Genomic DNA, 115,343 nt, shown 5'->3' with positions numbered 1-115,343 from the left:
GAGCTCTTGACCCAACTGATGAGCAAGGTGGTGCCAAACCTTATGTTGATGATGGTTCTGAAAGGCCTTCTTCAAGAGAAAGTAACGAGGAAGAAGGCTAGTGTTGATGCTTGTCATGAAGAGTTTCTCCATGACATATGATTAGCAAATCAAGCGTAAGCGTCCTGCAGGATCTGGCGGGTAATGGTCAGATCCAAATCACCAGTTTCTGATAGTGCTGTCATTCCATGCGTTTCAAGTGCGAGAATGACGTTGGCAATATCGGCTGGCTCAATGCCATATTGTGATAGTCGTGTTTTTACCCCCAGAGATTCGAAGAAAGAACGAGTCATATCAATCGCCTGATCCATCCGCTCATCGTCTGTGCCTTCTGAAATTTCCCAAACCCGCTCGGCGAATTGAAGAAGTTTCTCACGTTTTTTATCTTTACGGATTTTCCAGAGAGAGGGCTGAACAACCGCCAGACTCTGGGCATGATCCATACCGAACAAATCGGTCAGCTCATGACCAATCATATGAGTGCTCCAGTCGTGGGGAACACCAACACCAATATAACCATTCAGTGCCGACGTGGCGCTCCACATCAGATTAGCTCGTGCATCATAGTTTTCCGGTTCTGCCAGGGTGATTGGGCCAACTTCGATCAGAGTTTTTAGAATACCTTCAGCCATCCGATCCTGAACTTGAGCATCTACCGGATACGTCACGTATTGCTCCAGAACATGAACAAAGGCGTCAATTACACCATTGGCCACCTGAACTGGCGGCAATGAAAACGTCAGTGTTGGATCGAGAATAGAGAACTGCGGGTAGAGCAGAGGGCTCATTACGGGCAGCTTACCGCTCTCGTGGGAAATAACGGCACCCATGTTCATTTCGGAGCCGGTAGCAGGCAGGGTTGCGACAGTCGCAAGAGGCACTGCCGACTCGATGGGTAGCCATTCAAAGCCATGCTTGAGCAGGTCTGCCTCATTTCCCTGGTATGGCGCTGCTGCCGCAATAAACTTGGTGCCATCCATGACGGAGCCGCCACCAACAGCCAGAAGGAAATCGATGTTTTCTCTTCGAACGATGTCTACGGCTTTCATCAGTGTATTGAACTGGGGGTTTGGTTCAATGCCTCCAAACTCAAGCACTTCACGTGAGCCGAGTCCTGCCAGTACTTTTTCCAGTGTGCCATTTTTGCGGACACTGCCTCCGCCGAAAAGGACCAGTACTTTTGCATTTTCAGGCACCAGTTGATCCAGCTCATGCATTCGATCTCTGCCGAAAACGACATGAGTTGGGTTGTGATAATTAAAATTCATCATATTGGTTGTCCCATGTTTCTCATGGGGAAGCAGTGTATCGTTTACTCTGTTTAAGAGAATGGCTATTTCTGTCAAAAACATGCCTAAACCGATCGCTAGTGATTTTTTTATGCATCAATTCAGTTATGCTCTGTCATATCCAGTCTTTTTCAATGGAACTCATCGTATGAATCCGCTGGCACAGTGTTTGTCTGGCCTGGCTAAAGAGGAAGGGTATAACAATACCTGCCTTCCGGGCGTTGGTGTTTTCAAAGCCAGTGAGTCCCGCCAAAGGGAGCCCCTTTGTTACAATCAGGGGATCTTTGTAGTGGCCCAGGGAGCCAAGCGGGTTTATCTGGAGCAGAAAGTGTATGAGTACAATCCGGAAAATTATCTGGTTCTGACCCTGCCTATTCCTGCTGAGTGTGAAACCTGGGTGGTTCCCGGAGAACCATTGATCTCGTTACTTATTGATATTGATTTGAGCCTGCTGCATACATTGGTCAGGTTGTTTGATGAACATAATCAGACATCGGATACTAGTGAAAGCAGCCTGGAGAGCAGAAGCTTATACGTCTGTCCAGTTTCAGAGGCTTTTTCCGCAACGGTATTGAGACTGGCACACTGCCTGCATTCACCTTTGCAGAGTGCTGCACTCGGGCGTGGGCTTATACAGGAACTATTATTCCTGATTCGTAACTATTCAGCACCCTTCATATAAATCTGGAATTTTCTGATTTTTCGACCATCATCTTATACTCAATTTTTCTAACAAATCTCCAGTATGGAACCAGACTTCCCAGCTACTCCGTTTACCGAAGCTCTCCTTAAAGAGAATGAAGAGCTTCGGACCGAGAATGCGCTTTTACGGGAACGTTGCAGCGAACTGGAAGAAAGGGTTAATAAAAACAGTCAAAACAGTAGTAAGCCACCATCGTCAGATGGTTATCAAAAGCCCAGTAAAAAAGGGAGTGATAAAGGTGATACATCTTCCAAAGAAGCCCCCTGCTCCTCACAGGAAACACCGAACCCCAAAAGCCTTAGACCATCTTCAGGCAATAAACCAGGTGGCCAGAAAGGTCATCAAGGCTCTTGTTTGAGACGTGTCGCCTTACCCGATTATGTCAGGCATCTGAAGGTTGAAAAATGTTGCTGTTGCCAGTCTTCGCTTATCGATATTAAACCCACCAAATACATTGAGCGACAGGTTTTTGATCCAGGTAGACCCGGAGAATTTGAAGTTACCGCGTACTGGGCAGACGTTAAAGTATGTCCTTGTGGTAAACGGAACACCGCTGAGTTTCCCCAAGGAGTGAAAGCCGCTGCTCAATACGGAGAAGTGACTCAGGCAATGGCTGTTCATTTAAACCAGTATCACTTCATCCCATATCACCGGGTGTCTGAGTATTTCAATACTATTTATTGCATGAGTGTCAGCGCAGGCTCTGTTGCCAATTTTGTTGCCTATACCCATGAGAACCTGGCCTCTACTGAGCAGAGTATCCGCGATGCTTTACAAGAAAGTCCGGTTGCAGGAGCGGATGAAACTGGCATGCGGGTTGACGGTTCACTGTGGTGGTTACACATTATGCGAGATGACCAATGGACGCTTTACTACCTCTCAGAAAGGCGAGGTTGTGAAGCAATGGATGCAATGGGCATCCTGCTGACTTTTGCAGGCATTCTGGTTCACGATCATTGGAAGTCCTACTTTGCCTATGCGGCAGTGCATGTGCTTTGTAATGCCCATCATCTGAGAGAGCTTCAGGGAGTTGTCGATAGGGATGCGAATAAGCTGGCTCTGCGGCTGATGAAATTGCTTACGCTCTCCTGGCACTTCTGCAAGAAATACAAAGCAGCCGGTCTGACTCAAATGCCTGGTGCAATACAGCTTCGCATTGAGACGATATACGACCAAATCCTTCAAAGGGCTCTCACGAAGGAAACCGCTTATATGGAAAAACAACGACAGGTGCTTGGACGTAAGAAGGTCAGGAATACCAAGGCCTACAACCTGTTCAAAAGGCTTATTGAGTTTAAGGTTGAAACGTTGCGCTTCATGTCGGACTTTTCAATTCCCTTCGATAACAATGGCAGTGAACGTGATGCCAGGATGGCCAAACTTAAGCAGAAGATCTCAGGCTGCTTCAGAAGCGAAGACGGAGGTACCATGTTTACCCGAATCCGAAGCTATTTATCATCTGCTAAAAAGCAGGGGTTGAACATATTTCAGGCGCTTCTTAAAGCGGTTCGAAATTACAACAATACGCCTTTGCTGGGTGCTGAATAGTTACCCTGATTCTTTGCAGCGAACAGGCTGCTCCACTGTTTGCCCTCGCCCGCCATAATACGTCTCTGGCCCGGCTTGAACGTGCGATGAAATACATGCATGAACACTATGACCAGACGCTGGACGTAGAGCGTCTTGCCTCGCTGGCCAATATGAGCCCTTCAACTTTTCACCGTAATTTCCGGCAAATGACAGCATCGTCGCCTATTCAGTATTTAAAGAAACTGCGCTTGAGTCGTGCAAGGGAGCTGCTGCAGGATCAGGGGCTAAAAGTCAAACAGGCTGCGGCTATGGTGGGGTATGAAAGTCCGACACAGTTCAGTAGGGAATTTAAGCGTTACTATGGACTTACCCCCCAGGAATATTCACTGGTTTCATGGTAAATAAACAATCTCTGTCTGATTGATGTTTTCGAGAAGTAAATTTGTAAAAGACACTGAACATTAATGGTCGAATTCTGTCGATGATGAATAAGGCTTGAAAAGAGAGAACACATGCCATCTGCAAAAGGTGCTGCTGAATATCCGACTTTTCTTCCAGCAAAAAGTGCCCCCTGCCTAGGGGGACAGCCCCTTCCCGGTAAACAGGCGTTTCAGGCTACACATCTTGCTGGAGCCTGGCATCATTTTCGGGTTGAGAGTAACCCCCAGCCGGAAAAAACGCTAAAAAAACCTGAAAGAGCTATTGAGTGTGCAGGTACAACAGGCAAAGAAGAGCGGTTTGCCAGAGCGTTGACTGAACGGCTTATGAAGTTACAGCAGGTGCAGTCATTAGCAAATACAGACGTGAGCCAGAAAGCTGATGGGGATATACATGAAGCGCTGCAACCCAGAAACGAGGCTGTTTCCATGGAGTTGCTGGTTGAGCAATTACATAAAGTAAAACAAGCATGGAGAGACGTGCTGAAGTTGAATGCAAATATTCATCAATTTCTCAAAGATAGTGCTGGGGCTAATTTGACTCGGATGCATTCAGATGTAAAGCAATTTGATACGTTCAGGGCTGATATTCAACAGCTATACCATCTATTAAGCAATGAAGAGATTCCTGGTGTAGAGTGGCCTTCATTGTGTATGGAAGGGATCGCGGGTGAGCATTATTGGATTAATTTGAGCATGCTTTTTGAAATGTCTCAAAGCTGGGTTGGTAAGCATTTGTCTGAGTATCTTGAAGGTATAAAAACGACCATGAATAATCTTTCAGCCACTGTTTTACCAATGCGGATTCAATGCACATCTGTTAGCCAAATGATTATTAACCTGCAGTTTAAATATCCGGAAGAAGAAGTATTTCATGTGCTATTGCCAATGGATTTTCTCTCAACCGATGGGGTGCTCTCTCAATTTGATAACTGACTCATAGGTTAGCTTCAACCTTTCCAGTCATGAACTCAGACCAAAGTTGTTCCCAGCGCCCCTTACTCTGGATCAGTGCTCTTGTTGTCAAAAGCACTTCCGCTCCTGTTGCTTTCCACCTCATTCCAGAACCACATAATCGTTGCTTTACCAGAGTCTTACAAGCCGCTTCAGTAACTCCTGAACCTATTGGCCAATGGCGTTTAAGCGCCTGATGATAATTCATTAACTGGTGATTGTTTGTAAAATAGCTCACAGCTTTGTAGCGCTTCTCTGTCAGTGCGATTGTCTTTTTCGGGAGCTCGGCTGATTCAATTTCCTGAAGGATTTTTTTGGCTGCTCCACGCTTGTTTTTCAAACTATGTAGCCTGTCTTCAAGCCACTGGTGTCGCTTCGCCTTACTGGTTGGAAACAGTGCTTCCGCTGCTCCAGCTAAATATTCAGATGCATGATAAAAATCGAGTATCTGCCCAGAGGTATGTTGTTTCAAATAACTCCAGTTTTCTCTAGCCCCGTCAGCTACCCCGATGTATGTGGCATTTGGGTAGAGTCGTTTTAGATCTGCAATCTCCTCGTCGAGCTTGCTCATAAAGCTTTGTTTACCATACTCTGGCGAACTGGCTGTATATATCGTGTGGAGCCTGTCTCCATCTGCAGAATATAGGCTCAATGTCCCACACATGGCTTCCCTCCAGCCTTCTTCACAAAGCAGCATGCAGGTTCCATCCAGACCAATGGCTATTGTTTCAACAGGCTCTTTTAGTGGAGGAAGGTGGTAGTGAGTGTCTTGCTGGTCTTCAATTAATGCACCTACTCTGTCCGATAAATGCTTGATATAAGAATTTGAAAGCGTCCTTTGATGGTTGGTCTCAAAATCTTCTTTTACCGCAGGCGCTGGCATCTGGCTGTATTTCCAGGCGATAGACTTGGCAAATTTGGGGGTAGCTGAACCAATAATACCGGCACGAAGATCAAGTGCTGCCAGAGTACTGCCACCTCTGACACCCTGATATACGGAGCGCTCCAAAGGTATACGACCGTATAAGGTTTCATAGTGCTTAAGAACCTTTCCTTTGTAGTTCCACTTCTGCTGATTAACGACGATAGGTTCTTTATTGGGTGATTCAAATAGCCCCAATAACTCTTTTGTTCCAAGCTGCCCGGCTTCATTGAGTGCACGCTGTAAACTATCTTCAAGATTCAGCATGTTGCCTGAATCTATAGAAACTTCAATTTGCAAAACGATGCTTTTGGTAGAGCTGGAAATAACAGAAGCGGGCATGACAGTTAACTATTATGAGTGGTGTTCCCATAGTAGCTGTGAAAATAGAGCACTATTGTTTCAATCATTCAGAGAGAGCACCCAACCGATGGAGGTGAGCGGCAATTAAAAATGGAACTATTTCTTAGGTTCGGTTGTGATATTATGACTAAAATGTGCTGGTCGGAAATAATGGATTCTGTTGAAGATATAGCCTATTTAAATATAACTTATCAGTTAGACATTCCAAAAATAAAGGATGATACTGTGCCAAGAGTGGCGCTTTCTTTTGATCTTTGCACAACGTACCAGGGAAATAATTATGATTTTCAGGTGATTATGATGAACCCTGAAGATCTTTTTTTCCTTAGTTGGCCTGACCCAGATGTTAAGGGAGGGCGCTGGATTGAATGTTTTATAGGAATGGATGAAATGCTGCGTGGACACTTAACAGAGATGATCAAGAAAGACGATTTTTCTGGTAAAACTGTTCAGTTAAACTATTTGTTTCGTTATGGGGATTATGACGCTTTTAATGAATGTGATCATTTAAAAAAAGATCGTATGAAAAGAGGGTTTAGGTCAAATTTCCTTCAAGCTATGAAAGTGATTTTGGATAAAAAAGATTAAAGGTATATCGTATGTGATATTGGAAAATTTTATTTTCAATTAATAGTTTTCTATGTTTTTATGATGGATAAATTGGAGTACACATTGTCTTTATTTATTCCCATCAAGAAAAAGATATATCTGATGATTTAAAGACAAAGAGGGTGTTAAGAGAGTTCTCTTTAGCAAACAGATGTTTTTTGTGGATAGGGCATGGCATCTATGCCTTCAGAAATGTCGCCGATGCTTCTAATGTAGGAATAGTTAGAATGAATGAATAGCATCCTACGATGCTGGTTGAAGAAAAGGAAAAAGCTGGAACAATCCAGAATATACTTTTTTATCCAAGCTTGCTCCCAAGTTGTATGCCTATTACTCAAAAATAAACGGGTGCTCTCTCAATTTGATAACTGACTCATAGGTTAGCTTCAACCTTTCCAGTCATGAACTCAGACCAAAGTTGTTCCCAGCGCCCCTTACTCTGGATCAGTGCTCTTGTTGTCAAAAGCACTTCCGCTCCTGTTGCTTTCCACCTCATTCCAGAACCACATAATCGTTGCTTTACCAGAGTCTTACAAGCCGCTTCAGTAACTCCTGAACCTATTGGCCAATGGCGTTTAAGCGCCTGATGATAATTCATTAACTGGTGATTGTTTGTAAAATAGCTCACAGCTTTGTAGCGCTTCTCTGTCAGTGCGATTGTCTTTTTCGGGAGCTCGGCTGATTCAATTTCCTGAAGGATTTTTTTGGCTGCTCCACGCTTGTTTTTCAAACTATGTAGCCTGTCTTCAAGCCACTGGTGTCGCTTCGCCTTACTGGTTGGAAACAGTGCTTCCGCTGCTCCAGCTAAATATTCAGATGCATGATAAAAATCGAGTATCTGCCCAGAGGTATGTTGTTTCAAATAACTCCAGTTTTCTCTAGCCCCGTCAGCTACCCCGATGTATGTGGCATTTGGGTAGAGTCGTTTTAGATCTGCAATCTCCTCGTCGAGCTTGCTCATAAAGCTTTGTTTACCATACTCTGGCGAACTGGCTGTATATATCGTGTGGAGCCTGTCTCCATCTGCAGAATATAGGCTCAATGTCCCACACATGGCTTCCCTCCAGCCTTCTTCACAAAGCAGCATGCAGGTTCCATCCAGACCAATGGCTATTGTTTCAACAGGCTCTTTTAGTGGAGGAAGGTGGTAGTGAGTGTCTTGCTGGTCTTCAATTAATGCACCTACTCTGTCCGATAAATGCTTGATATAAGAATTTGAAAGCGTCCTTTGATGGTTGGTCTCAAAATCTTCTTTTACCGCAGGCGCTGGCATCTGGCTGTATTTCCAGGCGATAGACTTGGCAAATTTGGGGGTAGCTGAACCAATAATACCGGCACGAAGATCAAGTGCTGCCAGAGTACTGCCACCTCTGACACCCTGATATACGGAGCGCTCCAAAGGTATACGACCGTATAAGGTTTCATAGTGCTTAAGAACCTTTCCTTTGTAGTTCCACTTCTGCTGATTAACGACGATAGGTTCTTTATTGGGTGATTCAAATAGCCCCAATAACTCTTTTGTTCCAAGCTGCCCGGCTTCATTGAGTGCACGCTGTAAACTATCTTCAAGATTCAGCATGTTGCCTGAATCTATAGAAACTTCAATTTGCAAAACGATGCTTTTGGTAGAGCTGGAAATAACAGAAGCGGGCATGACAGTTAACTATTATGAGTGGTGTTCCCATAGTAGCTGTGAAAATAGAGCACTATTGTTTCAATCATTCAGAGAGAGCACCCAAATAAACAGCAGACGATTGAATAAATCCAGAAGAGAATCGGAAGCAGTGACTCATCAGCTGCCTGATTAAAACTGCTCATGTAAGTAGCGTATCAGGTCTGTTGAGGTCACAATACCGGCAAGCTGCCCCGCATCCATGACCAGCACCGAATGCCGGCTGCCATCAGAGAGAATTTCCGCTGCTTCTTTGACAGTAGCGGTTATGGGCAGGGTTTGCAGATCATCACTCATTACATCTGCAATGGAGTGTTGTTGATCCATCAAGGCGTCCTGCATACGACTATCCGTATTTCCTGCATCATAGATCAGACGAAGCAGGTCAGTTTCCGAGAGCATGCCAACCGGTTGGTCATGATCCATAACGGGAATATGGTGAATGCCCAGTTGACGGAAAATAGCGTTGGCTTCACTGAGTTTCTGACCTAACTGCAGAGTAACGGTGTTGTCGCTCATGATTTTTTGAATGGACTCATGTTTTTTCATTATTCACATCCTGCTTTTATCGTCATCATGATGGGTTATCTAGGTTCACTGTCTACTATAGGTGATCAGAGTGATATCTCCATAAATAGTATGGTTAATGACCGTTCATTATGCTGATAAAAGCGGTGTGGGCTTGAAAGCAAGTACGACAGTTATGGTGGTTGAATAGAAGCAGGCGCTTTACTCCAGTTGCTCATAGATAACATAAATCTTCCGGCATGGCTCGATAACTTCCCACTCACCTTCAAACCCTGCGGGAATTACAAAGTTATCACCGGCCCTCAGTACTCTTTCATGGCCTTCAGTGTCTCGAACGATGGAAACACCTTCTAGAATCTGACAGTACTCATATTCGGTATAGCTGACTTTCCAGCACCCGGTTTCTGACTCCCAGATACCGGCATGGAATTGTTCACTGGGGTCTGTGAAATGGTTAACAACGGCCTGCAATGGGTTCCCGGAAACCCGTTTTTCTTCATTTATGTGGTAAACCTCTTTTCTGGCTTCGGATTGAGCAAAAAAAGTGAGGTCATTAATGGTTATTGGCATTTCTACATCCTTATTTTGTTCTACTTAGTTGCCTGCTATAACACAGCATATCCTCTATCCCAGTCAATGGCGATATTCGATGCGACGTTAACTCGGTGTAAAGGCCTGCAAAGCTCCAGAGGCAAAGCTGACCATTTAGGCTATGTTGGTATTTAAGTTATGTACCGGCTGCTTTAAGAGTACATGATCTTTTTTGTTAATAGGTTTACTTTGATATGGAGAGTTATTCATGAATGATGCACTCGTGCTGGTGAGGCAGCTGCATCAGGAAATCCATGCCGTGGAGCATCGCATTCGACATCATCCTTATTTTAAAGCATTGGAAGCCAGGAAGTTTGAACCGATTGACTTGCAGTATTTCATCGGTGAGCAGCGATATATCATATCGTCAGATCTTCGTGGGCTGGCACTGTTGATTTCCCGTTGTGAGCAACTTGAAAGCCAGCTGTTCTTTCAGGATATTCTTAAAGGTGAATTTTTAGCACTGGATGCGCTTGAAAGTCTGGCCAGTGCTGTAGGCATGGCCAAAGCTGAACGTGAGACTTATGAGCCCGAGCCCGGAGCTCAGGCGTATAGTACCTATATGTCCTGGCTTTGCCTGTATGGGTCAGATGCGGAAGTAGCAGCTGCTCTATCAATTAACCTGGCTACGTGGGGAGCCAACTGTGCCAGAATGGCCAGAGCCCTCCAGAATTTATACGGCTTTAAAGAGCCGGACCTTGAGTTCTTTTCCCGTTTTGCTGAATCTCCGGTGGAAATGAGCAGTGCAGCGCTGGCAATTATAGAGGCCGGGCTGGAAAGGGGCATTGCACCGCGTCGAATTCAACGGGCTGCACGCATGATACAAGGATATGAATTGCTATTTTGGGATACTGTCTACAAGCTCAGTGTTGGAGAGGAAGAGCGATGGGTTATTGAATAACGAATTTTTCAAGGTTTCTAAAGTGCTTTCTCATAGTCCGACCATTAGAACCAGTAATCACTGACACTTACTTATGGTTCGCTTCTCTGCTTAATCATGGGGTGATCACTGCTCACCCTCTTTAGGGAGTCCCCCTGAAGGTCGATACTAATTCACAAGTGTTTTGTGAAATGGCCGGATGGAGAATGATGAACGCTGATATACCTCCAAAAGAACGTCCCGAGTGGATAGAGATGGCTCAAGGACAACATGCGATGAAGAAGTATGTCCTACAGCTGCAAATCGACAGGGTCAGCAAAAAGATGGAAACGAATGAGATGACCATCGAAGAAGGGGTGGACTACCTATACGAGTACTTTTCCAAATACCCGAAAGGCTTCCGCAGTGATCTTGAGGAAGTTTTCAAAAGCTGGTGAGGCGCATACATACGGAATAGTTAATGGTAAAAGGATTTGTCATGAAAAAATTACACACATTGGAAGAAGTTTCCCAGCTTATCGAACAAGGCCGATTATTATCACTGGCGGGTGACGAGCGCAGTATGTCTAAATTGCCCAAAGGTAACTGGATTGGTGGCAGTACACCCTATTTTATGGATGAACAACAGGGGAAATTTGAACAAGAAGCCATTTATGTGGATGATTTTTCAAGTTTTTCTGAAGATTATAGAATCGTTGTTTATACCACTGAAACGATAGCATCAATAACAAAAGACCGGTTTGATAATGGTTTTACTTTCCTGGTAATTCCTGCCTTTTCACAAATACATTCTCACTATGCTCTGCATGCCGGTGATTTTGAAGGCATATACGATAACCCTGTTCTCGGCTGGGTTTCAGGGATAGACCTTGATTCTGAAGATAAACCGACGGTTTATAATGGTCTTACTGGCGAATGCTCTTCAGATGTTGCTATTGCTTTACACGTCAGGATACCTGATGGAAAAATGGCGCAATTGGAGATTCTCAATATTCACAGTCAGGATTCCAACAGTCCAATCATTGAGTTTGAAGAAGACAGCTTCAGTGCACGGGAATGCCTGATTGACGGTATAAGGCAGAACTTTGCCCAATATATCAGTGAAAATAACATTGATACTAAACCACCCATTACCTGCAGTTATTCAGGTGCTGTAATAAATGTGTGTGTAAAAGAAGTAAATACAGACAGAGGTCAGGTAGATTTTTATGCACCTGTTTTTAAAGGAAGGGAATATAAATTTGCAACCCCTCTAGCGAATTATGCTGAAGAGTTCACCAGGAGGTTACCAGAAAATGATAGTAACATGGCATTCTCCTGTAACTGTATTTTGAACTTTCTCTATGGTGAGCTTAAAGGAAAAAAAGCAGGTTTTCCTGGGCCAATTACCTTCGGTGAGATTGGTTATCGGCTTTTGAACCAGACAATGACTTATCTTGAAATTGTGGATATCAATTAATCTCGTCCCCCTTCATAGGTTGTCTACTGGGGGCTTGTTATAAGTCAGCGATGGAATAAAGGGAAGCTTTCTGAATGAGTTTCCCAAAACGTCAGTGTATTAAAATACGCTTCTTTTTGTACGGTACGAAACTGATGAAAGTAAGGTCATGAGCTTACTTTCATCAGATATTAAATAATAAAGTATTAATCAGAGCTATTCAGTATGATCAACCCGCCAATGGCAAATGCCAGGGAGCCAATACTCAAAAGAGAGCCCATAACAGGGAAAAGGGTATCTTCAGCAATCATGTCCAATAGCGCTAGCATTTCAAAGCCTGCATGACAAAATACCGAAAGAAAAATCCCAGCGGTAATGACTTTAAGACCTTTACCTGTACTGTTTTTAATTTGAACAGAGGCACAGCCTAGTATAATCACTCCGACAAAAGAGAGTAATAAGGCAGTACTATTCGCTAGAAGCTCAATTTCCATGAGATGTTACCATTTTTTATGATCAGTTGTTTTTGTTATCGACTGCGTTCTGGTTATTCAGATATTATTTAGTCATCAGTTACCTTAAATTGAGATCATAGTGGTAAGTACTATTAATAAGTAATTTTTGGTAGTTGTAGATGGAATGTATGAGAAATGCTGGTCGGTAAATAAGTCCACTTGACATGCTATCAATCTAAATAGAGTAATAAATAAGGAGTTGGTCATAGTGATTTTGTATATTAATATCAATAAATAATAATAAAGTTTTATTTTACTGCTATTTATTATATTTAATTGAATGTTATTTTTACCTGCCTGGTTGTTATAAAATCATGGTTTTAAATAAAAAAGTATTTCTTAATAAAAGGTTTGTTCAGCTTTTTCGTTTTTTTCTAAAAATCTAACCAGTGTTATGCTTAAGTAATATAGGCGCACCGTCGTGATGAAGGAGTTCATGGATGAATGATGGCCAACTGCGTGATGATAATTCTCTGGATCAAGAAGCAGATAAGCACACCATTTTGCATGAGTATTCTCAGAATGTTGCCTTAAGTGAAGAGAATGTTCCTTTTCTCGGCTCGCATGAAGAACATTTACCCCTTTCAAAGATTAATGAAAATAGCCCCCTGGTTGCAAAATACGGTAAACCATTCTTTGATGTTGTACTTACATTTAATCGACATGTGAGTGAATACAATCGACTGATTGATCAACAGCTCCAACAGAATAAAGCTGAAACCCTTTTGACTCCCCTACTTTCAGAAACGTATCGTACAGGCCTTCTGGAGGTCGATCAGGGTGTAAGACAGCAGTTAATTTCGGAACGATTGATGCAGCTGAAGGATATGCTGGAGGCCGATTATTTTCTACTTCAGGACTACTGCCGGTTCCTGGCTGGTCAACAGGTGATGGTCGTGGTTGAGGGTGAGAGGGAAAATCCGCTATTGACCACGATCTCAGAGGTATTTGCCAATCATGCATCTGTAAAGAAGACAATCGATGAAATCAACTCTCGTTTGGAGAATCAGCGGGTTGATCTACAAAAAGAAATTGCTGAGTTGCCAGACGAATCAAACTTGGCGGAACAGATAGAAATTCTGAACAGGGATATTAGTAATCATCGTCAAGATGCGACTCGGTTACAACAGGATATCCAGGCTTATCAAGCTCAGATTGAGATGAGTCCGGATGAGAGTAGCTTCTATGAGCTACGACTGAATACTTGTCAGGAAACATTGGAAACTGAACAAAAATATCTGGAAACAAATCAGCTGAAGCTGTCGAAGCTTGGGCGACAGATGGAGCAGCTGGTAGGGCTGAAGATTCGTCGGAAGAAGCTGATACGGGAGCGCTTTGCAACTTATAATAGACTGAAGGCGTTCTGGGACAGCAAGGCTATGATTGGCAATGATCTGAGCCGAACTCGCAATCCAGGTCCTATAACTGAGACAGAACAGCGAGTAGAACGCATACTGGAGGAAATGAGAGAAGATATTTTGGCAATACAGACAATGTCATCGCTACCTTGGCAGGAATATGGTGCCGATAGACAGGAGGATGAACTATGGTTCTTTTTTGCGCTGACTTCTTAGTTGGTTATAAAAATCCAGTTTGAATGGTTATTGAAGGTGGTGAGTTATATTAAATCCAGATGACCAAAATAATAATAAGTAATTTTTATTTGTAACTATTCAGCACCCAGCAAAGGCGTATTGTTGTAATTTCGAACCGCTTTAAGAAGCGCCTGAAATATGTTCAACCCCTGCTTTTTAGCAGATGATAAATAGCTTCGGATTCGGGTAAACATGGTACCTCCGTCTTCGCTTCTGAAGCAGCCTGAGATCTTCTGCTTAAGTTTGGCCATCCTGGCATCACGTTCACTGCCATTGTTATCGAAGGGAATTGAAAAGTCCGACATGAAGCGCAACGTTTCAACCTTAAACTCAATAAGCCTTTTGAACAGGTTGTAGGCCTTGGTATTCCTGACCTTCTTACGTCCAAGCACCTGTCGTTGTTTTTCCATATAAGCGGTTTCCTTCGTGAGAGCCCTTTGAAGGATTTGGTCGTATATCGTCTCAATGCGAAGCTGTATTGCACCAGGCATTTGAGTCAGACCGGCTGCTTTGTATTTCTTGCAGAAGTGCCAGGAGAGCGTAAGCAATTTCATCAGCCGCAGAGCCAGCTTATTCGCATCCCTATCGACAACTCCCTGAAGCTCTCTCAGATGATGGGCATTACAAAGCACATGCACTGCCGCATAGGCAAAGTAGGACTTCCAATGATCGTGAACCAGAATGCCTGCAAAAGTCAGCAGGATGCCCATTGCATCCATTGCTTCACAACCTCGCCTTTCTGAGAGGTAGTAAAGCGTCCATTGGTCATCTCGCATAATGTGTAACCACCACAGTGAACCGTCAACCCGCATGCCAGTTTCATCCGCTCCTGCAACCGGACTTTCTTGTAAAGCATCGCGGATACTCTGCTCAGTAGAGGCCAGGTTCTCATGGGTATAGGCAACAAAATTGGCAACAGAGCCTGCGCTGACACTCATGCAATAAATAGTATTGAAATACTCAGACACCCGGTGATATGGGATGAAGTGATACTGGTTTAAATGAACAGCCATTGCCTGAGTCACTTCTCCGTATTGAGCAGCGGCTTTCACTCCTTGGGGAAACTCAGCGGTGTTCCGTTTACCACAAGGACATACTTTAACGTCTGCCCAGTACGCGGTAACTTCAAATTCTCCGGGTCTACCTGGATCAAAAACCTGTCGCTCAATGTATTTGGTGGGTTTAATATCGATAAGCGAAGACTGGCAACAGCAACATTTTTCAACCTTCAGATGCCTGACATAATCGGGTAAGGCGACACGTCTCAAACAAGAGCCTTGATGACCTTTCTGGCCACCTGGTTTATTGCCTGAAGATGGTCTAAGGCTTTTGGGGTTCGGTGTTTCCTGTGAGGAGCAGGGGGCTTCTTTGGAAGATGTATCACCTTTATCACTCCCTTTTTTACTGGGCTTTTGATAACCATCTGACGATGGTGGCTTACTACTGTTTTGACTGTTTTTATTAACCCTTTCTTCCAGTTCGCTGCAACGTTCCCGTAAAAGCGCATTCTCGGTCCGAAGCTCTTCATTCTCTTTAAGGAGAGCTTCGGTAAACGGAGTAGCTGGGAAGTCTGGTTCCATACTGGAGATTTGTTAGAAAAATTGAGTATAAGATGATGGTCGAAAAATCAGAAAATTCCAGATTTATATGAAGGGTGCTGAATAGTTACTTTTATTTTTTAATTCTTCTTTCAATTCCTCCAATTGATCGAAAAATAATAGCTCGCTGTCGTTGGTTGCAAAAAAAAAACTGTGATTTTTGTTCTTGAGTACTTTTTTGATATTTATTAATGCAATTAAAAAATTTTTTTTTAATTTGGAAAAGTTTAATTTTGAATGCAACTTACTGGCCATTTTAATCTCCAAAGAAGCGACATTTCGACTCATTAAAAGAGATTAAGGAAGGTTTATAAAACTATGGCCATGAACGCGACCCCTGGAGCGTCACATTCCTCCTCATCTGCTCTGCTTACACATTCTGTTCCAAAAGACAGCCATGCGGCTTTAAAAGGCACTGACCCAAAGGCTACCGGAACGGTTTGCCATATGAGCGTGTCTACGATGACCACGACAACCAGTACTAAAGGAATTGCTGTGGTCGCAGAGCCTCCTGTGGGGGATCGTTTTAATGATATGAAACATTTAGTCACAAGGTACGAAGTTGAAACTGAAGCTCAGCTAGGGGGGGCGCGTAGTCAAGAAATTGCAGAGCTTGAAAAACAGAATACTATTCTGTCCGATTGGGCATACGGCGCGAAAGAAAAGCTGGCTGATCGGGAAAGTGAAATCGAGCTATTGCAAAAACAGAAACAACAACTAGAAACAGATAAACAACAACTAACAACAGAACTTGGTACTCAGTCTTCTCAGACTGAAGCCAAACTTTCAGAATTAAGTGCTAATCTTAAGGCTGCAATTCAGCAGCGGGATGGTCTTTATCAAGATTGTCAGAATCTACATCAAACAGCTCAACTCAAGCACATGGAGGTAGAACATCTTACAAAAACAATTGGAGAACTTAAGCAGCAGCTCACATCAAAATCCAGTCATCCCGAATTGTCTAAACAGTTGCAGCAAGTAACTGAAACTCTCAATAGATCTCAGTCAGAATATACACAGCTACACCACCAAGCCGAGATGCTTGGAGTACAAAGAGAACAATACTATCAACAGACGCTTAAACTATCTCATGATCTCGAGGTAGCAAGTGAGCGTGTTCACGAGCAGTCATCAGAATTTGCAAAACGTGAAAAAACGATATCTACAGAACTAGAACAAGAGCGGAAAAATGTAACCAACCTCCAAGATCAGCTTGAGCAGGCAGAAAGTGAACTGGAGACAGTCCAAAGTAGAATTGAAACGTTGCAACAAGAGGCGCGTCAAGGGGCTGCAGCGAAGGAAGATAATGCCAGTTTGCAACAAAGGATTCTTCAGATTGAAAAAGAAAAACAAACAGCCGTAGAAGAACTGGATACCTGTCAAGCATCAGTCTCCAAACTGATTGAGCAGAAAACTGCAGCAGATGAACGCGTTTCTAATTTGGAAGGGCAGTTGAAAGATTTGCAGCAAGAGGTAGAAGAAAATAAAGGGAAGGTCAAGCAATTTGAGACTCAAATAGGTCAGTTGAGGCATGACGCTGAAACGCAGAGCAATGCTCAAGAAACTCTGCAGAGCGAGCTTGAAAAAGCAAGAACGGCTTTACAAGATACACAACGGGAACATCAGAGCGAGCGTGAAAAACTAACTAAGCAGTTAGAAAGCCAACAATCAAGTGCACTTGAGGAGCAGGAAAAACTTCAACAACAGATTCATGGCTTAACACTAAAAGAGAAGCAGCTAACCACAGCACTGGAAACTGAGAGAACTGAGCGAGAGCAAGCTGACAATCTACATGAAAGCACCACGTCTAAATTAAGCCAACAGCTTACTCTCGTTCAATCTGAGAAAGAAGAGCTGGAAGTGAGTTTCCAGAAAGCTGAACAGAAGGTGCAGGTATTAACGTCAGAATTATCTGACTTGCGGACCAGCGCTGACGACCAAGTTAAATCTCTGGAGTTGCAACTGAAGCAAAAGGGTGAATCAATTGATGAACTTCAACGTCAGAACAGAGAGCTTGGCGGTCAGAAGAAAGAGCTTGAAGCTCAGAAAAGAGATTTTGAAGATCAGTTGCGAACAACAGAAGAAGCATTAAGTCATGCTCAGGAAATACGGACAAAAGAGTCAAGTGTTGAGAAGGCGGGCTTACAAGAGGAGGTAGATAGGCTCAACACTAAGTTGCAAGAATTATCGCGTCAGCATGATGAGATAAGTGATGAGCTCAAAAGTGTCCAAGAGGATCGTAATGCTATACGCAGTCAGCTTGAGGTTGCCCTCAGAGAGCGTGAGGAGTTCAATCAGGCGGCTGGTGTTCTAAAAGAGGAAGTATCACAACAAAAAGCAGAAATCAGTAAAAAGCATGAAGAAATACTTCGTTCCAAGGGGACTGTGCCTGCTGATCAGGGGCAGCAAAAGAGCGGAGGACTTTTTGGTAGTTTAGGTTTAACAAATTGGTTGAGGACAGATAAATCTAAAGCTGAAACTGAAGATGATGTTATTTCCGGTGAAAAACACGTTGATGTAGCCGTTTCTTCAGGTCCAGATTCTGATGCAGGTGCTCTTGAAACCAGCAGTCAGCTTCAGCAGCTTCAAGAAATACTTGATGCCAAAAAAGAGGAGCAGGCAAAAGCGCAGGAAGAGTTGAGCAGTACACAAGACCAACTGCGGCAGGCTGTGGATGAGCGAAGTGATTTGGCTCAGCAGCTGGAACAAACTCAACGGAATCTAGCCAGTGCTCAGGAGACAGTCACTGACCTGAAATCTCAATTGGCAACATCTGAGTCAGAAAGATCGGCCAATGCCAGTCAGGTATCAAAACTTCAAAATCAATTGAAGACCGCTCAAGAAGAAGCTCACAGCTTGACGGCTAAACTCCAACATATGGAGGTGGAAAAACAGCGGTTAGATGAACAGGTTGAGATGCTTACCAATGAGAATGAGACGTTTAATAAAACAGCTGAAGAACAGAAAACGGACATCACCCGCTTGGAAAGCAAGGTGCGTGAACTTCAAGAGAAAAATCAGCAATTAACAGCGGGTCAAGAGCACTTTGAGTCTCAGCTGAAAGAGCTTAGTTTGAGGCATGAGCAAGAGATGGCCTCCAGAGCAGCGCTGGTTGAAACATCATCATCTGGAGTGAGTGAAGAGGCTATCAAGGCGCTGGAAGAGAGGGAGCTCCAGCTTGATCTAAGATCTCAGCAGCTTGAAAAGGAACGTTCTCAGGTAGATCAAGCTCGTCAAGAAGCGACAAGTTTTGTTGGCGAATTTATGTCCTGCTTGGGTCTGGAAGTCACTGAACAGCAAACAATAGGTGACCAGCTCGAACTCATCTCAGAGAGATTGCAATCTTCAGAAAGTGAATTAGATGGATTTGATAGGGATAGGTCACGTTTTGAAGCGATTGTTAACGAGAAACTGTCGTTGATGAGTCAGAGTTATGAAGAAGAAGCATCATTATCCGAAAAAATAGCCCTTTTCAGCGACGCGTTTGAATCTCTTAGAGAGCAAAGTGAAGAGTCTGCTAGTGAACTCCGGACAGTTAGGGCAGAGCTGGAGTCGGCTCGTAAGGATCTTGATGAGGCTCTTGAAGCAAAGAGAGCACTCACAGAATCAGTCGAGTCCTTGACCAGTAAACTGCACGAAGCACAAGAGAGCAAAAAGGGGTTAGATACTCACCTTAATAGTCTGAAATCTGAAGTGGAAAGACTCGAGCCATTTGAAGTGAGAGCTGCAGAAGCGGCCAGTATTAGAGAGCAGCTCGATCGTAAAACTGAGGAATTCGCTAAGTACAAAAAAGATACTTTAGAAATCCATGAAGGCAGTGTTGAAAGAGATAGGACGATTGCTGATTTACGTCAGCAGGTAGAGGGGCTTGAAGAACGCTTGAGGAATGAAAGTATGGAGGCTGCTTTTGATCAAGGTGTCGAGCCTGGTGGGAATTTAATCCAGCATGCAACCAATATCTGTGAGGCACATGAGCAAATGGCAGATAAACATAAGTTGAGTCAACAAACTGCAGAAGTCTTGCGCACTTTAATGAATGAATTCGAGACCGTGGTAAGAGAGAATCAACAGCTTCGTGAGCAACAGGAGGCAAGCCTGACCAGTCACGCGTCTCCCCGAAGCAGCAGCCCGGTTGGTGATGGTCAGCAGCATCTCCCTTCACTGCCACTTGGTGGGAATCAAGAACGCCCTCAGGTATTTACTAGTTCACTTGAAATGCCAGTAGCCCAACGTGCTGGTTTTTTATCAACGGATTCCAGTACTAGTACCGTATTTCACAAACGATCTTATGCCGAGGTAACCCAAAAGGCAGATACGGTAATGCTGACTCAAAGTCCTGAAATTAAAAAGCCATTATCACGGAGTGAAAGTGCGGAAACGGTCTTTGAATCTGGTACTGATGTGAAAAGCAAAGAAAGCGGGCCAAGTTATTTAGCTACCTTTGACTCTAGTCCCTCTCGCTCTGGGAGCTCTGATTCGCTGTCAGAATACGGTGATGTTGATCCGGTAGCAAAAACACGGCCAACGACTCCTGTTTCTGATGAGTTGGAGAGACAGCTTGAGCAGTCAGGTGGCTTAGGAGATCAAGCGTCAAAAAAGACCGAGCCGGATTCAGAGCATCCACAACCCTAGAAACTGAACATAAGGTTGATACATCTAAAACACAAGCAGGGAGTTTGGTTAAAAGTATTAGAGAAAAGTTAACAGATGGAAAGACTTTGCTGGGTGGACTGGGTGTGGTAGCAGCTGCTACAGTTTATTATCTACTGAACACAAGTGATACAAGGCCGCCTAGTAACGTGTGATTACTTCGAGAGTTGATTAAGCCATCTTAAATGTCCCCCTGTTTGGGGGACTTTTTGTTTCAGGCCAGACTATGCTGCCAATATCTCTTGAAATAAGAGTGAAGCTAGTATCTTTCAGTTCGCGCTTTTCTGATATGTCCAGGGGGTGCTCTCTCTGAATGATTGAAACAATAGTGCTCTATTTTCACAGCTACTATGGGAACACCACTCATAATAGTTAACTGTCATGCCCGCTTCTGTTATTTCCAGCTCTACCAAAAGCATCGTTTTGCAAATTGAAGTTTCTATAGATTCAGGCAACATGCTGAATCTTGAAGATAGTTTACAGCGTGCACTCAATGAAGCCGGGCAGCTTGGAACAAAAGAGTTATTGGGGCTATTTGAATCACCCAATAAAGAACCTATCGTCGTTAATCAGCAGAAGTGGAACTACAAAGGAAAGGTTCTTAAGCACTATGAAACCTTATACGGTCGTATACCTTTGGAGCGCTCCGTATATCAGGGTGTCAGAGGTGGCAGTACTCTGGCAGCACTTGATCTTCGTGCCGGTATTATTGGTTCAGCTACCCCCAAATTTGCCAAGTCTATCGCCTGGAAATACAGCCAGATGCCAGCGCCTGCGGTAAAAGAAGATTTTGAGACCAACCATCAAAGGACGCTTTCAAATTCTTATATCAAGCATTTATCGGACAGAGTAGGTGCATTAATTGAAGACCAGCAAGACACTCACTACCACCTTCCTCCACTAAAAGAGCCTGTTGAAACAATAGCCATTGGTCTGGATGGAACCTGCATGCTGCTTTGTGAAGAAGGCTGGAGGGAAGCCATGTGTGGGACATTGAGCCTATATTCTGCAGATGGAGACAGGCTCCACACGATATATACAGCCAGTTCGCCAGAGTATGGTAAACAAAGCTTTATGAGCAAGCTCGACGAGGAGATTGCAGATCTAAAACGACTCTACCCAAATGCCACATACATCGGGGTAGCTGACGGGGCTAGAGAAAACTGGAGTTATTTGAAACAACATACCTCTGGGCAGATACTCGATTTTTATCATGCATCTGAATATTTAGCTGGAGCAGCGGAAGCACTGTTTCCAACCAGTAAGGCGAAGCGACACCAGTGGCTTGAAGACAGGCTACATAGTTTGAAAAACAAGCGTGGAGCAGCCAAAAAAATCCTTCAGGAAATTGAATCAGCCGAGCTCCCGAAAAAGACAATCGCACTGACAGAGAAGCGCTACAAAGCTGTGAGCTATTTTACAAACAATCACCAGTTAATGAATTATCATCAGGCGCTTAAACGCCATTGGCCAATAGGTTCAGGAGTTACTGAAGCGGCTTGTAAGACTCTGGTAAAGCAACGATTATGTGGTTCTGGAATGAGGTGGAAAGCAACAGGAGCGGAAGTGCTTTTGACAACAAGAGCACTGATCCAGAGTAAGGGGCGCTGGGAACAACTTTGGTCTGAGTTCATGACTGGAAAGGTTGAAGCTAACCTATGAGTCAGTTATCAAATTGAGAGAGCACCCTGTCCAGGTAAATGCCTCTTTATCCATTTTGGAATGCCATAGAGCTAAGCGCATTTGAACCGCTTTGTAGACAAACAGTGATAAATTAAGAATTACGTCTATTTGAATAGGCAAGGTTAGCTATAGAGCAAACAGAGAACTTGATGGGGAGCTGAGCATCAGTTGTCAAGAATACTTATGCCCTCAGAAAGGGCAAAGCGATGGTAGACAATTCACCAGTTTCTGAACCAGGGAATGAATCATTGACTAATTGAGAAGTTCTCCTAGAGCTTCTCCCATTTTTATTTTATTCCCGGGGTGGTGATTATCGAGCCAGTTTACGTCTGGGTTTGCAAAGAGAAGAATAACGGTCGAACCTAATTTGAATAGTCCCATCTCCTCACCGCGTTTAAGATAGATAGAGATGTTATCATAAAATCGCCATGTAACTTGTCGTGACCAAGGTTTCACCTGCCCAGCCCAGGCGGTTTCCATACTTCCCACAACCATGGCCCCTATCATGATAATGGCCATCTCTCCGTACTCCGTATCGAAAATACTGATGACTCGTTCATTCAGTGCGTGCAGCCCCTGAATGCTGTCGGTCGTTTTTGAGTTGACAGAATAAAGGGAGCCAGGAACATAAATCATTTGCTTAAGGGTTCCTGCAACTGGCATATGGACACGGTGATAATCAGCTGGTGAGAGATAAATCGTACTGAATAGGCCATCGCTGAATCTTCTGGCCAGATCACTGTTGCCAGCGAGTAAAGCAGTGAGACTGTAGTCATGACGTTTGGCCTGAATAATACGATCATTTGCTATCTGGCCGATTTGACTGATGGTTCCATCAACGGGGCTAGTAATCAGCTGAGAATTTTCAGGGAAGCATCGTGCTCCTATTTTCAGGGGGCGAGTGAAAAAGTCGTTGAAACTTCGGTAGTTTTCAGGGCTTTCGTAAAGAGCCTCACTCATATCAATATTATTTCTGGTAATGAATTCGAAAATAAGATGGTTCTTTAGCCATGGCCACTCCTTTTCTGCCAAGGAATAAGCCAGATAATTGATTAACTGGTGAGGAAGAAGCTTTTGCAGATAGGGTGGAATGTTGTAACTTGTTGCTGCTTGAGCAGTGTTCACAGAAATAAAAATGCTGATTGACAACATTAAGTAACTTATTGATATAAATCGACTGAAACAGGTCTTTAAGGCAGTCATAACCACTTCCTGTGAGTAATTAAGTACCATTTGGACAACCAAAACCTAAAAAAGTTACTTTGGTACAAAAAAATGGCTTATTGATACGTTAGTGCTTATTTATTCTGATATTTAATGAGCAACCAAGTATGTGACACGTGAAAACGCACGGGTTGGATATGAAAGTAAGATGGCTGCTCCCTTTCTTTATTGTGTTTTTATAATTTATGATATTAAGACCCTGCTTTGCGTTTATAAATTGCATTAATCAAAAATGCTAAAGCGTTTGGGTGCTCTCTCAATTTGATAACTGACTCATAGGTTAGCTTCAACCTTTCCAGTCATGAACTCAGACCAAAGTTGTTCCCAGCGCCCCTTACTCTGGATCAGTGCTCTTGTTGTCAAAAGCACTTCCGCTCCTGTTGCTTTCCACCTCATTCCAGAACCACATAATCGTTGCTTTACCAGAGTCTTACAAGCCGCTTCAGTAACTCCTGAACCTATTGGCCAATGGCGTTTAAGCGCCTGATGATAATTCATTAACTGGTGATTGTTTGTAAAATAGCTCACAGCTTTGTAGCGCTTCTCTGTCAGTGCGATTGTCTTTTTCGGGAGCTCGGCTGATTCAATTTCCTGAAGGATTTTTTTGGCTGCTCCACGCTTGTTTTTCAAACTATGTAGCCTGTCTTCAAGCCACTGGTGTCGCTTCGCCTTACTGGTTGGAAACAGTGCTTCCGCTGCTCCAGCTAAATATTCAGATGCATGATAAAAATCGAGTATCTGCCCAGAGGTATGTTGTTTCAAATAACTCCAGTTTTCTCTAGCCCCGTCAGCTACCCCGATGTATGTGGCATTTGGGTAGAGTCGTTTTAGATCTGCAATCTCCTCGTCGAGCTTGCTCATAAAGCTTTGTTTACCATACTCTGGCGAACTGGCTGTATATATCGTGTGGAGCCTGTCTCCATCTGCAGAATATAGGCTCAATGTCCCACACATGGCTTCCCTCCAGCCTTCTTCACAAAGCAGCATGCAGGTTCCATCCAGACCAATGGCTATTGTTTCAACAGGCTCTTTTAGTGGAGGAAGGTGGTAGTGAGTGTCTTGCTGGTCTTCAATTAATGCACCTACTCTGTCCGATAAATGCTTGATATAAGAATTTGAAAGCGTCCTTTGATGGTTGGTCTCAAAATCTTCTTTTACCGCAGGCGCTGGCATCTGGCTGTATTTCCAGGCGATAGACTTGGCAAATTTGGGGGTAGCTGAACCAATAATACCGGCACGAAGATCAAGTGCTGCCAGAGTACTGCCACCTCTGACACCCTGATATACGGAGCGCTCCAAAGGTATACGACCGTATAAGGTTTCATAGTGCTTAAGAACCTTTCCTTTGTAGTTCCACTTCTGCTGATTAACGACGATAGGTTCTTTATTGGGTGATTCAAATAGCCCCAATAACTCTTTTGTTCCAAGCTGCCCGGCTTCATTGAGTGCACGCTGTAAACTATCTTCAAGATTCAGCATGTTGCCTGAATCTATAGAAACTTCAATTTGCAAAACGATGCTTTTGGTAGAGCTGGAAATAACAGAAGCGGGCATGACAGTTAACTATTATGAGTGGTGTTCCCATAGTAGCTGTGAAAATAGAGCACTATTGTTTCAATCATTCAGAGAGAGCACCCGATCGTTTAAGGCAAGAGGTTAATGAATTGCCTGAAAGCCAGCGGAAAGCGTATTACAGCAAGCAGTCTACTACCTTAAAAGATCCGGATACTTATGCAGCACTAAACTGGCTTTTCCTTGGAGGATTTCATCACTGTTATTTGGAAAAGTATCCTTTATTTGTGATCGAACTGACACTGCTGATTATTGGTATTACCGGGCTGCTACTTGGCTATTTGAATACCATTTGGATCATTTTGTTGCTGGTCTTTTTTGAACGGCCCCAACTGTTTTTTGCCCAGAAGATCGTCAGACAGCACAACTATGAACTCTCTTGTCATATTGTCGAGGAAGTTCGGAGAAGAAGGCCCTAATGGGAAATTTGGAAAATATTCCTCTTTATGGATATTTTACTGATCATTTGGTAACCGTGAAAATAGCGTGATGATTTCCACTCTCATGCTGTTTTATTCATTGACTGTAAGCCCATGTAAGACATTGAGGAAAGGACATTCGACAGAATTGGTTCATACTGATTCTACCTAATGAATGTTGCCTATTGGTCGGTTTGGCTCGGGAAACAGTATGGAAGGGCTCAGTGTTGTTATGGTGCTAATTGCCGGTAGTTTGTTGCCGCTTCAAGCCGGGGTAAACGCGCTGTTGGCGAGAGCCAGTGGTCATACTCTCTGGGCAGCAGGAGTGTCTTTCTTCATCGGTACGATTGCGCTTATTCTTGTTTTCATCTTGCAGCGTGCTTCGTGGCCTATGCTAAGCCAGTTAAAAACTGCGCCCATTGTTGCCTGGGCTGGTGGGTTAATGGGGGCTTTTTTTGTCTACTGCATGGCCTTCTTTGCTCCAAAGCTGGGGGCTGCTACTTTGCTGGCATTGGTGATTTCGGGGCAGATTGGGATGTCGCTGGTGCTGGATCATTTTGGTGTAGCAGGTTATACCCAACATGTGATTTCGTGGCAGAGAGTACTTGGGTTTCTTTTGATGTTGTCGGGAGTTTTTCTGATCAAAAAGTTTTGAATGATTCTTTCAATTGTCCAGAGCTGTACCAAAATTATTATGGGTCTTAGCTTGATAGCATCTTATGGATGCCCTGAGCTGGGAAAGGTGGGACTGTTTTCTGTTGGCAGGTAGCAAACCTGAGCAGATAAAGAATAGGTTTGTATCAGAGGATCATCTTCAGGGACAGGCTTCAGGCTGAAGGAAACGCCTTAGGATAAGGGTTCCTTAGGTCAATCAGAAATTACTGGTGCTGGATAGTGTCTGGGCTGAATTTGATCGGATGGCTGAAGCACTTGAAACTGTTAAGGTCGCTATTGATGAGAACCCTTAAAAGACGGTTGGGTTCAGCCCTATAGCTGGAAAAAATGGCCAGCCCCCCTGAAATAGAGTCATAGCGTCTGGCTTATCCGAACATTAGGCTCTCTTCCACTGAGGTTCTTTAATAAAGCACTAAAGTATCACAATGCTTGATATTAAGAGATTAAAAGCACTGAAGTAAAAGACTTTCCTTTTCTTTAATTATCATCTCCTGCATTCTTCCTATCATGGCTGAGAAGGCTGAGAAGGCTGAGATGGTGATGATTTCAGAAATAGTACGTTGAACCAAATAGGAACGTAAATGTCAAAAGTTCGTTTCTTATTGTTTGAACTGTCCTGAAACCTTTAAACGTTAATTTATATGGTTGGTCAGTCATACGAGGTAGTACTGTGCCAGCCGACGTATCAAGTTCAGTGGTGATTCAGAGTCACCAAGCTGCAAAGAACACAGACCCCCAGAATTCACATCTGAATAACACCGGTTACTTTGCAAATAGAGCTGTTAACGTGTTGATGAGCATTGCGCTCACAGGATTTACAATAGTCTCAGTGTTTTGGGCTCCACCGCTTATAGGTTTGCTGACAACGGCCGTTTTTACAGGTTTTTTTGGCAAATCACTATTGTCGTGGCGTATTGGGGTCGTTTCACCAGAAAGTTGTCAGCCCAGAATAAGACATCATAACCCCTCTGTTAGTGATACTAACTCAGGTGTCAGTAATATTGACGATCAGCCATACGTTCTGATTCCCTCAAGTCAAACTCCGAGTATTGATACTGCTCTTTCACAGGCAGAGATTTACCCTCAATATGAAGTTTCTATGACTGCAGAAGATGCTGAGCCTAAAGCCCGGCTGGATTTCAGCCAGTACTCAGTGGAAGGCGCTGCTCTCCTTGATATTGAACCCGATTCAGGTGAATCCTTGAAAACCGGAGTTTTCTTGAAAGAAGAAGTTATCTGCCTAAGTGGTATCCTGGAAACTGACGAAATGCCTGTGTCAGTGCCTTTTGATAAGACCAATGATGCTGCTGCTGACTTTGGCCTGTTAATGTTATCAGAGAGCATGGAAAGTCAGGTTGATTTGGATACAGGCGAAACGTTAAAACCTGATTCACTGACGGTATCTATCGAAAATTCCCCTGTTCCCAAGCCTAACCCTGTAATGAAGAGTGAGACTGATGCCGGTGATAGTTTGTGCAGTGACTCGCTAACTGAAGATGAAACCCTGTCATCCGTTCCAGTGATAAAGACTGAAGAAGATGTTGTGCTTGAAGGGAAATTCGACACGGTTTTACAGGTAAGTACGCCGAGTATCGTCAGAACTGATGCAGTTCTGACTTCGGTGACGATGTCTCAATCGACCACCGTGTCTAAAACGGTTGCTTCTTTTGGAGCAGTGCCAGCATGCAATGGTAAAAATGTAACTTCATCCAGTGATGGAGTGGCTGTCGATACAGGTATCGCACTGACAGAACCCGAAAACCAAGAGCAATCAGAAACCAAGCCTGCTTTTGTTGAATCTGAAGATCAGATACCACTTCGCATACCGTTAGCGGCAACTGAGCGAGCCGATGCAGTCCGAGTAGGGTATTTATACGATTACGATAACCTATCCATAAAAGAAGCGAAGTATCATGAGACTCTGAACTCCCTTGCACGCCATGTTGTGGATGAAAATGGCGCACAGATAGACTTGAAAGAAGCTTTACAAGCATTGAAGAATAAAGAAGCCGATTCAGATCCGATTACTGTACAAACCATCATCATGTTAGAAGCTCTGGTCGAAGGTGCTGACATGGATGGACGGGTAAGGAATCATCAATTTATTGATAATTTGAGGGCTGCGATTGGCTTGTTAGCTAAAGAAGCTGAAGCGACCGATACTAAAGCGATTGAATATACAAATTACGATGATGAAAGTCGTGTAATTGAAGCAGTCTGCTATGCCCGTTATGCCGGTGTGACACTCTTTCAACATGGCAAATGTTTGCTGGAAACGATTATGCCTGATCGCTTTAACTGGGCGATGGCTGCAGAGAGAAGCGAAAATACAGCTGAAGCGTTAGCTTTGGACAATAAGTGCATTCATGGCTTAAAAGATGTTTATGGTAAAACCACATTTGGCCTGTGGCTACAAAAACTGGAAGGCGCTACTGGATATTGGTTTGATGCATCTCATGATGTGAACCCGCCTTATGTCCGGTTCAGGCTCTATTTTATGGATGCATCAGGACAAAAAAGGCTGATGACTTATGGTCGCTATGGGACACCTACCATAGAAGCTGGTCCATTGAGTGTGACCGAAATAACGCCTGAATACGAGCTGTTTATCCATGTTGCTGCAGCCCGGCATGAAAACATACTCTATACCAATCATCAGACGCTGACTGGTCCTGAAGGTAATCGTTCCACAGCTATAAAAAGCCTGGAAACCAGTCATCCGAATTATCATTGTTTGTGCCTTCCCATGGGGGATGGCCCGCTTTTCAAGTCCTGGCCAGCCCAAACAAGTGGAGAAGAATACATAGCTGCACTCAAAAAGGCTGTTCTTAATGAGGATGAAAGTGTTGGAATAACACTTCCCGCAGCACTCAAGAAAGAAGGGCTTGAGGATAAACTGGATGAATTCTGTGAGCTGATTAAGGTGAATTACTTTGAATCGCTTGAAGGAGATGATGATAAAAAGACCTTTACTCTATTGTTTTTCTTTTATTTGAAAATGCACTGTTATCGGGAGTTGAATATTCAGCATACGGTCTCTGCCTGTAAAGACAATATTGACCGTGGTTGTGTTTCATCGGGTGTTGATGAACTCATGTTTGCATTTTTGAGTGGTCAATTAGACACAAATAAAGCGGAAGTACTGGAGCGTTTATCCATTAATACAGCCATGGGGCCATTTCTTGTGAAGCGCCAAGAGCTTATTCCCAGGCGTCAGTGCTTGTTGGAAGGAGTTGTCAGGACGCTGACTATGAGCTCAATGGTTAAAGATAATGCAGAAGCTATTCGCTTGGGCAGTAAGCTATTGTTGGGTATGGGGCCTCTTGAGCTTAAAGTGCCCGTTGATGAAGGTCAGCATGCCTTTCCAATACCATCGCAAATGAAAACACTCGCTAAATATCAGAAGCAGGTTACCGACTTGAAAACCACGGAGGCCCCTCATTATTTTAAGTCACAGGACCCAGCGACAACCCAAGCGTACTTTAAAGCATTCAAGCACTCTGAAAGCCTAAGTGAAAATGGAATACAGATAACGATTGGTGATGAGAGTTATGCAAATAGAGCTGAGGCACTCCATAAAGTAGAGGAGATGTGTAGCGATGATGCTGAAACACAAGATCTGATATCGCGTTTATTGCATGATAAGGTTACTTATCCTGTTGAAATGGAATTGAAGAAAATTTTTGATACTACGCCTGAATTTCAAGGTTACCCTGTGGTATGCCGAGCAAGAGCTGGTGACCAAGCAGATGAGACGGCCAAGTTAACTATTGATATTGTGATCGATGACTCGAAAAAACAACTGCATTTACATCGGCCTATGGTGGTTACCTGCACCCAAGGTCAGGATAAATTTGAAGATGTGAATATTCGTGGTGAAATGGTGGTCGATCTTGCCAGAAAAAGACTCTATAGCGCTTGGTGTTTTGATAAATTTTAGGCTTTGAGATGGTCGACATTGAAAGGATTTCTTCTGTGGTTTGTGAAATGATGACCATAGATACAGAAAATTTCTAAATAGATTGGCTGTTGCTTTTAATTGACAATGTGATGATGAAGTAATGGACGTCCGAAATAGTGTTCGCTTGACCTACCCTCCTCAGGATAGAGTTCATACAGAAAGCCAGGAAGCTGCTGCTTTCGAGGCCTGCTCAATGAAAGCTACCCAGAAGCTTGGAGCAGGAGGGCTTTCAGAACTGCCTAAAGAATCGATGTAACTATTCAGCACCCAGCAAAGGCGTATTGTTGTAATTTCGAACCGCTTTAAGAAGCGCCTGAAATATGTTCAACCCCTGCTTTTTAGCAGATGATAAATAGCTTCGGATTCGGGTAAACATGGTACCTCCGTCTTCGCTTCTGAAGCAGCCTGAGATCTTCTGCTTAAGTTTGGCCATCCTGGCATCACGTTCACTGCCATTGTTATCGAAGGGAATTGAAAAGTCCGACATGAAGCGCAACGTTTCAACCTTAAACTCAATAAGCCTTTTGAACAGGTTGTAGGCCTTGGTATTCCTGACCTTCTTACGTCCAAGCACCTGTCGTTGTTTTTCCATATAAGCGGTTTCCTTCGTGAGAGCCCTTTGAAGGATTTGGTCGTATATCGTCTCAATGCGAAGCTGTATTGCACCAGGCATTTGAGTCAGACCGGCTGCTTTGTATTTCTTGCAGAAGTGCCAGGAGAGCGTAAGCAATTTCATCAGCCGCAGAGCCAGCTTATTCGCATCCCTATCGACAACTCCCTGAAGCTCTCTCAGATGATGGGCATTACAAAGCACATGCACTGCCGCATAGGCAAAGTAGGACTTCCAATGATCGTGAACCAGAATGCCTGCAAAAGTCAGCAGGATGCCCATTGCATCCATTGCTTCACAACCTCGCCTTTCTGAGAGGTAGTAAAGCGTCCATTGGTCATCTCGCATAATGTGTAACCACCACAGTGAACCGTCAACCCGCATGCCAGTTTCATCCGCTCCTGCAACCGGACTTTCTTGTAAAGCATCGCGGATACTCTGCTCAGTAGAGGCCAGGTTCTCATGGGTATAGGCAACAAAATTGGCAACAGAGCCTGCGCTGACACTCATGCAATAAATAGTATTGAAATACTCAGACACCCGGTGATATGGGATGAAGTGATACTGGTTTAAATGAACAGCCATTGCCTGAGTCACTTCTCCGTATTGAGCAGCGGCTTTCACTCCTTGGGGAAACTCAGCGGTGTTCCGTTTACCACAAGGACATACTTTAACGTCTGCCCAGTACGCGGTAACTTCAAATTCTCCGGGTCTACCTGGATCAAAAACCTGTCGCTCAATGTATTTGGTGGGTTTAATATCGATAAGCGAAGACTGGCAACAGCAACATTTTTCAACCTTCAGATGCCTGACATAATCGGGTAAGGCGACACGTCTCAAACAAGAGCCTTGATGACCTTTCTGGCCACCTGGTTTATTGCCTGAAGATGGTCTAAGGCTTTTGGGGTTCGGTGTTTCCTGTGAGGAGCAGGGGGCTTCTTTGGAAGATGTATCACCTTTATCACTCCCTTTTTTACTGGGCTTTTGATAACCATCTGACGATGGTGGCTTACTACTGTTTTGACTGTTTTTATTAACCCTTTCTTCCAGTTCGCTGCAACGTTCCCGTAAAAGCGCATTCTCGGTCCGAAGCTCTTCATTCTCTTTAAGGAGAGCTTCGGTAAACGGAGTAGCTGGGAAGTCTGGTTCCATACTGGAGATTTGTTAGAAAAATTGAGTATAAGATGATGGTCGAAAAATCAGAAAATTCCAGATTTATATGAAGGGTGCTGAATAGTTACGAATCGATTACAGAAAGGTCAATTTCTATACGTAAAGATCATACAGGAGTTATTCGCCTGCGTGAGTGTATTAGAGTCTTCAAGGCTGTTCATGACGTCCCTCAGGCTCAAGAGTGTCTGAAAGAATTTGAGGCTGTATTCCAAGGTGCAGAGGTCAGAGTTAATACGCGTGGCTGTATTATGCTTTCTGATGGGGGGGAGATTAAAGTAGACCATTACCTGCAGTGGGTATCAAGTGTGATTCCGTGTTTTATGATTTGTAATCAGCTAGAATCAGCCGAAAAATATATTAATATGGCAATTGATATTGCAAATGATTTTTCCTCTCGAGATGCCTATTTTCTTGGTCAATTATTTTTTTTGAAATTTCACTGGTGTTCAAAGAAACTGAAACAGTTAGCAATTTCAAGAGAGATTGCATCGAAGCTGCCAGAGTCATTAAGGAAAAAAAAAGATGATGGATCGTCTGATGGTGATTTGGCTAAGGAAATGGAGCAAAGCCTTGAAGCTGCAATCCGGTATCGAAATAACAATGCAATCATGGCTGGTATTGTTCATCATCTTGATGAAGAAAATTCTGCATTTTCTGCTCGCTTTGAACGTGGCCTTGAACTTCTGGATGTTGAAATAGATAGGGCTAAATCAAATAGATCTTACGATGGGTGCTCTCTCAATTTGATAACTGACTCATAGGTTAGCTTCAACCTTTCCAGTCATGAACTCAGACCAAAGTTGTTCCCAGCGCCCCTTACTCTGGATCAGTGCTCTTGTTGTCAAAAGCACTTCCGCTCCTGTTGCTTTCCACCTCATTCCAGAACCACATAATCGTTGCTTTACCAGAGTCTTACAAGCCGCTTCAGTAACTCCTGAACCTATTGGCCAATGGCGTTTAAGCGCCTGATGATAATTCATTAACTGGTGATTGTTTGTAAAATAGCTCACAGCTTTGTAGCGCTTCTCTGTCAGTGCGATTGTCTTTTTCGGGAGCTCGGCTGATTCAATTTCCTGAAGGATTTTTTTGGCTGCTCCACGCTTGTTTTTCAAACTATGTAGCCTGTCTTCAAGCCACTGGTGTCGCTTCGCCTTACTGGTTGGAAACAGTGCTTCCGCTGCTCCAGCTAAATATTCAGATGCATGATAAAAATCGAGTATCTGCCCAGAGGTATGTTGTTTCAAATAACTCCAGTTTTCTCTAGCCCCGTCAGCTACCCCGATGTATGTGGCATTTGGGTAGAGTCGTTTTAGATCTGCAATCTCCTCGTCGAGCTTGCTCATAAAGCTTTGTTTACCATACTCTGGCGAACTGGCTGTATATATCGTGTGGAGCCTGTCTCCATCTGCAGAATATAGGCTCAATGTCCCACACATGGCTTCCCTCCAGCCTTCTTCACAAAGCAGCATGCAGGTTCCATCCAGACCAATGGCTATTGTTTCAACAGGCTCTTTTAGTGGAGGAAGGTGGTAGTGAGTGTCTTGCTGGTCTTCAATTAATGCACCTACTCTGTCCGATAAATGCTTGATATAAGAATTTGAAAGCGTCCTTTGATGGTTGGTCTCAAAATCTTCTTTTACCGCAGGCGCTGGCATCTGGCTGTATTTCCAGGCGATAGACTTGGCAAATTTGGGGGTAGCTGAACCAATAATACCGGCACGAAGATCAAGTGCTGCCAGAGTACTGCCACCTCTGACACCCTGATATACGGAGCGCTCCAAAGGTATACGACCGTATAAGGTTTCATAGTGCTTAAGAACCTTTCCTTTGTAGTTCCACTTCTGCTGATTAACGACGATAGGTTCTTTATTGGGTGATTCAAATAGCCCCAATAACTCTTTTGTTCCAAGCTGCCCGGCTTCATTGAGTGCACGCTGTAAACTATCTTCAAGATTCAGCATGTTGCCTGAATCTATAGAAACTTCAATTTGCAAAACGATGCTTTTGGTAGAGCTGGAAATAACAGAAGCGGGCATGACAGTTAACTATTATGAGTGGTGTTCCCATAGTAGCTGTGAAAATAGAGCACTATTGTTTCAATCATTCAGAGAGAGCACCCCTTACGATTTGAAAAAAGGGGCAATAATAAGAGTTCTTCTATCAGAAATATTGAAATCCATTAAGGCTGTGCGAAAAGATATTGATCGTGGCGTATTGTATTCTTCCAGTGATATTTTTTCTAAACATTCTTCTGCTTTATATGCTTTATTCAGAGAGCCAACCATTGTTGATTTCCTAACTGACCGAAATGAGAAAAACTCTTTGTTTTACCACTTTATGGGCGAGCGTGAACTTTTGTTTAAATGGGTGCTCTCTCTGAATGATTGAAACAATAGTGCTCTATTTTCACAGCTACTATGGGAACACCACTCATAATAGTTAACTGTCATGCCCGCTTCTGTTATTTCCAGCTCTACCAAAAGCATCGTTTTGCAAATTGAAGTTTCTATAGATTCAGGCAACATGCTGAATCTTGAAGATAGTTTACAGCGTGCACTCAATGAAGCCGGGCAGCTTGGAACAAAAGAGTTATTGGGGCTATTTGAATCACCCAATAAAGAACCTATCGTCGTTAATCAGCAGAAGTGGAACTACAAAGGAAAGGTTCTTAAGCACTATGAAACCTTATACGGTCGTATACCTTTGGAGCGCTCCGTATATCAGGGTGTCAGAGGTGGCAGTACTCTGGCAGCACTTGATCTTCGTGCCGGTATTATTGGTTCAGCTACCCCCAAATTTGCCAAGTCTATCGCCTGGAAATACAGCCAGATGCCAGCGCCTGCGGTAAAAGAAGATTTTGAGACCAACCATCAAAGGACGCTTTCAAATTCTTATATCAAGCATTTATCGGACAGAGTAGGTGCATTAATTGAAGACCAGCAAGACACTCACTACCACCTTCCTCCACTAAAAGAGCCTGTTGAAACAATAGCCATTGGTCTGGATGGAACCTGCATGCTGCTTTGTGAAGAAGGCTGGAGGGAAGCCATGTGTGGGACATTGAGCCTATATTCTGCAGATGGAGACAGGCTCCACACGATATATACAGCCAGTTCGCCAGAGTATGGTAAACAAAGCTTTATGAGCAAGCTCGACGAGGAGATTGCAGATCTAAAACGACTCTACCCAAATGCCACATACATCGGGGTAGCTGACGGGGCTAGAGAAAACTGGAGTTATTTGAAACAACATACCTCTGGGCAGATACTCGATTTTTATCATGCATCTGAATATTTAGCTGGAGCAGCGGAAGCACTGTTTCCAACCAGTAAGGCGAAGCGACACCAGTGGCTTGAAGACAGGCTACATAGTTTGAAAAACAAGCGTGGAGCAGCCAAAAAAATCCTTCAGGAAATTGAATCAGCCGAGCTCCCGAAAAAGACAATCGCACTGACAGAGAAGCGCTACAAAGCTGTGAGCTATTTTACAAACAATCACCAGTTAATGAATTATCATCAGGCGCTTAAACGCCATTGGCCAATAGGTTCAGGAGTTACTGAAGCGGCTTGTAAGACTCTGGTAAAGCAACGATTATGTGGTTCTGGAATGAGGTGGAAAGCAACAGGAGCGGAAGTGCTTTTGACAACAAGAGCACTGATCCAGAGTAAGGGGCGCTGGGAACAACTTTGGTCTGAGTTCATGACTGGAAAGGTTGAAGCTAACCTATGAGTCAGTTATCAAATTGAGAGAGCACCCGTTTAAATGTTTGCGAGTCTCTCAGCTGATTCTAATTTACACCCTGTTAAAAGAGGATTGCCAACAGTTTATACAAGTTTCTTCAATAGTTGAAGGAATGGTGCCAGAAAAAGGTCAGGGTATTATGTTCCGTTTTCTTGCAAAAATACCAGCTTATCGAAAACATGTTTTCATTTGCGGGGATGAAAAGAAAAGGCCAAGTTCTGATCAAGATATATGTGAGTATGATCCTGTCATTTTATGGGACAAGTTACACTATATTTTGATTAAGCAAAAAATTAAGAGCAGGGAGTGGGGATTATTAGGTGCTGATTATGATCAGTATGCCGGTCAGGTAGTGCCTTATTATATAGCTTTTCAATATGTCGATGTGCTGGTCGAATTGAAGAGAACCTATCAAGCATTTTTGCAGTTAGCATCTTATAAAACGTACTGTGAAGAAAAATGCATGAAGTATGAGCTATCAGTAGCCGAAATTAAAATGATCGAAATAGAGTGTCTCCTCATAAAAGATAGGGAGTTATTGCGTAAACTATTAAGAAGTAAACCCGCTGATAGAATACGTTTAGATCAGGAGGAAAATAAAGAAGAGGGTAAAGCTTCCTTGGTATATCAATGTGCTTTAAATGAAACTGCTGAAACATTGAGAATAAAAGGAGCTGTAGTGGGGGAAATGGTCGTGAAAAACAAACAGTTCATAAGAGAGGGGGGAGAAAATGAGACTCCACTTCAATTATTAAAATTAAACCATCAGAGAGAAAATAAGCAATATAAGCAAAGTTTTGACTATCCTAAGTTTTGTCAGGATATCCGGGATGAAATGGCTTTTGGTACACTGAAGAGCACAACGGAATTAATTGATAATGTACTTGTGATTTCAAGCTTAGATTTGGTTCTGCGTGGGAGATTACTTTGGCATAAAGGATGGGCATATAAAACATTAGCTCAGAATCAAGGGGGAATGAGAGAGGGATTGACCTGTTTCAGTGAAGCCTTATCCTGCTGTGTTCGTGCAATGGGGCAGACCAGCATTGCAAGAGCGGTTGACCCAGTTAAATTTCTTCGTAATGGCAATGTTTCTCAGTTTTTTTATGATGAGAGTTTCCTTGATCCAAGAATATCTCTTATTGCCGACATCTACAGTGCTTCTGGTAACTACTTCAGAGTTATGAATCAGCCGGACAAAGGGGGAGAGTGCTCGAGCGTTGCTGACCGGATAAAGCCATGGAGAGTAACTAGACCATTCCGCCAAGCAAACTCCAGATACGAAGCAGAGCCTAAGGTCAGGCTCATCTCATATAAAGAGTAAAAAGTTGTGCATAGAATTGTCTCTTAATCAGTTAGATATGAGGTACTGATTTGTCAGCATGGACTCAATATGACGTATTAATTTATGGTCTTAGCCTGTAGCACTTAAGTGGCTAATTTAATGTTGACTCTCTCATTATATTAATCATATCTAATGTGTAAGCCAAAAAGCATGAAAATGTCGATATGAAAAACTTCTGAACTCTCGGGTAATTTCTGCTCACCCTACCATCACCTCCATTAACTGCGCTACTGCCTTTCTCTGAGGTTCAGTCATTTCACTCAGATTGGTAAGAATCACCTCAATATGTGGACAGTGGGAGTACACCTCACTGCGAAAGATTGGCTCTCTTCCTTCCAGATACCAGTCGATGGTAATGCCATAGAGTTGGCACATGGAAACCAGATCGTCCATATTTCTTGGGCCAGTACCATTATCCGCTTCCCAGCCATGTACGGTACTTCTGCTCTTGCCTAGCCTTTTGGCCACGTCATTCACGCTGAGCCCCGTCATTTCCCGAGCGGCTCTGGCTCTTCGATGTTTACTGTTCATGTCCGGTTGAAGTGGAATCCAAGTGATTGCTGTCCCGTTGAACAGGAATATGATTGATATGGGGCAGATTCTGAGGCTAAATTCCTTGCGAAAAAATGATCTATTGCTAAAAGTAAAACCTCCTCAATGACTATAAAACGTTCAGAGCCGTATATTATGGACAACACTCCGGCTTCACTGGTCGGTCAGGACGAATCAGAAGTCATGGCTGAGCAGATCCTCAGGCAATGGATTAGCGCCTGGAAGATAACTGATAAAGAAGAGAGACTGGCGGCTTGTTGCCGCTGCAAAATTGATACTATGCGTTGGTATCAACGTTTGCAGCAGCAATCACTTGAAGAGTTCGAATGACTAGGCGGTAGCTTCCAGAGTAGTTAGGACGAGGCTCTGGTCGAGCTGCTGAGCACTGATTCCTGTTCGATGGGCATGCCGGTAAACTGCAGTGTATACCCGAGCCTGTTGGTCAGCATCGAGAGTAATCTGCTCTTCCTCTGCCGTTCGGCTGACAAGGCTAATAACAGCGCGCATAAGATCTGTGGAAATGGTGGTCGCCGGTGCTGGCATGATTGGTTTTTGGTCTAGCAACTTGGCCAGCAGTATATCGACTTGGGTGGTTTCAGAGGCAGTGACAATCTGTTGAGAGATTTGATAGGGGGAAACATGTCCTGTACGAACTCCCAACAGCTGTTTCTGGTCGACGGCAAGTACATATACTGGAATTTCAGATAAAGGGGCGCTGCGAAGGGTGTCCAGTAATATATCCGCCATTTCTGGGGTCAGCTCAGAATGAATCAGGCGATGGTGTTTGTAAAGGACAGGCAGGTTCCGGTAACTGTATTCACCGGACTGGCTCAACATTAATGCCCAGTGTCCGGCATTGTCATGCAGGACACAAAGAGATAGCAAATCCGTCTTTTCTGTAAGCGCGTGTTTGAGTTCCCTGGGATCATGGAGCTTATCAACCAGAATGGGGGATGTAAGCCCGGAGATCAGCCAGTCCAGACTGACGCGCTCTTTGAGCTGAATCAGGCGAAGAATCTCTGGTCCCGGCACCTTTCCATGGCTGATACTCTCTGCCACACCGCGAGAGACGCCGAGAGTATTGATCCAGCTATAAAGCGAGCGACCATCCAGCAACCAGTCAAGGCGACTGCGAAAGGTAGAAAGGGCATGATCAGTAACAGCAGGCATATTGTTATTAAACTCATCAATTGATGTAAACAATGTATAACAGTGTAAACTTATTGTCAGTAAAAAATGAATAAGATTTTCAAGTTATTCCGATGCTTTAATACTGCCGTTTGAGGGCCTGATTTTGCTTTCTGATTAGTCAAAGATTGTAATTCCTGCCAAATATCTCCTAATTCTGTTTTTGTCGTTGACTGATGATATGTGGTTTTTTACAAGTTGGCGGATACGCTGCTTCTTTGAAATTCATTTATTTGTGATATGTTTTGCTTGTTGATCATAAAAAAATGAGTTAGCTTGTTTGTGTGGTCATAAAAAAATGACTCAAAAAGTAAGCAGCATAAATGGAGTTAGCAACTTATGAAGAAGTCCCAGTCCACCTCTGATGTCTTAGGTTTTCGAGTTTCGTCTGACCTGATCAAACGACTCGATTCCTTAGCCAAACAGGATCACCGCACTCGCTCACAGATGGCTCGCTTGCTCATTGAAAAAGCTTTGCGAGATCAGGAGAAGGTCCGAAGGGGGAAAAGGTTCAGCACCACCACTGAATAGGTATCGTCAATAGTTTCTTGATCAGAAAATTTGTTCGCACTGTCTTCTAATGATCTGGCGGGTGACAGCTTTTGGCTGCGAAAAGCCAGGTTTTGAATAAAGGGAGAAGCCAATGTCAGGCAAGCACGATAAAACAAAAGCTGAGCTCGTCATTCCAGCCAGTGTTCAGGAAGAGCCAGATTCATTTTATCGTAACTATTCAGCACCCTTCATATAAATCTGGAATTTTCTGATTTTTCGACCATCATCTTATACTCAATTTTTCTAACAAATCTCCAGTATGGAACCAGACTTCCCAGCTACTCCGTTTACCGAAGCTCTCCTTAAAGAGAATGAAGAGCTTCGGACCGAGAATGCGCTTTTACGGGAACGTTGCAGCGAACTGGAAGAAAGGGTTAATAAAAACAGTCAAAACAGTAGTAAGCCACCATCGTCAGATGGTTATCAAAAGCCCAGTAAAAAAGGGAGTGATAAAGGTGATACATCTTCCAAAGAAGCCCCCTGCTCCTCACAGGAAACACCGAACCCCAAAAGCCTTAGACCATCTTCAGGCAATAAACCAGGTGGCCAGAAAGGTCATCAAGGCTCTTGTTTGAGACGTGTCGCCTTACCCGATTATGTCAGGCATCTGAAGGTTGAAAAATGTTGCTGTTGCCAGTCTTCGCTTATCGATATTAAACCCACCAAATACATTGAGCGACAGGTTTTTGATCCAGGTAGACCCGGAGAATTTGAAGTTACCGCGTACTGGGCAGACGTTAAAGTATGTCCTTGTGGTAAACGGAACACCGCTGAGTTTCCCCAAGGAGTGAAAGCCGCTGCTCAATACGGAGAAGTGACTCAGGCAATGGCTGTTCATTTAAACCAGTATCACTTCATCCCATATCACCGGGTGTCTGAGTATTTCAATACTATTTATTGCATGTAACTATTCAGCACCCTTCATATAAATCTGGAATTTTCTGATTTTTCGACCATCATCTTATACTCAATTTTTCTAACAAATCTCCAGTATGGAACCAGACTTCCCAGCTACTCCGTTTACCGAAGCTCTCCTTAAAGAGAATGAAGAGCTTCGGACCGAGAATGCGCTTTTACGGGAACGTTGCAGCGAACTGGAAGAAAGGGTTAATAAAAACAGTCAAAACAGTAGTAAGCCACCATCGTCAGATGGTTATCAAAAGCCCAGTAAAAAAGGGAGTGATAAAGGTGATACATCTTCCAAAGAAGCCCCCTGCTCCTCACAGGAAACACCGAACCCCAAAAGCCTTAGACCATCTTCAGGCAATAAACCAGGTGGCCAGAAAGGTCATCAAGGCTCTTGTTTGAGACGTGTCGCCTTACCCGATTATGTCAGGCATCTGAAGGTTGAAAAATGTTGCTGTTGCCAGTCTTCGCTTATCGATATTAAACCCACCAAATACATTGAGCGACAGGTTTTTGATCCAGGTAGACCCGGAGAATTTGAAGTTACCGCGTACTGGGCAGACGTTAAAGTATGTCCTTGTGGTAAACGGAACACCGCTGAGTTTCCCCAAGGAGTGAAAGCCGCTGCTCAATACGGAGAAGTGACTCAGGCAATGGCTGTTCATTTAAACCAGTATCACTTCATCCCATATCACCGGGTGTCTGAGTATTTCAATACTATTTATTGCATGAGTGTCAGCGCAGGCTCTGTTGCCAATTTTGTTGCCTATACCCATGAGAACCTGGCCTCTACTGAGCAGAGTATCCGCGATGCTTTACAAGAAAGTCCGGTTGCAGGAGCGGATGAAACTGGCATGCGGGTTGACGGTTCACTGTGGTGGTTACACATTATGCGAGATGACCAATGGACGCTTTACTACCTCTCAGAAAGGCGAGGTTGTGAAGCAATGGATGCAATGGGCATCCTGCTGACTTTTGCAGGCATTCTGGTTCACGATCATTGGAAGTCCTACTTTGCCTATGCGGCAGTGCATGTGCTTTGTAATGCCCATCATCTGAGAGAGCTTCAGGGAGTTGTCGATAGGGATGCGAATAAGCTGGCTCTGCGGCTGATGAAATTGCTTACGCTCTCCTGGCACTTCTGCAAGAAATACAAAGCAGCCGGTCTGACTCAAATGCCTGGTGCAATACAGCTTCGCATTGAGACGATATACGACCAAATCCTTCAAAGGGCTCTCACGAAGGAAACCGCTTATATGGAAAAACAACGACAGGTGCTTGGACGTAAGAAGGTCAGGAATACCAAGGCCTACAACCTGTTCAAAAGGCTTATTGAGTTTAAGGTTGAAACGTTGCGCTTCATGTCGGACTTTTCAATTCCCTTCGATAACAATGGCAGTGAACGTGATGCCAGGATGGCCAAACTTAAGCAGAAGATCTCAGGCTGCTTCAGAAGCGAAGACGGAGGTACCATGTTTACCCGAATCCGAAGCTATTTATCATCTGCTAAAAAGCAGGGGTTGAACATATTTCAGGCGCTTCTTAAAGCGGTTCGAAATTACAACAATACGCCTTTGCTGGGTGCTGAATAGTTACCAACTTTTGCAGAGGATTATGGTCTTACTTCTTTCCAAACTGCAGGGTATAAATCGGGAAAAGACAAGTTATATAAAAGTGGAATAAGTGCTTTAAAATTTGGATTTTCTGGTGATGTATCAAAACTGTTGATAGTGGTTTCGCGAGATAAATTCCCCGATAACCTTATCATGAATGTCTATTGATCTTGAGAAGCAAATAGTCCTTCTGGATAACCGTTTCAAGCAAGTTCTCAAGGTCAGATTCTGCCGCTCAATCCGCTGAGTAAAGTGCTTTCCAATGATATGTTTATCTTCTGGTAAACAGGATGTGTATGGCTGCCAGTCATCTGTGCAGTATAAACTAACTTTGAAGCGGGCCAGACGCCCCAACAGCTTTTTGAGCGTCTCTGTGCTTCTGGAGCCGAACGCATGGGCAATGATCTTCTTGAAACGTGGCTCCCATGCATAAAACAGCCAGCGTTGCTGCTTCTTGCTACCAACAAATGACCACTGCTCATCCATTTCGAAAATAATCTTGACTTGGGCATTTTCGAAGGGGAGTTGTGTTACTGTTGGCGGGTCGAGTTTTTTAAATGAGCCAATACAGTCGTTGGACTGATCTCAAGGACACGTCCGATATCTCTGACCCCGGAGCCATTCATGGTCATCTTTATGATCTGCTCATGAGTACCAGGCAGATTGCCATTATAGCGATACTCAAGTTGGAAGCTCTTATTACAGTCCTTGCATCTATACCGCTGGTGACCCGTTTCAGCTTTCCCGTTCTTAACAACATTGATCGTTTGTTGACAATGGATACAGGCAACTTGAACTACAGCCATAGATGACTCAAAAAGTTAGGAATGTATCAGATCAACAGCTCTGACACATCACCATCAGTTCTCCAATTGTGATCCCCGCCTTGCTGGGTGTACCCTTTTTGCCGTTAGGTGTACCATTCTCCTCCAGTTCAGAGGCTCGACGCATGCCCCAAGCCTTGGCCTGTTGTTTTTTGCCAAAGGTCTTGGATTCTGTGTACTTTAGTTGTTTGCCTCCCCCAATACGTACAATGCAGCGATATCGGACGGAACCATCGGATTTCTTTCTGTTCTGAATTGTATAAGATGCCATAGCAATTCCCCCAAAAAACTAAAGTGTACCATCCAATATTATGGATCACCATTGGTACACCAGACGGGAAAAAATGGTAAAAAATACCTTTAAATTATTTAGAATCATCGTCCAATGAAAAATGATAAATCCCCAGAAAATAAGGGTTGTACAGATAATATGCTAGATCGTAAGTTTTCAGTTGCGCCGATGATGGATTGGACTGATAGGCATTGTCGTTACTTTCATCGGGTTCTCTCTGAGAGTGCATTGCTTTACACGGAAATGGTCACAACGGGAGCACTGGTCCATGGAGATAAAGACCGGTTTTTACAACACGATGCATTTGAATATCCTCTGGCATTGCAGCTGGGGGGGCATGATGCTAAAGATCTTGCCTTTTGCGCCAAACTTGCGGAAGAGCGAGGTTATCAGGAAGTAAACCTTAACGTGGGCTGTCCCAGTGATCGGGTTCAAAATGGTCGTATTGGTGCCTGTCTTATGGCCGAGCCAGAAACAGTAGCGAATGCTGTAAAGGCTATGAAAGAGTGTGTATCAATTCCAGTAACGGTAAAGCACCGTATTGGCATCAATGGCCGAGAGTCATGGGAGGAACTGCTGCACTTTGTCGGCACAGTGGCGGAAGCCGGGTGTGATGCTTTTATTGTTCATGCGCGTATTGCTGTTCTGGAAGGTCTCTCTCCCAAAGAGAATCGGGATATTCCTCCTTTAAAACCAGAATGGGTCTATGAGCTTAAAACGCAGTTTCAGGCTCTGAATATTTCCATTAATGGTGGTATCAAGACATTTGAGGAAATTGATCATCACCTGAATTATGTTGATGGTGTGATGCTTGGTCGAGAGGCCTATCAGAACCCTTACCTCCTTTCAGAGGTAGATAGCAGGTTGTATGGTTGTCTGAAGCCAGTGAAGAGTCGCTATGACGTGGTAGAGAAGATGCTTCCCTATATCGATTCCGAGCTGTCTAAAGGAACATGGCTCAGCCATATTACCCGCCATATGTTGGGGCTCTATCATGGTGTGCCTGGTGGTCGGAGATTCCGCAGACACATCAGTGAAAATGCTCACAAGGCAGGAGCTGGTAAAGAGGTATTACTGGAGGCAGTAAGGCTTGTGGAAAGCCTGTAGTTTTGTGGTTATGGCTCAATGAAAGAGTGATGTGCTCTAGGTGGTGACTTCTGGCTGTCTGCACCTTTCTAACTGTTTAACGAGATCACTAAAAGCCCTACGGTTGTCTTCATTCAGATTCATCAGGACTCTGTGAGCATCCAGCACTCGAGCATGTGTTGACTCTTCATTACAGTCCTCACACTCAATCTCGAGATATTCACTCTTTTGATCGCCAGCGTCTTCAACAATAATAAAAATCCGCTCAAACCCCATACTCATTAGGATTCTTGTGATGTCGGGTAGAGGGGAAATTAATACTGGTCGCTGGTTGATTTTCTTTCGAGCAAGAATAGATAGTTTGGCCAGCAAGCCGAGTGATGTGCTATCAATAGTTTCTGTTTCAGACAGATCAACAATAACAGAGCGAAACCCAGGTTCCTCAAACATAGTCTGAAGAAAGCTCTCCAAGCTAGAACATAGGGTAAGCCTTACTTCTCCGATCAGCTTGAGTACATATGTACCATCACTTTCGGCAAACTGAATTTTTCCAGGGTTCATGATCAGTTTCGAGCCAGTATCAGCATTGCAATATCGTCAGGAGCTTCCTGAATACCATTAACCCCCAGTTTCTCTGTCAGCGTTTCCACCGTATCGGCTCCTTCTCTGATAACCGATAATAAATAAGCTTCCTTTTCCTTAAGACTTTTCTGGGGCAAAACCTCAAGGATACCGTCGGATAGAATAGTTAAGGTGAATTGCTGAGGCAAGTCTATAACGGCATCTTCATAAACGGCATCTTCAAACAGGCCGACAGGTAGACCTTTGCCTTCAAGAAAGTGAACATCATCCCCTTCGGCAATGATCGGTAATGGGAAGTGTCCGCCAAATGAGTATGTTAATGTCTGGTCTCTTGTATTTACAATACCACCAAAAACAGTAACGTGTTTGCCTAAGCCTGTTTTTAATAGGCTGCGATTAATATAGTTTAAAACGTGTGAAGGTTTAACCCGAACCTTGCCTCCATGAGAGTGGTAATCTTGAAGTAGGCTTATAGACATGTGTTTCAGCAGGACTGTCACAAAAGCAGAGGATGCTCCGTGCCCAGAAACATCAGCCAGGTAAAATGCAAAGCTATACTCGTTAAGGGCGAAATAATCAACAAAGTCCCCACTTAAAAACAGAGAGGGGATTATGTTATGGTCGACTTTAAAGCCTTTGTATTCCAATGGGCGTCTAGGTAGCATGTTCATCTGAACTTGGCGCCCTGCCTTTTGGTCTTCCTGTAACAATGTAAGGCTGCTTTTTAGCGAGTTGATTGCTTCTTCAAGGCTGTCGCGATAGCGCTTATTTTCCATGAGTAGCTGTGCTTTCTCCAAAGCCCGGTTAATTGCATACTCAAGTACTTCTAAGTCAATGATTGGTTTGACCAAAAAATCGCTGGCACCAAGGTGAAGCGCCTCAACAACATCAGTCATTACGCCAGCCCCGGAAACGACGATAAAGGGGATGTCGGAGGACTCACTGCGAACTTGGGTGAGCATCGTTAGACCATCCATTTTGGGCATACGCAAGTCGCAAAGAATTAAATCAGGAGTATGTTCACGGAAAATCAGCAGTCCCTCTTGGCCATTCTCTGCCTCAAGGATTTTGAAACCGCTTCCCTTTAAATAGGTAACAATACTTTCGCGTACGATAGTGTCATCATCGATAACCAGAATGGTGCTGTCGATCATGGATGCACCCGCAAAGTAAAGAAATTATAAGAACCTGCTTTAGCCCGGCACATTCGGATAAAAAACCGCATTAAAGTGTAAAGTTAGAGGAAAAATACTCCCTACTCGGCTTGGCTGCAAGTGAGAGTATTAGCAAATTAATGTGATTGCTTTTGTTTATTGCTGTTGGAAGCTGTGAATCACTCTTACTTACTGCTCATCCTGTTGGCTTCACTAAAAATCATCTTCAGGCTGTTGCCCTGTGATTAAATATTCACGTCGCTGCAAATAAGTATCACGGATAAAAGTATAGCGGTCACCAAGAATCAGTTCTTCAGCGTCCAAGAGCTGAGCTCGGCTGTTTGTGATGTTAATAGCGCCTGCAAACCAGCGGTCTCGCTCAGGTTCATGATAGGTTACTGGGTTGGTTAATGCATCAGGAATTAAGCCAACTCCAGATCGTAATGTGCTTGGCCCTAGCATGGGTAAAACCAAGTAAGGACCTGAAGGAGCTCCCCAATGGGCAAAAGCCAGTCCAAAGTCACTGTATCTTTTATCAAGTCCCATGGGGGTTGCTACGTCTATCAGGCCAAGTATGCCCAGCGTGGAGTTAATGATCAGGCGTCCAGATGAGATCAGGGCATTCTGCCCTTTAAACTGGATACCAGCACTGACAATATTGCGAAACTCCCCTAAATTGCTAAAAAAGTTACTGACCAGTGTTTGTACTGGTCTGGGTGTTACATAGTTATAGGTTTTCGCTACTGGTTTAAGGGCATAGGTATCAAGGGTGTCATTAAACTTGAACACCTTGCGATTCCAGTTTTCCAATGGGTCATCATATGACACGGGCTCTGAGCTGTAGGCTAGAGTGGGTAAAAAAATCAGTATCGTTACGACTACTGATCTAACGATAGTCGCAGGAGAGTGGTTCACACGCTTGATTCCTTGTTGATTTCTAACGGGGCTTAATGCCTGTAATGTCTCTTCGGCAAAATGTAGCCTCGTTTTATTCCATACTGAATGGACTGACACTGCCCAAAGCGACCTGCTGCTATTACCGGGTCAACAGTATTTGCACAAGCAGATAGAACTATTCTAACGTGTTCCATTACTTTTATGCCAACTCAGTACCTACTGTGTCTCCATCGGCATATTTTGGTGCAGCTTCATAAGATATAAAAAAAACGTAACTATTCAGCACCCAGCAAAGGCGTATTGTTGTAATTTCGAACCGCTTTAAGAAGCGCCTGAAATATGTTCAACCCCTGCTTTTTAGCAGATGATAAATAGCTTCGGATTCGGGTAAACATGGTACCTCCGTCTTCGCTTCTGAAGCAGCCTGAGATCTTCTGCTTAAGTTTGGCCATCCTGGCATCACGTTCACTGCCATTGTTATCGAAGGGAATTGAAAAGTCCGACATGAAGCGCAACGTTTCAACCTTAAACTCAATAAGCCTTTTGAACAGGTTGTAGGCCTTGGTATTCCTGACCTTCTTACGTCCAAGCACCTGTCGTTGTTTTTCCATATAAGCGGTTTCCTTCGTGAGAGCCCTTTGAAGGATTTGGTCGTATATCGTCTCAATGCGAAGCTGTATTGCACCAGGCATTTGAGTCAGACCGGCTGCTTTGTATTTCTTGCAGAAGTGCCAGGAGAGCGTAAGCAATTTCATCAGCCGCAGAGCCAGCTTATTCGCATCCCTATCGACAACTCCCTGAAGCTCTCTCAGATGATGGGCATTACAAAGCACATGCACTGCCGCATAGGCAAAGTAGGACTTCCAATGATCGTGAACCAGAATGCCTGCAAAAGTCAGCAGGATGCCCATTGCATCCATTGCTTCACAACCTCGCCTTTCTGAGAGGTAGTAAAGCGTCCATTGGTCATCTCGCATAATGTGTAACCACCACAGTGAACCGTCAACCCGCATGCCAGTTTCATCCGCTCCTGCAACCGGACTTTCTTGTAAAGCATCGCGGATACTCTGCTCAGTAGAGGCCAGGTTCTCATGGGTATAGGCAACAAAATTGGCAACAGAGCCTGCGCTGACACTCATGCAATAAATAGTATTGAAATACTCAGACACCCGGTGATATGGGATGAAGTGATACTGGTTTAAATGAACAGCCATTGCCTGAGTCACTTCTCCGTATTGAGCAGCGGCTTTCACTCCTTGGGGAAACTCAGCGGTGTTCCGTTTACCACAAGGACATACTTTAACGTCTGCCCAGTACGCGGTAACTTCAAATTCTCCGGGTCTACCTGGATCAAAAACCTGTCGCTCAATGTATTTGGTGGGTTTAATATCGATAAGCGAAGACTGGCAACAGCAACATTTTTCAACCTTCAGATGCCTGACATAATCGGGTAAGGCGACACGTCTCAAACAAGAGCCTTGATGACCTTTCTGGCCACCTGGTTTATTGCCTGAAGATGGTCTAAGGCTTTTGGGGTTCGGTGTTTCCTGTGAGGAGCAGGGGGCTTCTTTGGAAGATGTATCACCTTTATCACTCCCTTTTTTACTGGGCTTTTGATAACCATCTGACGATGGTGGCTTACTACTGTTTTGACTGTTTTTATTAACCCTTTCTTCCAGTTCGCTGCAACGTTCCCGTAAAAGCGCATTCTCGGTCCGAAGCTCTTCATTCTCTTTAAGGAGAGCTTCGGTAAACGGAGTAGCTGGGAAGTCTGGTTCCATACTGGAGATTTGTTAGAAAAATTGAGTATAAGATGATGGTCGAAAAATCAGAAAATTCCAGATTTATATGAAGGGTGCTGAATAGTTACAAAAAAACAAAATTTATTTTTTTTGCTAACTTTTTGAAAGCAAAGCAAAGCAAAGCACGGAACTGGTACGAAAATTGTTTGCCAAAATAATGAAAATCATGGGTAGACAGGTTGAACAGGAGGTGACAGTATGACCGACTTGTCATCTGAAAATATCACTGTGTCTTTATTGTTCAAGGAGTGAACATGGTTAAAAAATATCGAGAGTCAAGTAAGAATTTAGAAGGCTCCGAGAAGAGAATCAGCTTTGTCATTAACACCTCTGAAGACAGAGTTAATCGCCTCCGCCAAGCTTATCTTGATGGCAATTTGATGGTTGATAGTGGACGTCTTGCTGAAAAAATGATCGCTTTTGAGCGCCAGCTGGAAATAGTCTTTCCTGATAAAGATAGCCCTTAAACCAAATGCTTACCCACATCTAAAACCTCTTCAGTGCCAAGGCTTGATCATCCCCTTTGAATGAAGTACGCTTCGAAACGTTCGATGCAAACAAATGCCTTGGCTTTGTGGCCTTTATTTATTGCTCCCATGGCACAGCTGGATAGCGCAGCCCCCTCCTAAGGGGCAGGTCGGAGGTTCGAATCCTCCTGGGAGCGCCATACAAATCAATAGCTTACCTTCTTATAACTATTTTCCTCTCCTTGTTCTTTGCCGTTGGGTGTAGGTATGGGTGTAGGTTTCTCTCTTGCTTTAAGTGGGATTTCCTGAGATGAAGTAGTACCCTCGCTGCATTCAGGATAAATACTCAATTGATAACAATCTCTTCATATCTAGCCTTTAAATGGTTGCCCGTAAGTTGGTTAATGCATCAGACGCATCGACAGCTTCCTTGATCTCTTCCGAACAGTTTGTATTGTGGTTAATAAAGAACACTGCCAAACAGTGTCTATTAACAAACTTCCAGGCAAGTGCCTATGTCGCGGTTAACTAAAAGTCGCACTCGCTGATTGCCCGTTCTTTCTTCCAAACCACCTACGGGGTAGTTAACATTGAGTCACTGTCTGATGCTTGGACCTACGTCTTTTAAGCCACCTACGGGGAGGTTAACATGGGCTTCCCGCCGGAAGAACTGGAAGTCATCTTCCAAGCCTCCTAAGGGGTGGTTAACTTATACTTCGCTGGCACCGGAAATGAGGCGACCTTCCAAGCCACCCACGGGGTGGTTAACACTGAAGGTCATACGACCATTGAGCAGTTCAACTTCCAAGCCACCTATGGGCGGTTAACGTCATTGCCTGTCAGCCAGTGCTGGATGTTAACTGCCAAGCCACCTATGGGGTAGTTAACGAATGATCCGATGTCGGGTTGGTTGTTCAGTTCTTCCAAGCCACCTACGGGGTGGTTAACAATGGAACCGTCCGCTGTGTTGAAGCAGTATCACTTCCAAGCCACCTACGGGGTGGTTAACGGTCACGACCTGAAGGAAGTGAAGAAGTACATCTTCCAAGCCACCTACGGGGTGGTTAACTCAGCGGTGCCGTGCTGGCAAACCTGCTGGTACTTCCAAGCTACCTACATGGTGGTTAACTAGAGGCAATCAGGTTTAACTACCTGAAACTCATTAATAAAGCCTTTGTCTCAGAGAAAAACCAATGTTTTCTATGTAAGTTCTAACTTACTGATAAATAAAAAGTTTTAATCTGCTGAAAAAAATAATGGTATTTCTGGACTAGAAGCTTTTATATGAAAGTGAGCTTAGCTCCCCCAAATGTTTCTGGTTCTTTACCTCAGGGGCTTCGACAAATGCTGATATGCTTTTGACATAAGCCAGTCCTTTTTTTCCGAAGTTAAAGCAGTAAACGCCTGAACTTTTTAGTTGGTGTTGGATTCTTTCTTCATGCTCAAGGCGTTTCTCATGACTTGAATGCTTAGACTGTAAGCAAATGATCGCTTCTCCATCCAGTTTTTGAATAGTCGCTGGAGTCGTGTATAGCTGAGTGGTAGCCATAGCATCTTTGTATATGGCTTTGGCGTAGTCCCGTGGTGCGAGAATGACTAGTGGTTCGCTCAGTAATTTGTTCCATTGACACTTTCTCTGATTTTCATTTTTATTACCGAGAATCTGATCAATCTTTTGATAAAGGGATTTTATCTGGTTGGCTGGTGCAGTGGAGCAAGTGGCAGAGAGGTTTTTGTCATAAAACAAAACAGTAGAGGTGAAAATGAAGAGTGCCATTATGTTTTTCCATTCCTTCAGGTCTACTTCATCTCGTGGATGGAAAGATGCATTTATTCTCTCATAGATAGCATTATTCCACAGTAATGATGATTCATTTCGTAGAAATTCCTGAAGTCTATTTAGATACTGCCCGGCTGTTGTTTTATCAATATTTTCCAGCAGTTTTCTTCTTGAAAGTTCTTTCCATCTCTGTGAAGGTAATTCGTCGACACTCAATGTTTTTGTAATCCAGTTGTGAATATCTGGGAACTCTTTATTGATTAATTCAAGAAGCTTATGTCGCTTCTGGCAGCTCAGAGAGAGAATATTGAAAGGCTTATATTCATCAATTACCAGACCGTCATTCCTTAACTCAGACTGTATTGGTAGAATCGGTCGCTTGGAATTGGAATAGTAGGCCTTTTCAGCCCTGGTCAAATCATTTGATCCTTTGGTAATGTTGTCTACATAGCAAATTTCAATCTTTGATAATAGCTGGTCAGGGGATGACTGGAGATACGCAATGATATCTTCCAGCTTATTTCTAAACCCCATCATGCGACAGACAACACCCCATATATGGTGTCCTTTTTCAGGGCGATGTGGTGTTTTACGTTTATGATCCCAGTCACCCGAGCAGCGGCTGTTGTAAGCTATATTGAGTAAAATCATGAAGTATTACTCCACGGAGGTAACTGGTTCAAAGAAGATGGCATACTCTCTGATTTTGTCAGATGGAAGAATGATTTCCTGCATAGTGGTTAACCCGGGGTCTGTTTCTCCCAAGCTCTTAATAGCCATTGCCCGGCAGCTGTCATTTAGCAATATATCGACACTCGACATTTGCAAGTAGCCTTTTCCCTGAATAATCTGCAGTTCGTCAAAACGTCGAATTGTGTCGATCACCAACAAGTCAATCGCGGTATTATTCAGTAACAAGCCAAACTCTGAGTTGTTCAGTAAGTTGTTTTTTCGTTTAAAGTGGCCAGAAGTTACTTCCGGTGTTCCTGATATCGAGTAATTCAGTTTTTCTGATAGAATTTTAAGATAATGGTTAATGGATTTAACCAACTCTTTTACCTGACTTTTTCCCTTTTTAGAGTCCAGCGGATAGGCACTATTTCCCAGTGTGTCATCTAAAGGTATAAACTGGAGGTCTTCGATAATGATGGCGGCATGGCCTTCGTAAGCTGTTTCCCCCAAGCTATGCCGGTAGAATAGTGAGTTGCTGTCACGCTTTCCATCTTTATTTACTGCCCAGGTGCTGGTACATATTTCTTCCTCAGTTTCTTCTGAATTTAATTCTTTAAGGTCTTCTACCAAAAGAGGGCTTTTTCGCCCAAAAGACTCCTGGTTTTTACCTGCGGTGTGCATGTAACCTCTGATTAAACCCACTGAGCTAGCCAAAGTATTATGGATTAAAGATTGTAGTGTTGAGCTGCCAGAGGTTACTTCACTTTTTAAAGTTCTGGCTTTTTCAGCTGCCAATACTTTAGCCTCATCTTTAAACAGGTGGTGGCGAGTACAATTTGATGATACATAAACATGCTGGTTGCCGTTCTTCTTGTTTTTTCTAAGCTTTGGGATCAGATGGTTGTCGTACTTTGAATCTGGATTCTTCCCATTCCAGTTAACAACACCATGTCCGTTGGCATTTAATTTTAATTCAACGGTATGGATTCCTGCGATTGTATTCATTATTTATCTCCTGGTTTACTGCTTGATTTAAAAAGATTTTGTAGATGCTCTTTTTCCTTAAAGCTCATAAGACCTATTGGAGTAATTTGGCTTTTTGAGGAAACTCGAAGGTAGATAAAACCTGGAAGAACGATATTGTTCAGTAATTCATAATTAACTGACTGCCTATCTGTAATCCATGAGAGGTAATAAGGAGTGTCGTGGTTGTTTTGAGCATCAAAAATGATGCGTTGCCCTACATTGAAACTCTTATTACCGTAATGATAATTTTTAGAGTGATTCTGGTATCGCTTATGGTCTATTTTTCGCAGAATATCTTCGTTCATTCGCTCAAGATTATGGTCACCATTGATTCTGTCTATTGATATGGAGAGTGTGTCTTCTGACTCATGGGTATATCCATCAAAACTAATTCTATGAATAGTGTTTTCATGGGTGCTCTCTCTGAATGATTGAAACAATAGTGCTCTATTTTCACAGCTACTATGGGAACACCACTCATAATAGTTAACTGTCATGCCCGCTTCTGTTATTTCCAGCTCTACCAAAAGCATCGTTTTGCAAATTGAAGTTTCTATAGATTCAGGCAACATGCTGAATCTTGAAGATAGTTTACAGCGTGCACTCAATGAAGCCGGGCAGCTTGGAACAAAAGAGTTATTGGGGCTATTTGAATCACCCAATAAAGAACCTATCGTCGTTAATCAGCAGAAGTGGAACTACAAAGGAAAGGTTCTTAAGCACTATGAAACCTTATACGGTCGTATACCTTTGGAGCGCTCCGTATATCAGGGTGTCAGAGGTGGCAGTACTCTGGCAGCACTTGATCTTCGTGCCGGTATTATTGGTTCAGCTACCCCCAAATTTGCCAAGTCTATCGCCTGGAAATACAGCCAGATGCCAGCGCCTGCGGTAAAAGAAGATTTTGAGACCAACCATCAAAGGACGCTTTCAAATTCTTATATCAAGCATTTATCGGACAGAGTAGGTGCATTAATTGAAGACCAGCAAGACACTCACTACCACCTTCCTCCACTAAAAGAGCCTGTTGAAACAATAGCCATTGGTCTGGATGGAACCTGCATGCTGCTTTGTGAAGAAGGCTGGAGGGAAGCCATGTGTGGGACATTGAGCCTATATTCTGCAGATGGAGACAGGCTCCACACGATATATACAGCCAGTTCGCCAGAGTATGGTAAACAAAGCTTTATGAGCAAGCTCGACGAGGAGATTGCAGATCTAAAACGACTCTACCCAAATGCCACATACATCGGGGTAGCTGACGGGGCTAGAGAAAACTGGAGTTATTTGAAACAACATACCTCTGGGCAGATACTCGATTTTTATCATGCATCTGAATATTTAGCTGGAGCAGCGGAAGCACTGTTTCCAACCAGTAAGGCGAAGCGACACCAGTGGCTTGAAGACAGGCTACATAGTTTGAAAAACAAGCGTGGAGCAGCCAAAAAAATCCTTCAGGAAATTGAATCAGCCGAGCTCCCGAAAAAGACAATCGCACTGACAGAGAAGCGCTACAAAGCTGTGAGCTATTTTACAAACAATCACCAGTTAATGAATTATCATCAGGCGCTTAAACGCCATTGGCCAATAGGTTCAGGAGTTACTGAAGCGGCTTGTAAGACTCTGGTAAAGCAACGATTATGTGGTTCTGGAATGAGGTGGAAAGCAACAGGAGCGGAAGTGCTTTTGACAACAAGAGCACTGATCCAGAGTAAGGGGCGCTGGGAACAACTTTGGTCTGAGTTCATGACTGGAAAGGTTGAAGCTAACCTATGAGTCAGTTATCAAATTGAGAGAGCACCCGTTTTCATCTGACAAATAGAGAGTGAGGATAGGTGCGGTAACATAGAGGGATCTACCTCTTAAATACAACTGGGTTGAGGTTTTACCGTTATTAACCGTGAGTTTTTTTAGAGGCTCAAAGCAATGGTTTTTTTGGAAGGCTTCCTGAGATTTACTTAACAAGGCTAACATTGTTAGTTGTCCAGATCTTCGCCATCTTTGGGTTAGTGAACTTAGCTCTTTTCCAGTATTACTAATGATTTCATAACGCTGTGATTCCTGTACAAAATCGGACAATGATTCTTTCCAGATTTCCTGGATCTGCTGGATCGTTATAAAATCTGATTCCTGTAGTTTTTCTTTCATTATTTTTTCTGCTTTAGAGAGCGCCTCCTGCCATTTTTTTTCAGGCATCGATAATAGATCTTCCACTATTGCAGAGCTGAAACTGAACAATTCCAACGGTGATAGATATATGTCATTACCGATAATCAAATCATGGAAACGATAATAGTGTTTAGCTAATTCAGAAATAGTGAGGCTTACTTGATGCTTGAAGTTCAAAGTAAGGTATTCATGGAAAGCCCCTGCTAAGTACTCTGTTCCTTGCTGAATGAATATTTTATTATTGATTTTTGTTAATGATTTTTTATTTTTTATTTTCTCTAGATCGGAGAAAAACATTAATGATGCTTTATCGTGTTCTCCAAATCGGTTTGTTCGGCCTACACGCTGCAGAGTAGATTCAGGTGAGGCTATTTCGATGAAACCATTCCTGCGGGAGATATTTAATGAAGCCTGGGCAGCTGGGCCTGAAATAACCTTTACGGGGTGGTTGGTGCATTCAGCGTTACACTGTGTCATCAGTTTTTCAAAGAGGCTGGCTCTGTCTCGCTCGGTATAAAGGCTATGATAGGGAATCACGGCGTTTTTTTTCTGATGCAGGGTAGATATTTGAGCTGACTTTGCGTAATTGGTTATTTGCAGAGCATTGTCACCAATATTGATCAGAGGTTCTCCATGTTCACCAAAAGGGCAGCTGCTAGCCACTACATGATAAGTCGAACTGTTGAATGATGGACATTTGACGGGCACGCTAAATTCTTTTGGAAAGAGCTGAAGCATCAATGGGTTAATGGTTCCGGAGATGAATGTGATGTTTCGCCCACCTTGAAGGTATTTAAGCATTGCCAGCTCATGGAAAATGGGGGTAAATACTGGCTGCTCAAAAAGTTCATGAAACTCATCAAAGACAACACTGGCCGAGAGGTAGTGACTAATCTCACCGAGGTCAGGATGAGAGAGCAGACACTTGGCCATTTGATCGATAGTGGTAATGGTAATATCTGCTTTCGACTGTTCTGAATCTTGCAGCGTTTCACCGTTACAGATATAGGTGGATGAGGTGCCCGTTTTCAGATGTATTAATGTATCTGGAAGGCAGTTTTGTAATTCATTCAGGATGGATTCACAGACGTTAACGCGGGGACATATCCAGATCAGTGGTGAGGAAACATCAGACTGTTTTTGGCGGAGGAATGAGGCCATTAATGCTATACGGGTTTTGCCCACTCCTGGAGGTCCATCACAGGTTATATGATCGAATCTGGCTAACCCTTCAGCCGCTCTGCTTTGAAGGTCATGACGTATGGGGTCTAATGTCTTGCTTTGATTAATATAAGCGTCAACAGCTGGATATAGATTCTCGGAAGACCAATGGTGCTCTTCTATTATTACTTGATAGTCTTTTTGCTTAAGCGCTGACTGTAACTTGTCTGCGGATAGTGCAGAAATTGCACGATCTGCCAGTACAAGGCAGAGACGAACGATTGTATTGGTTATATTGCGTTTCTGAATTGAGCCAAATAACTCTGGGGCAGTCTCGCTATCGAATGAATGGTTGAACTCTGCCGTGACCTTGAATACTTTCCCTGTTTTGTCAGCAAAGTGCTCCGGGATAGAATACAGCTTTAGTGTTGGCAGTTCTTGGCCTATTTGTTTTAGGTTTTCTCGAATAGCCTTTTCATTGCATCGAATGTAGTCGCGTATGATATCTTGCTCATCATTATCTCTGTCGGGTTTAGCGTGATGCCAATAGATTGCATAGAGATAGGCTTCCAGGTAAATGTTTTTTGGCAATAGGCCTGAATCAATTTTATGGCCTGCTAACCAATAAGAGATTTCATGGTGGAGCGGTTCTTGGTTGATATCAAAGCGAGTGTCTTCCCCCGATGGCTCGTAGTTTTCGTTATCTTTTATCTTTGACTGTATATATTGCTGAAAAGTGGGAGCAGCCTTTCCAATATCATGATCAAGACCCGATTGGTATATTGTCTCGTCAAGATAAACTGGGGTGATACCAAAATGTTCAAGGAATTCGGGGTTAAAAAAGTGTCTTCTAATGCAGACTGCTAACTCGGCAATTGCCTCGGAGTGGACTTCTAATGGTTGTTGTTTTGTGTTTGCCAGTAACATAACAGTACTTCCTTAATGTTATTATTCAAACCATGGCACTGTACTGCCAGAGCGACTTAATCCGTAATTGGTGTATGGCCCGGTAATGTGCTGATCAGCTTCTTCGCGACGTACAAATACTGAGAAACAGTGTCCTTTGTTATGGGGGGATGAGAAACCAGAGCTGGTAAAGGATATACAGGGCAAGCGCCGGAGCGTACCTGCCTTCTCTCTAAATTCTTCATGCTTTCTGCAATTAAGGAAGTAGTGATCCACGGACCGATCTCTTATAAAGCGAACTGGGACTGCGTGGGGAGGGACTTCAGCTATGGGAGAGAAGTCAACCTCTTTGGAGCTGACAATCTTTTTCAGAGATGGATGATTTTTCAATTCGATTAATTGAGAATAAGTGGAAAAGATGCGTAGTGTTTTTCCGATAGTTGAAGCGCCATTGATGCCTTGGTCGCAATAATATTCAGGGAAACCTACCGCAATACTCTGATCTTCGGTGATGTATCAAAACTGTTGATAGTGGTTTCGGGAGATAAATTCCCCAATAACCTTATCATGAATGTCTATTGATCTTGAGAAGCAAATAGTCCTTCTGGCTAACCGTTTCAAGCAAGTTCTCAAGGTCAGATTCTGCCGCTCAATCCGCTGAGTAAAGTACTTTCCAATGATATGTTTATCTTCTGATAAACAGGATGTATATGGTTGCCAGTCATCTGTGCAGTAAAAACTAACTTTGAAGCGGGCCAGAAGCTCCAACAGCTTTTTGAGCGTCTCTGTGCTTCTGGGGCCGAACGCATGGGCAATGATCTTCTTGAAACGTGGCTCCCATGCATAAAACAGCCAGCGTTGCTGCTTCTTGCTACCAACAAATGACCACTGCTCATCCATTTCGAAGATAATCTTGACCTGGGCATTTTCGAAGGGGAGTTGTGTTACTGTTGGCGGGTCGAGTTTTTTAAGCGAGCCAATACAGTCGTTGGACTGATCTCAAGGACACGTCCGATATCTCTGACCCCGGAGCCATTCATGGTCATCTTTATGATCTGCTCATGAGTACCAGGCAGATTGCCATTATAGCGATACTCGAGTTGGAAGCTCTTATTACAGTCCTTGCATCTATACCGCTGGTGACCCGTCTCAGCTTTCCCGTTCTTAACAACATTGAACGTTTGTTGACAATGGATACAGGCAACTTGAACTTCAGCCATAGATGACTCAAAAAGACAGGAATGTATCAGATCAACAGCTTTGGCACATCACCCGCTGGTGAGAACCAGCTAGCAATAATTAAAGAAGCGCTGGTGGCAGCAGCAAAATGTGGTGGTAGAAAAGCTTTGCTAAAGAAGCTTAAACAACAGGCCATTTCTTTTAATCTGTTTCATTTACTGGTTGATTCTGAGTCTTTTAATAAGATCAAAAATGGTGTGGTTGAGGATTGGGAGATGCAGCAATGGGAAGCCCAATATCATCAGATATTTCCTAAGGCAGCACACTTTCCTGAGTTTAATCCAGAGGAAGGACCAAGTGTTCGTTTGGGGCCACTTATTGCTGGTCAAAAGGAGCTGGAGCTGACACCTTATTTGAAAGCTGTTGACCGTAAAATAAAAGTTGGGGCTACCTGGAAGAAACAGATGTCTCAGTTGAACTGGTTTGTTGAGATCAATAAACCAGGATATGTTGAGGAACTGATCAATAAAGGGGGTGCTCTCTCAATTTGATAACTGACTCATAGGTTAGCTTCAACCTTTCCAGTCATGAACTCAGACCAAAGTTGTTCCCAGCGCCCCTTACTCTGGATCAGTGCTCTTGTTGTCAAAAGCACTTCCGCTCCTGTTGCTTTCCACCTCATTCCAGAACCACATAATCGTTGCTTTACCAGAGTCTTACAAGCCGCTTCAGTAACTCCTGAACCTATTGGCCAATGGCGTTTAAGCGCCTGATGATAATTCATTAACTGGTGATTGTTTGTAAAATAGCTCACAGCTTTGTAGCGCTTCTCTGTCAGTGCGATTGTCTTTTTCGGGAGCTCGGCTGATTCAATTTCCTGAAGGATTTTTTTGGCTGCTCCACGCTTGTTTTTCAAACTATGTAGCCTGTCTTCAAGCCACTGGTGTCGCTTCGCCTTACTGGTTGGAAACAGTGCTTCCGCTGCTCCAGCTAAATATTCAGATGCATGATAAAAATCGAGTATCTGCCCAGAGGTATGTTGTTTCAAATAACTCCAGTTTTCTCTAGCCCCGTCAGCTACCCCGATGTATGTGGCATTTGGGTAGAGTCGTTTTAGATCTGCAATCTCCTCGTCGAGCTTGCTCATAAAGCTTTGTTTACCATACTCTGGCGAACTGGCTGTATATATCGTGTGGAGCCTGTCTCCATCTGCAGAATATAGGCTCAATGTCCCACACATGGCTTCCCTCCAGCCTTCTTCACAAAGCAGCATGCAGGTTCCATCCAGACCAATGGCTATTGTTTCAACAGGCTCTTTTAGTGGAGGAAGGTGGTAGTGAGTGTCTTGCTGGTCTTCAATTAATGCACCTACTCTGTCCGATAAATGCTTGATATAAGAATTTGAAAGCGTCCTTTGATGGTTGGTCTCAAAATCTTCTTTTACCGCAGGCGCTGGCATCTGGCTGTATTTCCAGGCGATAGACTTGGCAAATTTGGGGGTAGCTGAACCAATAATACCGGCACGAAGATCAAGTGCTGCCAGAGTACTGCCACCTCTGACACCCTGATATACGGAGCGCTCCAAAGGTATACGACCGTATAAGGTTTCATAGTGCTTAAGAACCTTTCCTTTGTAGTTCCACTTCTGCTGATTAACGACGATAGGTTCTTTATTGGGTGATTCAAATAGCCCCAATAACTCTTTTGTTCCAAGCTGCCCGGCTTCATTGAGTGCACGCTGTAAACTATCTTCAAGATTCAGCATGTTGCCTGAATCTATAGAAACTTCAATTTGCAAAACGATGCTTTTGGTAGAGCTGGAAATAACAGAAGCGGGCATGACAGTTAACTATTATGAGTGGTGTTCCCATAGTAGCTGTGAAAATAGAGCACTATTGTTTTAATCATTCAGAGAGAGCACCCAATAAAGGGGCCTCTCCTAATATACTTTCTGACTCGAATGATTCACCGATTCTTTCTGCGATTGCTGAAATCACTGAAACCGGGGATCGGCGCTGTTATGAATTACTCAAAGATGTAAAGCATGATAAGAACACCATTAATGCAAGAACGGATAAGAAGCGCTTAACACCGTTAAGCTGTGCTGTCGAAACCTGCGATCCGGACATAGTTCGGCAGGTTATTCTGATGGGGGCGGAGCCTGATAAAAAGGCACAAACGGTGTTACAGACACCTCTTTATCAATGCATGACGTATTTTTCTTTGTTGGTGAGACCTGAATACTGTATCGGTCTCGATATAAAGCGACTGTTTGATAATGATTCGGCCACTTTGGAATCTATTCGCAGACATGCAGGTGGTGTTGCTGGAATTGACCACAGTGACGTATCAGATTTTAAAAACTCATTGATTGAAGCGGACGAGGCTTGGAAAAGAAATTTGACCCATGCGCTTCTGTCCTCAGGTTATAAAAAGCTTATCGATAGGATAAATAGGGGAAAGTTGCTTGAGATAGTCTCTATTTTATTGGAAAACGGAGCAGACCCAAACGCTCCTCAAATGTCTCCAGTCAAAGGGTATACCCCTTTTATGCTCGCTGCTGAGAATGATGCTGTTGAATCCTTTGCGATGATGGCTGAGTCAACCCAAAAGAAAGGTAATATTTATCAAAATGTCTTGATTGATGGTAAGTATGAAGATTGTTGGTCTATTGCCTATAAATGGCGTTCTTCAAAAGTTTTAGCTTATATGCAGCGAAAATTTGGTCGTTAGTATCTTGGGAGTCATGGAGTTGAGAGAATGTTGGATAGAAGCCCATCATAACGCTCCATTCCCTCATGTTTTTCTGGCAGGTGTTCGTGACGATCGTAATGTTCATAATCGACACCGGTAAGCTGGTGGCTCTGGATCAGGTTCCGAACTTCCCGGTTAATGCCTGCATCTACCATCAGTGATTTAGCTGTATCCCTCAGGCAGCTGGGAGTGTAGCGAGCAGTAAGGATATCTCCACTCTGTTCACATAGCCTGGTACGATATCGATGCCAGCGGTCAAGTGCAGTTGACAGACTATCTGTTCTCACTGGTGCGCTCTCCTGGAAGGCAAAAGGCCAAGGCAGGTGGCTCGTGTACTGTCTGACTTGATCAAGAATACTGATTGCCCGTGGTGATAAAGGTACGGTGTGAATCAGGGCTTCACCTTTTCGCTTCCTGTTTTCAAAAGATACACAGTTTCGATCCAAATCATAATCTTCCCACTTTGCCCTGAGTAACTGGCTGGGGCGTTGGCCACCGGTTGCAATCAGGAATTGAATACACAGGCTGATGACAATGCCTACTTCGGGGGTATCTTTGATGTTATGCCAGAGCTGGTGGATCTCCCGGTTGTTTAATACCCGAACCCGGCTCTTTTCTACCCGGGTATTCTTCTTCGTCATGGCTACCGGGTTGTGGGTGAGGTAGAACCGCTTCTCTCCAACCCGGGTATGGTCGTAGTCACTCTTTGATCCAAAAGAAAAGGCTGCGTGCAGCATGGCTCTGACACAGTTTGCCTGATTCTCTGAGCCTCGATTATGAACTTTGGCCAGGATGGTCACAATGTCGTCTGCTGTAACATCTTTGGCTTTTTTGCTGGCCAGGTTTGGGTAGGGGTCTTTAATATCTTTCTGAACAATACGGCTGTATTCCCGCTCTTTGTCTTTGCCCCGTTTGCGTAGGTCGTCAATGTAAGCATCAAGAAGATCCGCAAAGGAGCCTTTCTGCGCTTCGGCTTGTGCTTGACGTTGCTGCTCTTCAGTTTGTTTCTCAAGGTGGGACTTTAGGTCAGCAGGAGAGATCTCCTGACGAATGTTTGCCAGTTCTATGGCTTTCTCTCGAATCTGTTTGAGCGAGAAGCCAACCGCTGAGGTTGAGTACCGATAAGAGCCAAGGGAGATCTCCCGCTTGGTGTTACCAGAAAAGTAACGGTAGAAAGCAATATAACTCTGCCCACGGCGACGTATGGAAAAGGTGCCACGGTTTCGGCCAAGCTTCTCTGTAATTGTTTGCCCGTCCTTGATGCTGCGGGCTTCCATGTCGGTTATATTACTCATTGTTATATAGCTTTTTCACCCAAAAGAGGTGTAGGTATGGGTGTAGGTTTCTCGTGCGCTTTAGTGGTATTTTATGAGATGCACTGAGATACTATAATAGGTGTTAGCCCAGTAATATCAAGGTCTCCAAGCTAATAATTAGACGCTATAATATGTATAGCGACTGGTTATAAGGTGCTCCTAAGGGGCAGGTCGGAGGTTCGAATCCTCCTGGGAGCGCCATAAATGCAAAGCTTACGTGAGTAAGCTCTTCCTCTCTGCTATTCATGTTTCCAATGTTTTCTTCAATAACAGCTCTCTGATGTCATTGTTATATAAAAATAAACTGGCGGTAGAGTGCTTGCAAATTCTGGCGAATCTCTTTTGCATTGTCATGTTCGCCGTTATCTACGGCATCCAGCATTGCTTTTTCTTTGAGAGTTATTTGCTCGCACAGTGAGGCAAGGCTCTCACAAAACTCAGAAGAGTGAATCGATGGTTCTAATGCCATTTCATCATTTTGTGTAGACTGCCCGCGTTTTGACGTGGTTGGTATAATTCCATTGGCTTGGTTGTATGCAGCTTGAAGTTTTCGGCGCTGTGCTGACTCATCCAATGCCTGACGCATTGCCGTGGTTACTCTGTCAGCATAAAGAATGGCTTTACCATTGGCGTTACGAGCAGCTCTTCCAATGATTTGTATCAACGCCTGAGCTGAGCGCAGAAAGCCTGCATGGTCTGCATCAAGAATGGCAACCAGAGAGGCTTCGGGAATATCCAGCCCTTCCCGTAATAAATTAATGCCGATCAAAACATCAAACTCGCCAGCACGAAGCCCGTTTATTATCTCAACGCGGTCAGACGTTTTTATATCGGAATGTAAAGTACGGGTTTTTATACCTCTGCCGGAGATGAATTGATCCAGAGATTCAGCACTTTTCTTGGTCAACGTGGTTGTAAGTACCCGCTCACCTTTTTTAACTCTCTGGAAAATCTCCTGCAACAGGTCATCCATACTGTTTGCCGATGAGCGAACTTCTACTTCAGGGTCAAGTAGACCTGTTGGACGAATGATCTGGTCGATAGTGATCCCTTTGGATTTTTCCAGTTCGTAATTACCGGGCGTGGCAGAAACAAAAATGGTTTGAGGCTTTATCTTTTCAAACTCGTCAAACCTGAGTGGGCGGTTATTTCTGGAAGAAGGGAGCCGGAAACCATAGTCAATAAGGTTATCTTTTCTGCTCTTGTCACTATTGTACATGGCTGAAATCTGAGGAATCATCACATGAGACTCATCAATAAAGAGCAGGCCATCTTTGGGTAAATAATCCATCAATGTTGTTGGTGGTAGAGAAGGGTCACGATTGTTCAGATAACTGGAATAATTCTCTATCCCTGAACAGTAGCCATGTTGCTGCATCATCTCGATATCATACTCAGTCCTTTCATAAAGTCTCGCAGCTTCGGCAATACGGTTCTCTGCATTCAGTTCTGCAACTCTCCGCTCCATTTCGACTCGTATTAGTGCGCATGCCTGCTCGATTTTTTCCCTGGGGGTGGAATACAGTGTTTTCGGAGATACCCTGTAGCTGTCTAATGGTCTTACTCTGCTACCGGACACAGGGTCAATCCATAAAAGTTGCTCAATGCTATTTTCGAAAAGCTCAATGCGAATGCCGAGGTGGTTTGAATCGGCCGGAAAGATATCGATTACATCGCCATTAACTCGAAAGGATGCCCGTTCAATGGTGCGTTAACAGCGTGTGTACTGGAGCTGTGTCAATCGCTGAATCAAATCCTCTCGATCAATGATCAACCCTGGAGCCAGAGGAACCTGAAGTGCTCGGTAGGACTCAGGGTCGCCTAGGCCGTATATGGAGGAAACAGAAGCTATAACCACCACATCACGGCGTTCAATCAATGCCTTGGTAGTTGATAGTCGTAATCGCTCAAGTTGTTCATTAATCGCTGAGTCTTTTCTAATAAAGCGATCCGTGCCAGGGATATATACTTCAGGTTGATAATAGTCATAATAAGAAACGAAATACTCCACGGCATTTTCTGGAAAGAAACGTTGCATCTCACTGTAGAGCTGGGCTGCCAGTGTTTTGTTATGAGCCAGAATGAGGGTTGGACGCTCCAGGCGATGGATAATATTGGCCATGGTAAAGGTTTTTCCTGAACCTGTGACACCTTTAAGCATTTGATGGGTTTTTCCGCCCTCAAGGCCTGCAATCAGTCGTGCAATAGCTTCAGGCTGATCTCCAGCAGGTGGATGGCTAGCATGCAGAATAAATGAATCTTTCGACATTGCTTATATCCATAATTAGGTGAAAGTCATTTGTAGTATATGTTGGTTCAGCCATGTCCACTTAAAGGATTCTTAATTTTCCTAACCCTTTTCTATCTCAGTCGCATGACGAGTGATGACTAACAGAATCAGGTATTAATTATTTTTTGACTCATAAAAGTCGTACGTACTCTTTATGATTGTCTATATTGAACGACTCTCATGATCTAAGGCTTATTCCTAAATAAAAAATATCGGTGATGTTCATTCGATATAAGGTCAAATTATGGAACATATTTATTACTTCTCGAGAGATTTTCTTGCTTTTTCTTAGGGAAATGACTCTCCTGAAGCGTGATATCAACTAACCAGTTAGCTGGGGTGCCCATGGCAGAGCTTTCTCCTGATCGAATTATTGAAACGGGTCTTGCTTTCTGGTCGTCAAAGGTTCTACTGAGTGCTCTGGAGATTGATCTGTTTTCAGAACTTGGCAAGCAACCGGGCAACCTGAATGAGGTTTCACAACGTGTTGGTCTGCATGTGCGAGGAGCAGAAGATTTTCTTGATTCACTCGTTGCTTTAGGTTTATTAGACCGGGTTGATGGTGTGTATCATAACACTGCGGAAACCGCCTGTTTTCTTGATCGTAACAAGCCTTCCTACATTGGAGGGATTTTGGAGCATGCAAACATTGAGCTATATCCTGTCTGGGAAAAGCTGACCAGTGCGCTTAAAACGGGAAAGCCACAGCATGCTATCCGTGATACAGAAAATGATATCTTTTTTTCACTCTATGAAAGTGAAGAGAAAATTGCCCAGTTTATGAGAGCAATGAGCGGTTACAGTCGTGCGTCTAATGGCTGTATTGCGAGGCAATTTCCCTGGTCAGAGTATCAATCATTTGTTGATGTAGGTGCTGCAGGAGGAGATTTGGCTGTCCAGATAGCCGGTACTCACCCTCATTTGAATGGTATTGGTTTTGATCTGGAAGAGGTCGCTCCCTGTTTTCAGAAAAATATTGCATCAAACCAATTAGGAGAGCGGCTTTGTTTTGTTGCTGGTGATTTTTTTTGCGACCCATTGCCAGAAACTGAAGTGATTCTTATGGGGCATATCCTCCATGACTGGGATATGGAGAAAAAAAGGTTATTGTTAAAAAAAGCTTATGAGGCTTTACCTGCAGGGGGAGCGCTGGTGGTGTATGAGTCTCTTATTGATGATGACCGGTGCGAAAACTCATTTGGTCTTTTGATGAGTTTGAATATGCTTGTCAGGACGCAGGGAGGTTTTGATTTTACCGGTTCAGACTGTTGTCGCTGGATGAAGGAGGCAGGCTTCCGGAATACCCGGGTTGAACACCTACAGGGTCCTGACTCAATGGTGGTTGCTGTTAAGTAGTGGTTTAATGAGTAGAAGCTTCAGGGTATATGGCTGATAGTTTGAAACAGCTGTGCTGTAAGCTCATCAGGTTTCCATTGGTGGTTAGGTCTATATTTGTTAATGACTTGAAGCCTGATTTTTATGGCTTTCAGGCTCTTGGTTTTCAGCTTCAGCCTCAAAACTACAGTCACTTTTGCCTATCACGAACTTCATTATATGTACTCCGTCATTGCCAGAATATGAGTAAGCATATTTGCCACCATACTGTAGTGAGGGCTTCATCTCGGCACTGGCACAAACACCATTACGGATAATAGGGAAAACACTGGCACTCATCATGTTTATATCAATATCTTTGGAGGTGAAGTTGGGGAAGGTGTAGTGGTACGTCATGACTGCGCCAGGCCCTACGGTAGCATTTTCCATTCTGGTCTCTTCATCCACCATTAATGGGGTCATTGCGTTCAGCTGTTTCGCGGCAAGTTCAAATCCTTCAATAACTTTGGCTTCCAGCTCCTCAGGTGTTGGGTTGGCTGTTGTAAACTGCTCTCTGACAAGTTGAATACCAATAACACCCCCAGCGATTATGATAACCAGAGCGAGTATAGAGCCAAGTGCTTTCAAGAGGTTTGCTGGCATATTGAGAGTCCTGTGTTTGGCATATAGGAAAACCATTTATGGGTTATCAGATCAGTTATCGTCCGTTCTAGTTAATCTCAATAGGCCTTGTCGCGGTTTGTTTGTCAGTGAGGGGGTATGAAATAGCTACGGGCAGGAATGATTTGAAACTCTAACAGAGGACCATTGTCTACATAAGTTTTCTGATTATGAGGTTGTATTTATGGACTCTGCCGCTTGCACCTCTTTTAACACCGCTTCTTCTCCGCAGTCTGTGGACTATTCCAAAAGGCCTGAAGCGCCTCCACCAGATAATAACCCGCCTAGAAATATGCCCCCTTCAGTCAAGCATCACGAAGGATCTACCCCGTTAGATGATCCTTTAGACTCACATAAAATCTCTTCAATGGTAGTGGGAACAACTCAAGGTATGTCTGGGCGTGGCCAGCCTGAAAGTGATGCTGTTCTAAAGACAACTGGCTTGGAGATGCCTGTAATAAGGGGTAATGTTCAGGATTCCAAGTCTGATGGTGCAAGCTGCAAGAAAAACGAAACGACCAACTGTCCATATCCTTTAGATGCAAGGACTCATCATGATGAACTAATGCCAGATCTAGTGGGGTCTTCGAAAAGGAAGTATGACGGGGGGGCTTATCACTCTACAGCTCAAAATGATGACTTGGTTAAACACCTTCGGCTCGATAACTCTTCTCAAAAGAATATTTATCGAGTTCTTCCAGAAGAAAAGAGCAGGGTTGATGGCGAACATACCATTGAAAACGGAGACATTGAAGATGTGGGTGATGATTGTTCTGATTCCGATGTTGATAATGAATTGTCAATTTGCAAGGTACATAAAGAGTTGGATCAATTGGATGAATATTATAATCAAGGGTGGATAGAGAAAGTTTCAGAGCAGCGATCTAAATTGAAAGACCTTATAGCTGAACTTATAGATATTGGAAAAGTGGGAGTTCTGGAAATTGAAGAGCAGCTTGACGAAGTAGTAAAATTATACGCTGATAATGACACTAAGATTCTACTCGACCGTTTCAGGGTTCCTGAACCAACAGTCACAGTGAGAAAAAGGTCTCAGCATACATCCGAAAATTTCGGTACTCATGAATTATCCATATCCGAGCTATTGATCCTAATTCGTGAAAGTATAGTATTTAAAAGAATTTTTGAGGATTGGAGAGGTATAGAACTTGGTTTGGCCAATAGTAAAACTAGTGCTGAGCCTTTATTTATTCGTGATGACTGGGAGGGGGGGCGTTTGTTGTTTGGCTTGCAAGTCAGGTTAGATCAGGAATCAACTCCTATTATCACAGCTCTGGTGCCTTTGGATGCTAAAGAAGAGGATATTGACTGCTTATTTAAAAAGTTTACAGCTGAGGTTGATGTATTTGTTCTGGTAAAAAAATGGTTGGATATGAACCCCGGTTATCAGGTAAATGTAAAGTTGGGTCTCGACTTTAAGTCACCGGAAGGGGTAACGGTAGAGTTAGAAGTTGCTGAGAAAGGATGTCCTGAATCGTCTCGAGTCTCGAGGGGTGCTCTCTCAATTTGATAACTGACTCATAGGTTAGCTTCAACCTTTCCAGTCATGAACTCAGACCAAAGTTGTTCCCAGCGCCCCTTACTCTGGATCAGTGCTCTTGTTGTCAAAAGCACTTCCGCTCCTGTTGCTTTCCACCTCATTCCAGAACCACATAATCGTTGCTTTACCAGAGTCTTACAAGCCGCTTCAGTAACTCCTGAACCTATTGGCCAATGGCGTTTAAGCGCCTGATGATAATTCATTAACTGGTGATTGTTTGTAAAATAGCTCACAGCTTTGTAGCGCTTCTCTGTCAGTGCGATTGTCTTTTTCGGGAGCTCGGCTGATTCAATTTCCTGAAGGATTTTTTTGGCTGCTCCACGCTTGTTTTTCAAACTATGTAGCCTGTCTTCAAGCCACTGGTGTCGCTTCGCCTTACTGGTTGGAAACAGTGCTTCCGCTGCTCCAGCTAAATATTCAGATGCATGATAAAAATCGAGTATCTGCCCAGAGGTATGTTGTTTCAAATAACTCCAGTTTTCTCTAGCCCCGTCAGCTACCCCGATGTATGTGGCATTTGGGTAGAGTCGTTTTAGATCTGCAATCTCCTCGTCGAGCTTGCTCATAAAGCTTTGTTTACCATACTCTGGCGAACTGGCTGTATATATCGTGTGGAGCCTGTCTCCATCTGCAGAATATAGGCTCAATGTCCCACACATGGCTTCCCTCCAGCCTTCTTCACAAAGCAGCATGCAGGTTCCATCCAGACCAATGGCTATTGTTTCAACAGGCTCTTTTAGTGGAGGAAGGTGGTAGTGAGTGTCTTGCTGGTCTTCAATTAATGCACCTACTCTGTCCGATAAATGCTTGATATAAGAATTTGAAAGCGTCCTTTGATGGTTGGTCTCAAAATCTTCTTTTACCGCAGGCGCTGGCATCTGGCTGTATTTCCAGGCGATAGACTTGGCAAATTTGGGGGTAGCTGAACCAATAATACCGGCACGAAGATCAAGTGCTGCCAGAGTACTGCCACCTCTGACACCCTGATATACGGAGCGCTCCAAAGGTATACGACCGTATAAGGTTTCATAGTGCTTAAGAACCTTTCCTTTGTAGTTCCACTTCTGCTGATTAACGACGATAGGTTCTTTATTGGGTGATTCAAATAGCCCCAATAACTCTTTTGTTCCAAGCTGCCCGGCTTCATTGAGTGCACGCTGTAAACTATCTTCAAGATTCAGCATGTTGCCTGAATCTATAGAAACTTCAATTTGCAAAACGATGCTTTTGGTAGAGCTGGAAATAACAGAAGCGGGCATGACAGTTAACTATTATGAGTGGTGTTCCCATAGTAGCTGTGAAAATAGAGCACTATTGTTTCAATCATTCAGAGAGAGCACCCGTCTCGAGTAGGTAAAAACTTTCATGGCAAAGGACTATTTGATTTGAAAAGTGGTGAGATTGATAGCAAACAGTGGTTTCAATTATTAAATAATTGCAGAAGTGCTTATGCAGGCATGCCCAGCCAAACGATTTATAGCTTAATTAACCAGCGAAAGTGAATCGAGTATGTATAGTCTCAATTGTCTATCAGCGGTTTAAGCTAATGGCTAGTCCCTAAAAGGTGCCAAGATTACCACAATCCATAGGCGTATTAAAATACGCCTATGGTCTCTATGCTCAGTATGATCGGCTATTGGTAATATCGTTTGCATCTTTCTGACCTTCTCGTTGAGAAGTTCCCGTCAACACCTTAATAACAACAATAAAGGAAGCGACCATGATCTATAAAAAACCTGGTGAGTCTGGTGCTGTGATTAGCTTTAAGCCCCGGTATGACAACTTCATTGGTGGCGAATGGGTGCCACCATTGGGTGGAGAGTACTTCGAGAATACGACACCGGTTACCGGGGATTTTATTTGTGAGATACCCCGCTCCAACGAAGCGGACATCAACCTGGCGTTGGATGCAGCCCATGCGGCCAGAGAGGTCTGGGGTAAAACCTCGGCTACAGAGCGATCCAATCTTCTGTTAAAAATTGCCGACCGTATTGAACAGAACCTCGAACAGCTGGCAGTGGCGGAAACCTGGGATAATGGCAAAGCGGTTCGTGAAACTCTGGCGGCAGACATTCCTCTGGCGGTGGATCATTTCCGTTATTTTGCCGGTTGTATCCGAGCCCAGGAAGGCTCAACGGCGGATATTGATCAGCACACGGTTTCTTACCATTTCCATGAGCCACTGGGCGTTGTCGGGCAGATTATTCCCTGGAACTTCCCTCTGTTGATGGCAGTCTGGAAACTGGCGCCGGCACTGGCGGCAGGCAACTGTGTGGTGTTGAAACCTGCAGAACAGACGCCAGCTTCCATTCTGGTGCTGATGGAAATGATTGGTGATTTGCTACCATCTGGCGTTCTAAACGTAGTGAACGGCTATGGTCCTGAAGCCGGTGAGGCTCTGGCAACCAGTAAGCGCATTGCCAAAATCGCGTTTACCGGCTCAACACCTGTCGGCTCCCATATTTTGAAATGTGCTGCGGAAAACATCATTCCATCCACTGTCGAGCTGGGTGGTAAGTCGCCTAATATCTATTTTGAAGATGTTCTCCAGCAGGAAGATGAGTACCTGAGCAAATGTGTTGAAGGTACCGTGCTGGCTTTCTTCAATCAGGGTGAAGTGTGTACCTGCCCATCGAGGGTGTTGATTCAGGAGTCTATCTACGATGAGTTTATCAGCAGAGTGGTGGAACGAGCTGGGCAGATCAAGCGAGGCAACCCACTGGATACCGAAACGCAGGTAGGGGCTCAGGCCTCTCTGGAACAGTTTGATAAAATCATGAGCTATCTGGAGATTGGACGCCGTGAAGGAGCTGAATTCCTGATTGGGGGTGATAAAGAAGACATTGGCAGTGCTTTTGAAAAAGGCTTTTATATCCAGCCCACCCTGATGAAAGGGACCAACGATATGAAGGTGTTTCAGGAAGAGATTTTTGGTCCTGTAGTAGGCGTGACGACGTTTAAGAATGAAGCTGAAGCGCTGGCCATTGCCAACGAAACCGAGTTTGGCCTTGGCGCTGGGGTCTGGACCCGTGATATGAACAGAGCCTTCCGTATGGGGCGAGGGATTGAAGCGGGTAGGGTGTGGACCAACTGTTATCACCATTACCCGGCTCATGCCGCTTTTGGTGGTTACAAAAAATCAGGTGTGGGTCGTGAGACACATAAAAGGGCTCTGGAGCATTACCAGCAAACCAAGAATTTGCTGGTAAGCTATGATATCAACCCGCTGGGTTTTTTCTGAGTGGGTTAAACTTGTTTGAATAAGACAATCAACACTGCCGGATCATCAAACCAGTTTGATCCGGCCCTTCCCCCCCCAGCATTTTTCTTGGGATTGAGTAAATTCTGCCGAGTAGGTTTGTTCCAGTCGCCGATGCAGTCTACTAATAACATGCAGTTAATTGATACGGACGGCATACCCGATGATATACACAAATCCTGGTGAGTCTGGTGCTGTGATCAGCTTTAAGCCCCGGTATGAAAACTTCATTGGCGGTGAATGGGTGCCACCATTGGGTGGACAGTATTTCGAAAATACGACGCCGGTTACTGGAGAGCTTATTTGTGAGGTACCCCGCTCCAACGAAGCGGACATCAACCTGGCGTTGGATGCAGCCCATGCGGCCAGAGCAGTTTGGGGTAAAACCTCGGTTACAGAGCGATCCAATACTCTGTTAAAGATTGCCGACTATATTGAGCAAAATCTTGAACAGCTGGCAGTGGCGGAAACCTGGGATAATGGCAAGGCGGTTCGTGAAACTCTGGCGGCAGACATTCCTCTGGCGGTGGATCATTTTCGTTATTTTGCCGGTTGTATCCGGGCCCAGGAGGGCTCAACGGCGGATATTGATCAGCACACGGTTTCTTATCATTTCCATGAACCACTGGGTGTTGTCGGGCAGATTATTCCCTGGAATTTTCCTCTGTTGATGGCAGCCTGGAAACTGGCGCCGGCACTGGCGGCAGGCAACTGTGTGGTGCTGAAACCTGCAGAACAGACGCCAGCTTCCATTCTGGTGCTGATGGAGATGATTGGTGATTTGCTGCCATCTGGCGTTCTAAACGTAGTGAACGGCTATGGTCCGGAAGCCGGTGAGGCTCTGGCAACCAGTAAGCGTATTGCCAAAATCGCGTTTACCGGCTCAACACCTGTCGGCTCCCATATTTTGAAATGTGCTGCGGAAAACATCATTCCATCCACCGTCGAGCTGGGTGGTAAGTCGCCTAATATCTATTTTGAAGATGTTCTCCAGCAGGAAGATGAGTACCTGAGCAAATGTGTTGAAGGTACCGTGCTGGCTTTCTTCAATCAGGGTGAAGTGTGTACCTGCCCATCGAGGGTGTTGATTCAGGAGTCTATCTACGATGAGTTTATCAGCAGAGTGGTGGAACGAGCTGGGCAGATCAAGCGAGGCAACCCGCTGGATACCGAAACACAGGTAGGGGCTCAGGCCTCTCTGGAACAGTTTGATAAAATCATGAGCTATCTGGAGATTGGACGCCGTGAAGGAGCTGAATTTCTGATTGGGGGTGATAAAGAATGCATTGGCAGTGCTTTTGAAAAAGGCTTTTATATCCAGCCCACCCTGATGAAGGGGACCAACGATATGAAGGTGTTTCAGGATGAGATATTCGGCCCTGTTGTGGGTGTTACCACCTTCAAGGATGAGACAGAAGCACTGGCCATAGCCAATGATACCCGGTATGGGTTGGGTGCAGGTGTCTGGACACGGGATATGAATCGAGCTTTTCGGGCGGGGCGAGGGATTGAAGCGGGCAGGGTATGGACCAACTGCTACCACATTTATCCTTCACATGCTGCTTTTGGAGGTTACAAACAGTCTGGCATTGGGCGTGAGACTCATAGGGTGACGCTGGAGAATTATCAGCAAGTTAAGAATCTGCTGGTGAGTTATGACATCAGCCCAATGGGTTTTTTCTGATACCGGTAGTTTTAGAGGCGGCAGTTTGTGAGTGGTAGGTTGAAAAAATAGCCAACTGGATACTGAAGAACTGGCCATGTGCCGAATCAATGTGGCCAAAATTCTGACTTTACACGCAATCATTCATTAAGGCAGCAGATCTGGCTAAGGATACGAGAGCACGCTAGTAACGATCGATGCTCTCTAAGAGAAACTCAAATACAAGCGATATAAATATATTGGGATAACATACAGTTTGAAGGGCTATGAGCACAGGGAAGGTGGCAGCACTCGATAGAAACGTCTTGAGAGAAAAACTCGAAAAGGGTGGGCGTTTTCACTGGCTCCATTGGGTGCTCTCTCTGAATGATTGAAACAATAGTGCTCTATTTTCACAGCTACTATGGGAACACCACTCATAATAGTTAACTGTCATGCCCGCTTCTGTTATTTCCAGCTCTACCAAAAGCATCGTTTTGCAAATTGAAGTTTCTATAGATTCAGGCAACATGCTGAATCTTGAAGATAGTTTACAGCGTGCACTCAATGAAGCCGGGCAGCTTGGAACAAAAGAGTTATTGGGGCTATTTGAATCACCCAATAAAGAACCTATCGTCGTTAATCAGCAGAAGTGGAACTACAAAGGAAAGGTTCTTAAGCACTATGAAACCTTATACGGTCGTATACCTTTGGAGCGCTCCGTATATCAGGGTGTCAGAGGTGGCAGTACTCTGGCAGCACTTGATCTTCGTGCCGGTATTATTGGTTCAGCTACCCCCAAATTTGCCAAGTCTATCGCCTGGAAATACAGCCAGATGCCAGCGCCTGCGGTAAAAGAAGATTTTGAGACCAACCATCAAAGGACGCTTTCAAATTCTTATATCAAGCATTTATCGGACAGAGTAGGTGCATTAATTGAAGACCAGCAAGACACTCACTACCACCTTCCTCCACTAAAAGAGCCTGTTGAAACAATAGCCATTGGTCTGGATGGAACCTGCATGCTGCTTTGTGAAGAAGGCTGGAGGGAAGCCATGTGTGGGACATTGAGCCTATATTCTGCAGATGGAGACAGGCTCCACACGATATATACAGCCAGTTCGCCAGAGTATGGTAAACAAAGCTTTATGAGCAAGCTCGACGAGGAGATTGCAGATCTAAAACGACTCTACCCAAATGCCACATACATCGGGGTAGCTGACGGGGCTAAAGAAAACTGGAGTTATTTGAAACAACATACCTCTGGGCAGATACTCGATTTTTATCATGCATCTGAATATTTAGCTGGAGCAGCGGAAGCACTGTTTCCAACCAGTAAGGCGAAGCGACACCAGTGGCTTGAAGACAGGCTACATAGTTTGAAAAACAAGCGTGGAGCAGCCAAAAAAATCCTTCAGGAAATTGAATCAGCCGAGCTCCCGAAAAAGACAATCGCACTGACAGAGAAGCGCTACAAAGCTGTGAGCTATTTTACAAACAATCACCAGTTAATGAATTATCATCAGGCGCTTAAACGCCATTGGCCAATAGGTTCAGGAGTTACTGAAGCGGCTTGTAAGACTCTGGTAAAGCAACGATTATGTGGTTCTGGAATGAGGTGGAAAGCAACAGGAGCGGAAGTGCTTTTGACAACAAGAGCACTGATCCAGAGTAAGGGGCGCTGGGAACAACTTTGGTCTGAGTTCATGACTGGAAAGGTTGAAGCTAACCTATGAGTCAGTTATCAAATTGAGAGAGCACCCGCTCCATTGGGTAGTTGTCGCCCTTTCCTTGCTTCTTACTGTGGGGGCTTGGCAGTTTTCAAGCCAACAGGTTGCCCAGAAGAATAAAAACAAGTTTGACCGTGAGTCCGAACACATTATACGGCTGGTAAAAGAAAGGATGGGGCTTTATGAGAATGCCTTGCGAAGCGCCTCGGCACTGATTGACTCCAATAAAAACCAGATATCCTATAGCCAATGGAAGCGGTATGCGCAGAGCCTGGATATCGATCACACCTATCCAGGGGTTAATGGCATTGGCGTAATTTTTAATGTTAAACCAGAGGATATTGAGCAATATCATTGCGAATGAAAGGCGTCAGCGTCCTGGTTACGATATACATCCGCAACACAGTGAAAAAGAGTATTGGCCGATCACGTATATTGAGCCAGAGGAGTCCAACCGACAGGCCATTGGCCTTGATATGGCTTTTGAAAGAAACCGCTACCAGGCGGTTAAGCGTGCCCGTGATGAAGGGGTAGCTCAACTGACTGGCCCGATCATTCTGGTTCAGGACGCGGAGCAAACACCAGGCTTCCTATTTTACACTCCTATGTATAAATCATCTGGTATACCTGACACCCTTCAAGAACGACAGCACAGTATCCTTGGTGTTACTTACGCCCCATTTATCATGAGAGAGTTGATGAAGGGGACGCTGGCTCAGGAGAACAGACATCTTCGCATCAAAATCAGTGATGATGGTACATTACTCTATGAGGATAACCCAGATGAAGAGAGTGTGGATGTAGGCCCATTATTTTCCAGCGTATCCGAAGTGGAGATGTATGGCCGAACCTGGCGCTTTGATATTGAGTCAGGAAAGGCTTTTCGCCTTGCGACCAATTCCAGTCAACCTTATATCATATTGGTAGCGGGCATTATTATCGATGCCCTATTGGTGGGGTTATTCCTGTTTATGACTCGGATGAACCGGCTTGCATTGCGGTATGCCGATCAGATGACGTCAGTGTTGGAAGAAAAAAATACCAAACTGAAACAGGCGAATAAGGTGAAATCCGAGTTCCTGTCTGTGGTAAGCCATGAGCTTCGAACGCCCCTGACCTCTATTCATGGAGCCCTAGTTCTTATCGGGCAGATGGTTAAGACATTGCCCGACAAAATGCAGGAAATGCTCGATATTGCCCAGAAAAACAGCAGAAGGCTCAATCGTCTCGTTAATGATATTCTGGACGTAGAAAAGCTTAGTGAGGATAGGTTAGATTTTGAAATTGTGGCCACGGATATCGATAAGCTTATTAAGAGTATTGTTAAGAATCAGGCTGTTTATTGTGAGCAGTTTCAATCCAATATCATTCTGGATGGCGACGTTGAAGGTGTGTATCTCAATACAGATAAGCACCGTTTAGAGCAGGTGCTCACTAATTTATTATCGAACGCTATTAAATTTTCACCTGAAGGTAAAGATGTGGTGATCCGGCCACAATTAAAGGGGGATATTCTTCGAATAGAAGTGATTGACCAGGGCTCAGGAATACCAGATGACTTCAAAGATGTCATTTTCGAGCGGTTTACTCAGGTTGATTCTTCTTCTACACGCGCGGTTCAGGGGGCTGGTTTGGGCCTTTATATCTGTAAAAAAATCATCATGGCGCTTGGCGGTGACATCGGTTTCACTTCAGTTAGTGGGAAGGGAACGGTATTTTATATTGAGTTTGATGTGAAACAGCATTCCTCGTAATTCTGGCTTGATCAAACCAGTGTTCAGAGACTAACGATCATTGTCAGTTGATAAAAGCAGAATCATTCATCAAATAATCCCACCAGAGCAATGGTTTCATTGTTCGTATTAACTCTGACTGTTCCATAAGATCCCCACCAGTTGCAGGATTCCAGGCACATATCAATAAGAAAACCTTCCTTGCTCTCTTCGACATGTTTGATGGTATTAAAGCCTTTCGAAGAGTCGGTCATATACTGCAACAGAAACCAGTCTCCTTTTGCATTACTGATAAAACTGTAGGCTCCCTGACGATAGAGTGGGCGGTTCAGGGTAATAATATTAACAAAACTTCCCGACGGTTTTTTGATCCACTCAATTTTCAGATCGCTATCAGCCAGTTGTAATGTTGTCAGTAATTCTTCAAATACCAGCCCATCTCCTTGTATGGGAAGAAGTGCTTGCTGGAATGTCAGCGCCTTTTCGTTGCCGCTGATGAGTTGTGGTGTAGACGATATTTCTATTTGTTCCGGTAAAAACTGCCTGAGTTGCTGCTCTCTTTCCATACTCTCTAAATAGCGGCTGATATCGCAGGTGCAGAGTTCGACTGATTCATTTTCAGGTATTTGAGAGAGCTCTGAGAACTGGTCTCTTACACATGTAATGGGCAGGCCAGTGGCGTCAAGTGAAAAGGCTTCGGTTGATTCGCTGGATTCACCGGGAATGACCATGTTTAATAAGTTTATGCCGACGCCCTCCATTATACCGGTATAGAGTATGGCTGGCTTTTGAGAACTGGGTTCATAGCATATAGCGACAGGACTCAGGTGTCGGTCTTTATCCTCAAAAACGGTAACCCCTTCATATTCAACCTGAAAGTTGCTGTAACCACTGTTGTTGGTAGTGCTGAGAACGGTAAAAAAATGCCCTGATATTGAGCTTATTTTGAGAGATAAGTGTTGGTCATTTGTCGATTGATCGACAGTAGTCAGTGGTTTTATCACTACAAACGACCTCTCATTGGAGTCATAACCTGGCAAGGAGCAGGCCGTCAGCAAAAACATCAAAATAGAAGAAGTAAGGGTGGCTAATAGAGGGTGCATGGGGTCTTCTTGTTAATCATTGGCTGCGTGTATATTTAAGATTATTTTTATATAAATCTCTGTATATAGATAAAAAGCGACTAATAAACACTGCTAGACAATCTATATGCTATTTTTGATCGTCATAATCTTACCTTAACAATCATCTGGATTTTTGAACATCACTCTTCTTCTGCATATGGCAAATCTCATCAGGTCTTTTTGATAACGTGTGACGTTTGCCATGAAGCTCTATCAGTACCACAAAGGAAACACCTATGCCTTCGGTGGAAGCGTTAATCAGTCTCAATAGTGACACAGATATTCATTTAGCCACTGAAGACAATGGATTATTGGAGCAGTTCTGCAAGACTCGTCAGCAGTCGGTTGATCTTTGCAAACCACTGGAAATTGAGGATTATGGTTTGCAGGCAGCTGCATTTACCAGTCCCCCGAAATGGCACCTGGCTCATACCAGCTGGTTTTTTGAAACCTTTCTGCTGAAGCCTTTTGTTAAAGAGTACACGGTGTTTCATCCCGCTTATGAAGTACTGTTTAACTCCTATTACAATGCAATTGGCAAGCAGTATCCAAGGCCTCAGCGGGGCTTGTTATCAAGACCCACGGTCAATGACGTCATGAAGTATCGGCATCATGTTGATCAGGCGATGCAGGCATTGCTGAAAGCAGCCGTTCATGAACATTACTCGGAAAGGGGGGAGGTTTTTAGACGAGTACAGCTGGGCGTGCAGCATGAAAAGCAGCATCAGGAGCTATTCTTAACGGACCTGAAATATTCTCTCTCGAAAAACCCGCTCTATCCTGGTTACTCATCCACTAATAATTCCTGTTATCAAAGCGGAGCTGGTCATTCACAGGGCGCACAATGGCTTCACTTTCAAGGTGGTTTGTTTCAGTTGGGGGTTGATCAAAACGGTGAGTCATTCTCTTTTGATAATGAAAATCCAGTTCATCAGGTATACATCGAGCCTTTTGAGTTATCAGATCGGCTGATCACCAATGCTGAATTTCAGGTTTTCATTGAAGATGGCGGGTATCAGCGCCCGGAGTTCTGGCTATCTGATGGCTGGGCTGAGGTGCAACAGGGTCAATGGCGACAACCGTTATACTGGATAGAAGCTAATGGCTGTCCAATGGAATTTACACTGTATGGATTGGAGCCAAGGTCACCTGAACAGCCAGTGTGTCACCTGAGTGGCTATGAAGCAGATGCTTATACTTGCTGGGCCGGTGGCAGGTTACCTACGGAAGCCGAGTGGGAGTTTGCTGCGTGTCAGTATGGTAAGAAAACAATTCTCTCTGAAAACAGGCTGCAACCTACGTCTGTTGATTGTGACCCATACGACCCGTTAAAACAGCTTTATGACAGCTGCTGGCAATGGACATCCAGTGCCTATCGCCCATACCCCGGTTTTAAGGTAGGTACTGGTGCTATCGGTGAGTACAATGGCAAGTTCATGTGCAATCAATGGGTGCTGCGCGGCGGCTCCTGTGTCAGTCCTGTTGATCATCTCAGGCCAACCTACCGGAATTTTTTCTATCCTCGTGATCGCTGGCAGTTCTCTGGTCTCCGCCTGGCAAGAAGTCATTAATAAACCAGCCCACTGTCATCTTTGCTACCAATCATACATTTTGACCTGTTGCTATAAGGAACTCTTATGCCTGAATCAGCCATTATGGAGATGAATAATGTTAATTTTCAAAATCATCATCCTGTAAATAATGACAAAAAAGAGATTCTTGAAGGTTTGCTACGTCCACAGAAGATGCTGAATCCAAAATTTTTTTATGATCATCGTAACTATTCAGCACCCTTCATATAAATCTGGAATTTTCTGATTTTTCGACCATCATCTTATACTCAATTTTTCTAACAAATCTCCAGTATGGAACCAGACTTCCCAGCTACTCCGTTTACCGAAGCTCTCCTTAAAGAGAATGAAGAGCTTCGGACCGAGAATGCGCTTTTACGGGAACGTTGCAGCGAACTGGAAGAAAGGGTTAATAAAAACAGTCAAAACAGTAGTAAGCCACCATCGTCAGATGGTTATCAAAAGCCCAGTAAAAAAGGGAGTGATAAAGGTGATACATCTTCCAAAGAAGCCCCCTGCTCCTCACAGGAAACACCGAACCCCAAAAGCCTTAGACCATCTTCAGGCAATAAACCAGGTGGCCAGAAAGGTCATCAAGGCTCTTGTTTGAGACGTGTCGCCTTACCCGATTATGTCAGGCATCTGAAGGTTGAAAAATGTTGCTGTTGCCAGTCTTCGCTTATCGATATTAAACCCACCAAATACATTGAGCGACAGGTTTTTGATCCAGGTAGACCCGGAGAATTTGAAGTTACCGCGTACTGGGCAGACGTTAAAGTATGTCCTTGTGGTAAACGGAACACCGCTGAGTTTCCCCAAGGAGTGAAAGCCGCTGCTCAATACGGAGAAGTGACTCAGGCAATGGCTGTTCATTTAAACCAGTATCACTTCATCCCATATCACCGGGTGTCTGAGTATTTCAATACTATTTATTGCATGAGTGTCAGCGCAGGCTCTGTTGCCAATTTTGTTGCCTATACCCATGAGAACCTGGCCTCTACTGAGCAGAGTATCCGCGATGCTTTACAAGAAAGTCCGGTTGCAGGAGCGGATGAAACTGGCATGCGGGTTGACGGTTCACTGTGGTGGTTACACATTATGCGAGATGACCAATGGACGCTTTACTACCTCTCAGAAAGGCGAGGTTGTGAAGCAATGGATGCAATGGGCATCCTGCTGACTTTTGCAGGCATTCTGGTTCACGATCATTGGAAGTCCTACTTTGCCTATGCGGCAGTGCATGTGCTTTGTAATGCCCATCATCTGAGAGAGCTTCAGGGAGTTGTCGATAGGGATGCGAATAAGCTGGCTCTGCGGCTGATGAAATTGCTTACGCTCTCCTGGCACTTCTGCAAGAAATACAAAGCAGCCGGTCTGACTCAAATGCCTGGTGCAATACAGCTTCGCATTGAGACGATATACGACCAAATCCTTCAAAGGGCTCTCACGAAGGAAACCGCTTATATGGAAAAACAACGACAGGTGCTTGGACGTAAGAAGGTCAGGAATACCAAGGCCTACAACCTGTTCAAAAGGCTTATTGAGTTTAAGGTTGAAACGTTGCGCTTCATGTCGGACTTTTCAATTCCCTTCGATAACAATGGCAGTGAACGTGATGCCAGGATGGCCAAACTTAAGCAGAAGATCTCAGGCTGCTTCAGAAGCGAAGACGGAGGTACCATGTTTACCCGAATCCGAAGCTATTTATCATCTGCTAAAAAGCAGGGGTTGAACATATTTCAGGCGCTTCTTAAAGCGGTTCGAAATTACAACAATACGCCTTTGCTGGGTGCTGAATAGTTACTGATCATCATGGTTCGGTATTATTTGAAAAAATTACCCAGCAGCCGGAATACTATCCGACACGAATTGAGCGAAAACTATTAAAGAATAATGCAGGGTCGATTGCGGACTGCTGTGGTACAGAAAGCATTATGCTGGAACCAGGAAGTGGCAGCAGTGAAAAGATTCGTATTTTGCTGGATAGCCTGCGACCTAAAGCTTATATCCCAATGGATATTGCCGGAGATTTTTTGCTGGAATCTGCCATTAAACTGGGAGAACAGTTTCCATGGCTCGATATTCATGCGGTGTGTGCTGATTTTTCCCAGCCTGGTTGGATGCCAGAGAGCATTCCAGAGGGTAAGCGACTGGTATTCTATCCGGGTTCTACCTTTGGCAATTTACAGCCTGACAAAGCCCTGGATTTTCTTGAGAATCTAAAATCGTTTTTGAATGGTAGTGGTGGGGTATTAATAGGGATTGACTTGCATAAACCGGAGTCGCTGCTGAATGCCGCCTATAACGACAGAAAAGGAATTACTGCACAGTTTAACTTGAATGTGCTGAATAATATTAATCAACTAGCTGAGGGCGATTTTGATCCAGCTAGTTTTGAACATTATGCATTTTATAACACCAGTCAACAGCGTATTGAAATGCACCTGATCAGTCAGTGTGATCAAAGGGTTACTATTGATGGAGAAACCATTGCTTTCAATAAGTACGAAACCATACATACTGAGAGTTCTTATAAATACACACTGGATGGATTCGCGACGTTGGTGGCCAATGTCGGATTTCAGATAGTTAATAGTTGGGTAGATGAGGAGAGCCTGTTTAGTGTTAACTATCTGGAGCTGGAAAAAAGAGCGCGTGAATATTTTTAACTCAATGATGCCATAACCTGATTACCCATCATGCATTATAATGGCATTGATGAACTTGATCAGATCATGGCTAATTTTATTTGTAGAAGTTCAGACCTGACCTGACAGTTACCGATTTTCAAGAAGGTGTCTGTCAGGTTAAATTCAGGCTATGAACTTTTCCTTCCAGATCTCTTTCCCATCAATCAGTGTTTCTATCGGCGTTCTCCCGTTGCACTGCTTACCTTGATGGGTACGCTCAGTATTGTAGTGAATTAACCATTCGTCCAGATCTGACTGAATCATCTCAATACTCGTATACAGCGTCTTTCTCAATGCAGGTTGATAAAACTCCTGCAGAATCGTTTTATGGAAGCGTTCACAGATTCCATTCGTTTGTGGATGCCGGGTTTTCGTCTTCGTATGTTCAATGTCGTTCACCGCCAGGTAAAGTTGATAATCGTGTTGATCAGCACGACCACAATACTCTGTACCTCTGTCTGTCAGTATTCTGAGCACAGGTAGCTCTTGAGCTTCATAGAATGGCAACACGCGGTCATTGAGCAGGTCTGCAGCCGTAATTGGGGTCTTTGTCTTATAGAGTTTGGCCTGCGCTACCTTGGAGTAAGTATCAACATAAGTCTGCTGATAAACGCGGCCAACACCTTTAAAGGTTCCAACATAGAAAGTGTCCTGTGAACCAAGGTAGCCAGGGTGCGCTGTGTCAATCTCACCACTGGCCTCATCATCCAGCTTCTTGCGCTCAAGTGCCCTGACCTGGGACTCGGTGAGAATGATTCCTTCTCGAGCCACTTTCTCTTCAAGGGCTTTGAGGCGCAGTTTGAAGCTTCCCAGATCATTTCTTAGCCAGATGCTTCTCACACCGCTGGGAGAGACGAAGATACCTTGCTTGCGAAGTTCATTGGAAACACGGGCCTGCCCATGGGCAGGATCTTCTACCGCATACTCATTTCAACAGCGGGGTCTACTCGGTTTTTGAGGTTTGGAACTCTTCGGCTTTGATCAAGAAGTGCTTCGACCCCACCTTCATCAACAGCATCCCGGTAACGATAAAATGTATCTCTGGAGACACCCATGGTTTTACAGGCTTTAGAGATGTTTCCGAGCTCATCTGCAAGGTTCAGTAGCCCGACCTTGTGCTTGATGATTTTCTGGTTGGTGTGAATCATAAGGGTCACCTTTAATGATTTAGATTTCAGTGAACTCACCTTCTTTCTAAATCGGTAACCCTTTTCTTTTGATGAGAAGAAAATGTCAGATTAAGTCTGAACTACTCCATTTTATTCAATGCGCAGACCACAATACGGTTCAGTCTGTAGTGGTTTCCAATGCAACTTCCTCATTTTCAGGAGGTTCTCCATCACCTTCTGAACCGACTATAAGGTCGCTCAAGCTTTCAGATAATGCCAGTGGTGCGGTTTTATTGTCTGTTGATTGGTCGTCACTGTCATTGGTCGCAGTGGAAAAATTATCGGTAAGTGAGGCTTCAAATCGGACTGATTTTATAGGCCGTGTTTCATGAGCATTCGAAGTTTCAGAGGAGTTATCTATAGAGGCTGGAGCACTTGATTGAGTGTTATGCAGTAATATGGGCAACTCTTCATTCAATTGCTGTACCCTGGCAATTTCCCTTTTAGCGCGTTCGAGCAATGGTATTTCTTCAGGAAGTGATTGCTGCTGTAATGTCGCCTGATCTTCAACCTTTGATTCATTGTTTGCCGCTCTTTGTGTAAAGCGTTGAACCAGCCATTTATCAACTTTCAAGGCTATGAGTAAGTCAATAATTAGGGCGCCACTTAATAGACCGGAAGTGGTTCCAGGTACATCAACATCCAAGTCTGCTACTTCCTTTAGAAGTGCTGGACCTATTAAAGCTGGTGCAGTTATTACCGTCATACTGATATACCTAACAACGTCACATGCTGTGACAGAGTGGCATTTTGTTCTTAGATCCGTGCAGCAAGACTTATCAACGGTTAATGAGTGGTTTTCAGGAGTTGGCGTCAATCCCTCTGTTTTTGTTCCTGGAACAGTCTCAATGGCATCTTGCTTAGTTTTTTGATCGGCTAACCTTTCACCTGTACGCTGTTCAATATTTTCATATCTTTCATTATTAGCATCACTTGTAATTGAAAAGCATGCAGTTAAAGTCGACATATTGCAGTCCATAGAAACCCTCATGTGCATAAGTGAATTAAGTTTAAAAATCCATTTCTGATACGACAGTGGCCGAATTCGATGTTTTTCTGGGTTGCTAATTTCTGTAAAGTGACCTCCTGATTCTATTGATAGAAAGAATCGGCATTCTGCCTTAACACCCTGTACCCTCGTGTATCAACTGAGTATTGCAGTCAATTGCTTAGTCGTCCAGAGGTGAATAAATTTTGTTGCTTTTTACAAAATGCTGGTATGCAGTATTTGGTTTTTTGGTAATTGATTGTTTTGAGAATAGAAGATGAACTTGGAATTTCTTATGTTTACTCTTAGTAAGTAGGTGGGGTAATTTGAATTATCTTTTGTCGTTTTTTATTATTCGCTATCATATATAATTAAATTGTATGTGTATATAATTAAGAAATTAAATTGATTTTAGTTAAGTTCAACTTTAACTAAAAAATGGTTTTTGTTGTGTTGGAAATGATACCAGAGCATTAATCAGTGCGTGGATAACTGAACGCCAATTTGTTTGGCTGAATGAGCTTATAAGTTCAGAGAATCAATCATAATAAAGCCCGGAACACCGGGCTTTTAATCTTCTTTACTCCCTATCAGGCATCAGGGTTATCAGACTCTCTCAATCGCTCCTGCCTTTTCTGCTCTTCGGCCAGAACCGCTTTAATTTCTGCCAGTACAGAATCAACATTCGCAGCCTGTTCCACCTCTGCAAACAGGCCGGTAAGTTCGGTTTCCGGTGTCAGCTCTCCATCTTCATAGAGTGCCCACATCTCCTTGGCATACTGGCTGTTCAGTAAGTCTGGTGCAAACTGGCCATAATATTCCGTGATGTTGTTAATATCCCTGGCGAGCATGGAACGGGCATGGTTATTTGCCGAGGCATCCACGGCCTGGGGCAGATCGATAATTACCGGGCCATACTCATCCACCAGAACATTGAACTCCGACAGGTCACCATGAACCAGGCCTGCACAGAGCATCAGCATCACATAATGCATCATGGTGGCATGATCTTCCCGGGCCTGTTCGGCGGACATGGTCACTTCGCCAAGGCGTGGGGCAACCTGACCTTCATCGTCGGTGACCAGTTCCATCAGCAGTACGCCGTCCAGGCAGATATAAGGCTGAGGAACCCTCACGCCAGATCGTGCAAGGCGGAACAGGGCATCCACCTCGGCACTCTGCCAGGTCTCTTCCTGCTGCTTACGGCCATACTTGGAGCCTTTCTCGATGGCGCGCTGCCTTCGGCTGTTACGCTCTTTACGGCCTTCCTGATACTGGACTGCCTTTTTAAAGCTGCGCTTGGCCGCTTCTTTATAGACTTTGGCGCAGCGGATTTCATCTCCACAGCGCACCACATAGACATCGGCTTCTTTACCACTCATTAGCTGGCGGAGTACTTCATCCACCAGTCCTTCATCAACCAGGGGTTGGATTCGTTTCGGGGTTCTCATAAGGAACTTTTACCTTATTTGAACCCGTGATGGAATAGCGCTTTTGGTAATAAGCGTTGGGGATAGCGCATGACAGGCCTGTACTTTATTTCTTCTCAGGCAGCATGACGGTAACCGGCTCGTTTTCCACACCGGTAAAAGTGACAATCAGGTCACAGGGTGTTTTGCTGATGCAGCGGCCATTATGAGCAGTATTCACCACTTCATAGATGGCTTCACCGGCTTCATAGCGGTTTTTCTGGCCATCTTTCATGGTGACTTCCATGGTGCCGACGATGACAAAGCCATAACCTGGATATGGGTGATAGTGCCAGCCGGTTTCAGTGCCTGCAGGTGTCGATATCCTCAGCATCTTGACCAACGGTTTTTTTGTCTTTGGGTAACGCATAAGGTTGCCATCATCTGTCACACCTTGAGCCTTGAGAGTGGTTACCTGCAGTTTGCCATCGTACTCTTTTTCATGGTCAGGGCAGGCGAAGAGGACAGGGCAGCTAATGGCCAGAACTAGGGGCAGAGCATATCTGAGCATAGAATCCTCCTTAGCGGGTTCACCTAATCATAGACGCCCAATACGAGAAGTTGGTTCAAATTTATATTTTTTAATAACTTTTGGTTTGTAGCCGTTTTTTTACCACAAAGGCACAGAGACACAGAGGAAAAACCTTCCCTTTGTATCTCTGTGCCTTTGAGGTTTATATAAACTTCCCGGTTACCTGATACTTCAATTAATGGTTTTTTCTGGCATGGGTTGCATAATATTCGGCAGTGCCATGACCGGTGGAGCGTCAGGCCGACGATACAATGAACAGATGATGGATGTCATCAGCACAAAGACAATTACCAGCAGTGAGACCGGTGTGGGGATAGCCCAGGCGGTATCCAGCAACAGCATCTTGACTCCTACAAAGCCCAGCATACAGGCCAGCCCGTAGTGGAGATAACGGAAACGTTCCATCAGGCTTTCAAGTACAAAGAACAGTGAACGCAGACCCAGTAATGCCATTAAATTCGCGGTGTACACCAGGAACGGATCGGTAGTGACCGAAAAGATGGCCGGAATGGAATCAATGGCAAACATCAGGTCGGTTAATTCCACGATGATCACTACCAGCAACAGCGGTGTAGCCAGCCTGCGGCCATGTTCATAGACCCAGAATGCTGCTCCCCGGAAATCATCGGTCATGGGAAGACGCTTAGAGAGTGCCTGGATCAGTCGATTGTTGTTGAGGCCTGCATCCGCCTTGAAGAAGGCCATTTTTACGCCACTCAGAATCAACAGAACCCCAAACACATAAAGTAACCAGTGGTATTTGGCGATCAGGGCACTACCGGCAACAATCATAATGCCGCGCATGATCAAAGCGCCTACGACGCCATAGAACAGTACTTTATGCTGATAAGCCCTTGGTACTGCAAAGGCACTGAAGATCATGGCAAAGACAAACAGGTTGTCGATACTCAGGGACTTTTCAATCAGGTATCCGGTAGTAAAGGCCAGAGCGGCTTCCTGATTGGTCAGCAGGCTGGCTGGATTAATGACTTCCCAGAAGAAGTAGATGATCGCATTAAAAATAATTGCACAGCCAACCCAGAAGGCACTCCAGCCAAGGGCATGGCGAAGTGAAACTTCTTTGTTATCTCTGTGGAGATAAAGGTCGAGAGCCAGCATGGCCAGCACAAAGATATTGAAGCCAATAATTGGCCACGTTGAGTTCAGCACGGTATGTCTCCTGCCAGAACGTGTGCAATGAAGCACCCTGGTCATTGGGTATTGTGCTGGTCTCGTCAAAGCGTGTGAGGCTCACCATTACCGGGATTGCTCCGTACTGACGATAATGGTTCCACGTAGGGTGGGTGACTACTCCCCAACGATGCAAATCAATTAACAGTCAGTGACTGTTACTGCACGGGTAATAGTGTCTGTTGTCGGCGATGTCTTTTTCTAAGCAGTCGTTCGCGTTGTTTATCCGGGTGACGGTTATCATTATTCAGGTAGTAAGCGTCATCTTTATACATTGTTTTTATAAGCCTTTGGGTAAGCAGGCCAATCAGAACGTCCATTAGTTATTAACTCATTTCGGGAACATGCGCCTATCTAAAGGTATACCCGGAATATAGTCAATAGCTATTTTGTCAGGTGAGGGTAATGGTTAGTCGAGCTGCTCATAACATAACCGCCTGTGCTGGCAGGCAGTTATGCGCATGCCGGTAAGCTATTCAGAGCAGAGTGTCGGTAATGTTACTGACCAGTTGATGTAGCAGGCGAGTCCTTGCTTCCAGTGTTGCCCAGGCAATGTGTGGTGTGATGATCAGATTGTCCGGTTTATTCATGATCAGGGGATAATCCTTCGGTGGGGGTTCTGTGGTGATGACATCCACTGCAGCACCGGCAATTTCCCCATTATTAAGGGCCGTGACCAGATCTGCTTCATTAACGATACCACCCCTGGCAGTATTGATCAGAATGGCAGAGGGTTTCATCTGCTGGAGCTCTGTCATGGAAAACAGGTCCCGGGTTGCTTCCGTCAGCGGGCAGTGAATGCTGATCGCATCGGATTCTTTGATGACCTGGTCAAAAGGCGTTCTTCCCAGACGAATATGGGTGGCATTCTTCTGTTCTGCGATCAGAACATGCATACCAAAGGCTCTGGCAAGGTGTTCTACGGATTTTGCCAGATTGCCATAGCCAACCAGTCCCATGGTTTTGCCCGTCAGCTCCATCATCGGGAAATCAAACAGGCAGAAAGAACGGCTTGTACTCCATTGACCGGTGCTTACCCTCTGGTTGTATTGGCTGGCATGGGTAGTAAGTTCCAGCAGAACATTGAACACCAGCTGGGCCACACTGCTGCCAGCATAACCCACCACGTTTTTCACTTCGATACCACGGGCTTCTGCGGTTTTCAGGTCCACGTTATTCATCCCGGTGGCTGCAATGCAGATCAATTTCAGTTCTGATAGCCTGGAAAGAGTATCGTTATCGAGGATGACTTTGTTGGTAATCACCACCTGAGCGTTGCGGCTGCGCTCAAGGGTCTGCTCCGGGGTTGTAAAGTCATGGAGTTTCCAGTTGATGGGCAGGTCATGCAGCGGTGAAAGATCCAGGTCTGGTCCCAGGGTGCCGGCATCCAGAAAAACACCATTGATCATATTATTACCGTAACGGAAGTGTTGTTGTTCATGCAGGCCAGTTTGCCAGAAATGGTTTATAAAAGTTAATACACGGGTAATACCAATCGTGCTTTCTAACTCACGTTATGAGCAAGAAGATTTGAGCCTTAAGACAAGGCGACAATCGGCAACGCAGGATGAAGGCTCAAATCTTCAGCGCAATAGGGAGTTAGAAGGTTCGATTGGTATAATAAACCACTGGACCGTATGAGGTTCCAATGAAGAAACTGAAGAATGAAAAAGAACTGGTAAAGAAGGCCATTGAATATGGCATGAAGTATGGTGAAAAACGGGGGGTTGTTGAATTTGAGGCTACCGATTCTGCCAATGAGAAAATCGAATATATCTATCGCCTCCTGGTACATGATAATCTCATCCAGCCTCTGCCGGAGGATCAGGTATCCCAGGTTACCATGAAACACAAGCTGGCAATCTGGGCATCAAAACAGAAGCTGGACTGATCTGGGCGATACGTCATTTGAATGGAGATTCTTGCTTGCCACACTGTGTTATTGAATATTCCCGCCCATTGGAAGCGGTTGTCAGCCCACAGACCCTGATGGAGAGTGTGCATCAGGGAGCTGTCAGCTCTGGGTTGTTTGACGAGTCGGCCATCAAGGTACGTGCGCTACCTTACGACCATTTTCGTGTAGCAGTGGATGCAGAACAGGGGATGCGGTTTATTCATGTGACGGCTCGTATTCTATCCGGGCGCAGTTTGCAACAGAAACAGCGGTTGTCCAGTATTTTGCTGAAGGCTATAGAGGGAGTTCCTTTGGATAATGTGTCCATCACGGTTGAAGTGGTTGATATGGAGCGTGAGGTTTACGCCAAATCAATTATCGGTTGATGAGCCTGAAGGGTAAAACTTTCCAGACTCAACGCCATGTGCGACTTTTAGGTTTGCATAAGGAGACATGACTGATCCTGCTTTCTGCTATTAAAAGCAGTAGAAAGCAAAGAAGGTTTCAGTCATGCCCGTTGAAGAGTTTATCACTACAGTCTACTGCTTGATCGACGATTTGGTAAAAGAGCTTTTTCCTGTACCACTGCGACTTCGAGGGTTTCCACCAAAGCTCACTGATAGTGAAGCGATCACCATGGAAGTTGTCGGTGAATGGCTTGGGCATCATAAGGACACTGAGATTTGGAAGTATTTTACCCGACACTGGCGACACCTGTTTCCTGACATTCCTTCACGCTCGGCATTTGTCAAACAGGCCGCCAACTTATGGCATGTGAAACAACGACTGCAAATTCGTATAGTCCAGATGATGCATGCAGATAATGCAGATATCCATTTAATCGATGGTTTTCCGATTGATGTTGTCGTCAGAACCCGTGCACCACAGAGCCGTATCTTTAAAGCTGAGGCTGGTTATGGTTACTGCGCTTCCAAGGACAAGAAGTTCTATGGCTTTCAGGGGCATTTGCTGGTTGAAGCACGAGGGATTCCTGTGGGTTTTACTCTGACCGCAGCGAACGTAGATGAGCGTGATGCAGCCTATGACATGCTCGAGACCATTTCTGGCCTCTTGCTTGGCGATAAGGGCTATATAAGGCCTGAGTTTAAAGCTGATTGTCAGGAATTAGGTATTGATCTTCAGACGCCACTGAGAAAAAACATGCAAGATGAACGTCCGAAGTCGTTTGTAAAGCTGGTATTACGGGTACGACGGAGAATAGAAACAGTGATAGGTCAATTGACAGAGCGCTTTGAAATAGAAAAGTGCCATTGTCGAGATAGATGGCATATGACATCACGTATCGCTCGGAAGTTACTGGCACATAATATTGGTTCTTATCTGAATATAATTGCTGGTCGTCCTGCAATACAGTTTGAGAACCTTATTTCCGAAGATTAAAAAACGGAAAGCAAATAATTGCGTGATTTTGAAGATACAACTTGGACTTACCATCATGCTAGCCCGGATATTTCATAAACGTGCTCCCGTTCTCGCTTGTCCTTTGCCGCCCTAAGGGAGTTTTGCTCGGTCGACCGTACTCCCCGGTACGGCACTCCCTCACAAAATCCCTTAGGGCGACAAAGTCCTGCCCGAGATTCGGGGCAGTTTATGAAATATCCGGGCTAGTAATTTGAGATAGTTTCAGACAAAGTCGCACATCGCGTAGACTCATGCTTTGGGTTTAGTTTGGTCTTCAGGGTGAAACATCTCATCATAAGTGCCGGAAAAAACCAGTTGTAAGTGAGGAGCAATGTGATGCCCAAGGGTCTCTTTTGCTTCACCAATGCTGTGGAAAACAGCGGGGGAAGCATCATTGTTTCTCAGAAGGTGCTTCCCATCCACCTGACATAAATAAATATCCCCTTCCTGACTCAGCAGTTGGACCGGCAGATGGTTTTTTTTGAAGGTTTTTTTCAGTTCTTTAATGGTCATTGAGTTTCTCCGATGGCTTTAATGGAACCTGAAGAAGAAAACGACGGCTCAACTTAAATGCTTTCTTGGAATCAGCTGTCCTGCAAAAGGGTTGTCCAGTCCACTGGCTATACCAGCAGCTCTTGCGGTGGGATAATTTGATACGGTTTCGTTCATCCTTTCCCGTTCAATTGGATTGCTAATGTCGACCATGACGACAGCACCACCTTGCTGAATGTGATCGTGATAGGGTTGCAGACGATAGTTGTCGCTTGAAGCACCGATCATTCCACCAAGCCAGGTAGGAAAGCCCAGGGCGATCAGACAGGCGAAGACGGTTCCAATACCACCGGCAGGATGACCTTCCAAAAGGTTGTAGGTAAAGAATCCAACCACTGTTGCCAGAATGACACCAACCATAAAGCCTCTTTCACCGCTGTGAATGGTGTCAGTCTCTTCCAGAAAGTTGAGATCATTTAGATGATATTTCATGGCGCGTGTGTGATCCTCGTGAGCGATGTGAATGCGATTGTGATCAATGCCTGCACTTTCGAGCTGTTCGGAGAGTTCTTTGGCAGTTTTCAGCCCGGGCAGTAAAAAGAGGTGCTTTTTCATGGTTGCAATTCCTTTGCAGTGAAATACGTAAACACTCTTTATTGCTTTTGTTTTCTGGAGCGTTAATAGACTCAACCTTTGACAGTCTTAAAGAGTGGAGTCCTTATATCGTGTTAATCAGGGTAAACTTTAATATGACATTTTCCTGAATGTCACCAGTCTCAAGTCCCTTTTGAGCACTGCCCCAAATCTCTTACCCTGATAACATCTTCTTGTACGGTCTCCACGTAAAACTGGATTTCAGTCTTGCAATTTTTTTATGCAAACTGTTTGCCAGATAAAAAATAGTATTGAAAAACATTGGATTAGCTTTTTGTGAAGAGGGCCGGATGACTAATAACGAGGCATGCCCATGAAGTTTGCACTAATTGGAGCCGGACTTTCCGGGATAAGGGCCGCAAGTCTTTTGATCGATTTGGGGCATGAAGTGACGGTTTTTGAGAAGAGTCGTGGTTTAGGTGGACGGTTAGCCAATCGTCGAACAGCATGGGGTAAGCTTGATATAGGTGCTCAGTACTTTACTGCCAGAGACCCGGATTTTCAGAAGCAGGTAGAGCTGTGGCTGCAAGCTTCTGCCGTTCAGGTCTGGGATTTTTCACCTCATTGTGTTGAACAGGGGAAATTAATACCTTCACCGGATGAAACGGTGCGTTACACCGGTTCTCCGTTAATGAATCAGCTGGTTTATTGTTCGAGTAATGGGCTTGCGGTTAATTTTCAATGTGCTGTAACGGCGGTGGAAAAACTCAGGAAAGGTTGGCGTCTGTTCACTTCCGGTGGAGAAGTATTTTCGGATTTTGACTGGTTGATTGTCAGTAGCCCTGCTGAGCAAAGCCGTACCCTTTTGGAAAACTGTTCTGATGTGATGACTGGTGTGCCTGAGGCCGTCCATCAACCCTGTTGGGCAGTGGGCCTTGCTACCCGAGGGGAAATTCCAGAGGGTGTGCAGGGTATCTTTGGTGATGGCACCGTCCACTGGGCTTCCCGGTTATCCAGTCGACCTGGTTTTATCAAAGCTCCGGATATTGATGATGTCTGGATGTTGCATTTCTCACCTGAGTGGTCTGAACAACAGGGTAAAGAAACGCCAGTGGATATCGGTCAGACCGGTTTGGAGTGGCTTCAGAAGATAATGGATACCGAGCTTGATAAAAGTACTGAATATCGACATTACTGGCGATATGCCAATATAAAGCCAGTGACATTTGATAAGTCCTATCTTCTGGATGAGTACCAGCGGCTTGCGGTCATTGGTGCCTGGTGTGCTGGTGGCAGGGTTGAGGGAGCCTGGTTATCAGCACAGAGATGTATAGAGGATCTTATAAGGTTAAGATGAGCAGATTTTGCAATGTTAATGGATTCTGATAGGGGAAAAACCGCTTTACAGGTTCGTTGAGTCTACGTTGCTTTAACAACCACTACACCTGCTCCAGTTCGTCCTGTGCAATTAGGCTTTACGAACCAATAAGCGGATAATTATGCCAAAAAACCTAAGATAAGTATGTGAGTTACTACTTTTGTAGCGAAAGTGATCAAGGAAGGTCCTGTGAAAATTCAAAATCCGTTACAGATGTTCAGGGAAGCCCTTAAGACTCATCTGGAACACTTAATACATCCTAAAAAGTATATGCCTTCCAATAACAGTGCTGAGTGCTCAGGCCAGACTCTGCATCAAAGATCAGTGAAACAGCTTCGCGCTCAACCTCCAGTCTTGCACTCAACCGGGAATAACAAACAAGAAGTATCAATGGTGTTATGGTCTCATTGGAGTGGTAAAACTCAAAAGGAGGTCAAGGCGTGTTATTCGCAACTTGAGAAGGTAAATGGCTCTGTTTTGCTAACCATGGAAAAATTATTGGGTGAGGGGCATCAGTTGCATTCCTGCCAGATCCCAGGTGTGCTTATCATGAGCTCACCGTATGTTTTGAGTGATTTCCCACATCGCCTTTCGGGGTTGCTGGATAAGGCTCTGTCAAAAGATCTCGAACTTAGGAGTCAGATATATTGCTCAGATGGTGTATTGAAAACACCGATTTTATTTGTCCGTAGAGACTTTGCTGAAACACCCATGCGATTAGAGTCTCTCGAAAAGTTTTCAAAAGGTGCTGCTTTTTACCCCTATATTGATACTACAAGCCGGTCGGACACATCTATGCTTACAATATACGTCGATGATCGGCATATCAGTGAAGCTGCTTTAATTGAAGGTCTGAGGGGAGCGCTGAGGAGAGCGGTACAAAAAGCCGATAATAATCTTCCACAATTACCAGGTCTTTCGAATATCTCTGGATGGTCTGATGTGATGGAACATTATAGAGCGACCTGTGAAGCTGAGTTACTTCGACATTTTAAAGTAGGGTGCATCGACAGGTTGCCAGATCTGTCGAAGATTTCTGATTGGTCAGAGTTATCAGATAAGTATCTGAAGTCCCGGGAAATAATTCAGAAATATCTGCGGTGATGCTATAAAAAGTATTTAGGAGCGTTCTCAATTAGCCATCAGTACGCCTGTGGTTTGTATTGCTGATAATCCGTCCCGCTTCAATATTGTTTCTTCTACGAAACTCTCCTGGTGTAATCCCCGTCCATTTCTTGAAAGATCGGTGAAACGCACTTAGCTCTTCAAAGCCCATTAGCAGTGCGGCAGAGGTGATGCTGATATCAGATTGGCTCAGGTATTTAATGGCGATATCGCGACGATATTCATCTTTTACCTGCTGATAGGAAGAGCCTTCTTTGACCAGGTGTCGTCGCAGGGTTCTCACGGGGATATCAATCATCTCAGCAACTTCACTGAGTTTTGGAATATCACCGTTTTCCTCACCGCCCAGTAATGAACGCATTTTGGGCGCCAGGCTATGGCTGTCTTGAATAGCCTCTATGTTAAACAGGGCAAACGGACCGGCGCTCAATAACTTTTTAAGGCTTTCAGGTGTTTGTACGACAGGTGCATCAAGGGCGCTGGCATTAATCTGAATAAAATTTTCAGCCTGTTTAAACTGAATTGGGCACTCAAAATGGAAACGGTAATCCATCAGATTCAGCATAGCGGGGCCCATCAGGCTGACGAAGTGTACTTCAAGGTATTGACCGGTAAGCCAGCAGCAGAAGCGATGCCATAGCGCCAGGCTATAGACCATGCGCAGCTGTCGTGAGGAGTTGATTTCGTGACTTTCCAGTCCGTGGTAACCGGCGTGAAGCATGCGGATGCTGGAACCATCATCAGAAAATTCGTAGAGAGGAAGCTCCTTCGGTAGAGTGCCACCAAAAGTGCTGCGTCCGGAAAGGTACTCACTGGCAACATCAAAGGCGTCGCGAAGAGTATTGCACTCTACAAGGGCATAGCACATGGCTTCCAGAGTGCCGGAGGACATTTCGTGATGGCTGTATTTGTTAACTTCACTTTCCAGTAACTGGGAGACCGTCAGATAGAGTTTTCGGAAAGTATCCGGTGTGACATCACTGGAAAGGGTGAGTGAATCATCATCGGCTTGCAGCTCAAGCTGGTTTTCAACGGCCAGTTTCTGGACGTCACAGCCCTTTTCCGCTGCTACCTTGAGCAACGGAACGACGTAATTTACCGGTATCAGATACTCAGTCGTCATTGTCGTTATTCTCTCGGTTGTAAGGGTATTATACCAATTCCACCTTCTAAACATGACCTGCGCAGCCATTTTGATCAGCTGGATCTTCGTTGGAATTCCTCGCAATACCCGAGGGCACAAGTAGCCCGGCTATTACTCGTCATTCCGCCTTGTCCATCTGTCCAAATAGCATGCTCGATATCATATTTAGAAGGCGGAATGGGTATTACTTTTGCCTGTTCTGGATGTTGCAGTCATCGTCCGGGTAAACGATGACTGCCTTATTATTCATAAAATAATCACTGTATTCAGCATGCAGTAAACTATTTTTTGAATAATTTCTTGCTGGGTGCGCCGTTTTCACCGGGCCACATGGAACTGCCAATGGTGTCTGCAAATGGCCAGAATGCTTTGGGGTCCAAAGGCTTATTCAGGGAGATGTTCCGTGCCTTGAAGGTCGGTGTCCAAAGGAATGCTTTTGGCTCGCTCTTCACTGGCAGCAACTGGGCAACCGGATCCCATGGGCTTTCATTCAGCTTCAGAGTGCCTTCAACTTCTTCCATATAAGCCGTGCCATAGCGGCTATAGACCTGGACAACATGAGGAGGGAAGTCAAACTTGTAAGGCATCATATCAACAGCACGGGAATACTTAACCCACCACTCATTGACTTCAAAATCCTGCAGATCTTCGGTGATTTCAACAGGACCTTTTACTTTGCCGCTGAACTCTAGGAAGGTATAACCCTGGTGAGTCACACTGGCTTTGACTTCATCAAAAATCCGGTAGTACTTGGTTTCTGCAAAGAACTTGGGTTGTCCCCAGCGCTCTTTACTGCCTGCGATCGCTGCTTCCTGGTCAATACCTATACCCAGTGTGTATTCGCCTTCCACGCCATCAACGTCTGCAGCAACATTCACCACAACACCGTACTCAGGCTCATTCAGAACCGGGAAGTTGTAGATAATGATTTTAACGGTTGGGTTTTTACCTGGCTCAACACCTGGAGGGAGCAGCTTGGCAATGCATTCTGGATCCGTTTCATAGGAGATTTTGAGCATTGGCCAGTTGATGATATCGCCGGGTCTGCCCATAGTCGGTGCGGGAGTTTGGCTCATGAATTGCCTCTCTTCTTGTTTTTTATTATGAAATGCCGCTTAGCCGTTTTCTTTATGAAGGATGGGCGACATTTTCCGCTCATGGCTGTTTTGCGAGGGTTGCCAGGTTTGAGATCCAATGGCCTGGATATACCCAGAGAAAAATTACGGGACTCACTCTCTTAGAGCGTGACAGCAGTCCCGTATACAGCATGGATTAAGCGGTTGCGAGCAGCTCATCCTTGCGGTTTGCTTCTTCCAGCTCCTGCTCATCGTAGAACTGGTTGAACCACTTACGGTACTGACCGATAGGTCCGTCACCATCGCACAGGATCGGAGTTGGTTTGTAGACTTTGTTTTCCCAGATGGGTACGTCCTGTTGAACCTGATGAACCAGTTCCTGAACAAAACCGTCTGCGTAGATTTTCTTCATATCTGACTGAGCGGTCGGCAGAGTGAAGTTAAAGCGCAGGTGGATGTTCTGGTCATCAACAGGCGTTACGGTTGCCATCAATACCACTTCGAACAGGCGCATGAACTTTTGATACGTCTGACCCGGGCCTACGTTGTAGGACTCAAGGCGAGCGGCTTCTAGGTTGTCACCGGTGTGGTTTACAGAGCCATCTTCTTCTACCGCATGGGTTTGAGCATCGAAAATGGTGCTGCGACGGTGACCTTTCATCTCAACTTCACTTTCGGGCATGAAGGGAACGTTATGGACAGTCACAAAGTGAGCAATATCGGCAGCATTTTCACCGGTTTCCTGAATGATTGACTTGATGTTCCAGTCAAACTTGCGGAACTCGGTCCAGCCTTCAGCACCCACTTCGGGGATAACATCCACTTCCCACATCGGTGCCACTTCTTCTTTCGGATGGTACCAGGCCCAGATCATCTGGTTACGCTCAACCACCGGGTAGCTGCGGATGCATGGCTTGTCTTTAACTTTGGGTGGGATGCGCTTGGCGTAGGGGATATCGGTCAGCATACCTGTGCCATCAAACTTCCAGGCATGGAAAGGACAGCTGACACTTTCGCCTTTCACAATACCACCATGACCCAGGTGAGCACCCAGGTGAGGGCAGTAGGCATCAAGCAGAGCGGCTTCACCGGATTCGGTACGGAACAGAACCAGTTCCTTGCCGAAATACTTAACAGCTTTGACTTCACCGACTTTCAGATCTTCCGAGTATTCCACAGCATACCAGCCAAAAGGAATTGGCTTGTTATAACGCTTGCTCATGGAGTGATTCTCCCAAATCCAGTTTTATTGTTGTTGTCATTCAATCCGCACTCAGGAAACGGCCTTCTGAGAAGAAGATCGAATATCCAGCTTGGTAACTGTTGTAAAATAAGTTACCGCAGTGTAACTTTGCAATCAAGTATCCAAATGAACTGAAAATTGTCACAGATCAAAATTCAGGCAGATTGGTGCTCACATGTCGTAGAAGTGGAAAAACACTTCCAATGTCAGCTTGTCGCTAAGAGCGTGGAGAAAAAAATAATGAAAGACTTCAAAGACAAGGTTGCAGTAATTACCGGTGGTGCCAGCGGCGTTGGTCGTGCCATTGCCCTGTTACTGGGTAAAGAAGGCGCCAAGGTGGTTGTCTCTGATATTGAACCGACGGCTCTGGATAAAACCGTGAGTGAGCTTCAGGCCAATGGTGTTGACAGCTTTGGTTTTCAGGCCGACATCACCAAGCAGGAAAGTCTGGACGCTCTGGCAGAAGCCACCCTGGAAAAATACGGTGAAATGCATCTGGTCTTTGCCAATGCCGGTGTCGGAACCGGTGAGGCTGGTAATATGTGGGGCTATAACATGAATGACTGGGAGTGGGGTTTCCGGGTAAACACCTGGGGTCTCATCAATACCATCAATGCGTTCATGCCAAAGCTGATGGCCCAGAAGCAGGAAGCACATTTTGTTGTGACCGGTTCCGGTAACGGTGCTTACTTTATGTTGCCCCATACCCCAATCTACACGGCTACCAAGGCTGCTGCTCAGGCCATTACTGAAAACCTGTACTTCCAACTGCAGCAGATGAACTCCAAGGTTAAAGTGAACGCACTGTTCCCGGGACCTCACGTGGTTAACACCGGCATCTTTAACTCTGAAAGAAACCGTCCGGAAGATCTGCCTACCGATCCTAACAAGCCGGATTCAGGTATTCACTCTGTTGAAGACATGCGTGCGATCATGGCTCAGTTTAAAATGGAGCTGCAGACCACTGAGCCGGAAGAAGTGGCTGAAACGGCACTTCAGGGAATCCGTGAGAACAAGTTCTGGATTGCCCCAATGACGGACAAAATCCGCACCGCGATTCAGGAGCGTACCGACAATATGCTCAATGGTGTTAACCCGACACCACCTAACGTTATCTAAAACCCCGTTTATAGATAACTATTTTTTGCTTCACAGTTCTGTTGTCTGTGAAGCAAAAATCTCCTCTTAATAAAGAACGGTTTCTGGTACTGTCCTGTGTCAGCGACCATTGTGATTCTTATTTTTTAAGGTTAGTTTATCGCTTTATGAGAGCTCCTCCAGAGTCAGAGCGCATAATCCTATAGAAAAGAGGTTAGATCGTTGACTGTCCAGACAATGGGACGCCGCGAACGTAAGAAGCAGGCGGTAAGGGATAAAATCAGTGAGGAAACCATCGCACTGATCAGACGACAGGGGGTTGACGGTGCAACGGTTGAGGCCATTTGTGAAAAGGCAGATATAGCCAAGAAGACCTTCTATAACTACTATGGCTCAAGACATGAGCTGATGATTGAAATCTGTGATTCAAAAATCCTGGTTCTGAACCAGGAGCTGGTGGAGGCAGCCCTTGGGTCGGGGAAGCCACTTGAAGAGCAGCTGACCTTTATGTTTGATCAGATGAAAACGAATTACACCCATGCAGATCATCTTGAAAAAGAGTTGATCGATTATATGGTCTGTAATTTCCCAAACCACCGAAGCCAGGGTGTGAATCAGCTTAACTTTATGAACAAGTGGTACACGAGGCTTTATGAGCACAACGTTGCCCGACTGAAACCTTCGCTGACGCCCGATTTCTGTGCAGAAGTCACCGTCGCCATGGTTAATGGTCTGACGCTGAACTGGCTGAATGATGAACAGTACAATATTGAAGACCGGTTGGATAAATTGAAGTGTTATCTGATTGATAGTTTTCTTACTGAGCCTGCAGGCATTTGACTCATCAGGAGTACGTAACACTCCTGATTTGTATATTACGCATCAACAGGAATGGAAACTTTTGCTGCGAGTCCGGGCATACAATCACTTAGAACAATTGAGCCATGATGCAAACCAGCTACGGCTTTAGCGAGTGATAGTCCCAACCCTAAGCCGCCATCGGTGCGGCTCTTGTCAACACGATACAGGCGCTCAAATACCCGTTCTTTCTCTTCATCTGGAATACCCGGACCATCATCTTCTACTTTCAACCATGCAACACCGTCTGCTTTATCAAGACCACAGCCAAGAGTAATGCTGCTTCCTTTCGGACAGTAACGCAGGGCATTTTCAATCAGGTTTGCGGCCTGCTGGATCAGTAGCTCTCTATCTCCCTGAATAATAACTGGAGACTCTTCTTTAATGACGTGCAGTGACATTTGCGCATCTTCAGCAACGTCCTGGTAAATCTCTGCCACGGTATCTACGACCTGAGCCAGATCTATCCGGGTAAAGCGGCTTCTTCGTGCACCAGACTCAATCTGGGTTATTCTCAGTAAGGCATCAAAAATAGACGTCAGTCGCTGTGAATCCTCAAGGGCATTATCCAGCTCCCTGGAAAAGGATTCACTTTGGCTGGTATGAGATTGCTCTGCCTCATCCCTCAGTGTCAGCAGGTTATGACGTAAGCGGGTGATTGGTGTTTTCAGTTCATGGGCGATATTGGCCGAAATATCCCGCATGGCAGCAACAGAGCCTTCCAGTCGTGACAGCATCTCATCAATGGAGACGGATATCCTTGCCAGATCATTGTAGGTGTGCTTTTCACCGGTACGTGCTGATAAATGACCTTCCGCAGCCGCATTTAATACCGATTCGATTCGTGAAATTCGCTTCTGACTGTGGCGGCTCAATACCATCACAATGAAGGTTGTGAATATCGAGACCAATATGCCTGCCAGAATAAAGCCTGAAGTCAGAACGGCCAGAATTTCATCGTCTTCGATGGGATCATCATCAATATCGCTGAAATCCCGGTTTTGCCCCTTCACCAGTTCTCTGGATTCTTTGACAATCTCCCGGCTCTGCTTGCCCAGTTCGTAATCCACATACAGAAAAGGTAACTATTCAGCACCCTTCATATAAATCTGGAATTTTCTGATTTTTCGACCATCATCTTATACTCAATTTTTCTAACAAATCTCCAGTATGGAACCAGACTTCCCAGCTACTCCGTTTACCGAAGCTCTCCTTAAAGAGAATGAAGAGCTTCGGACCGAGAATGCGCTTTTACGGGAACGTTGCAGCGAACTGGAAGAAAGGGTTAATAAAAACAGTCAAAACAGTAGTAAGCCACCATCGTCAGATGGTTATCAAAAGCCCAGTAAAAAAGGGAGTGATAAAGGTGATACATCTTCCAAAGAAGCCCCCTGCTCCTCACAGGAAACACCGAACCCCAAAAGCCTTAGACCATCTTCAGGCAATAAACCAGGTGGCCAGAAAGGTCATCAAGGCTCTTGTTTGAGACGTGTCGCCTTACCCGATTATGTCAGGCATCTGAAGGTTGAAAAATGTTGCTGTTGCCAGTCTTCGCTTATCGATATTAAACCCACCAAATACATTGAGCGACAGGTTTTTGATCCAGGTAGACCCGGAGAATTTGAAGTTACCGCGTACTGGGCAGACGTTAAAGTATGTCCTTGTGGTAAACGGAACACCGCTGAGTTTCCCCAAGGAGTGAAAGCCGCTGCTCAATACGGAGAAGTGACTCAGGCAATGGCTGTTCATTTAAACCAGTATCACTTCATCCCATATCACCGGGTGTCTGAGTATTTCAATACTATTTATTGCATGAGTGTCAGCGCAGGCTCTGTTGCCAATTTTGTTGCCTATACCCATGAGAACCTGGCCTCTACTGAGCAGAGTATCCGCGATGCTTTACAAGAAAGTCCGGTTGCAGGAGCGGATGAAACTGGCATGCGGGTTGACGGTTCACTGTGGTGGTTACACATTATGCGAGATGACCAATGGACGCTTTACTACCTCTCAGAAAGGCGAGGTTGTGAAGCAATGGATGCAATGGGCATCCTGCTGACTTTTGCAGGCATTCTGGTTCACGATCATTGGAAGTCCTACTTTGCCTATGCGGCAGTGCATGTGCTTTGTAATGCCCATCATCTGAGAGAGCTTCAGGGAGTTGTCGATAGGGATGCGAATAAGCTGGCTCTGCGGCTGATGAAATTGCTTACGCTCTCCTGGCACTTCTGCAAGAAATACAAAGCAGCCGGTCTGACTCAAATGCCTGGTGCAATACAGCTTCGCATTGAGACGATATACGACCAAATCCTTCAAAGGGCTCTCACGAAGGAAACCGCTTATATGGAAAAACAACGACAGGTGCTTGGACGTAAGAAGGTCAGGAATACCAAGGCCTACAACCTGTTCAAAAGGCTTATTGAGTTTAAGGTTGAAACGTTGCGCTTCATGTCGGACTTTTCAATTCCCTTCGATAACAATGGCAGTGAACGTGATGCCAGGATGGCCAAACTTAAGCAGAAGATCTCAGGCTGCTTCAGAAGCGAAGACGGAGGTACCATGTTTACCCGAATCCGAAGCTATTTATCATCTGCTAAAAAGCAGGGGTTGAACATATTTCAGGCGCTTCTTAAAGCGGTTCGAAATTACAACAATACGCCTTTGCTGGGTGCTGAATAGTTACCAGAAAAGTAACGGAAGCCATCAACACCAGGCTTATGATCGAGACAACGCCAAACATTAAACCCTGTTGAATCGCAGAGCTTTTGAGCCATGTGGGCAGTTGGTTGGGCAGGCGTTTCCATAATGCCGATAAATACAGGCGTATCTCCTGAGTATCAGGAAACTGGAATTTCATGAGTTCACACCTGCCGTCGTTTTATGCTCCAGTTTATAGCCTGCGCCTCGGACGGTCTGAATCAACGTATCGCCAAACGGTTTTTCAAGCTTGTTTCTCAAACGGCTGATGTGTGTTTCTACAACACTGGTCTGAGGGTCAAAGTGAATATCCCAGACATGTTCAAGCAGCATGGTTCTGGTGATTACCCGTCCCGGATGGCGCAGGAAAAGCTCAAGTATACGAAATTCTTTGGGTTGCAAATCCATAGTCTGCCCCTGGCGCATGGCGGAGTGTTCAAACAGGTTGATAACCACATCACCATAGGTCAGCTCAGGCTTTGTCTCGGTTGACTTTAGAATCTGCCGTCTGGACAGTGCAGTGATCCTGGCCAGTAACTCGGAAAATGCAAAAGGCTTGGTCAGGTAGTCATCCCCTCCAGCTTCAAGCCCTTCTACGCGATCATCAACGCCACCCAGTGAGGTAAGAAACAGGATGGGGGTTGCCACCTGGGCAGCCCGAAGCGCCTTTACCAGCGACAGCCCGTCCAGCCCGGGCAGCATGCGGTCAACAACAGCGACATCATACTGCTCTGTCATGCAAAGTGTCAGGGCGTGTTTACCATTATCAACCAGCTCAATCTGATGGCCGGCTTCACGAAGCCCCTTTTCTATAAAACTGCTGAGGCTTACATCGTCCTCTACCAGCAATACCCGCATGACCATGTTCTCTTTTGTATAAGACATCGCTGCGGCTTAGGCCGCAACGATTGGGTTGTTGTTGGGTTCCTGCGTATCAGCTGGTGCTGTGAGATCATTTTTTCGGGTTTTATAGTGCTGCCATTTGGCAATGATCACCGCTGCCACGCCAGCTAATAAACAGGCACCCAGAGTTAACAGCCCCATCATGAAAAACAGGGAGAACGATACCACGCCGGTCACTTCTTTAAGACCATTTTTGCGTATTTTCATGGCTGTTGATCGAATTCGGGACCACAGACCAGATGTTGTTTCAGATGAGTTCATCGAATGACTCCCGCATACCATTGAATGGTTTTCTATTAAGATTTGCTGACAGGTCTGACAGCGTCAATTCTGGTTTCGATGTGCTGACCACGGGCGTTCAACAACTCAATTTCATAAGACACTTGGTTGTGGTCGTCTTCCATTTCCACATGCCATACCTTGCCACCAAACTCAGACTCGGACTGTTGAACCGCCTCTTTCAAGGAGAGGTATTTGCCATTACTGATGCCTGACAGCCACAGGGCGTTTTCAAGCTGGTCATCATGGTCGTTATCGTGACCACTACGGTGATTGCTCAGAATGACTTCACCGCTTTGAGCATCAATAATGGTTTTGATCTCTTCACCGTTTTTATCAGCCAGTTTAATTTCATACACTGCCTGACCCATTTCAACTTCACGTTCTGCCTCAAGTGGTTCTGCGCCGGTATGGTTTCTGGCAATTTCTACCGCTTTAAGCAGAGGCACCGCATCTTCGCTGAGGGACGTAGGTGCATCACCTGCATTGGCTGAACCTATGGCCATCATTGCGCTCATACCGATAAAGGCAGACAGGGCAGCGGATTTAACAATGTTTGACTTTTTCACAGTAACTTCCTCATAACCAGGGTAAACATGACAGGGACATCCCCTGTCGATGTGACCACTTTACCCGGGAAGATTTTCAGGAAGGTTTCCGGAACTATACATTTTTGTAAGATTTGGCGTTGATGGTTAACGTTGTCCTTTACCTGTCCTGAAGCATTTGTCCAGAAGGTAAGAGACAAGGACACCGGTACCTACACCAATACATGATTCAAACAGGCGCAGGCTGGCATTGAGAACCGGGTTTATGTCCGAGACAGTTGAGACAATGATGACGACTGAAATGGTGATTGCTGCCAGCTTAACATGTTGCCCACAGTTGATCCGATAGCAAAGGAGTGAAGCCGCACCAATAAAAATAGCATAGGTAATGGCGTTAAAAGTGAAAAACAGCAGGTAGATTGCAGCAAGAACAGAGCCAATGGCTGAACCGATAATCCTGGTTTTTGCGGTAGAAATACTTTCCTGCACAGTGGCAGGTTCAGACACTATCAATCCCGAGATGACCGCCCATAATCCGCCAATCATGGCCGTTGGCTCGTAGGATAGCCAGCTGAAAACATAGCCTGAAATATAAGCGACAAAGGAGATACTGCTATAACGAACGGTTGAACGAATGGCCATTCGTTCCATACATCAACACCCTGATCATTTTGGGTAATTGAAATATAGTCAATCTGGGAACGATCGAGTGGGGGGGCCTTTAGCACCCCCTTTGAATAGAAAGCTATTTCAGGCAGTGCCTTCTTTCATCTTTTGATGAAGTTCCTTGTAATAGGGCATCGCCTCTTTCATACCACTTTCCGTTGTATAGAGAGGCTCATACCCCAGGTCGCGGCGGGCTTTATCGATGCTGAAAAAATTATCAATACCGATTCTTTCAAGAGCCAGAGTAGACTGAGGTGGTTCGCCGACCTTAAACCACTGGTGTAGTTTCTCCCAGGCTGCGATAACTGTTTTAATGAGCTTATAGGAGATTCGTTTTTTCGGATAAGGGTAACCCAGCTGTTCGACCAGTGGGCGGGAGAACTCCATCATGTTGATGGGGTCTCCATCGTTGATGAAATAAGCCTGACCCGAGGCGTTGCCTCTCTTGCTGAGTTGACTGGCAGCCAGCAGTTTTCCGTGAATCAGGTTGTGTACATACGAGTTATCGAGTCGTGCTTTTCCATCACCTACCAGAGCCTTAAAGGAACCGTTGATCAGCTCCTTGATCAATAGTTTAAACATGGTCTGGTCACCAGGCCCCCAGATACCGCTGGGGCGTATTGCACAGGTATATAGCCCGTTCCGGCCATTTGCCGCCAACACCTGCTGTTCTGCTTTGGCCTTGGTTTCTGTATACAGATCGCGAAAACCATCGACGTAAGGTAGCGCCTCATTACCATTGGCAATGGGTTGACCATTGATAACGACACTGTTGGAACTGGTATAAACCAGTCGTTTAACCCCCTGAGTCAGGCAGGCATCAATAATGTTCTGTGTACCGCCAAGGTTGATGTCATAAGACAGCTTTTTCACCTGCTGACTGACTACTTTGGTTGAACGAATTTCAATAACAGCAGCCGTATGAAAAACCGTATCAACTCCTTCACATACTTTAGTGACCAGTGTTTTATCACAGATATTTCCCTGTACCTTCTCCAGGCCAGGGTGTTCAAGATCACACTCTGCCAGGTCGAATACTCTAACCTGATGCCCCCGGTTAAGAAGCTCTCTGGCAAGATTTTTACCCAGAAAGCCGGCACCACCAGTGACCAGAACTTTACCAAGCTCCACAGGTTCAGGAAGATTATTTTCGGTTGTCATAAGCGAAGTACACTGCTGTCATTATTATTGTTCATGATGAAAATGATGATATCCCCCAATCGGTTACTGGCTTGAGGAAAGAGCATTATCAACTGATTGCTTCTGAGTCATTTTTGTCAATCCCTGCACGTGTCACATACCACATATGGATTACGGGATTCACGAAAGCCCGTCTTGGTGCGGACGAATGTTCCGGTTTCAACAATGGGCGGTATAATACGAATCAATCGATTTCTTATGAATAGGCTTACTCATGGCGTATACGGCAGCCGCATTACACATTCTGGTCAAACATAAAGAGCTGGCTGAAGACATTATTCAACAGCTTAAAAAAGGCGCCAAGTTTGATGTTCTGGCGAAGAAGCACTCTACTTGCCCATCGGGTAAAAAAGGTGGGCACCTGGGAGAGTTCAGGAAAGGTCAGATGGTGCCAGCCTTTGACAAGGTCTGCTTTACCGGTGAGTTGCTGACCCCTCATCTGGTGAAAACCAAATTCGGCTGGCATGTGGTCAAGGTGCTTTATCGAACCTAGAACGTGTTTATTCTAAGCTTCTGTTTTATTGCTTCAACCAACTCTGGAAACTGCTTTCCTCCTGAGTCGCTGCCCATAAAGTGCCCCCGGTCTTTGAATTCGAAATAGTCCGGGGTCAGCTGATCACGGACATATCGGGCTTCGTCCACTGGAATCAAATAGTCATCTTCTGAGTGAAACTGGATGATCCACTGTTGGTTTGCTTTAATGGCATCCCACTGCCAGGGAGCTTCATAAAAACCACTGGCTTTTTCATTGGGGTCACCAAGGTCCGTGTGGCAGGCAGAAACCAGAACGCTGCCAATCAGTGAATGGCTCTCTGCATAGCGCATAGCGGCCAAGGCTCCCGACGAGTGACCAATTAGAATCGCATTATTGTCACCTGCGAGGTGTTTTTCCATAAACTCAAGCCATACGTTCTGATGAGCGATGACATTATCCGGAAAGGTTTCAAGGATGACTTCTAGCCCAAGAGCAGAAAGCCCTCTGGCGGCGGACTGGTACCAATGATGGGAGGCGGTACACCCCCCATTACCGTGGATAAAAAGAACTTTCATCGTTTTTTCCAGCGATTGGATGCTTCCGTTCACTGTAGCTTGTTTATTCTGGGTAGAGTTTACCCAGCTCCGGATTTGTTTCCTTTTCCGTTTTCTTTGCTCTGACGCTTCTGCACTCATCCATCAAGTTATATAAAAGCGTTTCTGTGTCCGCCGTATTGGTCTGAGCCGAATAGAGACTCCCAGAGAGTTCGTTACAGATGGTTTTGAGCTTGCTGGAGCCAATCAGGTTCAGGCAGTCAGTCAAACAGGTTGATTCTGAGTGGTTAGGATACATTGTGCTTGTGAAAGTATGGCTCCAGTTTTGAAGTTCACTCAGTGCAAGACGCACATTTTTCTGCTGACAGGCCGATTCCAAGCGGGCAAATGCATCCGCCTCCTGCAGAGGGCTTTCAGGTGATTGAAGTGCATCGTTTGCTTTTTCACGATAATCGCGCGGTTTATTTTTGTTTGATTTAAATCTCCAGAACCCCAGAGTTACCAGCCATAGCAATAGGAAAAGCGCCGTTAAAAACTGCCATAAGCGAAGGGTGTTCTCATTTGGCTGGCTGGCAATAACTGCAGGATGAGAACTGTCATCCGTTTTTTTTACGTCCAGGTCTTCTGGTGGAGCGACTGCAACAGTGGATGTTTGTTCAGAAACTTTAGGGTCTGGAGCCACATGGAGTGTGATAGCTGGCAGCTTTGCGGTATTAACTTCTCCATTGGTAGTATCAAACCAGATGTATTCGACAGCAGGAAGGGTAATGGTTCCCGACTGGGTTGGAATCATGGCGATGGAGTCCGTTCGCTGCCCCTGGATCCCGTTGCGCGTTTCGCGGTCTTCAGTACCGGACTTATCTGGATAGCTGTTAACGCCTGATGGTTGTGACATTAGTATAGGAGGTAGTTGCGCGGCAGTAAGACCATCTGCTTTGATCGTAATAGTGCGTGTGATGGCATCACCAACTTTCAACGTACTAAGTGGCTGGCTCCACTTCTCCTGAATGGTCAGGTTTTTAGCAGGGAGCCAGGTTTCTTTTGATGGGTAGCTCTCAGGCTGTGGCTTTACTTCAATTCTGATTTCAGGTGACCGTGCAATGACCGGTTTGCCACTGTTGGAAAATAGACTGGCAAATGGGTCGCGGGATTCCACCGCAACCCCGGTGAAGGTTAGTGAAGGAATCACCATGTCTCCCACTGCCTGAGGGTGAATTGAGAATTTCAGTTCAATACCCAGGTAGCGAATTCCATCAATGATTGTATCAAACTGCCGGGTTTCGCCCAGTTGTTGTATGAGGGCATCGTCAATATCAAGAGCGCTTAGGCTTTTATTATCGTAAAGCTGAACACTGAAGAAAATCTGCAGAGTTAATATCAACTCCTGTTGAACATAGATACTCTCACTGCTTACTTCCGCTTTCATAAACAGCGGGCTGGAATCATTTCCTGGTTGATCTTCCTGCTTGTCACTGACTTTAATGGTGATCGGCTCAGATTCCTGGTCACCTAACTTGATGGGGGGAATGATCAGAGTGCCCTGCTGTTTTGGGGTCAGGGTAATGACCCAGTCACGAGCGTACTCCCATTTACCGTTGATGTTATTGGTTTTGCTCTGCTGTCGGGTACCCAACACATCAAAACTCCACTCCAGCGGTGATAAATCTGGTACATCACTGCTATTCACATCCGTATGAAGGGTGAGTTCAAGCGTTTCATGGCTGGCAATAACGGTTTTATTGACGCTGGCTGTAAAAGCCGCATTGGCCAAAAGGGGCATCAGCAGGCCAGTCAGGAGGAGCGGACGAATGCTCAATAGCAGGTTTCTGGCTCGTTTCATTAAGTATCTAGCAGTATGGTTTGTCATGATACGAGTGACTGTTTGATAAAAACAGGATAATAAAAAGGTTAGTGGTTGCCAGAGTGTTCGAGGGGTTACCATGATGTTCCGTCCCTCATGTTTTGTTGTTGAGCTCGTTGCTGTTGTAAAAATTTTCTACGTAATAAGCCACCCGGATCATCAGGAATGGTTCTCAACCAGCTCTCTATTGCCTGTTGCTCAGGAGAGAGTGGCTGTTCATCAGAAGGCTCAGCAATAGACTGTCTGGCTTGCTCACTGGAGTTGTCTGGTTCGTCTGAATCTGATTGTTGAGCAGTATGTGTGGGGTTTTCTTCTGATGATTCCTGCGAAGGTTCACTCTGGTTTGGCTGTTGGCTTTTATTGTTGGCAGTGCTGTTTTGATTGGGTGCATGCTGAGCCTGATGCTCAGACTCCCGTTCAGAGGCATTTTCTGTGTTACTTGAATTCTGCCTGTCCTTCTGGTTTTCAACGTCAGAATTTTGGGGGCGGTTACCCGTATTGTTGTCCTGTTCTCCATCACCGCCCTGTGACTGCTGGCTGTTTTCATTTTGAGTTCTCTGCTGATCCTGGCCACTGCTATTCTGCTCACTTTGTTGTTGAGACGACTTATTTTGCTGATCTTGAGAAGAACGTTGATTCAACAGTTGTTCAACCAGGTTACGATTGAATTTTGCATCCTCCATATCAGGGGCTTGAATGATTGCCTGGTCATACGCTTTCAGTGCTTCCTGAAGCTTGCCGGCCTTTGCCAGTGCATTAGCACGGTTATAATCGTCACTTGCACTCTTATCTTCGCTACCCTGGGTGCTTAAAAGTGAGGCGGCTTCCTCAAACTGCTGATTCTGGAACAGGGCTTCTGATTTCCAGGAAGGGTCAGCAAACAGGGTTGATGCCAGCTCTGGGTTACCTGCCTGAAGTGCTTTCTGTCCCTGTTGATCCCTGGTCTGCCAGAGGTCATCCCAGTTGAATGCTCTGGCATCTTGAGCCATTGGCAGTGATACAATCATCACAGCAATCAACCATCCCCTGCGGAAACTGAACAGTGCCAGAGGCAGTAACAGCCAGACCAGCCAGTAACCGGCATCATGCCATTGTTCAAGCTCCTGGTCGGTCGACTCGTGTTCGGAAAGTAGCGGTTTATCACTGGTCATGGGTACTAGCGTTTTAAGGTCTGTATCCGCCAGAGTCATCGTTTGGTAACGTCCTCCATTAGCTCGGGCCAATGCCTGTAGGCGGCTCTGCTCCAACTGTGGAACAACAATGGTTCCCTCATCATCCTTAAGATACCCACCTTCGGGGAGTGGAATCGGGGCTCCCTGCTCGGTGCCCGTTCCAAGAATAGAAAGGCGAAGGGCGCTGCCTTTTAGTAAGTTGGTTATTTTTTCTGCCTGAGCTTCAGAGACGGAACCTGTAATCAAGAGAATATCTCCGGGCTTATTGCTCCCCTGTATTATCAAGTCTCTGGCCAGTTTTACTGCTTCAACAGGGTTATTGCCCTGGACAGGCATAAGGTCAGGGCTTAGCGCTTTAACCAGATTGTTCAGTGTGCGACTGTCGTCCGTTAAGGGCGCAACTGTGTGTGCTGATCCCGCATAGGCAACCAGCGCGGAAAGTCCTTCGCTTCGCTGATTGAACAGATCCTGCAGTTTAAACCGGACCCGGGTAAGCCGGTTTGGCGAGAGGTCTGCGGCGTACATATTCAAAGAAAGGTCTACAGCAACTGCCAGAGGGTGTTGGCTTTTACTGATCGGGACAGGATGCTTAACCCAGGTGGGACCTGCCATTGCCAGGCAGGTGAAAGCCCAGCCAGACATAATCAGTATCAGTGGCCAGCGAACTGGCTTTTTATATTCACCCTCCAGTAACCAGGGAAGCAGTTCTGGAGCAATGACGTTTGTCCAGCTTCCCAGGGCTTTGTGTTGTTTCCATAGAAGCGCTGCCAGAATAAAGCAGGGCAGCAGCATAAGAAGCCAGAGTGGCCTTAGAAAATGAAACTGAGAAATTAACTCCATCATTATCGGCCTCTCCATTTAGCCGCATTGCTTACATTGGCTTCACCGCTTTGGGGTAATAGGTTTGCTGGCATAAGCCTAATGAGAGCAGGTATCAGGCTGAGAAGCAGCGCCAGACCCAGGGGCCAGAAGAAGAGGTTTTTACTGGGGCGGAAAACGTCTTCTTCCTGCATCGTAGGCTCAAGTTGATCCAGCAGTGCATAAATTTTGTCGAGTTCCTCAACATTGCGAGCCCGGAAGTACTGACCTCCCGTCAGCTCTGCCATTTCCTTCAGCGTTTTTTCATCCAGATCAGCGGATGGGTTAATCCGGTGAGCACCAAAAAAACTGCGTTCAATCATCTCATCGGCTCCCAGACCAATGGAGTAGATTTTGATCTGCTCTTCTTTTGCAATCTGGGCAGCCTGTAATGGTGAAATCTCTCCAGCCGTATTCGCACCATCGGTGAGGAGAATAAGTACCCGGCTGTCTTCGGGCCGCTTGCGTAAATGCTTGACTGCAAGGCCTAGTGCATCACCGATGGCTGTTTTATTGCCTGCCATACCGATACCGGACTCATTCATCAGTGTTTTTAGGGTTTGTCGGTCGAAGGTCAGGGGTGTCTGGAGGTAGGCCTGAGAGCCAAACAAAATCAGTCCAAGCCGGTCACCCCGGCGACGCTCTATAAAGTCATTCATTACGGATTTTGTGGCAGACAGTCGATCAACCTGGCGCCCGTTAAGAACCATGTCATTGATTTCCATACTACCCGAGAGGTCAACGGCCATCATCAAGTCACGGCCGCTGTTCTGGTATTCAACCGGCTCTCCAAGCCATACCGGTTTGCTGGCAGACATCAGAAGCAGAGCCCATATTAGCCAGAGCATGAACAGACGGGCTTTTGGTGTTGGTGTTTTCTCTGTGCCTTGAGAGCCAACCATTGATGACAACTCCCGGTAAAAGGGAATGTGTAGAGCTGAGCCATTACCACTGCTGGCGGGTTTAATAAACCAATAAACCAGCAGAGGTAACGGCAGTGCGATCAGAATCCAGGGCAATTCAAGCTCAAGCATGGTGCTTTTTTATCCATCGCCGGGTCAGTGTAAAAATATCTTCAGCGGACAGTGAAGAATTAGGGTTATAGCGGTCATTATTGAATGCACTGTGGTTGAGAAATTCAGGCGTTCCACCTGTTTCAGCCAGAAATTGGCACCAGTGGTCACCGCTCAGGCTGGCTACCTCTTTTTGTGGGAAAGCCCGAAGAGCCACTTTTTTCAAGATCACGTTGCAGTCCTGTGCAAAACGAACGGGTGTCTGATGCTCCTGATAGTCAGCCAAAGCCTTTTGAGTTTCCTGCAGTGCAACGGTGCGATAACGCTTTTTTCTCCAGCGACGAACGGCGTGTAAAGTCAGAAACGTGATTAAGGCGACCACGATTATTGTCAGTACCCACCAACCAATAGCGGGAGGCCAGAAACCAACTGGGTCAGGCAGATGATTAGGGCGGAGCTGGTCTAATGGGGTTAGCATTTCCATGACTACTCCAGATGGTTAACCCTGACCCCATAAAGGCTCAGAAGCTGCTGTGCGGAAGGTTGTGCTGCGGTTATCTGTAACAACGGAATTCGAAAACGTGAAAGCATACTTTGCAGTTGTTCATTTTTTGCATGGTAGTGCTGCTGAAACTGCTGACGGAGTGGTTGGAGTCTGGTATTGATCGTCAGGTTGTGCATTCCATCCGTTACGCAATACTGATTTGGGATAGGGAGTTCCTGCTCCAGCGGGTCACTTACCTTGATGGCCATCAATTCTGTATGTCGGGCAAGTTGGGACAGATGCTGCTCAGCTTCGTCATTTACATGGTGGAAGTCACTGATCAGAAAGATCTGTGTACCCGGGTGAGCAACGCGACGGGCATGTCTGAGCGTTCTGGTTAACCCATGTTCGGCATCCAGGCTGGGTACAGATGCAGCCCGGAGTTTAAGGTTCATTTTTTCGGTCTGATTCAGCCAGTGCATCAGGGTTTTTCTTGAGCGTTTCGGTCGTGTCTCCTGAAGCTCCTGTTCATTAAAAATGACACCACCGATACGATCACCGTGGTTTAGTGTTGCCCAGGCGATCAGAGCCGATATTTCAGCGGCAGTCACGGACTTGAAGTTGAGTCTGCTGCCGAAAAACATGGAGTGGCTCTGATCCAGTAGTACCATCACAGGCCTTTCACGCTCCTCCTGAAAGACCTTGGTATGGGGTTTCATTCGTCTGGCGGTAACACGCCAGTCAATGGATCGGATATCATCGCCAAACTGGTAGGCTCTGACTTCTTCAAAATCGACGCCTCTTCCTTTAAAAGGAGAGCGAGCGTTTCCGAGCATCTGCTGATGGCTTCGTCCAGGCTGAAACAATGGCAGGTCCTTAGCTTGAAGTCGCAGGTTGACCAGGCTCTGCAATGTACAATAGGCACCACTCATAGCTCTTCCTAGGCTACAGGCACCAGTTTCAATAACTGGCTGATAATCTGGTCTGCATCTTTTCCTTCTGCTTCAGCCTCAAAGGTCAATAGCAGTCGGTGGCGGAGAACATCATGGGCAACGGCCTGAACATCGTCAGGGCTGACAAAGTCACGACTGTCAAGCCAGGCATGGGCTCTTGCACAGCGATCCAGGGCAATAGTACCCCTTGGGCTAGCCCCGTACTCTAACCAGCCTGCCAGCTGATCACTGTATAGTTTGGGGTTGCGACTGGCATGAATGAATTGAACAATATACTCCTCCACCGATGGCTCCATATGAACAGCCAGTATTTCCTGACGGGCCTGAAGAATTTCTTCCTGTTTCAGTGGGTTCTGGGGTCGTTCAATGAGGGAATGCATGGCTTCCCCTCTGGCCAGCTTCAATATGGCGCGTTCTGCGTCAACGTCAGGGTAACTGACGCGGACATGCATTATAAAACGGTCTAGTTGAGCCTCTGGTAAGGGGTAAGTCCCTTCCTGTTCGATAGGATTCTGGGTGGCCATGACCATGAAAACATCCGGAAGTGGATAAGTTTTCTGCCCAACACTGACCTGACGCTCAGCCATGGCTTCCAGTAACGATGATTGAACCTTGGCCGGGGCACGGTTGATCTCATCAGCAAGAATCAGGTTGTGGAAGATGGGACCCGGTTGAAAACGGAAGCTGCCATCTTCAGGTAAGTAAATGTCTGTGCCGGTGACGTCGGCAGGTAGTAGGTCAGGTGTAAACTGAATTCTGTGAAAGTCGGCATCAATACCATCCGATAGAGCTTTCACTGCCCTGGTCTTCGCCAGCCCTGGTGCACCTTCAACCAACAGGTGTCCATCCGCAAGCAAGGAGATTAACAGTCGGTTAACCAAGTGCTCCTGACCGATAATGGTGCTGTAAAGGTAGTTTTTCAGCTGACTGAATTGTGTAAAACAGTGGCTTGTCGACATTCTATCTGAACCCGAAAATCTGTCTGCGTCTTTTTTAAAAGGGAGTATGAGAAAGGTCAGGACACCTCTCCACCAGAAAGCTTCTGACACATTCCGATCTAAACATGAAATTCTACAAGTCATTTTGACTATTTATAAGCCCCATTCCCTAGGCTTGGCGAATGCTTTACGGATATAAGTCTTAATTTTGACAGTGCTGTTTAATATAGGTTCATGAAGGCCGATGGTCTAGTACAAGGATTTTACTTTTTAAAAGATGAATACATATTGGAGACGCCAGGGATGGGGCAGTTAAATAGTCTGGAACGTGAAGAGACGCTGGATAAACTGATTGATAATTTAACGCCCTATGTTCCGGTTGAGCAGCTGGACAGTTTTCGGGAGTTTGTTTACCGGTATTACTCTCTGGATACCCATCCTGACCTGACCAGGGGGCATTGGCAGGATTTGATGGGGGCAACCCAGTCATTCTGGAAATTTATCCAATTCCATAATCCTGATGAGCCCCGAATTGAGGTCATTAATCCGGAATACAATCTCCATGGTTGGCACTCCAACCATACTGTTGTGCGTATTCTGCACAGGGATATGCCCTTTGTAGTGGATTCCGTCAGAATGAAACTCAATGAGTATGGCTCTACGATTCATCTGCTGCGCAATGGGGTTACTTATTCAAGACGCTCTGCGGAAATGACGTTACTTTTTTCTGATGAGCCCGTTGATGGGGAGTTTATCAGTCGTGAAGCCTTTGTATATCTGGAGATAGACCGCTGTGAAGATCAGGCAGAACTCACCGCTTTGATGAGCCAGTTAAGCGGGGTTCTGGCAGATGTTAGCCGTGTTGTCGATGATTTTGAAGAAATGACTGGGCGTGTTAAGCGGCTGGCTGCGGTCATTGGACATTTGAATACTCTGCCTGGCAACTCTGTAGAAGAAGAGGACGATGTTCAGGCATTTCTTGAGTGGCTGCTGGATGACAACTTTACTTTTCTTGGTTATGAAGAGCTCATTGTTACTGAGCATGATGGTGTCCGACAACTTATACGCCCTGCGGAGTCCCTTTTGGGATTGTTGAAGCCAGCAGCTGAGGGTGAGTCTGAACAGTTAGCCCTGGAACCGTTTGTTGAACATGATGTATTTGAATTGACCGAGCGTTTGTCCTTCTCAAAGGCTTCGGTGAGGTCTAGTGTGCATCGCCCGGCTTATCCTGACTTCATTACCATTCGACGCTTCGATGATCAGGGGCGGCTAGTTGGAGAAGCACGTATAGTGGGTTTGTACACCTCTCCGGTGTATCGAAAGACGCCCTATGCCATTCCTTATATTCGAAATAAGGTGTCGGCGATTATTCAACGCTCAGGGCTTGACCCAAGAAGCCATCACGGCAAAGATCTCATTCAGATACTGGAAATTTTTCCTCGGGATGAACTGTTTCAGACGACTCAGGATGATTTGTTTGAAACGTCGATGTCTATCCTGCGTATGCAGGAGCGTAAGCAGATTAAAGTGTTTATCCGGCAGGACCCTTATGGACCGTTCTGTTCGGCACTGGTTTTTGTTCCAAGGGATATTTACAGTACTCATTTTCGCCAGCGTGTCGAGAGGATTCTCTGTCAGCGACTGGAAGCTGAGGACAGTGAGTTTACTACTTATTTTTCAGAATCCATCCTTGCCAGAGTCCATTTTGTTTTCAAATTAAAAGGACGTATTGATTACAGCCTGGATGTTATCACCCGTGAAATCATCCTCGCCGCGTCATCCTGGAGTGATGATCTTCGAGAGTCTGCTCTGGAAGCGTTTGGAGAAGTCCGGGGTAATAAGCTGTTGTCTCGATTTGTGGATGGCTTTAGCGCTGCTTACCA

General features: G+C 44.9%; 102 protein-coding genes, 1 tRNA gene and 2 pseudogenes (2 of these 105 cut by a window edge). 50 read left to right on the top strand and 55 right to left on the bottom strand.

The features are described 5' to 3' along the window. Positions 1-101, top strand: partial view of a hypothetical protein gene (locus ACOCLE_RS11055; protein ID WP_419536741.1) — the 3' portion only. It extends 409 nt beyond the left edge of the window; the window shows 101 of its 510 coding nt (coding positions 410-510); the start codon falls outside the window, past its left edge; it ends in the stop codon at positions 99-101. A 48-nt stretch (positions 102-149) separates the two neighbouring features. Here ACOCLE_RS11055 and ACOCLE_RS11050 read toward each other — a convergent pair whose 3' ends face one another. Further along, positions 150-1,256, bottom strand: a complete 1,107-nt coding sequence (locus ACOCLE_RS11050) for an iron-containing alcohol dehydrogenase (RefSeq protein ID WP_419536740.1) — start codon at positions 1,254-1,256, stop codon at positions 150-152. Positions 1,257-1,476: 220 nt separating this feature from the next. On the opposite strand from ACOCLE_RS11050, the gene ACOCLE_RS11045 reads away from it, so the two are divergent. From ACOCLE_RS11045 to ACOCLE_RS11030, 4 genes are all read left to right on the top strand, one after another. Further along, positions 1,477-2,010 (top strand): AraC family transcriptional regulator, encoded by a 534-nt coding sequence (locus ACOCLE_RS11045; RefSeq protein ID WP_419536739.1) that lies wholly within the window; start codon positions 1,477-1,479, stop codon positions 2,008-2,010. Positions 2,011-2,073: 63 nt separating this feature from the next. After that, a complete protein-coding gene (gene tnpC, locus ACOCLE_RS11040; RefSeq protein WP_419532963.1) occupies positions 2,074-3,579 on the top strand; it encodes an IS66 family transposase in 1,506 nt (501 codons plus the stop codon). Between the two features lie 95 nt (positions 3,580-3,674). After that, positions 3,675-3,962: a helix-turn-helix domain-containing protein gene (locus ACOCLE_RS11035; RefSeq protein ID WP_419536738.1), complete on the top strand. Its 288-nt coding sequence runs from the start codon at positions 3,675-3,677 to the stop codon at positions 3,960-3,962. 111 nt (positions 3,963-4,073) lie between these two features. Next, on the top strand, positions 4,074-4,934 hold the full coding sequence (locus ACOCLE_RS11030) for a hypothetical protein (RefSeq protein ID WP_419536737.1): 861 nt from the start codon (positions 4,074-4,076) through the stop codon (positions 4,932-4,934). A 1-nt stretch (position 4,935) separates the two neighbouring features. On the opposite strand, the gene ACOCLE_RS11025 is transcribed toward ACOCLE_RS11030, so the two are convergent. Then, entirely contained in the window at positions 4,936-6,216 is a 1,281-nt protein-coding gene (locus ACOCLE_RS11025) for an ISKra4 family transposase (protein WP_419532972.1), read from the bottom strand. Between the two features lie 171 nt (positions 6,217-6,387). Here ACOCLE_RS11025 and ACOCLE_RS11020 point away from each other — a divergent pair, with 171 nt between their 5' ends. Next, positions 6,388-6,825, top strand: coding sequence for a hypothetical protein (locus ACOCLE_RS11020; RefSeq protein ID WP_419536736.1), 438 nt, complete (start codon positions 6,388-6,390; stop codon positions 6,823-6,825). A gap of 394 nt (positions 6,826-7,219) precedes the next feature. On the opposite strand, the gene ACOCLE_RS11015 is transcribed toward ACOCLE_RS11020, so the two are convergent. The 3 genes from ACOCLE_RS11015 to ACOCLE_RS11005 form a co-directional block, all read right to left on the bottom strand. Continuing rightward, positions 7,220-8,500, bottom strand: a complete 1,281-nt coding sequence (locus ACOCLE_RS11015; protein ID WP_419532972.1) for an ISKra4 family transposase — start codon at positions 8,498-8,500, stop codon at positions 7,220-7,222. 150 nt (positions 8,501-8,650) lie between these two features. Further along, the gene (locus ACOCLE_RS11010) at positions 8,651-9,067 is read right to left on the bottom strand and encodes a CBS domain-containing protein (RefSeq protein ID WP_419536735.1); all 417 of its coding nucleotides are present in this window, start codon (positions 9,065-9,067) and stop codon (positions 8,651-8,653) included. A 180-nt stretch (positions 9,068-9,247) separates the two neighbouring features. Next, positions 9,248-9,616: a cupin domain-containing protein gene (locus tag ACOCLE_RS11005; protein ID WP_419536734.1), complete on the bottom strand. Its 369-nt coding sequence runs from the start codon at positions 9,614-9,616 to the stop codon at positions 9,248-9,250. Positions 9,617-9,845: 229 nt separating this feature from the next. On the opposite strand from ACOCLE_RS11005, the gene ACOCLE_RS11000 reads away from it, so the two are divergent. The 3 genes from ACOCLE_RS11000 to ACOCLE_RS10990 all read left to right on the top strand — a co-directional run bounded on the left by ACOCLE_RS11000 (position 9,846) and on the right by ACOCLE_RS10990 (position 11,976). Beyond that, positions 9,846-10,538: a hypothetical protein gene (locus ACOCLE_RS11000; protein ID WP_419536733.1), complete on the top strand. Its 693-nt coding sequence runs from the start codon at positions 9,846-9,848 to the stop codon at positions 10,536-10,538. A 185-nt stretch (positions 10,539-10,723) separates the two neighbouring features. Beyond that, the gene (locus ACOCLE_RS10995) at positions 10,724-10,954 is read left to right on the top strand and encodes a hypothetical protein (RefSeq protein ID WP_419536732.1); all 231 of its coding nucleotides are present in this window, start codon (positions 10,724-10,726) and stop codon (positions 10,952-10,954) included. Between the two features lie 41 nt (positions 10,955-10,995). Continuing rightward, a complete protein-coding gene (locus ACOCLE_RS10990; protein ID WP_419536731.1) occupies positions 10,996-11,976 on the top strand; it encodes a DUF6976 family protein in 981 nt (326 codons plus the stop codon). A 185-nt stretch (positions 11,977-12,161) separates the two neighbouring features. Here ACOCLE_RS10990 and ACOCLE_RS10985 read toward each other — a convergent pair whose 3' ends face one another. Next, positions 12,162-12,449 (bottom strand): hypothetical protein, encoded by a 288-nt coding sequence (locus ACOCLE_RS10985; RefSeq protein ID WP_419536730.1) that lies wholly within the window; start codon positions 12,447-12,449, stop codon positions 12,162-12,164. Positions 12,450-12,910: 461 nt separating this feature from the next. Here ACOCLE_RS10985 and ACOCLE_RS10980 point away from each other — a divergent pair, with 461 nt between their 5' ends. Further along, positions 12,911-14,044 (top strand): hypothetical protein, encoded by a 1,134-nt coding sequence (locus ACOCLE_RS10980; RefSeq protein ID WP_419536729.1) that lies wholly within the window; start codon positions 12,911-12,913, stop codon positions 14,042-14,044. A 95-nt stretch (positions 14,045-14,139) separates the two neighbouring features. On the opposite strand, the gene tnpC (ACOCLE_RS10975) is transcribed toward ACOCLE_RS10980, so the two are convergent. Further along, positions 14,140-15,645 (bottom strand): IS66 family transposase, encoded by a 1,506-nt coding sequence (gene tnpC, locus ACOCLE_RS10975; protein ID WP_419532963.1) that lies wholly within the window; start codon positions 15,643-15,645, stop codon positions 14,140-14,142. 336 nt (positions 15,646-15,981) lie between these two features. Here tnpC (ACOCLE_RS10975) and ACOCLE_RS10970 point away from each other — a divergent pair, with 336 nt between their 5' ends. Together ACOCLE_RS10970 and ACOCLE_RS10965 are read left to right on the top strand one after the other, a co-directional pair. Further along, a complete protein-coding gene (locus tag ACOCLE_RS10970) occupies positions 15,982-20,295 on the top strand; it encodes a hypothetical protein (RefSeq protein WP_419536728.1) in 4,314 nt (1,437 codons plus the stop codon). A 399-nt stretch (positions 20,296-20,694) separates the two neighbouring features. Beyond that, positions 20,695-21,975, top strand: coding sequence for an ISKra4 family transposase (locus ACOCLE_RS10965; RefSeq protein WP_419532972.1), 1,281 nt, complete (start codon positions 20,695-20,697; stop codon positions 21,973-21,975). A gap of 273 nt (positions 21,976-22,248) precedes the next feature. Here ACOCLE_RS10965 and asd read toward each other — a convergent pair whose 3' ends face one another. Both asd and ACOCLE_RS10955 read right to left on the bottom strand, forming a co-directional pair. Then, on the bottom strand, positions 22,249-23,199 hold the full coding sequence (gene asd, locus ACOCLE_RS10960; protein ID WP_419536727.1) for an archaetidylserine decarboxylase: 951 nt from the start codon (positions 23,197-23,199) through the stop codon (positions 22,249-22,251). 294 nt (positions 23,200-23,493) lie between these two features. Further along, positions 23,494-24,774: an ISKra4 family transposase gene (locus tag ACOCLE_RS10955; protein WP_419532972.1), complete on the bottom strand. Its 1,281-nt coding sequence runs from the start codon at positions 24,772-24,774 to the stop codon at positions 23,494-23,496. A gap of 14 nt (positions 24,775-24,788) precedes the next feature. Here ACOCLE_RS10955 and ACOCLE_RS10950 point away from each other — a divergent pair, with 14 nt between their 5' ends. The 3 genes from ACOCLE_RS10950 (at position 24,789) to ACOCLE_RS10940 (ending at position 29,826) form a co-directional block, all read left to right on the top strand. Further along, a complete protein-coding gene (locus ACOCLE_RS10950; RefSeq protein ID WP_419536726.1) occupies positions 24,789-25,211 on the top strand; it encodes a hypothetical protein in 423 nt (140 codons plus the stop codon). Positions 25,212-25,422: 211 nt separating this feature from the next. Beyond that, positions 25,423-25,866, top strand: coding sequence for a DMT family transporter (locus tag ACOCLE_RS10945; RefSeq protein WP_419536725.1), 444 nt, complete (start codon positions 25,423-25,425; stop codon positions 25,864-25,866). Between the two features lie 807 nt (positions 25,867-26,673). After that, complete coding sequence (locus ACOCLE_RS10940; RefSeq protein WP_419536724.1) at positions 26,674-29,826, top strand: hypothetical protein; 3,153 nt, start codon at positions 26,674-26,676, stop codon at positions 29,824-29,826. Between the two features lie 277 nt (positions 29,827-30,103). Here ACOCLE_RS10940 and tnpC (ACOCLE_RS10935) read toward each other — a convergent pair whose 3' ends face one another. Beyond that, complete coding sequence (gene tnpC / locus ACOCLE_RS10935) at positions 30,104-31,609, bottom strand: IS66 family transposase (protein WP_419532963.1); 1,506 nt, start codon at positions 31,607-31,609, stop codon at positions 30,104-30,106. Between the two features lie 74 nt (positions 31,610-31,683). On the opposite strand from tnpC (ACOCLE_RS10935), the gene ACOCLE_RS10930 reads away from it, so the two are divergent. Next, positions 31,684-32,391 carry a hypothetical protein gene (locus ACOCLE_RS10930; protein ID WP_419536723.1) on the top strand — a complete coding sequence of 236 codons (708 nt, stop codon included), beginning with the start codon at positions 31,684-31,686 and terminating at the stop codon, positions 32,389-32,391. Here the strand turns inward: ACOCLE_RS10930 and ACOCLE_RS10925 are convergent. Continuing rightward, positions 32,386-33,666 carry an ISKra4 family transposase gene (locus ACOCLE_RS10925; RefSeq protein WP_419532972.1) on the bottom strand — a complete coding sequence of 427 codons (1,281 nt, stop codon included), beginning with the start codon at positions 33,664-33,666 and terminating at the stop codon, positions 32,386-32,388. The two genes, ACOCLE_RS10930 and ACOCLE_RS10925, sit on opposite strands and share 6 nt — an antisense overlap. Between ACOCLE_RS10925 and ACOCLE_RS10920 the strand changes: the two genes are divergently transcribed. The 3 genes from ACOCLE_RS10920 to ACOCLE_RS10910 all read left to right on the top strand — a co-directional run bounded on the left by ACOCLE_RS10920 (position 33,665) and on the right by ACOCLE_RS10910 (position 36,695). Further along, entirely contained in the window at positions 33,665-34,018 is a 354-nt protein-coding gene (locus tag ACOCLE_RS10920) for a hypothetical protein (protein WP_419536722.1), read from the top strand. The two genes, ACOCLE_RS10925 and ACOCLE_RS10920, sit on opposite strands and share 2 nt — an antisense overlap. A gap of 60 nt (positions 34,019-34,078) precedes the next feature. Then, on the top strand, positions 34,079-35,359 hold the full coding sequence (locus ACOCLE_RS10915; RefSeq protein ID WP_419532972.1) for an ISKra4 family transposase: 1,281 nt from the start codon (positions 34,079-34,081) through the stop codon (positions 35,357-35,359). Between the two features lie 124 nt (positions 35,360-35,483). Next, positions 35,484-36,695: a hypothetical protein gene (locus tag ACOCLE_RS10910; RefSeq protein ID WP_419536721.1), complete on the top strand. Its 1,212-nt coding sequence runs from the start codon at positions 35,484-35,486 to the stop codon at positions 36,693-36,695. 219 nt (positions 36,696-36,914) lie between these two features. On the opposite strand, the gene ACOCLE_RS10905 is transcribed toward ACOCLE_RS10910, so the two are convergent. Continuing rightward, the gene (locus tag ACOCLE_RS10905) at positions 36,915-37,208 is read right to left on the bottom strand and encodes a helix-turn-helix domain-containing protein (protein WP_419536720.1); all 294 of its coding nucleotides are present in this window, start codon (positions 37,206-37,208) and stop codon (positions 36,915-36,917) included. 165 nt (positions 37,209-37,373) lie between these two features. Here ACOCLE_RS10905 and ACOCLE_RS10900 point away from each other — a divergent pair, with 165 nt between their 5' ends. Next, the gene (locus ACOCLE_RS10900) at positions 37,374-37,598 is read left to right on the top strand and encodes a hypothetical protein (protein ID WP_419536719.1); all 225 of its coding nucleotides are present in this window, start codon (positions 37,374-37,376) and stop codon (positions 37,596-37,598) included. Here ACOCLE_RS10900 and ACOCLE_RS10895 read toward each other — a convergent pair whose 3' ends face one another. Next, on the bottom strand, positions 37,599-38,438 hold the full coding sequence (locus tag ACOCLE_RS10895) for a hypothetical protein (protein ID WP_419536718.1): 840 nt from the start codon (positions 38,436-38,438) through the stop codon (positions 37,599-37,601). It lies immediately after the preceding gene. A 357-nt stretch (positions 38,439-38,795) separates the two neighbouring features. Here ACOCLE_RS10895 and ACOCLE_RS10890 point away from each other — a divergent pair, with 357 nt between their 5' ends. The 3 genes from ACOCLE_RS10890 to tnpC (ACOCLE_RS10880) all read left to right on the top strand — a co-directional run bounded on the left by ACOCLE_RS10890 (position 38,796) and on the right by tnpC (ACOCLE_RS10880) (position 41,506). Beyond that, a complete protein-coding gene (locus ACOCLE_RS10890) occupies positions 38,796-38,987 on the top strand; it encodes a ribbon-helix-helix domain-containing protein (protein ID WP_419536717.1) in 192 nt (63 codons plus the stop codon). A 280-nt stretch (positions 38,988-39,267) separates the two neighbouring features. Beyond that, a complete protein-coding gene (locus tag ACOCLE_RS10885; RefSeq protein WP_419536716.1) occupies positions 39,268-39,915 on the top strand; it encodes a DUF6444 domain-containing protein in 648 nt (215 codons plus the stop codon). 85 nt (positions 39,916-40,000) lie between these two features. Beyond that, complete coding sequence (gene tnpC, locus ACOCLE_RS10880; protein ID WP_419532963.1) at positions 40,001-41,506, top strand: IS66 family transposase; 1,506 nt, start codon at positions 40,001-40,003, stop codon at positions 41,504-41,506. Positions 41,507-41,629: 123 nt separating this feature from the next. Here the strand turns inward: tnpC (ACOCLE_RS10880) and ACOCLE_RS10875 are convergent. Both ACOCLE_RS10875 and ACOCLE_RS10870 read right to left on the bottom strand, forming a co-directional pair. Then, positions 41,630-42,333, bottom strand: a protein-coding gene (locus ACOCLE_RS10875) for an IS1 family transposase (RefSeq protein ID WP_419536715.1) whose coding sequence is annotated in 2 segments (ribosomal slippage) — positions 41,630-42,090 and positions 42,090-42,333 — 705 coding nt in all. Because the reading frame shifts where the segments join, the coding sequence is not laid out codon by codon here. 31 nt (positions 42,334-42,364) lie between these two features. Beyond that, entirely contained in the window at positions 42,365-42,622 is a 258-nt protein-coding gene (locus ACOCLE_RS10870; RefSeq protein ID WP_419536714.1) for a hypothetical protein, read from the bottom strand. A 189-nt stretch (positions 42,623-42,811) separates the two neighbouring features. On the opposite strand from ACOCLE_RS10870, the gene dusA reads away from it, so the two are divergent. Further along, positions 42,812-43,750 (top strand): tRNA dihydrouridine(20/20a) synthase DusA, encoded by a 939-nt coding sequence (gene dusA, locus ACOCLE_RS10865; protein ID WP_419536713.1) that lies wholly within the window; start codon positions 42,812-42,814, stop codon positions 43,748-43,750. 36 nt (positions 43,751-43,786) lie between these two features. On the opposite strand, the gene ACOCLE_RS10860 is transcribed toward dusA, so the two are convergent. The 4 genes from ACOCLE_RS10860 to tnpC (ACOCLE_RS10845) all read right to left on the bottom strand — a co-directional run bounded on the left by ACOCLE_RS10860 (position 43,787) and on the right by tnpC (ACOCLE_RS10845) (position 48,143). After that, entirely contained in the window at positions 43,787-44,290 is a 504-nt protein-coding gene (locus ACOCLE_RS10860) for an STAS domain-containing protein (protein WP_419536712.1), read from the bottom strand. A 2-nt stretch (positions 44,291-44,292) separates the two neighbouring features. After that, positions 44,293-45,465: a SpoIIE family protein phosphatase gene (locus ACOCLE_RS10855; protein ID WP_419536711.1), complete on the bottom strand. Its 1,173-nt coding sequence runs from the start codon at positions 45,463-45,465 to the stop codon at positions 44,293-44,295. Positions 45,466-45,678: 213 nt separating this feature from the next. Next, positions 45,679-46,275 (bottom strand): VacJ family lipoprotein, encoded by a 597-nt coding sequence (locus tag ACOCLE_RS10850; protein WP_419536710.1) that lies wholly within the window; start codon positions 46,273-46,275, stop codon positions 45,679-45,681. Positions 46,276-46,637: 362 nt separating this feature from the next. Continuing rightward, complete coding sequence (tnpC, locus tag ACOCLE_RS10845) at positions 46,638-48,143, bottom strand: IS66 family transposase (RefSeq protein ID WP_419532963.1); 1,506 nt, start codon at positions 48,141-48,143, stop codon at positions 46,638-46,640. Between the two features lie 275 nt (positions 48,144-48,418). Here tnpC (ACOCLE_RS10845) and ACOCLE_RS10840 point away from each other — a divergent pair, with 275 nt between their 5' ends. The 3 genes from ACOCLE_RS10840 (at position 48,419) to ACOCLE_RS10830 (ending at position 49,763) form a co-directional block, all read left to right on the top strand. Continuing rightward, positions 48,419-48,631, top strand: a complete 213-nt coding sequence (locus tag ACOCLE_RS10840) for a flagellar biosynthesis anti-sigma factor FlgM (protein ID WP_419536709.1) — start codon at positions 48,419-48,421, stop codon at positions 48,629-48,631. A gap of 123 nt (positions 48,632-48,754) precedes the next feature. Next, positions 48,755-48,831 (top strand) — tRNA-Arg (locus tag ACOCLE_RS10835). A gap of 749 nt (positions 48,832-49,580) precedes the next feature. Beyond that, positions 49,581-49,763, top strand: a complete 183-nt coding sequence (locus ACOCLE_RS10830; protein ID WP_419536708.1) for a hypothetical protein — start codon at positions 49,581-49,583, stop codon at positions 49,761-49,763. Positions 49,764-49,901: 138 nt separating this feature from the next. On the opposite strand, the gene ACOCLE_RS10825 is transcribed toward ACOCLE_RS10830, so the two are convergent. From ACOCLE_RS10825 to ACOCLE_RS10815, 3 genes are read right to left on the bottom strand one after another with little or no spacing between them, the layout of a single operon-like run. Further along, the gene (locus tag ACOCLE_RS10825) at positions 49,902-51,062 is read right to left on the bottom strand and encodes a hypothetical protein (RefSeq protein WP_419536707.1); all 1,161 of its coding nucleotides are present in this window, start codon (positions 51,060-51,062) and stop codon (positions 49,902-49,904) included. Between the two features lie 6 nt (positions 51,063-51,068). Then, positions 51,069-52,088 carry a type I-Fv CRISPR-associated protein Cas7fv gene (cas7fv, locus tag ACOCLE_RS10820; protein ID WP_419536706.1) on the bottom strand — a complete coding sequence of 340 codons (1,020 nt, stop codon included), beginning with the start codon at positions 52,086-52,088 and terminating at the stop codon, positions 51,069-51,071. After that, entirely contained in the window at positions 52,088-52,606 is a 519-nt protein-coding gene (locus ACOCLE_RS10815; RefSeq protein ID WP_419536705.1) for a hypothetical protein, read from the bottom strand. Before ACOCLE_RS10815 ends, cas7fv begins: the two co-directional genes overlap by 1 nt. On the opposite strand from ACOCLE_RS10815, the gene ACOCLE_RS10810 reads away from it, so the two are divergent. Then, positions 52,605-53,885: an ISKra4 family transposase gene (locus tag ACOCLE_RS10810; protein ID WP_419532972.1), complete on the top strand. Its 1,281-nt coding sequence runs from the start codon at positions 52,605-52,607 to the stop codon at positions 53,883-53,885. The genes ACOCLE_RS10815 and ACOCLE_RS10810 overlap by 2 nt on opposite strands. On the opposite strand, the gene ACOCLE_RS10805 is transcribed toward ACOCLE_RS10810, so the two are convergent. From ACOCLE_RS10805 to ACOCLE_RS10795, 3 genes are all read right to left on the bottom strand, one after another. Then, the gene (locus ACOCLE_RS10805) at positions 53,880-56,366 is read right to left on the bottom strand and encodes a CRISPR-associated endonuclease Cas3'' (protein WP_419536704.1); all 2,487 of its coding nucleotides are present in this window, start codon (positions 56,364-56,366) and stop codon (positions 53,880-53,882) included. The two genes, ACOCLE_RS10810 and ACOCLE_RS10805, sit on opposite strands and share 6 nt — an antisense overlap. Before the next feature lie 21 nt (positions 56,367-56,387). Further along, entirely contained in the window at positions 56,388-56,801 is a 414-nt protein-coding gene (locus ACOCLE_RS10800; protein WP_419537197.1) for a type I-F CRISPR-associated endoribonuclease Cas6/Csy4, read from the bottom strand. A 60-nt stretch (positions 56,802-56,861) separates the two neighbouring features. Beyond that, a protein-coding gene (locus ACOCLE_RS10795) for an IS1 family transposase (protein ID WP_419534258.1) occupies positions 56,862-57,565 on the bottom strand; the annotation gives its coding sequence in 2 pieces (ribosomal slippage) (positions 56,862-57,322 and positions 57,322-57,565; 705 coding nt in all). 21 nt (positions 57,566-57,586) lie between these two features. Here ACOCLE_RS10795 and ACOCLE_RS10790 point away from each other — a divergent pair. Further along, a complete protein-coding gene (locus ACOCLE_RS10790) occupies positions 57,587-58,075 on the top strand; it encodes a hypothetical protein (RefSeq protein WP_419536703.1) in 489 nt (162 codons plus the stop codon). Between the two features lie 8 nt (positions 58,076-58,083). Here the strand turns inward: ACOCLE_RS10790 and ACOCLE_RS10785 are convergent, their stop codons facing one another. Then, positions 58,084-59,364 (bottom strand): ISKra4 family transposase, encoded by a 1,281-nt coding sequence (locus ACOCLE_RS10785; RefSeq protein ID WP_419532972.1) that lies wholly within the window; start codon positions 59,362-59,364, stop codon positions 58,084-58,086. A 14-nt stretch (positions 59,365-59,378) separates the two neighbouring features. Here ACOCLE_RS10785 and ACOCLE_RS10780 point away from each other — a divergent pair, with 14 nt between their 5' ends. Next, complete coding sequence (locus ACOCLE_RS10780) at positions 59,379-60,257, top strand: hypothetical protein (RefSeq protein WP_419536702.1); 879 nt, start codon at positions 59,379-59,381, stop codon at positions 60,255-60,257. A gap of 11 nt (positions 60,258-60,268) precedes the next feature. On the opposite strand, the gene ACOCLE_RS10775 is transcribed toward ACOCLE_RS10780, so the two are convergent. Next, complete coding sequence (locus tag ACOCLE_RS10775; RefSeq protein WP_419536701.1) at positions 60,269-61,573, bottom strand: tyrosine-type recombinase/integrase; 1,305 nt, start codon at positions 61,571-61,573, stop codon at positions 60,269-60,271. Between the two features lie 310 nt (positions 61,574-61,883). Further along, positions 61,884-63,863 (bottom strand): annotated as a pseudogene (gene uvrB / locus ACOCLE_RS10770) (excinuclease ABC subunit UvrB). A gap of 366 nt (positions 63,864-64,229) precedes the next feature. On the opposite strand from uvrB, the gene ACOCLE_RS10765 reads away from it, so the two are divergent. Further along, a complete protein-coding gene (locus tag ACOCLE_RS10765) occupies positions 64,230-65,240 on the top strand; it encodes a methyltransferase (RefSeq protein WP_419536700.1) in 1,011 nt (336 codons plus the stop codon). A 99-nt stretch (positions 65,241-65,339) separates the two neighbouring features. On the opposite strand, the gene ACOCLE_RS10760 is transcribed toward ACOCLE_RS10765, so the two are convergent. After that, positions 65,340-65,861, bottom strand: coding sequence for a hypothetical protein (locus ACOCLE_RS10760; protein WP_419536699.1), 522 nt, complete (start codon positions 65,859-65,861; stop codon positions 65,340-65,342). 202 nt (positions 65,862-66,063) lie between these two features. Here ACOCLE_RS10760 and ACOCLE_RS10755 point away from each other — a divergent pair, with 202 nt between their 5' ends. Next, the gene (locus ACOCLE_RS10755; RefSeq protein WP_419536698.1) at positions 66,064-67,410 is read left to right on the top strand and encodes a hypothetical protein; all 1,347 of its coding nucleotides are present in this window, start codon (positions 66,064-66,066) and stop codon (positions 67,408-67,410) included. An 8-nt stretch (positions 67,411-67,418) separates the two neighbouring features. On the opposite strand, the gene ACOCLE_RS10750 is transcribed toward ACOCLE_RS10755, so the two are convergent. Then, on the bottom strand, positions 67,419-68,699 hold the full coding sequence (locus tag ACOCLE_RS10750; RefSeq protein WP_419532972.1) for an ISKra4 family transposase: 1,281 nt from the start codon (positions 68,697-68,699) through the stop codon (positions 67,419-67,421). 461 nt (positions 68,700-69,160) lie between these two features. Here ACOCLE_RS10750 and ACOCLE_RS10745 point away from each other — a divergent pair, with 461 nt between their 5' ends. The 5 genes from ACOCLE_RS10745 to ACOCLE_RS10725 all read left to right on the top strand — a co-directional run bounded on the left by ACOCLE_RS10745 (position 69,161) and on the right by ACOCLE_RS10725 (position 75,825). Next, the gene (locus tag ACOCLE_RS10745) at positions 69,161-70,681 is read left to right on the top strand and encodes an aldehyde dehydrogenase family protein (protein ID WP_419536697.1); all 1,521 of its coding nucleotides are present in this window, start codon (positions 69,161-69,163) and stop codon (positions 70,679-70,681) included. 181 nt (positions 70,682-70,862) lie between these two features. Further along, a complete protein-coding gene (locus ACOCLE_RS10740) occupies positions 70,863-72,383 on the top strand; it encodes an aldehyde dehydrogenase family protein (RefSeq protein WP_419536696.1) in 1,521 nt (506 codons plus the stop codon). A gap of 413 nt (positions 72,384-72,796) precedes the next feature. Beyond that, positions 72,797-74,077 (top strand): ISKra4 family transposase, encoded by a 1,281-nt coding sequence (locus ACOCLE_RS10735; RefSeq protein ID WP_419536695.1) that lies wholly within the window; start codon positions 72,797-72,799, stop codon positions 74,075-74,077. After that, positions 74,061-74,435, top strand: a complete 375-nt coding sequence (locus ACOCLE_RS10730; protein ID WP_419536694.1) for a CHASE domain-containing protein — start codon at positions 74,061-74,063, stop codon at positions 74,433-74,435. The genes ACOCLE_RS10735 and ACOCLE_RS10730 overlap by 17 nt, the downstream gene beginning before the upstream one ends. Next, the gene (locus ACOCLE_RS10725; RefSeq protein WP_419536693.1) at positions 74,413-75,825 is read left to right on the top strand and encodes a CHASE domain-containing protein; all 1,413 of its coding nucleotides are present in this window, start codon (positions 74,413-74,415) and stop codon (positions 75,823-75,825) included. The genes ACOCLE_RS10730 and ACOCLE_RS10725 overlap by 23 nt, the downstream gene beginning before the upstream one ends. Positions 75,826-75,887: 62 nt before the next feature. Here the strand turns inward: ACOCLE_RS10725 and ACOCLE_RS10720 are convergent, their stop codons facing one another. Then, positions 75,888-76,907: a hypothetical protein gene (locus tag ACOCLE_RS10720; protein WP_419536692.1), complete on the bottom strand. Its 1,020-nt coding sequence runs from the start codon at positions 76,905-76,907 to the stop codon at positions 75,888-75,890. Between the two features lie 332 nt (positions 76,908-77,239). Between ACOCLE_RS10720 and egtB the strand changes: the two genes are divergently transcribed. The 3 genes from egtB (at position 77,240) to egtD (ending at position 81,168) form a co-directional block, all read left to right on the top strand. Further along, positions 77,240-78,499 (top strand): ergothioneine biosynthesis protein EgtB, encoded by a 1,260-nt coding sequence (egtB, locus tag ACOCLE_RS10715; RefSeq protein WP_419536691.1) that lies wholly within the window; start codon positions 77,240-77,242, stop codon positions 78,497-78,499. Between the two features lie 294 nt (positions 78,500-78,793). Then, positions 78,794-80,299: an IS66 family transposase gene (gene tnpC / locus ACOCLE_RS10710; protein ID WP_419532963.1), complete on the top strand. Its 1,506-nt coding sequence runs from the start codon at positions 78,794-78,796 to the stop codon at positions 80,297-80,299. Then, a complete protein-coding gene (gene egtD / locus ACOCLE_RS10705; RefSeq protein ID WP_419537196.1) occupies positions 80,296-81,168 on the top strand; it encodes an L-histidine N(alpha)-methyltransferase in 873 nt (290 codons plus the stop codon). Before tnpC (ACOCLE_RS10710) ends, egtD begins: the two co-directional genes overlap by 4 nt. 144 nt (positions 81,169-81,312) lie before the next feature. On the opposite strand, the pseudogene ACOCLE_RS10700 reads toward egtD, so the two are convergent. The 6 genes and pseudogenes from ACOCLE_RS10700 to ACOCLE_RS10675 all read right to left on the bottom strand — a co-directional run bounded on the left by ACOCLE_RS10700 (position 81,313) and on the right by ACOCLE_RS10675 (position 87,947). Continuing rightward, positions 81,313-82,337, bottom strand: a pseudogene (locus ACOCLE_RS10700) (IS481 family transposase). A 139-nt stretch (positions 82,338-82,476) separates the two neighbouring features. Continuing rightward, positions 82,477-83,325: a hypothetical protein gene (locus tag ACOCLE_RS10695; protein WP_419536690.1), complete on the bottom strand. Its 849-nt coding sequence runs from the start codon at positions 83,323-83,325 to the stop codon at positions 82,477-82,479. A 611-nt stretch (positions 83,326-83,936) separates the two neighbouring features. After that, a complete protein-coding gene (locus ACOCLE_RS10690; protein ID WP_419536689.1) occupies positions 83,937-84,797 on the bottom strand; it encodes a PA4780 family RIO1-like protein kinase in 861 nt (286 codons plus the stop codon). Positions 84,798-84,882: 85 nt separating this feature from the next. Continuing rightward, positions 84,883-85,326 carry a cupin domain-containing protein gene (locus ACOCLE_RS10685; protein ID WP_419536688.1) on the bottom strand — a complete coding sequence of 148 codons (444 nt, stop codon included), beginning with the start codon at positions 85,324-85,326 and terminating at the stop codon, positions 84,883-84,885. 192 nt (positions 85,327-85,518) lie between these two features. After that, positions 85,519-86,517 (bottom strand): TerC family protein, encoded by a 999-nt coding sequence (locus tag ACOCLE_RS10680; protein ID WP_419536687.1) that lies wholly within the window; start codon positions 86,515-86,517, stop codon positions 85,519-85,521. Positions 86,518-87,014: 497 nt separating this feature from the next. Beyond that, a complete protein-coding gene (locus tag ACOCLE_RS10675) occupies positions 87,015-87,947 on the bottom strand; it encodes a D-2-hydroxyacid dehydrogenase (RefSeq protein WP_419536686.1) in 933 nt (310 codons plus the stop codon). A 239-nt stretch (positions 87,948-88,186) separates the two neighbouring features. Between ACOCLE_RS10675 and ACOCLE_RS10670 the strand changes: the two genes are divergently transcribed. The 3 genes from ACOCLE_RS10670 to ACOCLE_RS10660 all read left to right on the top strand — a co-directional run bounded on the left by ACOCLE_RS10670 (position 88,187) and on the right by ACOCLE_RS10660 (position 89,833). Beyond that, positions 88,187-88,429 carry a DUF5062 family protein gene (locus tag ACOCLE_RS10670; protein WP_066015024.1) on the top strand — a complete coding sequence of 81 codons (243 nt, stop codon included), beginning with the start codon at positions 88,187-88,189 and terminating at the stop codon, positions 88,427-88,429. A 35-nt stretch (positions 88,430-88,464) separates the two neighbouring features. Then, positions 88,465-88,818 carry a 5-carboxymethyl-2-hydroxymuconate Delta-isomerase gene (locus ACOCLE_RS10665; protein WP_419536685.1) on the top strand — a complete coding sequence of 118 codons (354 nt, stop codon included), beginning with the start codon at positions 88,465-88,467 and terminating at the stop codon, positions 88,816-88,818. Between the two features lie 124 nt (positions 88,819-88,942). After that, positions 88,943-89,833 (top strand): IS982 family transposase, encoded by an 891-nt coding sequence (locus ACOCLE_RS10660; protein WP_419533099.1) that lies wholly within the window; start codon positions 88,943-88,945, stop codon positions 89,831-89,833. A gap of 270 nt (positions 89,834-90,103) precedes the next feature. Here the strand turns inward: ACOCLE_RS10660 and ACOCLE_RS10655 are convergent, their stop codons facing one another. Both ACOCLE_RS10655 and ACOCLE_RS10650 read right to left on the bottom strand, forming a co-directional pair. Beyond that, on the bottom strand, positions 90,104-90,367 hold the full coding sequence (locus ACOCLE_RS10655; RefSeq protein WP_419536684.1) for a DUF6482 family protein: 264 nt from the start codon (positions 90,365-90,367) through the stop codon (positions 90,104-90,106). Positions 90,368-90,415: 48 nt separating this feature from the next. After that, positions 90,416-90,961, bottom strand: a complete 546-nt coding sequence (locus tag ACOCLE_RS10650) for a hypothetical protein (protein ID WP_419536683.1) — start codon at positions 90,959-90,961, stop codon at positions 90,416-90,418. Positions 90,962-91,313: 352 nt separating this feature from the next. Here ACOCLE_RS10650 and ACOCLE_RS10645 point away from each other — a divergent pair, with 352 nt between their 5' ends. Both ACOCLE_RS10645 and ACOCLE_RS10640 read left to right on the top strand, forming a co-directional pair. After that, entirely contained in the window at positions 91,314-92,297 is a 984-nt protein-coding gene (locus ACOCLE_RS10645) for an NAD(P)/FAD-dependent oxidoreductase (protein ID WP_419536682.1), read from the top strand. 210 nt (positions 92,298-92,507) lie between these two features. Beyond that, positions 92,508-93,422, top strand: a complete 915-nt coding sequence (locus ACOCLE_RS10640) for a hypothetical protein (RefSeq protein WP_419536681.1) — start codon at positions 92,508-92,510, stop codon at positions 93,420-93,422. 31 nt (positions 93,423-93,453) lie between these two features. Here ACOCLE_RS10640 and ACOCLE_RS10635 read toward each other — a convergent pair whose 3' ends face one another. The 3 genes from ACOCLE_RS10635 to ACOCLE_RS10625 all read right to left on the bottom strand — a co-directional run bounded on the left by ACOCLE_RS10635 (position 93,454) and on the right by ACOCLE_RS10625 (position 96,885). Continuing rightward, positions 93,454-94,566, bottom strand: coding sequence for a helix-turn-helix domain-containing protein (locus tag ACOCLE_RS10635; RefSeq protein WP_419536680.1), 1,113 nt, complete (start codon positions 94,564-94,566; stop codon positions 93,454-93,456). Between the two features lie 302 nt (positions 94,567-94,868). Continuing rightward, positions 94,869-95,663, bottom strand: coding sequence for an acetoacetate decarboxylase family protein (locus tag ACOCLE_RS10630; protein ID WP_419536679.1), 795 nt, complete (start codon positions 95,661-95,663; stop codon positions 94,869-94,871). Positions 95,664-95,859: 196 nt separating this feature from the next. After that, positions 95,860-96,885, bottom strand: coding sequence for a Rieske 2Fe-2S domain-containing protein (locus ACOCLE_RS10625; RefSeq protein WP_419536678.1), 1,026 nt, complete (start codon positions 96,883-96,885; stop codon positions 95,860-95,862). Positions 96,886-97,146: 261 nt separating this feature from the next. Here ACOCLE_RS10625 and ACOCLE_RS10620 point away from each other — a divergent pair, with 261 nt between their 5' ends. Continuing rightward, positions 97,147-98,025, top strand: coding sequence for an SDR family NAD(P)-dependent oxidoreductase (locus ACOCLE_RS10620; protein WP_419536677.1), 879 nt, complete (start codon positions 97,147-97,149; stop codon positions 98,023-98,025). A gap of 201 nt (positions 98,026-98,226) precedes the next feature. Continuing rightward, positions 98,227-98,844 (top strand): TetR/AcrR family transcriptional regulator, encoded by a 618-nt coding sequence (locus ACOCLE_RS10615; protein WP_419536676.1) that lies wholly within the window; start codon positions 98,227-98,229, stop codon positions 98,842-98,844. A gap of 35 nt (positions 98,845-98,879) precedes the next feature. Here the strand turns inward: ACOCLE_RS10615 and ACOCLE_RS10610 are convergent, their stop codons facing one another. Next, on the bottom strand, positions 98,880-99,932 hold the full coding sequence (locus ACOCLE_RS10610) for a sensor histidine kinase (RefSeq protein WP_419536675.1): 1,053 nt from the start codon (positions 99,930-99,932) through the stop codon (positions 98,880-98,882). A 100-nt stretch (positions 99,933-100,032) separates the two neighbouring features. On the opposite strand from ACOCLE_RS10610, the gene tnpC (ACOCLE_RS10605) reads away from it, so the two are divergent. Then, positions 100,033-101,538 (top strand): IS66 family transposase, encoded by a 1,506-nt coding sequence (gene tnpC / locus ACOCLE_RS10605; protein ID WP_419532963.1) that lies wholly within the window; start codon positions 100,033-100,035, stop codon positions 101,536-101,538. Between the two features lie 174 nt (positions 101,539-101,712). Here the strand turns inward: tnpC (ACOCLE_RS10605) and ACOCLE_RS10600 are convergent, their stop codons facing one another. The 5 genes from ACOCLE_RS10600 to ACOCLE_RS10580 all read right to left on the bottom strand — a co-directional run bounded on the left by ACOCLE_RS10600 (position 101,713) and on the right by ACOCLE_RS10580 (position 105,113). Further along, positions 101,713-102,441, bottom strand: coding sequence for a response regulator transcription factor (locus ACOCLE_RS10600; RefSeq protein ID WP_419536674.1), 729 nt, complete (start codon positions 102,439-102,441; stop codon positions 101,713-101,715). A gap of 9 nt (positions 102,442-102,450) precedes the next feature. Further along, positions 102,451-102,720 carry a hypothetical protein gene (locus ACOCLE_RS10595; protein WP_419536673.1) on the bottom strand — a complete coding sequence of 90 codons (270 nt, stop codon included), beginning with the start codon at positions 102,718-102,720 and terminating at the stop codon, positions 102,451-102,453. 35 nt (positions 102,721-102,755) lie between these two features. Next, positions 102,756-103,307: a PepSY domain-containing protein gene (locus ACOCLE_RS10590; protein WP_419536672.1), complete on the bottom strand. Its 552-nt coding sequence runs from the start codon at positions 103,305-103,307 to the stop codon at positions 102,756-102,758. Positions 103,308-103,433: 126 nt separating this feature from the next. Further along, a complete protein-coding gene (locus tag ACOCLE_RS10585) occupies positions 103,434-103,937 on the bottom strand; it encodes an FUSC family protein (RefSeq protein WP_419536671.1) in 504 nt (167 codons plus the stop codon). 99 nt (positions 103,938-104,036) lie between these two features. Beyond that, on the bottom strand, positions 104,037-105,113 hold the full coding sequence (locus ACOCLE_RS10580) for an NAD-dependent epimerase/dehydratase family protein (protein ID WP_419536670.1): 1,077 nt from the start codon (positions 105,111-105,113) through the stop codon (positions 104,037-104,039). Between the two features lie 253 nt (positions 105,114-105,366). Between ACOCLE_RS10580 and ppiC the strand changes: the two genes are divergently transcribed. Continuing rightward, the gene (gene ppiC, locus ACOCLE_RS10575) at positions 105,367-105,645 is read left to right on the top strand and encodes a peptidylprolyl isomerase PpiC (RefSeq protein WP_419536669.1); all 279 of its coding nucleotides are present in this window, start codon (positions 105,367-105,369) and stop codon (positions 105,643-105,645) included. Here ppiC and ACOCLE_RS10570 read toward each other — a convergent pair. The 7 genes from ACOCLE_RS10570 to ACOCLE_RS10540 form a co-directional block, all read right to left on the bottom strand. Then, complete coding sequence (locus ACOCLE_RS10570) at positions 105,642-106,202, bottom strand: RBBP9/YdeN family alpha/beta hydrolase (protein WP_419536668.1); 561 nt, start codon at positions 106,200-106,202, stop codon at positions 105,642-105,644. The two genes, ppiC and ACOCLE_RS10570, sit on opposite strands and share 4 nt — an antisense overlap. A 43-nt stretch (positions 106,203-106,245) precedes the next feature. Beyond that, a complete protein-coding gene (locus ACOCLE_RS10565) occupies positions 106,246-108,021 on the bottom strand; it encodes a BatD family protein (protein WP_419536667.1) in 1,776 nt (591 codons plus the stop codon). A gap of 95 nt (positions 108,022-108,116) precedes the next feature. Next, positions 108,117-110,057: a VWA domain-containing protein gene (locus ACOCLE_RS10560; RefSeq protein WP_419536666.1), complete on the bottom strand. Its 1,941-nt coding sequence runs from the start codon at positions 110,055-110,057 to the stop codon at positions 108,117-108,119. After that, complete coding sequence (locus tag ACOCLE_RS10555) at positions 110,057-111,106, bottom strand: vWA domain-containing protein (protein ID WP_419536665.1); 1,050 nt, start codon at positions 111,104-111,106, stop codon at positions 110,057-110,059. Before ACOCLE_RS10555 ends, ACOCLE_RS10560 begins: the two co-directional genes overlap by 1 nt. Beyond that, the gene (locus ACOCLE_RS10550) at positions 111,099-111,569 is read right to left on the bottom strand and encodes a DUF4381 domain-containing protein (RefSeq protein WP_419536664.1); all 471 of its coding nucleotides are present in this window, start codon (positions 111,567-111,569) and stop codon (positions 111,099-111,101) included. Before ACOCLE_RS10550 ends, ACOCLE_RS10555 begins: the two co-directional genes overlap by 8 nt. A gap of 2 nt (positions 111,570-111,571) precedes the next feature. Beyond that, complete coding sequence (locus tag ACOCLE_RS10545; protein WP_419536663.1) at positions 111,572-112,501, bottom strand: DUF58 domain-containing protein; 930 nt, start codon at positions 112,499-112,501, stop codon at positions 111,572-111,574. An 8-nt stretch (positions 112,502-112,509) separates the two neighbouring features. Next, entirely contained in the window at positions 112,510-113,481 is a 972-nt protein-coding gene (locus ACOCLE_RS10540) for an AAA family ATPase (RefSeq protein WP_419536662.1), read from the bottom strand. Between the two features lie 282 nt (positions 113,482-113,763). Between ACOCLE_RS10540 and ACOCLE_RS10535 the strand changes: the two genes are divergently transcribed. Continuing rightward, on the top strand, positions 113,764-115,343 hold the 5' end (the start) of the coding sequence (locus tag ACOCLE_RS10535) for an NAD-glutamate dehydrogenase (protein WP_419536661.1). It continues 3,274 nt past the right edge of the window; only the first 1,580 of its 4,854 coding nucleotides appear in the window; the start codon lies at positions 113,764-113,766; the stop codon falls past the right edge of the window.

Origin of the sequence: Endozoicomonas sp. (assembly GCF_965196975.1) — a bacterium.
GTDB lineage: Bacteria > Pseudomonadota > Gammaproteobacteria > Pseudomonadales > Endozoicomonadaceae > Endozoicomonas.
The sequence above is the reverse complement of the archived record's forward strand: the minus strand, read 5'-3'. Positions and strand labels throughout refer to the sequence as shown.

Bases quoted from the DNA above. Each gene is read 5' to 3' on its own strand.
- ACOCLE_RS10550 (WP_419536664.1), bottom strand. From the start codon at position 111,569: ATGGAAATGCTAACCCCATTAGACCAGCTCCGCCCTAATCATCTGCCT.
- cas7fv (WP_419536706.1), bottom strand. From the start codon at position 52,088: ATGAATACAATCGCAGGAATCCATACCGTTGAATTAAAATTAAATGCC.
- tnpC (WP_419532963.1), bottom strand. From the start codon at position 15,645: ATGGAACCAGACTTCCCAGCTACTCCGTTTACCGAAGCTCTCCTTAAA.
- ACOCLE_RS11025 (WP_419532972.1), bottom strand. From the start codon at position 6,216: ATGCCCGCTTCTGTTATTTCCAGCTCTACCAAAAGCATCGTTTTGCAA.
- ACOCLE_RS11005 (WP_419536734.1), bottom strand. From the start codon at position 9,616: ATGCCAATAACCATTAATGACCTCACTTTTTTTGCTCAATCCGAAGCC.
- ACOCLE_RS10970 (WP_419536728.1), top strand. From the start codon at position 15,982: ATGGCCATGAACGCGACCCCTGGAGCGTCACATTCCTCCTCATCTGCT.
- ACOCLE_RS11020 (WP_419536736.1), top strand. From the start codon at position 6,388: ATGGATTCTGTTGAAGATATAGCCTATTTAAATATAACTTATCAGTTA.
- ACOCLE_RS10920 (WP_419536722.1), top strand. From the start codon at position 33,665: ATGACAGTTAACTATTATGAGTGGTGTTCCCATAGTAGCTGTGAAAAT.
- ACOCLE_RS10630 (WP_419536679.1), bottom strand. From the start codon at position 95,663: ATGAGCCAAACTCCCGCACCGACTATGGGCAGACCCGGCGATATCATC.
- ACOCLE_RS10570 (WP_419536668.1), bottom strand. From the start codon at position 106,202: ATGAAAGTTCTTTTTATCCACGGTAATGGGGGGTGTACCGCCTCCCAT.
- ACOCLE_RS10760 (WP_419536699.1), bottom strand. From the start codon at position 65,861: ATGCCAGCAAACCTCTTGAAAGCACTTGGCTCTATACTCGCTCTGGTT.
- ACOCLE_RS10755 (WP_419536698.1), top strand. From the start codon at position 66,064: ATGGACTCTGCCGCTTGCACCTCTTTTAACACCGCTTCTTCTCCGCAG.
- ACOCLE_RS10950 (WP_419536726.1), top strand. From the start codon at position 24,789: ATGAGTGGTGTTCCCATAGTAGCTGTGAAAATAGAGCACTATTGTTTC.
- ACOCLE_RS10745 (WP_419536697.1), top strand. From the start codon at position 69,161: ATGATCTATAAAAAACCTGGTGAGTCTGGTGCTGTGATTAGCTTTAAG.
- ACOCLE_RS10790 (WP_419536703.1), top strand. From the start codon at position 57,587: ATGTATCAGATCAACAGCTTTGGCACATCACCCGCTGGTGAGAACCAG.
- ACOCLE_RS10775 (WP_419536701.1), bottom strand. From the start codon at position 61,573: ATGAGTAATATAACCGACATGGAAGCCCGCAGCATCAAGGACGGGCAA.
- ACOCLE_RS10895 (WP_419536718.1), bottom strand. From the start codon at position 38,438: ATGCCTGCTGTTACTGATCATGCCCTTTCTACCTTTCGCAGTCGCCTT.
- ACOCLE_RS10695 (WP_419536690.1), bottom strand. From the start codon at position 83,325: ATGTCGACTTTAACTGCATGCTTTTCAATTACAAGTGATGCTAATAAT.
- ACOCLE_RS11045 (WP_419536739.1), top strand. From the start codon at position 1,477: ATGAATCCGCTGGCACAGTGTTTGTCTGGCCTGGCTAAAGAGGAAGGG.
- ACOCLE_RS10685 (WP_419536688.1), bottom strand. From the start codon at position 85,326: ATGCTCAGATATGCTCTGCCCCTAGTTCTGGCCATTAGCTGCCCTGTC.
- ACOCLE_RS10810 (WP_419532972.1), top strand. From the start codon at position 52,605: ATGCCCGCTTCTGTTATTTCCAGCTCTACCAAAAGCATCGTTTTGCAA.
- ACOCLE_RS10655 (WP_419536684.1), bottom strand. From the start codon at position 90,367: ATGACCATTAAAGAACTGAAAAAAACCTTCAAAAAAAACCATCTGCCG.
- ACOCLE_RS10740 (WP_419536696.1), top strand. From the start codon at position 70,863: ATGATATACACAAATCCTGGTGAGTCTGGTGCTGTGATCAGCTTTAAG.
- ACOCLE_RS11000 (WP_419536733.1), top strand. From the start codon at position 9,846: ATGAATGATGCACTCGTGCTGGTGAGGCAGCTGCATCAGGAAATCCAT.
- ACOCLE_RS10985 (WP_419536730.1), bottom strand. From the start codon at position 12,449: ATGGAAATTGAGCTTCTAGCGAATAGTACTGCCTTATTACTCTCTTTT.
- ACOCLE_RS10990 (WP_419536731.1), top strand. From the start codon at position 10,996: ATGAAAAAATTACACACATTGGAAGAAGTTTCCCAGCTTATCGAACAA.
- ACOCLE_RS10980 (WP_419536729.1), top strand. From the start codon at position 12,911: ATGAATGATGGCCAACTGCGTGATGATAATTCTCTGGATCAAGAAGCA.
- ACOCLE_RS10600 (WP_419536674.1), bottom strand. From the start codon at position 102,441: ATGTCTTATACAAAAGAGAACATGGTCATGCGGGTATTGCTGGTAGAG.
- ACOCLE_RS11030 (WP_419536737.1), top strand. From the start codon at position 4,074: ATGCCATCTGCAAAAGGTGCTGCTGAATATCCGACTTTTCTTCCAGCA.
- ACOCLE_RS10565 (WP_419536667.1), bottom strand. From the start codon at position 108,021: ATGAAACGAGCCAGAAACCTGCTATTGAGCATTCGTCCGCTCCTCCTG.
- ACOCLE_RS10540 (WP_419536662.1), bottom strand. From the start codon at position 113,481: ATGTCGACAAGCCACTGTTTTACACAATTCAGTCAGCTGAAAAACTAC.
- tnpC (WP_419532963.1), top strand. From the start codon at position 100,033: ATGGAACCAGACTTCCCAGCTACTCCGTTTACCGAAGCTCTCCTTAAA.
- ACOCLE_RS10890 (WP_419536717.1), top strand. From the start codon at position 38,796: ATGAAGAAGTCCCAGTCCACCTCTGATGTCTTAGGTTTTCGAGTTTCG.
- ACOCLE_RS10645 (WP_419536682.1), top strand. From the start codon at position 91,314: ATGAAGTTTGCACTAATTGGAGCCGGACTTTCCGGGATAAGGGCCGCA.
- ACOCLE_RS10870 (WP_419536714.1), bottom strand. From the start codon at position 42,622: ATGGCATCTTATACAATTCAGAACAGAAAGAAATCCGATGGTTCCGTC.
- ACOCLE_RS10900 (WP_419536719.1), top strand. From the start codon at position 37,374: ATGACTATAAAACGTTCAGAGCCGTATATTATGGACAACACTCCGGCT.
- tnpC (WP_419532963.1), bottom strand. From the start codon at position 31,609: ATGGAACCAGACTTCCCAGCTACTCCGTTTACCGAAGCTCTCCTTAAA.
- ACOCLE_RS10995 (WP_419536732.1), top strand. From the start codon at position 10,724: ATGATGAACGCTGATATACCTCCAAAAGAACGTCCCGAGTGGATAGAG.
- ACOCLE_RS10545 (WP_419536663.1), bottom strand. From the start codon at position 112,501: ATGAGTGGTGCCTATTGTACATTGCAGAGCCTGGTCAACCTGCGACTT.
- tnpC (WP_419532963.1), bottom strand. From the start codon at position 48,143: ATGGAACCAGACTTCCCAGCTACTCCGTTTACCGAAGCTCTCCTTAAA.
- ACOCLE_RS10830 (WP_419536708.1), top strand. From the start codon at position 49,581: ATGGAACCGTCCGCTGTGTTGAAGCAGTATCACTTCCAAGCCACCTAC.
- ACOCLE_RS10620 (WP_419536677.1), top strand. From the start codon at position 97,147: ATGAAAGACTTCAAAGACAAGGTTGCAGTAATTACCGGTGGTGCCAGC.
- ACOCLE_RS11010 (WP_419536735.1), bottom strand. From the start codon at position 9,067: ATGAAAAAACATGAGTCCATTCAAAAAATCATGAGCGACAACACCGTT.
- ACOCLE_RS10885 (WP_419536716.1), top strand. From the start codon at position 39,268: ATGGAACCAGACTTCCCAGCTACTCCGTTTACCGAAGCTCTCCTTAAA.
- ACOCLE_RS11035 (WP_419536738.1), top strand. From the start codon at position 3,675: ATGCATGAACACTATGACCAGACGCTGGACGTAGAGCGTCTTGCCTCG.
- ACOCLE_RS11050 (WP_419536740.1), bottom strand. From the start codon at position 1,256: ATGCATGAGCTGGATCAACTGGTGCCTGAAAATGCAAAAGTACTGGTC.
- ACOCLE_RS10660 (WP_419533099.1), top strand. From the start codon at position 88,943: ATGCCCGTTGAAGAGTTTATCACTACAGTCTACTGCTTGATCGACGAT.
- ACOCLE_RS10965 (WP_419532972.1), top strand. From the start codon at position 20,695: ATGCCCGCTTCTGTTATTTCCAGCTCTACCAAAAGCATCGTTTTGCAA.
- ACOCLE_RS10650 (WP_419536683.1), bottom strand. From the start codon at position 90,961: ATGAAAAAGCACCTCTTTTTACTGCCCGGGCTGAAAACTGCCAAAGAA.
- asd (WP_419536727.1), bottom strand. From the start codon at position 23,199: ATGACTGCCTTAAAGACCTGTTTCAGTCGATTTATATCAATAAGTTAC.
- ACOCLE_RS10675 (WP_419536686.1), bottom strand. From the start codon at position 87,947: ATGATCAATGGTGTTTTTCTGGATGCCGGCACCCTGGGACCAGACCTG.
- dusA (WP_419536713.1), top strand. From the start codon at position 42,812: ATGATGGATTGGACTGATAGGCATTGTCGTTACTTTCATCGGGTTCTC.
- ACOCLE_RS10635 (WP_419536680.1), bottom strand. From the start codon at position 94,566: ATGACGACTGAGTATCTGATACCGGTAAATTACGTCGTTCCGTTGCTC.
- ACOCLE_RS10785 (WP_419532972.1), bottom strand. From the start codon at position 59,364: ATGCCCGCTTCTGTTATTTCCAGCTCTACCAAAAGCATCGTTTTGCAA.
- ACOCLE_RS10825 (WP_419536707.1), bottom strand. From the start codon at position 51,062: ATGATTTTACTCAATATAGCTTACAACAGCCGCTGCTCGGGTGACTGG.
- ACOCLE_RS10690 (WP_419536689.1), bottom strand. From the start codon at position 84,797: ATGAGAACCCCGAAACGAATCCAACCCCTGGTTGATGAAGGACTGGTG.
- ACOCLE_RS10585 (WP_419536671.1), bottom strand. From the start codon at position 103,937: ATGGAACGAATGGCCATTCGTTCAACCGTTCGTTATAGCAGTATCTCC.
- ppiC (WP_419536669.1), top strand. From the start codon at position 105,367: ATGGCGTATACGGCAGCCGCATTACACATTCTGGTCAAACATAAAGAG.
- ACOCLE_RS10815 (WP_419536705.1), bottom strand. From the start codon at position 52,606: ATGACAGTTAACTATTATGAGTGGTGTTCCCATAGTAGCTGTGAAAAT.
- ACOCLE_RS10580 (WP_419536670.1), bottom strand. From the start codon at position 105,113: ATGACAACCGAAAATAATCTTCCTGAACCTGTGGAGCTTGGTAAAGTT.
- ACOCLE_RS10625 (WP_419536678.1), bottom strand. From the start codon at position 96,885: ATGAGCAAGCGTTATAACAAGCCAATTCCTTTTGGCTGGTATGCTGTG.
- ACOCLE_RS10855 (WP_419536711.1), bottom strand. From the start codon at position 45,465: ATGATCGACAGCACCATTCTGGTTATCGATGATGACACTATCGTACGC.
- ACOCLE_RS10560 (WP_419536666.1), bottom strand. From the start codon at position 110,057: ATGATGGAGTTAATTTCTCAGTTTCATTTTCTAAGGCCACTCTGGCTT.
- ACOCLE_RS11015 (WP_419532972.1), bottom strand. From the start codon at position 8,500: ATGCCCGCTTCTGTTATTTCCAGCTCTACCAAAAGCATCGTTTTGCAA.
- ACOCLE_RS10670 (WP_066015024.1), top strand. From the start codon at position 88,187: ATGAAGAAACTGAAGAATGAAAAAGAACTGGTAAAGAAGGCCATTGAA.
- ACOCLE_RS10955 (WP_419532972.1), bottom strand. From the start codon at position 24,774: ATGCCCGCTTCTGTTATTTCCAGCTCTACCAAAAGCATCGTTTTGCAA.
- tnpC (WP_419532963.1), top strand. From the start codon at position 40,001: ATGGAACCAGACTTCCCAGCTACTCCGTTTACCGAAGCTCTCCTTAAA.
- ACOCLE_RS10910 (WP_419536721.1), top strand. From the start codon at position 35,484: ATGGTGCCAGAAAAAGGTCAGGGTATTATGTTCCGTTTTCTTGCAAAA.
- ACOCLE_RS10915 (WP_419532972.1), top strand. From the start codon at position 34,079: ATGCCCGCTTCTGTTATTTCCAGCTCTACCAAAAGCATCGTTTTGCAA.
- ACOCLE_RS10750 (WP_419532972.1), bottom strand. From the start codon at position 68,699: ATGCCCGCTTCTGTTATTTCCAGCTCTACCAAAAGCATCGTTTTGCAA.
- ACOCLE_RS10945 (WP_419536725.1), top strand. From the start codon at position 25,423: ATGGAAGGGCTCAGTGTTGTTATGGTGCTAATTGCCGGTAGTTTGTTG.
- ACOCLE_RS10925 (WP_419532972.1), bottom strand. From the start codon at position 33,666: ATGCCCGCTTCTGTTATTTCCAGCTCTACCAAAAGCATCGTTTTGCAA.
- tnpC (WP_419532963.1), top strand. From the start codon at position 2,074: ATGGAACCAGACTTCCCAGCTACTCCGTTTACCGAAGCTCTCCTTAAA.
- ACOCLE_RS10860 (WP_419536712.1), bottom strand. From the start codon at position 44,290: ATGAACCCTGGAAAAATTCAGTTTGCCGAAAGTGATGGTACATATGTA.
- ACOCLE_RS10555 (WP_419536665.1), bottom strand. From the start codon at position 111,106: ATGCTTGAGCTTGAATTGCCCTGGATTCTGATCGCACTGCCGTTACCT.
- ACOCLE_RS10905 (WP_419536720.1), bottom strand. From the start codon at position 37,208: ATGACGGGGCTCAGCGTGAATGACGTGGCCAAAAGGCTAGGCAAGAGC.
- ACOCLE_RS10595 (WP_419536673.1), bottom strand. From the start codon at position 102,720: ATGAACTCATCTGAAACAACATCTGGTCTGTGGTCCCGAATTCGATCA.
- ACOCLE_RS10765 (WP_419536700.1), top strand. From the start codon at position 64,230: ATGGCAGAGCTTTCTCCTGATCGAATTATTGAAACGGGTCTTGCTTTC.
- ACOCLE_RS10840 (WP_419536709.1), top strand. From the start codon at position 48,419: ATGGTTAAAAAATATCGAGAGTCAAGTAAGAATTTAGAAGGCTCCGAG.
- ACOCLE_RS10805 (WP_419536704.1), bottom strand. From the start codon at position 56,366: ATGTTACTGGCAAACACAAAACAACAACCATTAGAAGTCCACTCCGAG.
- ACOCLE_RS10780 (WP_419536702.1), top strand. From the start codon at position 59,379: ATGAGTGGTGTTCCCATAGTAGCTGTGAAAATAGAGCACTATTGTTTT.
- ACOCLE_RS10735 (WP_419536695.1), top strand. From the start codon at position 72,797: ATGCCCGCTTCTGTTATTTCCAGCTCTACCAAAAGCATCGTTTTGCAA.
- tnpC (WP_419532963.1), top strand. From the start codon at position 78,794: ATGGAACCAGACTTCCCAGCTACTCCGTTTACCGAAGCTCTCCTTAAA.
- ACOCLE_RS10720 (WP_419536692.1), bottom strand. From the start codon at position 76,907: ATGCACCCTCTATTAGCCACCCTTACTTCTTCTATTTTGATGTTTTTG.